At 69.7% G+C, this 113021-nt stretch carries 104 protein-coding genes, 1 tRNA gene and 7 pseudogenes; 59 read left to right on the plus strand and 53 right to left on the minus strand.

Translation table 11 applies throughout. The features are described 5' to 3' along the window. Positions 1-350: 350 nt before the first annotated feature. Positions 351-638: a hypothetical protein gene (locus tag ABZS69_RS42425; protein WP_355382514.1), complete on the plus strand. Its 288-nt coding sequence runs from the start codon at positions 351-353 to the stop codon at positions 636-638. Positions 639-797: 159 nt separating this feature from the next. Here ABZS69_RS42425 and ABZS69_RS42430 read toward each other — a convergent pair whose 3' ends face one another. Next, entirely contained in the window at positions 798-1280 is a 483-nt protein-coding gene (locus tag ABZS69_RS42430) for a MarR family transcriptional regulator (RefSeq protein WP_355382517.1), read from the minus strand. Between the two features lie 88 nt (positions 1281-1368). Here ABZS69_RS42430 and ABZS69_RS42435 point away from each other — a divergent pair, with 88 nt between their 5' ends. Then, entirely contained in the window at positions 1369-2184 is an 816-nt protein-coding gene (locus ABZS69_RS42435; RefSeq protein ID WP_355382520.1) for a class I SAM-dependent methyltransferase, read from the plus strand. Positions 2185-2247: 63 nt separating this feature from the next. On the opposite strand, the gene ABZS69_RS42440 is transcribed toward ABZS69_RS42435, so the two are convergent. The 6 genes from ABZS69_RS42440 to ABZS69_RS42465 all read right to left on the minus strand — a co-directional run bounded on the left by ABZS69_RS42440 (position 2248) and on the right by ABZS69_RS42465 (position 8790). Further along, positions 2248-3723, minus strand: coding sequence for a serine hydrolase domain-containing protein (locus tag ABZS69_RS42440; protein WP_355382523.1), 1476 nt, complete (start codon positions 3721-3723; stop codon positions 2248-2250). 108 nt (positions 3724-3831) lie between these two features. Beyond that, positions 3832-4494 carry a response regulator transcription factor gene (locus ABZS69_RS42445; protein ID WP_355382525.1) on the minus strand — a complete coding sequence of 221 codons (663 nt, stop codon included), beginning with the start codon at positions 4492-4494 and terminating at the stop codon, positions 3832-3834. Continuing rightward, entirely contained in the window at positions 4491-5666 is a 1176-nt protein-coding gene (locus ABZS69_RS42450) for a histidine kinase (protein ID WP_355382528.1), read from the minus strand. Before ABZS69_RS42450 ends, ABZS69_RS42445 begins: the two co-directional genes overlap by 4 nt. 198 nt (positions 5667-5864) lie before the next feature. Beyond that, positions 5865-6623 carry an ABC transporter permease gene (locus ABZS69_RS42455; RefSeq protein ID WP_355382531.1) on the minus strand — a complete coding sequence of 253 codons (759 nt, stop codon included), beginning with the start codon at positions 6621-6623 and terminating at the stop codon, positions 5865-5867. Then, entirely contained in the window at positions 6620-7579 is a 960-nt protein-coding gene (locus tag ABZS69_RS42460; protein ID WP_355382534.1) for an ATP-binding cassette domain-containing protein, read from the minus strand. Before ABZS69_RS42460 ends, ABZS69_RS42455 begins: the two co-directional genes overlap by 4 nt. Before the next feature lie 5 nt (positions 7580-7584). Continuing rightward, on the minus strand, positions 7585-8790 hold the full coding sequence (locus tag ABZS69_RS42465) for a cytochrome P450 (RefSeq protein ID WP_355382536.1): 1206 nt from the start codon (positions 8788-8790) through the stop codon (positions 7585-7587). Between the two features lie 149 nt (positions 8791-8939). Here ABZS69_RS42465 and ABZS69_RS42470 point away from each other — a divergent pair. Together ABZS69_RS42470 and ABZS69_RS42475 are read left to right on the plus strand one after the other, a co-directional pair. Beyond that, a pseudogene (locus tag ABZS69_RS42470) lies at positions 8940-9086 on the plus strand (helix-turn-helix domain-containing protein); the annotation flags it as partial. 192 nt (positions 9087-9278) lie between these two features. Then, positions 9279-9623 (plus strand): annotated as a pseudogene (locus tag ABZS69_RS42475) (helix-turn-helix domain-containing protein); the annotation flags it as partial. A 45-nt stretch (positions 9624-9668) separates the two neighbouring features. Here the strand turns inward: ABZS69_RS42475 and ABZS69_RS42480 are convergent. The 7 genes from ABZS69_RS42480 to ABZS69_RS42510 all read right to left on the minus strand — a co-directional run bounded on the left by ABZS69_RS42480 (position 9669) and on the right by ABZS69_RS42510 (position 18391). Further along, complete coding sequence (locus ABZS69_RS42480) at positions 9669-10853, minus strand: VWA-like domain-containing protein (RefSeq protein WP_355382539.1); 1185 nt, start codon at positions 10851-10853, stop codon at positions 9669-9671. Between the two features lie 3 nt (positions 10854-10856). Next, positions 10857-12059, minus strand: a complete 1203-nt coding sequence (locus ABZS69_RS42485) for an AAA family ATPase (RefSeq protein ID WP_355382542.1) — start codon at positions 12057-12059, stop codon at positions 10857-10859. 19 nt (positions 12060-12078) lie between these two features. Continuing rightward, positions 12079-13806 (minus strand): ankyrin repeat domain-containing protein, encoded by a 1728-nt coding sequence (locus tag ABZS69_RS42490; protein ID WP_355382545.1) that lies wholly within the window; start codon positions 13804-13806, stop codon positions 12079-12081. Further along, entirely contained in the window at positions 13803-15536 is a 1734-nt protein-coding gene (locus ABZS69_RS42495) for a hypothetical protein (RefSeq protein WP_355382548.1), read from the minus strand. The genes ABZS69_RS42490 and ABZS69_RS42495 overlap by 4 nt, the downstream gene beginning before the upstream one ends. A 110-nt stretch (positions 15537-15646) precedes the next feature. Beyond that, positions 15647-16780 carry a gala protein gene (locus ABZS69_RS42500; RefSeq protein ID WP_355382550.1) on the minus strand — a complete coding sequence of 378 codons (1134 nt, stop codon included), beginning with the start codon at positions 16778-16780 and terminating at the stop codon, positions 15647-15649. Further along, positions 16780-18264, minus strand: a complete 1485-nt coding sequence (locus tag ABZS69_RS42505) for an SDR family NAD(P)-dependent oxidoreductase (protein ID WP_355382553.1) — start codon at positions 18262-18264, stop codon at positions 16780-16782. Before ABZS69_RS42505 ends, ABZS69_RS42500 begins: the two co-directional genes overlap by 1 nt. 55 nt (positions 18265-18319) lie before the next feature. Continuing rightward, positions 18320-18391: transfer RNA gene (locus ABZS69_RS42510), tRNA-OTHER, on the minus strand. Positions 18392-18502: 111 nt separating this feature from the next. On the opposite strand from ABZS69_RS42510, the gene ABZS69_RS42515 reads away from it, so the two are divergent. Together ABZS69_RS42515 and ABZS69_RS42520 are read left to right on the plus strand one after the other, a co-directional pair. Then, positions 18503-18724: a hypothetical protein gene (locus tag ABZS69_RS42515; protein ID WP_355382556.1), complete on the plus strand. Its 222-nt coding sequence runs from the start codon at positions 18503-18505 to the stop codon at positions 18722-18724. Positions 18725-18949: 225 nt separating this feature from the next. Further along, the gene (locus tag ABZS69_RS42520) at positions 18950-19957 is read left to right on the plus strand and encodes an RNA polymerase subunit sigma-70 (protein ID WP_355382559.1); all 1008 of its coding nucleotides are present in this window, start codon (positions 18950-18952) and stop codon (positions 19955-19957) included. Between the two features lie 197 nt (positions 19958-20154). Here ABZS69_RS42520 and ABZS69_RS42525 read toward each other — a convergent pair. After that, positions 20155-20738 (minus strand): annotated as a pseudogene (locus tag ABZS69_RS42525) (dihydrofolate reductase family protein). 571 nt (positions 20739-21309) lie between these two features. Between ABZS69_RS42525 and ABZS69_RS42530 the strand changes: the two are divergent. The 8 genes from ABZS69_RS42530 (at position 21310) to ABZS69_RS42565 (ending at position 27170) form a co-directional block, all read left to right on the plus strand. Next, positions 21310-21774, plus strand: coding sequence for a hypothetical protein (locus ABZS69_RS42530; RefSeq protein WP_355382562.1), 465 nt, complete (start codon positions 21310-21312; stop codon positions 21772-21774). A 68-nt stretch (positions 21775-21842) separates the two neighbouring features. Beyond that, positions 21843-22670 carry a helix-turn-helix domain-containing protein gene (locus ABZS69_RS42535; RefSeq protein WP_355382565.1) on the plus strand — a complete coding sequence of 276 codons (828 nt, stop codon included), beginning with the start codon at positions 21843-21845 and terminating at the stop codon, positions 22668-22670. Positions 22671-22925: 255 nt separating this feature from the next. Beyond that, the gene (locus tag ABZS69_RS42540; RefSeq protein WP_355382568.1) at positions 22926-23876 is read left to right on the plus strand and encodes a MerR family transcriptional regulator; all 951 of its coding nucleotides are present in this window, start codon (positions 22926-22928) and stop codon (positions 23874-23876) included. Further along, positions 23873-24061, plus strand: coding sequence for a hypothetical protein (locus ABZS69_RS42545; RefSeq protein ID WP_355382571.1), 189 nt, complete (start codon positions 23873-23875; stop codon positions 24059-24061). The genes ABZS69_RS42540 and ABZS69_RS42545 overlap by 4 nt, the downstream gene beginning before the upstream one ends. A 160-nt stretch (positions 24062-24221) precedes the next feature. Then, positions 24222-24938: an HAD family hydrolase gene (locus tag ABZS69_RS42550; protein ID WP_355382574.1), complete on the plus strand. Its 717-nt coding sequence runs from the start codon at positions 24222-24224 to the stop codon at positions 24936-24938. A 492-nt stretch (positions 24939-25430) separates the two neighbouring features. Next, positions 25431-25661, plus strand: a complete 231-nt coding sequence (locus ABZS69_RS42555) for a hypothetical protein (RefSeq protein ID WP_355382577.1) — start codon at positions 25431-25433, stop codon at positions 25659-25661. A gap of 43 nt (positions 25662-25704) precedes the next feature. Then, positions 25705-26286, plus strand: a complete 582-nt coding sequence (locus ABZS69_RS42560) for a sigma-70 family RNA polymerase sigma factor (protein WP_355382580.1) — start codon at positions 25705-25707, stop codon at positions 26284-26286. Then, positions 26283-27170: a hypothetical protein gene (locus ABZS69_RS42565; protein WP_355382583.1), complete on the plus strand. Its 888-nt coding sequence runs from the start codon at positions 26283-26285 to the stop codon at positions 27168-27170. The genes ABZS69_RS42560 and ABZS69_RS42565 overlap by 4 nt, the downstream gene beginning before the upstream one ends. An 88-nt stretch (positions 27171-27258) precedes the next feature. Here ABZS69_RS42565 and ABZS69_RS42570 read toward each other — a convergent pair whose 3' ends face one another. From ABZS69_RS42570 to ABZS69_RS42585, 4 genes are all read right to left on the minus strand, one after another. Further along, positions 27259-28566 carry a serine hydrolase domain-containing protein gene (locus tag ABZS69_RS42570; protein WP_355382586.1) on the minus strand — a complete coding sequence of 436 codons (1308 nt, stop codon included), beginning with the start codon at positions 28564-28566 and terminating at the stop codon, positions 27259-27261. A gap of 124 nt (positions 28567-28690) precedes the next feature. After that, positions 28691-29623: an SDR family NAD(P)-dependent oxidoreductase gene (locus ABZS69_RS42575; protein ID WP_355382589.1), complete on the minus strand. Its 933-nt coding sequence runs from the start codon at positions 29621-29623 to the stop codon at positions 28691-28693. 57 nt (positions 29624-29680) lie between these two features. Then, a complete protein-coding gene (locus ABZS69_RS42580; RefSeq protein ID WP_355382592.1) occupies positions 29681-30445 on the minus strand; it encodes an SDR family oxidoreductase in 765 nt (254 codons plus the stop codon). Between the two features lie 30 nt (positions 30446-30475). Continuing rightward, positions 30476-31387 (minus strand): SDR family oxidoreductase, encoded by a 912-nt coding sequence (locus ABZS69_RS42585; RefSeq protein ID WP_355382595.1) that lies wholly within the window; start codon positions 31385-31387, stop codon positions 30476-30478. Between the two features lie 94 nt (positions 31388-31481). Between ABZS69_RS42585 and ABZS69_RS42590 the strand changes: the two genes are divergently transcribed. Continuing rightward, positions 31482-32171 carry a TetR family transcriptional regulator gene (locus ABZS69_RS42590; protein WP_355382598.1) on the plus strand — a complete coding sequence of 230 codons (690 nt, stop codon included), beginning with the start codon at positions 31482-31484 and terminating at the stop codon, positions 32169-32171. 149 nt (positions 32172-32320) lie between these two features. Here ABZS69_RS42590 and ABZS69_RS42595 read toward each other — a convergent pair whose 3' ends face one another. Continuing rightward, positions 32321-32656, minus strand: coding sequence for a Tn3 family transposase (locus tag ABZS69_RS42595; protein WP_355382601.1), 336 nt, complete (start codon positions 32654-32656; stop codon positions 32321-32323). A gap of 472 nt (positions 32657-33128) precedes the next feature. On the opposite strand from ABZS69_RS42595, the gene ABZS69_RS42600 reads away from it, so the two are divergent. Both ABZS69_RS42600 and ABZS69_RS42605 read left to right on the plus strand, forming a co-directional pair. Continuing rightward, positions 33129-33881 carry a class I SAM-dependent methyltransferase gene (locus ABZS69_RS42600; protein ID WP_355382604.1) on the plus strand — a complete coding sequence of 251 codons (753 nt, stop codon included), beginning with the start codon at positions 33129-33131 and terminating at the stop codon, positions 33879-33881. 306 nt (positions 33882-34187) lie between these two features. Further along, complete coding sequence (locus ABZS69_RS42605; RefSeq protein WP_355382607.1) at positions 34188-35276, plus strand: M20 family metallopeptidase; 1089 nt, start codon at positions 34188-34190, stop codon at positions 35274-35276. Here the strand turns inward: ABZS69_RS42605 and ABZS69_RS42610 are convergent. Continuing rightward, the gene (locus tag ABZS69_RS42610; RefSeq protein WP_355382610.1) at positions 35217-35981 is read right to left on the minus strand and encodes a TetR/AcrR family transcriptional regulator; all 765 of its coding nucleotides are present in this window, start codon (positions 35979-35981) and stop codon (positions 35217-35219) included. The genes ABZS69_RS42605 and ABZS69_RS42610 overlap by 60 nt on opposite strands. A gap of 177 nt (positions 35982-36158) precedes the next feature. Here ABZS69_RS42610 and ABZS69_RS42615 point away from each other — a divergent pair, with 177 nt between their 5' ends. From ABZS69_RS42615 to ABZS69_RS42640, 6 genes are read left to right on the plus strand one after another with little or no spacing between them, the layout of a single operon-like run. Next, positions 36159-37847 carry a peptide ABC transporter substrate-binding protein gene (locus ABZS69_RS42615; RefSeq protein ID WP_355382613.1) on the plus strand — a complete coding sequence of 563 codons (1689 nt, stop codon included), beginning with the start codon at positions 36159-36161 and terminating at the stop codon, positions 37845-37847. Between the two features lie 7 nt (positions 37848-37854). Next, positions 37855-38820, plus strand: coding sequence for an ABC transporter permease (locus tag ABZS69_RS42620; RefSeq protein WP_355382616.1), 966 nt, complete (start codon positions 37855-37857; stop codon positions 38818-38820). Beyond that, complete coding sequence (locus tag ABZS69_RS42625; RefSeq protein WP_355382619.1) at positions 38817-39686, plus strand: ABC transporter permease; 870 nt, start codon at positions 38817-38819, stop codon at positions 39684-39686. Before ABZS69_RS42620 ends, ABZS69_RS42625 begins: the two co-directional genes overlap by 4 nt. Further along, positions 39683-40654, plus strand: coding sequence for an ABC transporter ATP-binding protein (locus ABZS69_RS42630; protein ID WP_355382622.1), 972 nt, complete (start codon positions 39683-39685; stop codon positions 40652-40654). The genes ABZS69_RS42625 and ABZS69_RS42630 overlap by 4 nt, the downstream gene beginning before the upstream one ends. Next, complete coding sequence (locus ABZS69_RS42635) at positions 40651-41619, plus strand: oligopeptide/dipeptide ABC transporter ATP-binding protein (protein WP_355382625.1); 969 nt, start codon at positions 40651-40653, stop codon at positions 41617-41619. The genes ABZS69_RS42630 and ABZS69_RS42635 overlap by 4 nt, the downstream gene beginning before the upstream one ends. Then, the gene (locus ABZS69_RS42640; RefSeq protein WP_355382628.1) at positions 41609-43438 is read left to right on the plus strand and encodes a prolyl oligopeptidase family serine peptidase; all 1830 of its coding nucleotides are present in this window, start codon (positions 41609-41611) and stop codon (positions 43436-43438) included. Before ABZS69_RS42635 ends, ABZS69_RS42640 begins: the two co-directional genes overlap by 11 nt. Positions 43439-43485: 47 nt before the next feature. Here ABZS69_RS42640 and ABZS69_RS42645 read toward each other — a convergent pair whose 3' ends face one another. The 3 genes from ABZS69_RS42645 to ABZS69_RS42655 form a co-directional block, all read right to left on the minus strand. Next, positions 43486-44376: an alpha/beta hydrolase gene (locus ABZS69_RS42645; protein WP_355382631.1), complete on the minus strand. Its 891-nt coding sequence runs from the start codon at positions 44374-44376 to the stop codon at positions 43486-43488. An 8-nt stretch (positions 44377-44384) separates the two neighbouring features. Continuing rightward, the gene (locus tag ABZS69_RS42650) at positions 44385-45413 is read right to left on the minus strand and encodes a tartrate dehydrogenase (protein WP_355382634.1); all 1029 of its coding nucleotides are present in this window, start codon (positions 45411-45413) and stop codon (positions 44385-44387) included. 62 nt (positions 45414-45475) lie between these two features. After that, positions 45476-46354 (minus strand): LysR family transcriptional regulator, encoded by an 879-nt coding sequence (locus tag ABZS69_RS42655; protein ID WP_355382637.1) that lies wholly within the window; start codon positions 46352-46354, stop codon positions 45476-45478. 345 nt (positions 46355-46699) lie between these two features. Here ABZS69_RS42655 and ABZS69_RS42660 point away from each other — a divergent pair, with 345 nt between their 5' ends. Beyond that, positions 46700-47884 (plus strand): DUF2786 domain-containing protein, encoded by a 1185-nt coding sequence (locus ABZS69_RS42660; RefSeq protein WP_355382640.1) that lies wholly within the window; start codon positions 46700-46702, stop codon positions 47882-47884. A gap of 183 nt (positions 47885-48067) precedes the next feature. Here the strand turns inward: ABZS69_RS42660 and ABZS69_RS42665 are convergent, their stop codons facing one another. Beyond that, positions 48068-48325: a hypothetical protein gene (locus ABZS69_RS42665; protein ID WP_355382643.1), complete on the minus strand. Its 258-nt coding sequence runs from the start codon at positions 48323-48325 to the stop codon at positions 48068-48070. 399 nt (positions 48326-48724) lie between these two features. On the opposite strand from ABZS69_RS42665, the gene ABZS69_RS42670 reads away from it, so the two are divergent. The 3 genes from ABZS69_RS42670 to pafA all read left to right on the plus strand — a co-directional run bounded on the left by ABZS69_RS42670 (position 48725) and on the right by pafA (position 51333). Then, a complete protein-coding gene (locus tag ABZS69_RS42670; RefSeq protein ID WP_355382646.1) occupies positions 48725-48904 on the plus strand; it encodes a hypothetical protein in 180 nt (59 codons plus the stop codon). 157 nt (positions 48905-49061) lie between these two features. Then, entirely contained in the window at positions 49062-49472 is a 411-nt protein-coding gene (locus tag ABZS69_RS42675) for a cellulose binding domain-containing protein (RefSeq protein ID WP_355382649.1), read from the plus strand. A gap of 502 nt (positions 49473-49974) precedes the next feature. Then, a complete protein-coding gene (gene pafA, locus ABZS69_RS42680) occupies positions 49975-51333 on the plus strand; it encodes a Pup--protein ligase (protein ID WP_355382652.1) in 1359 nt (452 codons plus the stop codon). Between the two features lie 127 nt (positions 51334-51460). Here pafA and ABZS69_RS42685 read toward each other — a convergent pair. The 6 genes and pseudogenes from ABZS69_RS42685 to ABZS69_RS42710 form a co-directional block, all read right to left on the minus strand. Further along, positions 51461-51883 (minus strand): annotated as a pseudogene (locus ABZS69_RS42685) (prolyl oligopeptidase family serine peptidase); the annotation flags it as partial. A gap of 91 nt (positions 51884-51974) precedes the next feature. Then, entirely contained in the window at positions 51975-52196 is a 222-nt protein-coding gene (locus ABZS69_RS42690; protein WP_355382655.1) for a hypothetical protein, read from the minus strand. A 543-nt stretch (positions 52197-52739) separates the two neighbouring features. Further along, entirely contained in the window at positions 52740-53234 is a 495-nt protein-coding gene (locus ABZS69_RS42695) for a hypothetical protein (protein ID WP_355382658.1), read from the minus strand. A gap of 141 nt (positions 53235-53375) precedes the next feature. Continuing rightward, positions 53376-54371 carry an IS3 family transposase gene (locus tag ABZS69_RS42700; RefSeq protein WP_355382661.1) on the minus strand — a complete coding sequence of 332 codons (996 nt, stop codon included), beginning with the start codon at positions 54369-54371 and terminating at the stop codon, positions 53376-53378. A 197-nt stretch (positions 54372-54568) separates the two neighbouring features. Further along, on the minus strand, positions 54569-55051 hold the full coding sequence (locus ABZS69_RS42705; protein WP_355382664.1) for an Rrf2 family transcriptional regulator: 483 nt from the start codon (positions 55049-55051) through the stop codon (positions 54569-54571). 503 nt (positions 55052-55554) lie between these two features. Beyond that, the gene (locus tag ABZS69_RS42710; protein WP_355382667.1) at positions 55555-55785 is read right to left on the minus strand and encodes a hypothetical protein; all 231 of its coding nucleotides are present in this window, start codon (positions 55783-55785) and stop codon (positions 55555-55557) included. 29 nt (positions 55786-55814) lie between these two features. Here ABZS69_RS42710 and ABZS69_RS42715 point away from each other — a divergent pair, with 29 nt between their 5' ends. Both ABZS69_RS42715 and ABZS69_RS42720 read left to right on the plus strand, forming a co-directional pair. Then, a complete protein-coding gene (locus ABZS69_RS42715) occupies positions 55815-56270 on the plus strand; it encodes a hypothetical protein (protein WP_355382670.1) in 456 nt (151 codons plus the stop codon). 37 nt (positions 56271-56307) lie between these two features. Then, the gene (locus ABZS69_RS42720) at positions 56308-56823 is read left to right on the plus strand and encodes a GNAT family N-acetyltransferase (RefSeq protein WP_355382673.1); all 516 of its coding nucleotides are present in this window, start codon (positions 56308-56310) and stop codon (positions 56821-56823) included. Positions 56824-57023: 200 nt separating this feature from the next. Here ABZS69_RS42720 and ABZS69_RS42725 read toward each other — a convergent pair whose 3' ends face one another. From ABZS69_RS42725 to ABZS69_RS42735, 3 genes are read right to left on the minus strand one after another with little or no spacing between them, the layout of a single operon-like run. Next, positions 57024-57362, minus strand: a complete 339-nt coding sequence (locus ABZS69_RS42725) for a hypothetical protein (RefSeq protein WP_355382676.1) — start codon at positions 57360-57362, stop codon at positions 57024-57026. Between the two features lie 55 nt (positions 57363-57417). Next, a complete protein-coding gene (locus ABZS69_RS42730; protein ID WP_355382679.1) occupies positions 57418-57696 on the minus strand; it encodes a hypothetical protein in 279 nt (92 codons plus the stop codon). Between the two features lie 25 nt (positions 57697-57721). Then, positions 57722-58009 (minus strand): hypothetical protein, encoded by a 288-nt coding sequence (locus ABZS69_RS42735; protein ID WP_355382682.1) that lies wholly within the window; start codon positions 58007-58009, stop codon positions 57722-57724. A 1052-nt stretch (positions 58010-59061) separates the two neighbouring features. On the opposite strand from ABZS69_RS42735, the gene ABZS69_RS42740 reads away from it, so the two are divergent. The 4 genes from ABZS69_RS42740 (at position 59062) to ABZS69_RS42755 (ending at position 62831) form a co-directional block, all read left to right on the plus strand. After that, a complete protein-coding gene (locus ABZS69_RS42740; protein ID WP_355382685.1) occupies positions 59062-59874 on the plus strand; it encodes a CU044_5270 family protein in 813 nt (270 codons plus the stop codon). A gap of 282 nt (positions 59875-60156) precedes the next feature. Next, positions 60157-61389, plus strand: coding sequence for a sensor histidine kinase (locus tag ABZS69_RS42745; RefSeq protein ID WP_355382688.1), 1233 nt, complete (start codon positions 60157-60159; stop codon positions 61387-61389). Then, on the plus strand, positions 61386-62060 hold the full coding sequence (locus ABZS69_RS42750; RefSeq protein WP_355382691.1) for a response regulator transcription factor: 675 nt from the start codon (positions 61386-61388) through the stop codon (positions 62058-62060). Before ABZS69_RS42745 ends, ABZS69_RS42750 begins: the two co-directional genes overlap by 4 nt. A gap of 114 nt (positions 62061-62174) precedes the next feature. After that, positions 62175-62831, plus strand: coding sequence for a DUF2306 domain-containing protein (locus ABZS69_RS42755; RefSeq protein ID WP_355382694.1), 657 nt, complete (start codon positions 62175-62177; stop codon positions 62829-62831). Between the two features lie 344 nt (positions 62832-63175). Here the strand turns inward: ABZS69_RS42755 and ABZS69_RS42760 are convergent, their stop codons facing one another. Continuing rightward, complete coding sequence (locus ABZS69_RS42760; protein ID WP_355382697.1) at positions 63176-65530, minus strand: LuxR C-terminal-related transcriptional regulator; 2355 nt, start codon at positions 65528-65530, stop codon at positions 63176-63178. Between the two features lie 193 nt (positions 65531-65723). Then, positions 65724-67025, minus strand: coding sequence for a serine/threonine-protein kinase (locus tag ABZS69_RS42765; protein WP_355382700.1), 1302 nt, complete (start codon positions 67023-67025; stop codon positions 65724-65726). A 482-nt stretch (positions 67026-67507) separates the two neighbouring features. Here ABZS69_RS42765 and ABZS69_RS42770 point away from each other — a divergent pair, with 482 nt between their 5' ends. From ABZS69_RS42770 to ABZS69_RS42780, 3 genes are read left to right on the plus strand one after another with little or no spacing between them, the layout of a single operon-like run. Then, a complete protein-coding gene (locus tag ABZS69_RS42770) occupies positions 67508-67882 on the plus strand; it encodes a hypothetical protein (RefSeq protein WP_355382703.1) in 375 nt (124 codons plus the stop codon). A gap of 10 nt (positions 67883-67892) precedes the next feature. Further along, a complete protein-coding gene (locus ABZS69_RS42775) occupies positions 67893-68336 on the plus strand; it encodes a peptidase inhibitor family I36 protein (RefSeq protein WP_355382706.1) in 444 nt (147 codons plus the stop codon). A gap of 58 nt (positions 68337-68394) precedes the next feature. Further along, complete coding sequence (locus ABZS69_RS42780) at positions 68395-69267, plus strand: hypothetical protein (protein WP_355382709.1); 873 nt, start codon at positions 68395-68397, stop codon at positions 69265-69267. A 178-nt stretch (positions 69268-69445) separates the two neighbouring features. Here the strand turns inward: ABZS69_RS42780 and ABZS69_RS42785 are convergent, their stop codons facing one another. The 3 genes from ABZS69_RS42785 to ABZS69_RS42795 form a co-directional block, all read right to left on the minus strand. Next, on the minus strand, positions 69446-70633 hold the full coding sequence (locus ABZS69_RS42785; RefSeq protein WP_355382712.1) for a helix-turn-helix domain-containing protein: 1188 nt from the start codon (positions 70631-70633) through the stop codon (positions 69446-69448). Positions 70634-70843: 210 nt separating this feature from the next. Then, positions 70844-70993: a hypothetical protein gene (locus tag ABZS69_RS42790; protein ID WP_355382715.1), complete on the minus strand. Its 150-nt coding sequence runs from the start codon at positions 70991-70993 to the stop codon at positions 70844-70846. A gap of 392 nt (positions 70994-71385) precedes the next feature. Further along, positions 71386-74148 carry an AAA family ATPase gene (locus tag ABZS69_RS42795; protein WP_355382718.1) on the minus strand — a complete coding sequence of 921 codons (2763 nt, stop codon included), beginning with the start codon at positions 74146-74148 and terminating at the stop codon, positions 71386-71388. A gap of 96 nt (positions 74149-74244) precedes the next feature. Between ABZS69_RS42795 and ABZS69_RS42800 the strand changes: the two genes are divergently transcribed. From ABZS69_RS42800 to ABZS69_RS42810, 3 genes are read left to right on the plus strand one after another with little or no spacing between them, the layout of a single operon-like run. Continuing rightward, positions 74245-75474 carry a M24 family metallopeptidase gene (locus tag ABZS69_RS42800; RefSeq protein WP_355382721.1) on the plus strand — a complete coding sequence of 410 codons (1230 nt, stop codon included), beginning with the start codon at positions 74245-74247 and terminating at the stop codon, positions 75472-75474. Beyond that, entirely contained in the window at positions 75471-76058 is a 588-nt protein-coding gene (locus ABZS69_RS42805; protein WP_355382724.1) for a hypothetical protein, read from the plus strand. The genes ABZS69_RS42800 and ABZS69_RS42805 overlap by 4 nt, the downstream gene beginning before the upstream one ends. A 36-nt stretch (positions 76059-76094) precedes the next feature. Beyond that, on the plus strand, positions 76095-77105 hold the full coding sequence (locus ABZS69_RS42810) for an MBL fold metallo-hydrolase (protein ID WP_355382727.1): 1011 nt from the start codon (positions 76095-76097) through the stop codon (positions 77103-77105). A gap of 120 nt (positions 77106-77225) precedes the next feature. On the opposite strand, the gene ABZS69_RS42815 is transcribed toward ABZS69_RS42810, so the two are convergent. The 3 genes from ABZS69_RS42815 to ABZS69_RS42825 all read right to left on the minus strand — a co-directional run bounded on the left by ABZS69_RS42815 (position 77226) and on the right by ABZS69_RS42825 (position 82031). Beyond that, on the minus strand, positions 77226-79364 hold the full coding sequence (locus ABZS69_RS42815) for an RICIN domain-containing protein (protein ID WP_355382730.1): 2139 nt from the start codon (positions 79362-79364) through the stop codon (positions 77226-77228). Next, entirely contained in the window at positions 79364-80677 is a 1314-nt protein-coding gene (locus ABZS69_RS42820; protein WP_355382733.1) for a ricin-type beta-trefoil lectin domain protein, read from the minus strand. The genes ABZS69_RS42815 and ABZS69_RS42820 overlap by 1 nt, the downstream gene beginning before the upstream one ends. Before the next feature lie 208 nt (positions 80678-80885). Then, positions 80886-82031 carry an ROK family protein gene (locus ABZS69_RS42825; RefSeq protein WP_355382736.1) on the minus strand — a complete coding sequence of 382 codons (1146 nt, stop codon included), beginning with the start codon at positions 82029-82031 and terminating at the stop codon, positions 80886-80888. A 118-nt stretch (positions 82032-82149) separates the two neighbouring features. On the opposite strand from ABZS69_RS42825, the pseudogene ABZS69_RS42830 reads away from it, so the two are divergent. Further along, positions 82150-82263 (plus strand): annotated as a pseudogene (locus ABZS69_RS42830) (LuxR C-terminal-related transcriptional regulator); the annotation flags it as partial. A 417-nt stretch (positions 82264-82680) separates the two neighbouring features. On the opposite strand, the pseudogene ABZS69_RS42835 reads toward ABZS69_RS42830, so the two are convergent. Continuing rightward, positions 82681-84135: pseudogene (locus tag ABZS69_RS42835) on the minus strand (histidine kinase dimerization/phosphoacceptor domain-containing protein); the annotation flags it as partial. 184 nt (positions 84136-84319) lie between these two features. Here ABZS69_RS42835 and ABZS69_RS42840 point away from each other — a divergent pair. From ABZS69_RS42840 to ABZS69_RS42870, 7 genes and pseudogenes are all read left to right on the plus strand, one after another. Continuing rightward, entirely contained in the window at positions 84320-85153 is an 834-nt protein-coding gene (locus ABZS69_RS42840; protein ID WP_355382739.1) for an NAD(P)H-binding protein, read from the plus strand. Between the two features lie 28 nt (positions 85154-85181). Then, positions 85182-85808, plus strand: coding sequence for a hypothetical protein (locus ABZS69_RS42845; protein WP_355382742.1), 627 nt, complete (start codon positions 85182-85184; stop codon positions 85806-85808). Positions 85809-86036: 228 nt separating this feature from the next. Continuing rightward, a complete protein-coding gene (locus ABZS69_RS42850; protein WP_355382745.1) occupies positions 86037-86837 on the plus strand; it encodes a GntR family transcriptional regulator in 801 nt (266 codons plus the stop codon). 75 nt (positions 86838-86912) lie between these two features. Further along, entirely contained in the window at positions 86913-87671 is a 759-nt protein-coding gene (locus ABZS69_RS42855) for a carboxylesterase family protein (protein WP_355382748.1), read from the plus strand. Between the two features lie 38 nt (positions 87672-87709). After that, positions 87710-87808, plus strand: a pseudogene (locus ABZS69_RS42860) (IS5/IS1182 family transposase); the annotation flags it as partial. A gap of 230 nt (positions 87809-88038) precedes the next feature. After that, positions 88039-88539: a SigE family RNA polymerase sigma factor gene (locus ABZS69_RS42865; protein ID WP_355382751.1), complete on the plus strand. Its 501-nt coding sequence runs from the start codon at positions 88039-88041 to the stop codon at positions 88537-88539. Further along, on the plus strand, positions 88536-89846 hold the full coding sequence (locus ABZS69_RS42870) for a hypothetical protein (protein WP_355382754.1): 1311 nt from the start codon (positions 88536-88538) through the stop codon (positions 89844-89846). The genes ABZS69_RS42865 and ABZS69_RS42870 overlap by 4 nt, the downstream gene beginning before the upstream one ends. Positions 89847-90050: 204 nt before the next feature. Here ABZS69_RS42870 and ABZS69_RS42875 read toward each other — a convergent pair whose 3' ends face one another. The 3 genes from ABZS69_RS42875 to ABZS69_RS42885 form a co-directional block, all read right to left on the minus strand. Beyond that, on the minus strand, positions 90051-91349 hold the full coding sequence (locus tag ABZS69_RS42875; protein WP_355382757.1) for a UDP-glucose/GDP-mannose dehydrogenase family protein: 1299 nt from the start codon (positions 91347-91349) through the stop codon (positions 90051-90053). 74 nt (positions 91350-91423) lie between these two features. Beyond that, positions 91424-91822 (minus strand): NUDIX domain-containing protein, encoded by a 399-nt coding sequence (locus ABZS69_RS42880; protein ID WP_355382975.1) that lies wholly within the window; start codon positions 91820-91822, stop codon positions 91424-91426. 24 nt (positions 91823-91846) lie between these two features. Further along, positions 91847-92809 (minus strand): acyl-CoA desaturase, encoded by a 963-nt coding sequence (locus ABZS69_RS42885; protein WP_355382760.1) that lies wholly within the window; start codon positions 92807-92809, stop codon positions 91847-91849. A gap of 171 nt (positions 92810-92980) precedes the next feature. On the opposite strand from ABZS69_RS42885, the gene ABZS69_RS42890 reads away from it, so the two are divergent. The 8 genes from ABZS69_RS42890 to ABZS69_RS42925 all read left to right on the plus strand — a co-directional run bounded on the left by ABZS69_RS42890 (position 92981) and on the right by ABZS69_RS42925 (position 101667). Continuing rightward, positions 92981-94336 carry a cytochrome P450 gene (locus tag ABZS69_RS42890; protein ID WP_355382763.1) on the plus strand — a complete coding sequence of 452 codons (1356 nt, stop codon included), beginning with the start codon at positions 92981-92983 and terminating at the stop codon, positions 94334-94336. A 2-nt stretch (positions 94337-94338) separates the two neighbouring features. Then, the gene (locus tag ABZS69_RS42895; protein ID WP_355382766.1) at positions 94339-95919 is read left to right on the plus strand and encodes a peroxidase family protein; all 1581 of its coding nucleotides are present in this window, start codon (positions 94339-94341) and stop codon (positions 95917-95919) included. Then, a complete protein-coding gene (locus ABZS69_RS42900; protein ID WP_355382769.1) occupies positions 95916-98072 on the plus strand; it encodes a hypothetical protein in 2157 nt (718 codons plus the stop codon). Before ABZS69_RS42895 ends, ABZS69_RS42900 begins: the two co-directional genes overlap by 4 nt. A gap of 10 nt (positions 98073-98082) precedes the next feature. After that, on the plus strand, positions 98083-98367 hold the full coding sequence (locus ABZS69_RS42905; RefSeq protein ID WP_355382772.1) for a hypothetical protein: 285 nt from the start codon (positions 98083-98085) through the stop codon (positions 98365-98367). Between the two features lie 52 nt (positions 98368-98419). Next, positions 98420-99352: an arabinofuranosidase catalytic domain-containing protein gene (locus tag ABZS69_RS42910; protein WP_355382775.1), complete on the plus strand. Its 933-nt coding sequence runs from the start codon at positions 98420-98422 to the stop codon at positions 99350-99352. A 260-nt stretch (positions 99353-99612) separates the two neighbouring features. Continuing rightward, on the plus strand, positions 99613-99777 hold the full coding sequence (locus tag ABZS69_RS42915) for a hypothetical protein (RefSeq protein WP_355382778.1): 165 nt from the start codon (positions 99613-99615) through the stop codon (positions 99775-99777). A 145-nt stretch (positions 99778-99922) separates the two neighbouring features. After that, positions 99923-100933 carry a helix-turn-helix domain-containing protein gene (locus ABZS69_RS42920; RefSeq protein WP_355382781.1) on the plus strand — a complete coding sequence of 337 codons (1011 nt, stop codon included), beginning with the start codon at positions 99923-99925 and terminating at the stop codon, positions 100931-100933. Between the two features lie 155 nt (positions 100934-101088). Beyond that, positions 101089-101667, plus strand: coding sequence for a peptidase inhibitor family I36 protein (locus ABZS69_RS42925; RefSeq protein ID WP_355382784.1), 579 nt, complete (start codon positions 101089-101091; stop codon positions 101665-101667). Positions 101668-101804: 137 nt separating this feature from the next. Here ABZS69_RS42925 and ABZS69_RS42930 read toward each other — a convergent pair whose 3' ends face one another. The 4 genes from ABZS69_RS42930 to ABZS69_RS42945 form a co-directional block, all read right to left on the minus strand. Continuing rightward, a complete protein-coding gene (locus tag ABZS69_RS42930; RefSeq protein ID WP_355382787.1) occupies positions 101805-102947 on the minus strand; it encodes a histidine kinase in 1143 nt (380 codons plus the stop codon). A 215-nt stretch (positions 102948-103162) separates the two neighbouring features. Then, positions 103163-103849 (minus strand): GPP34 family phosphoprotein, encoded by a 687-nt coding sequence (locus ABZS69_RS42935; RefSeq protein WP_355382790.1) that lies wholly within the window; start codon positions 103847-103849, stop codon positions 103163-103165. 85 nt (positions 103850-103934) lie between these two features. Continuing rightward, positions 103935-104654 (minus strand): ABC transporter permease, encoded by a 720-nt coding sequence (locus tag ABZS69_RS42940; protein WP_355382793.1) that lies wholly within the window; start codon positions 104652-104654, stop codon positions 103935-103937. Positions 104655-104678: 24 nt separating this feature from the next. Further along, a complete protein-coding gene (locus ABZS69_RS42945; protein ID WP_355382796.1) occupies positions 104679-105575 on the minus strand; it encodes an ABC transporter ATP-binding protein in 897 nt (298 codons plus the stop codon). Between the two features lie 238 nt (positions 105576-105813). Between ABZS69_RS42945 and ABZS69_RS42950 the strand changes: the two genes are divergently transcribed. Both ABZS69_RS42950 and ABZS69_RS42955 read left to right on the plus strand, forming a co-directional pair. Next, positions 105814-106416, plus strand: coding sequence for a response regulator transcription factor (locus tag ABZS69_RS42950; RefSeq protein WP_355382799.1), 603 nt, complete (start codon positions 105814-105816; stop codon positions 106414-106416). A 93-nt stretch (positions 106417-106509) separates the two neighbouring features. Further along, entirely contained in the window at positions 106510-106647 is a 138-nt protein-coding gene (locus tag ABZS69_RS42955) for a hypothetical protein (RefSeq protein ID WP_355382802.1), read from the plus strand. A 729-nt stretch (positions 106648-107376) separates the two neighbouring features. Here the strand turns inward: ABZS69_RS42955 and ABZS69_RS42960 are convergent. Further along, positions 107377-108384: a sporulation protein gene (locus ABZS69_RS42960; protein ID WP_355382805.1), complete on the minus strand. Its 1008-nt coding sequence runs from the start codon at positions 108382-108384 to the stop codon at positions 107377-107379. Positions 108385-108562: 178 nt separating this feature from the next. Between ABZS69_RS42960 and ABZS69_RS42965 the strand changes: the two genes are divergently transcribed. Both ABZS69_RS42965 and ABZS69_RS42970 read left to right on the plus strand, forming a co-directional pair. Further along, positions 108563-108958 (plus strand): hypothetical protein, encoded by a 396-nt coding sequence (locus ABZS69_RS42965; RefSeq protein WP_355382808.1) that lies wholly within the window; start codon positions 108563-108565, stop codon positions 108956-108958. A gap of 280 nt (positions 108959-109238) precedes the next feature. Next, a complete protein-coding gene (locus ABZS69_RS42970; protein WP_355382811.1) occupies positions 109239-109406 on the plus strand; it encodes a hypothetical protein in 168 nt (55 codons plus the stop codon). 708 nt (positions 109407-110114) lie between these two features. Here the strand turns inward: ABZS69_RS42970 and ABZS69_RS42975 are convergent. Next, positions 110115-110675, minus strand: a complete 561-nt coding sequence (locus ABZS69_RS42975) for a cysteine hydrolase (protein ID WP_355382814.1) — start codon at positions 110673-110675, stop codon at positions 110115-110117. Positions 110676-111785: 1110 nt separating this feature from the next. Next, entirely contained in the window at positions 111786-112862 is a 1077-nt protein-coding gene (locus ABZS69_RS42980) for an XRE family transcriptional regulator (RefSeq protein WP_355382817.1), read from the minus strand. Between the last annotated feature and the right edge of the window lie 159 nt (positions 112863-113021).

Genomic DNA, 113021 nt, shown 5'->3' on the forward strand with positions numbered 1-113021 from the left:
TCGATCGCCACACCGTTACCCGCCAGGCGCACCCGCTCGACGACGAACGGCTGACCCCGGGTCAGGTTCGTGAGCTCCTGCCAGTCCATCGCCTGTTCGGTCATATCTAAAGTTATACCTGGACTCATCTTCAACTTTCAAGATGTCGATCTTAATTTTCTTAAGCCCCACTTCCTTCGTACTCCTTGCCGGTCCACAGGCTCGACTCGCGGGGGTGACCCCACCTGGCTCATCTGGGGTTGTCAAGCGAACCAGCGGCCTGAAGGCCGTAAGTCACGTCGCTCACCACCGCCACGCCAGTGGGCCGTCGAGAGGTCCATCAGCCGCATGAACGCCCTGCCGGAGTCTTGGTGTGCAGCGATGCCCTCAGGCACCCCAAAAGCGCCGCCCTCTACGGCCGCTACGGCCTCGGGGGGTGGGCACAGGACCTGGGCAAGGGCTGCGTCGGCACCGTCCTCAACCACAACGGCAGCGTCAATGGCTACGGGTCGCTGATGTACAGCACGCCCGACGGCAAGACGACCATGACCGCCTCGCTCACCAGCGGAGACGCCGCGGTCGACGCGGCAAAGGAGTTCCCGAAGGCGCTGAACAACCTTCTCAAGCGGGTGTTCTGCGACGGGAAGACCGCGAACTGACGAGGCCGACGGGCCGGGCACCGAGGACCAGGCAGCGCACGAACTGGGCCCGCTGACCTCGGCATGACCGCCGCAGGCATCGCGCACCGGCCGCCGCTCGACCAGGCCGCCGAGGCCCACCGGCTGCTGAAGGCCAACCGGCGAGATCCTCTCGGCCGTCTAGCCGGCCTCGCGTTCGGCCTCCTGGAGCCGCCGCCACTTCGCCATCGACTGGTTGATCTCCTCGCGGATGAACGCGAAGAACCGGCGGGTCTCGTCCAGCCGCCGCCCGGCAGGGGAGTCGAGACCCAGCAGCGCGACGCCCTCGTCGGCACCGACCTGCACCCGGGCCAGCATCGGGTCGGACTGGCTGACGAAGTGGCTCCAGGTGTGCTCGTGGATCCGGCAGAAGTCGTGCCGGGTACCGGGTTCGCGGCCGCGTTCGACCAGCCGTACCTGTACCAGGTATTTGACCGCCCCCGAGATCGCCGACGCGCCGACCCCCAGCCGCTCGGCGAGCTCGGCGGCCGACAGCTTGCCGGAGTCGGTGACCAGCAGCGCGGCGTACACGCGTGCGGCCATCCGGGGCATGCCGTATTCGACCATGATCTGCGCGAATCGTTCCTGGAAGACGGCGATGGCGCCCTCGTCCGCTCGCGTCACCGAAGCTCCCTTCCTCGTCGCGGCCTCAACAGCTTAAAGCCATTCACGAACTTCACAAAATTCGTGAAATGCGAGTAATGTCGCTGTCGTGAAGGACACTGAACTCGTCGGAGTGCAGAAGACCCTCAGCCCCGTCCTCAGGGCCAAAGCACTGGACAACCGACTGCCGGACCCGATCCTCGGCGACGAATACGCTGAGCAGGCGATGCGCCGCCTCGACGCCGACTACGACAAGCGCAGATTCGGCACCAGCCAGCTGGGCCTCGCCGCCGTGGTGCGCACCAAGACCCACGACGGCTGGGCCCGAGACTTCCTCGCCGACCACCCCGACGCGGTGGTGCTGCACCTGGGCTGCGGCCTCGACGCCCGCGTGTACCGGATCGACCCGCCCGCCACCGTCGACTGGTACGACCTGGACTACCCGTCCGTCATCGAACTGCGGCAACGATTCCTGCCGCCGCGCGAGCACTACACCCTGATCGACTCCAGCGTTACCGACCTGACCTGGCTGGAACGCATCCCCCGCGGCCGACCGGTGCTGATGATCGCCGAGGGACTGGTGCCCTACCTGACCGAGACCGACGTCCGGCGGCTGCTGACCAGCGTCGTCGACGCCTTCCCCACCGGCCAGACACAGTTCGACACGGTGCCGGTCTGGGCGTGGCGAACCTCGAAATGGGACCCCACGCTGCGCAGATACGACGCCCAGTTCCACTGCGGCTTCAACGACCCGGCCGCGCTGGCCGATTGGCACCCGCGGCTCGAATACGTCGGCGAAGCGCCGATGTACGACTCACCGGTGCTGATGGCCAAGGCGCCCGCGAACGTACGCCGCATGTATCGCCTCCTGAACCTGCTGCCGGGCATGAAACGGTCCACCCGCATCGTGCGGTTCCGGTTCTGACGCGCCGACGTCAGCACTGCGACCGGCTCGGCCCCATCAGCCCAAAGCCCTGAGCTGCGTATTTCATGGCTGCACTCCGTTGGTCAACCGGCTCGCTGATACGTCCGCGCAACCTACCCCGCCGCCTGCGAAGGTCGCCTGGCCGGCGCGGCGGAAGCACCAGAGGCGACGGCCGAGCGCGACCGCCCCGAGCACGCAGCAGGTGAGGCAGAAGAGCACCAGCAGCGGCAGCAGCCAGGCGGTGACGATCCAGTACTGGAAGTTGAACGCCCCCCAGATCACCGCCGGCAGCACCACGCCCAGCACCGTCACCAGGGCAAGGGGCACGAGCCGCAGAACCAGCCTCGGCCGGCGCGCCGCGCGGCGTCGCGAGGCCCAGCGGCGCGCTCGGACGGCCGCGGTGACCAGCGGTACGGCCATCCCCACCGTGAGCCCGAGCAGGACCGCGTTCACGACGGTGAGCGGGTTGCTCATCGGCGTCGCCGGGGCCCCGATCCGTTCGGCGAGAAGGTTGGCCGAGAGCAGGCTGGGATCGCCGCCGCTGTTGGTGAGGACGAGGGCGGCCACACCGGTCCTGGGCGAGAAGACCATGTCCCCGGTCCACGTCGCCAGTGTTCCGCCGTGGCCGATCACCGACGGCGGGGCGCCCGCCGCGACGGGGCGGGACTGCCAGCCCAGGGCGTAGTCGCCGGCCTTCGGCTGGACGGTGTGCAACTCGGCCAGGGAGCCGGCACTCAGCAGGCCCGCCCCGGAGGTTCCCTGGTTGAACCGCAGCCAGCGCACCATGTCGTCCAGGGTCGAGATCACCCCGCCGTTGCCGACGCACATCCCCGGCATCTCCGGTGCCGCGACGGCCACCCCGAGAACGACCTCGTACCCGGACGGCAGGCCCTCGGCACGATCCGAACACCCCAGCGTCGAACTGGTGCCGGTCATACCCAGCGGCGTGAACAGCTCGGTGCGGAGGAAGGCGTCGAAGGACTTCCCCGACACCACTTCGACGATCCTCGCCGCGATCGAGTAGTTGGTGTTGTGGTACTCCGGGCGGGAGCCCGGATCGGCGGCCAGGGTCTTGTCGGCCAGCCCGGCCACGATTTCCCGCGCGCTGCGCGGAGGCGGGAACACGTACTCGTTGTTCGTGCTGTTCGACAGTCCCGAGGTGTGGCTGAGGACCTGGCGCACGGTGATCCCGGTGAAGCGCGGATCGGCCATCCTGAAGTCGGGCAGGACCTTGACGACCGGGTCGTCCAGGGAGACGCGGTCACGGTCGGCCAGCAGCATGATCGCCGCAGCCGTCATCGACTTGCTCATCGACGCGATCCGGAACCGAGTCCGCGCCGTCACCGCGTCGCCGTCCCCGTCGCGGCCGCGGACGATCGTCTCGACCGACGACCCGTCGATCACGGCCGCCGCGACACCCGGCGTGCCGAAGACGGAGCGGTAGTCGTCGACCAGCCGGTCGCCGGTGGCATGGGCCGGTGCCGTCCGGCCGAGCAGCACGGCGACGAGCACGCCGCCGAGGACGAGAAGGGAGGTCACACGAGGAAAACGCAGGCGTAGGAATTGCACGACGTCGAACCTAGGCGGGGCGTCACCGGCCGACATCACCCCAAGGGGTGAGACGGCACCCTCCGGCAGGATGGAATCTCAGCTAGGCAGATCGTTACGGCCCACCAGCCCGTTCTCGTACGCATGGATCACCGCGTGCACGCGGTCACGCAGGTTCAGTTTCTGCAGGACGGCCCGAACGTGTGACTTCACCGTGTTCTCGCTCAGCACCAGCTCCGCGCAGATCTCGCTGTTGGACCGGCCGCGGGCGAGCAGGCCGAAGATCTCGACCTCGCGCGGGGTGAGGCCGTCCAGGGCCGCCGTCCGCCGCATCGGCACCTGCCGTACGAGATCGAGGATCGTCGCGGCCACCCCCGGCGCGAGCGCCGACGTCCCGGAGGCGACGTCGCACACGGCCTGGGCCAGGGCGGCGGGCCGGACGTCCTTGGTCAGATAACCGCTCGCGCCGGCCCGGATGGCGGCCACGACCAGTTCGTCATCGTCGAACGTCGTCAGCATGAGCACCCGGGTCGCCGGTGCGATCCTGACGATCTCCGCCGTCGCGGCGACCCCGTCCACGCGCGGCATGCGGATGTCCATCAGCACCACGTCGAGGCGGTGCCGCCGGACGACCTCGATCGCGTCGCCGCCGTTCGCGACGTCGTGGGTGACCTCGATGCGTTCATCGGCCGACAGGATCGTACGGAGCGAGACCCGCAACAGCTCCTGATCGTCGACGAGCATGACACGGATCCCGGTCATGCCCCCTCCTTCGTGGGGAGCCGCGCCCGCAGCGCCCACCCGTCGTCCCCGTCGTCGATCGACAGGGTGCCGCCTGCGGTACGCACACGTTCCTCGATCCCCATCAAGCCGGTCCCCTGGCCGCCGACGTCGCGAAGCGCCTTGCCGCCGTCGTCGCGCACCTCCACCACCACCTCGGCCGGGGTCCAGCGCAGGCGAACGGTCACCTCGACCGGTGGTTCGAGGTGGCGCAACGCGTTGGTGATGCCCTCCTGCACGGTACGGACCGCCGCGACCTCCGAACTCAGGCTCAGTGGCCGGCGCTCCCCCACCTCGGCGAACGTCACCGCATGGAGCGGGCTCGCCGCCGAGGCCACGAGGTCGGGGAGGGCATCGAGCGAGATCGGGACCTCTCCGGGCCGGGAATCGGCGCGCGGCGCCACGGTGGCCGGGCCCAAGGTGGCCAGCATCGCTCGCAGCCCCTGGTGGGCGTCCCGGCCGGCCTCGGCGATGTCGCCGAGCTCGCGGCGGGTCGCCGGATCCGCCGTCGTCACCGCCGCGGCCTCGATCCGCGCGACCATGACGGTGACCGTGTGGGCGATCACGTCGTGCAGGTCGCGGCGGATGCCGGCCCGTTCGTCCGCGACCGCCGCGGCCAGCCGTTCGCTCTCGGCTCGTCGGCCGCCCTCGTGCCTGCGGCGTACCAGCAGGGCCGCAAGCCACACACCGCCGACCACGAGCATCAGCAGCCCGCCCTCGACCAGGCGGGTCCACCCGGGGGTGTCAGGGGGCTGCCGGGCCCATGCCACCACCTCGGTGAGGACGATCCCGAGTGCGGCGACGGCCAGCGCAGCCACCGAGGACCTGACCGAGACCAGGCTGGTCAGCCGCCACAACGTCAGCGGAAAGTAGACAGCCGAGGGCAGCATGTTCGGTGACCAGCTCGGGAAGGGCATCGTCACCAGGACGAGCATTGCCAGCGCGCCGATCGCGTACCCCACCCACGGCCGTCGATGGGCCACCACCGCTCCCGCATGGAGCAGGGCGGCAGCACCCGCCGCGGCGAGGATCTGCCACAGGTCCGCGCCCAGATACCGGGCGCCCGCCAGGATGATCAGCGTCAGGAGAGCCAGGACCGCGTGCGCCGCCACCGTCGTCGCCGGCCAGGTGCTCCGGCGCTGGGAGGCTGTCACGGTCGTCGCCTCCTGGTGGGCTCGTGGTGGGGAGCCGTACCTGGCCCGATGTGCCACAGGATAGCCAGCGGCGGGCCGGCCGATCATGGCACCCCGCCACGACCCCGCCGGCGAAGCCCGTCGATGAGCCGCCTCATCGAACGCCGAGCCGTCGAAGCGGCCGGCGTTCTACGATGACCTGCCCGATCCTGGACCGAATCACCGGTTGTAGAGCCTGCGTGCCCACAGAAAGCTGACCAGGGAGATGCCCGCGCTCCACGCAGCCGCCTCCAGGAAGCTGGACCCGGCCGGATGTCCGGCCAGCAGCGCGCGCAGCGTGTCGATGACAGGGGTGACCGGCTGGTGCTCGGCGAACCATCGCAAACCGGCCGGCATCGACTCGGTCGGGACGAAGCCGCTGCCGAGGAACGGCAGCAGCATCAGCGGCATCGGCAGGTTGCTGGCCGTGGCCACGTTCTTGGTGACCATGGCGAGCGCGACCGACAGCCAGGTGATCGCGAAGGTGAACATGGCCAGCACACCGACCACGCCGAGCCAGTCCAGCACCGAGGCGGACGGGCGGAACCCGATCAGCAGCGCCACCACCGTCACCATGGCAATCGCGAGGAACGTCTGCACCATCGCCCCGAGTACGTGCCCGGTGAGCACCGAGACACGGGCGATGGCCATGGTCTTGAACCTGGCGATGATGCCCTCGGTCATGTCGGTCGCCACCGAGATCGCGGTCCCCTGCGCGGCCCCGACGATCGTCGTGATCATGATGCCGGGGGTGAGGTAACCGACGTAGGCGGCGCGGTCGGCGCCGATGCCCGCGCCCATGGTGCCGCCGAAGACGTAGACGAACAGCAGCAGGAACACCACGGGCACGGCCGCGAACGTGAGGATCAGCGTGGGGTAGCGCCAGATGTGTCTGACCTGGCGCCGCAGCATCGTCGCCGAGTCGGTGATCGCTCTCATCGGGAGGGCTCCTGGGTCGAGGGCTCCTGGGTCGAGGGCTCCTGGGTCAGGGTGAGGAAGACGTCGTCCAGGTCGGGGGTGTGCACCGACAGCTCGGCGACGTCGATGGCATGCGTGTCCAGCCACTCCAGGAGCTTCCTCAGCGTCCTGACTCCGCCGGAGTCGGGGATCTGGACGGTGAGCGCCGCGTCGTTGCGGGAGGTGGCGCCGACGTGGCCGGCCGCCCTGCGGTACCCGTCGGGGTCGGCGAAGCGCACGACGAGGTGGCCGCCGGGGATCATTCGCTTGAGCTCCTCAGGGGTGCCCTCGGCCACCAGCCGGCCCTGGCTGAGCAGCGCGATGCGGTCGGCGAGTTCGTCGGCCTCCTCCAGGTATTGGGTGGTCAGGAAGATGGTCACGCCGTCCTGCTGGACGAGGTCCCTGACGATCTGCCACATGGTGCGGCGGCTGCGCGGGTCCAGGCCCGTGGTCGGTTCGTCGAGGAAGATGAGCCTGGGCGTGCCGACCATGGTCATGGCGAGGTCGAGCCGGCGGCGCATGCCGCCCGAGTAGGTGACCGCGGGCTTGCGCGCGGCGTCGGTGAGGTCGAAGCGCTCCAGCAGCTCGCCGACGCGCCCGCGGCCCTTGGCACGTCCGAGGTGGAGCAGGTCGGCCATGAGCCGCAGGTTCTCCTCGCCGGTGAGGAAGCTGTCGACCGCGGAGAACTGGCCGGTGACGCCGATCGCGGCACGCACCTCGTCGGGTTCCTTGGCCAGGTCGTGCCCGGCCACCCAGATCTCGCCCGCGTCGGCCTTGATCAGGGTGGACAGGATCTGCACCGTGGTGGTCTTGCCCGCGCCGTTCGGGCCGAGCAGCGAGAACACGGTGCCCTGCGGGATGGTGAGGTCGATGCCGTCCAGGACGCGGTGGGCGCCGTAGGACTTGCGCAGCCCCGTCACCGAGACGAAGGTTCGCATCGCGTTCACCCCCGATCCCAGGTGACGGGCAGGCTGTGCACGCCGTACACCTGCGAGGGGTCGGTGCGCAGCGACACGTCTTCAGCCGGTACGGCGAGCCGCAGCGTCGGGAAGCGGATGAGCAGCGCGGGAAACGCGACCCGCATCTCGATGCGGGCAAGCTGCTGGCCGAGGCACTGATGGACGCCGTGGCCGAAGGCCAGCTGCCCGGCGGCCGAGCGGCGCAGATCGAGCACGTCGGGGTCGGAGAACCTGGCCGGGTCCCTGTTGGCGGCGTTGATCGCGATGACGACCGTGTCGCCCGCCTTGAGCTGCCTGCCGCCGAGCTCCACGTCCTCCAGCACGCCGCGCATGCCGATGGCGGCGACGGACAGGTAACGCAGCAGCTCCTCCACGGCGCCGACGGCCAGGCCGGGGTCGCCGCGCAGGGCGGCGAGCTGGGCCGGGTTGCGCAGCAGGGCGAACGTGCCGAGCGCGAGCATGTTGGCGGTGGTGTCGAGCCCGGCGCCGAGCAGGAACGCGGCCACGCCGCCGAGCTCCTCGTCGGTCAGGTCGCCGCCGGTGGCCAGGTCGCTGAGCAGGTCGTCGGCCGGCTTGGCCCGCTTGACGAGCGCGAGCTCCCGCAGGTACGTGCCGAGCTCGTCGAAGGCGGCGTACTGCGCCTCGGCGGTCCCGCCGTCCGACAGGATCCGGGTGGAGCTCTGGAACCGGTCGCGGTCCTCGTAGGGCACGCCGAGCAGTTCGCAGATCATCAGCGCTGGAACCGGCTGCGTGAACACCTCGACGAGGTCGGCGGGCGGCCCCTGCCGCTCCATCGCGTCGAGCCGTTCGCGGGTGATCTCGGTGACCCGCTCGGTGAGCAGGTTCATCCTGCGGACGGTGAACTTGCCCGCCAGCAGCTTGCGGAAGCGGGTGTGCTGGGGTGCGTCCATGCCGGTCAGGTCGCCGACGGGGGCGGGCGGCAGGTGCCCGCCCGCCAGGGGGTGGTAGTGGGTTTCGTAGCGGGAGCTGAACCGCGGGTCGGCGAGGATCTGGCGGACCAGGTCGTATCCGGTGATCATCCAGACGCCGGGGGCGCCTTCGGGCACGGCCACGCGGGCGATCGGCTGCTCTGCGCGCAGGGCGGTGAGCGAAGGGGCGGGATCGAAGGGACAGGCGGGTGAGCGGTCGAGGGACGGAGTGACCGGCTCATCGCGATAGTACGTGTTCATCACAATTGAAAGCTACGTTGCTTTCAGAAATTATGTCAATCGACCAATGCCAATAACCCAAGGTCAGAGTGGATAAACTGATGCGTTGACGGTGAAGCTGAATGCAATGAAACATTGCATTGAATGGCGCCGAACGCAATAATGACGTGATGCCAGATGGAAGGTTGACCCGGCAGGACCGCCAGCGCATCGCGACCGGCCTCGCCGAAGGCCGCTCCTACGCCGAGATCGCCAGGCGGCTCGACCGGCCGACCTCGACGATCAGCCGGGAGGTCGGCCGCAACGGCGGCCCCGGCGACTACCGCCCCGAGCGGGCGCACCAGGCGGCGGCGCGGCGGGCGCGGCGCGGCACCCCGGCGCGTTCGCCCGAGGCCGAACGCCAGGACCGCAAGGTCTTCGAGGTGGAAGAGGGCGCCGTCGAGATGGCGGTCGGGATGGGCCTGCCGAAGATGATGGCGCGCGTGCTCATCGGCCTGTGGCTGAGCGAGGACGGCAGGCTCACCGCGGCCGAGCTGTCGCGCGGGCTGAAAGTCAGTCCCGCCTCGATCTCCACGGCAGTGGGCTACCTGACCCAGCAGGGGCTGATCAGGCGCGAACGTGATCCGCAACGGCGTCGCGACATCTACGTGGTCGACGACGACGCCTGGTACCACTCGACGGTGATCAGCTCGCGGCAGACGCTCGAGGCGGCGGAGATCGCGAAGGCGGCGGGGCAGACGCTCGGGCTCGACACGCCCGTGGGACGCCGCCTGGCCAGGGGCGGTGCGTTCCTGGAGCGGATCAGCCTGGACGCTCTGGCGTCGGCCGAACGCTGGCGCGACCTCCCACCGTGACCAGACCGCGGGGATTGTGCCCCGGGTTCAAGTGCCGTGGTCCGATCACGCGTCAGCGGTTCGAGGAATGCGGATGGCCTCGACCCACGCGGGCGGAGGCGGCGGATCCGCACCGATGAGCGCGGCGATGAGGCGGGACGACGACGGCGCCTCGGGCCACGGAGTGAAGCCATCGGTCAGCACGATCACGACGCCGGGCCGTTCGGGCAGGGCGAGGGCTGCCGTGATGCCGACCCGCATGTCCGTACCGCCCCCACCGGCGAGATTCACCTGCTGCGCGGACGTCACTCGGGCAGCGGTCTGCACGTCGGCATCGCAGGCGAGCACCGTGACCCGGTTGCCGCCGACGCCGACCTCCCGCAGTACGCCGGTGACCTCGGCGAGGGCCGCCGCGAGGTCGTCCTCGCCCATGGACCCCGAGGTGTCGATGACGATCGCGACGACCGGCAGTGGGCGGCGCAGGCTCGGCAGCACGACGCCGCGCAGTGCGGCGGTGCGGCGGGACGGGCGATGGTAGGTGTAGTCGACCGCCCCGGTGGCCCAGGCGACCGCTTCCCGTACGGCGCCCGCGAGCACGCGGCGCCAGTCGACCGTCGGTTCCAGGATCTGGTCCGCCCAGCGTTGCCAGCCGGCCGGGAGGCTGCCGCGGTTGCGCCGGTGGGCGCGCATCGCCTCGGCGGTATGCCGGCGCAGAGCCTCGGCCTCGACGGTGCTGACGCCGCCCGGCCCGCCGTCACCGGTGATCTCCCAATCGCCCGGTGAGCCGTGGGCGCCGGAGCCGCAGTCGGAGCAGCCGACGGACGGCGGCAGCTGCGGGAGATACTCTTCGAACAGCCGTCCGGTCGCCAGCCCGAAGGCGGCAGGTTCCATCCGGCCTTCCGGCAGTGCCAGCCCGTCGGCGAGCAGGTCATCGTTGATCTCGCAGTCCTGGGCGACGTTCACGCGCAACCGGTCGCGCTGGTCGGTGGCCGGTAGCCGGTCCGCACGGCCGTGGTGGTCGCGCAGCACGTGAGCCAGCTCATGGATCCATACGCCGGCGAGTTCGGGAACGGACGTCGCCGCGACGAACGCCGGTGACACGTAGCACCGCCAGTGCCGGTCGACGGCCATCGTCGGCACGCGGCTGGTCGGCACGACCGTCAGCGAGTAGAGCGCGGAGGCGAGGTACGGCCGGTCGCTCGCGGCACGGTACCGAGCGGCGAGCAACTTGACCTGGTCGAATTCGGCCATGGGTCAGAAGGCGCTCGGCAGCGCGCCGGACAGCTGGAGCAGATCGAGGAACGCGTCGATGCCGCTCGGCACCGGCCAGTCGGTGTCGCGCAGCGCCGCGAGGTCCGCGGCGGCCCGGGCCGCGACGTCGGGTACGCCGGCGTCGACGGCCTTGGCCAGCACCGCCCAGCCGGCCTCCCAGCGCCGCCGCGTGAGGTCGCTCTGCACCGCTGAGACGACGGCCGTGAGGAAGGCGAGCTGCCGGTCGCCCCTGTCCGGTAGGGCGAAGGCGTCCGGATTGGCCAGAACGTGGTCCGGGTCGGGCAGGTCGAGCTGTTCGAGGTAGGCCAGCAGCTCCAGACCGGCGCCGTCGCCCACCGCGCCGATCACCGCGGCCGCGACCGCCTTCTGGTCGGAGCCGGCGGCGTACCCGACCGCCAGCAGGCGCAGCGCCATCTCCCAGGTACGCGGCGACGGCCAGGCATGGCCCCGGCTCTCCGCGTCGCCGGGCAGGTGGTGGGCCAGGCCGGGCCGTGCGGTGAGGAACCCGGAGACCACCCCGCGGGCGCGGGCGACCGCGCTGGGCACCCGGGCCGGGTCGATGAGCGGCAGGGGCATGGCCGGCCAGGTTCCGGCCATGCCTCGTGCGACCGTCCGCGGGTCGTGCGTCCACTGCAGGTGAACGAATCGGTTCGCCAGTGGCGGGCTGAGGTGCCAGCCGTCCGCGGCGCTGGACGGCGGGTTGGCGGCGGCGACCACCCGGACCGGCTCCGGGAGCGGCAGGCTGCCGACCCGGCGTTCGAGGACGACCCGCAGCAGCGCCGCCTGGACGGCAGGGGGCGCGGAGGACAGCTCGTCGAAGAACACGACGCCGCGACCGGCCGTGGCCAGCCGCACCGCCCAGTCCGGTGGGGCCATCGGCACCCCCGTGGTGGCCGGATCATCACCGATGATCGGAAGGCCGGCGAAGTCGGAGGGCTCGTGGACGCTCGCGATCACCGTCTCCAGCGGGACGCGGAGCCCGGCGGCCAGCTGCTGGAGGGCGGCGGACTTGCCGATCCCCGGCTCGCCCCACAACAGCACGGGGAGGTTCGCCGACACCGCGAGCGACAGCGCCTCCAGCTGCGGGTTCGCGGCCGGCTCCGTCCGCTGGGAGCCGAGCCGGCGGACCAGTTCGTCGGCCGCGGCCAGCGGATCCGGTGCGAAGTCCTCATCGGTGCCGTTCACTGTTCCTCGTCCTTCCAGGTCATCCAGCGGGCCGGTCCCGGTCCAGCAGGGCCGGGAGGAAGTCCAGCTCGGTGCGCTTGTAGAGGCGGATGAGCCGGGAGAGCGGCCAGCCCATGTCGTCGGTGACGTCGGGGTTCGCTCCGGCGGCCAGCAGCGCCCGTACCAGCGCGACGGACCCGTTGTCCCCGACCGCCACGTGCAGCGCCGTGCGCCGGTTGCAGTCCACGGCCTCGAGGTCGACCCCGGCCGCCAGCAGGCGCGGCAGCAGGACCTCGTGGTCCAGGTGGATCAGCGCGTGCAGGAGCGTGCGGCGCCGGCCGTCACGGAACCGCGGGTCGACCCCGGCGTCGAGCAGCCTGAGCACTCCCGGCGTGTCACCGTGCTGGGCGCGGCTGTACAGCTCCCGCCGCTGCTCCCGCAAGTCCTTCGGCAGCCGGCCCTGGCCGGAGAACACCGCCTGCGCCGCGGCGAAGCAGCCGGCGACCGCGCCGCCGAACGCCCGCATCGCCTGCTCTCGCCGCTGCTCGTCCGCGCTGTGCGGCACCCGCAACGTGCCGTCCTGAAAGCGCACCTCGTGCCACTCACCGCGGCATCGCACCCGAACCGGGGACGGGAGCTGCGGATCCGGCGGTCCGACCGGATCGGCGGGGTCCGCACGCAGCGGGAAGAGCGCGCCCCGGACCAGCGGATGCAGCCGGTCCGGATCCGCGTCGCCATGCCGGAGCGCGTCGAGGTCCGGCAGCCGCCGCCAGCACGCCTCGGGCAGCACCGGGGTGCCGGAGATCTCCTCGGGGTCGATGATCCGGATCCGCAGTTTGTCGGCCTGCTTGCCGCCTTCGAGCAGCAGGGAGCTGCTGTAGGAAAGCCGAATCTGGAAGCGACGCCCGAAGCCCTCGCGGATGAGCAGCCGGATCTCCGGCTTGAGCCTGGTCAGCGCCAGCGGGAGTTTCTCCAGGACCGGCAACGGATCGATCGGCCTGCCCCAGCGAGGCTCGAGCGGCGACGGATCCAGCGCGATCCCCGCCGCGGCGAACGCCGCCTCGACCTCCCCTCGCTCATGCAGCAGGGTCAGCCATTCGGCGTGGGCCGGCGGGTCGGCGGGACCGGGGTCGGCCGTGGGCAGTTCCCCGGCGGCGCGGCGGGTCCCGTCCGCGTTGAAGAACGGCGGCCGGTTTGCGCCACCATGGCGTTCCAGCAGCGCGCCGGTGTGCCGTACATCCCACAGGTGCCGCAGCATGGTCCAGTTGTGGAGGACGCGCCGATGATTGCCCGAGCCGAAGTCATGGTCGATCCGGCCGAAGCACAGGAGCAGCCGCTGCGGCCCGTCTACCATGGAGGGCGTGGTGACGTGCAGGAACTGCGTGGTATTGGCCGCACCCGGGTAACGGCCCAAGGTCACCGTCTGACCGTTTCGGATCGTCGTACGTCCCGCCAGGACACGCGGCAGATGCCAGCGCAGCAGGTCCGGCGCGAAATGGCGGAGGTCGTCCTCGACAGCGGCAGCGACGGCGCCGCCATGCTCCCGGGCGATGTCGGCCAGGTCGAACGCGACGTCGACGTTCGCGGCGGCGCAGGCGCCGCGCCAGTCTCCGTCGAGCCGTCGTTCGGTGGCCCGCTCGATCATCCACCGGGGAACGGCGTACCGCAGGATCCGCCGTCGGCTCGACGCCTCGTCCGGTGGGTACGACGGCGTGTGGCGCGGCGTCGGCTCGGCCGCGGGTGCACCCGGCATGTTGACGGCGTTCACTCTTCCTCGGCGAGTTCTGGGTACTCGCGTTCGATCCGATCCGTGATGAAGTCCAGGTCATCGCGTTCGAGCCAGTCGATCAGGCGGTGGAGCGAGACGGGCTGGCCGTGGATCTCGCCGGTCAGGTCGATCCGCGCCCCTGCGGTGAGCAGCGCATGGACGAGCGCCACCGAGCCGTCCCCGCAGATCGCGGAGAACAGCGGCGTGCGCTGGTCCTCATCCCTGGCGTCGATGTCCAGGCCCACCGCCAGAAGCCGCCCGAGCAGACCATCATGGTCGAGGTGCCGCAGCCGGTGGGCCGCCTCTTGCCTCCGACGGCCGGGCACCCTCGGATCGACGCCGGGATCGAGCAGGTGCAGCAGGTGGAGCAGGGTGCGCCGTCGGCCATCACGGACGCGTGGATCCACGCCGGCGTCCAGCAGCCGTAGAACTCCTGGCAGGTCGCCGTGCTGGACCCGCGAGAAAAGCTCCCCTCGCTGGTCGCGCAGGGCCTTGGGCAGCCGCCCGGTTCCGGACGTCCACGCCTGCCGTGCGGCGAAGCAGCCGGCGATCGCGCCCCCGAACGCCCGCATGGCGTCCTCCCGCCGCTGCTCCTCCGCGCTGTGCGGGATGTGCAGCACGCCGTCACGGAAGGAGACCTCGTGCCACTCGCCGCGGCAGCGGATGCGGGCCGGCTTCGGGAGTTCCGGGTCGGACGGCCCCAATGGAGCGCCGTGCGCTGCGCGGCTCGGAAACAGGGCCTCGCGTACGAGCGGATGGAGCCGCTCCGGCGGATAGCCGTCCCGCAGCAGGTCAAGGTCGGGCAGGCGGCGCCAGCACGCTTCGGGGAGCACCGTGTCCCCCGGCTCCGTGCCCATCTCGAAATTGACGACTCGGACGCGCAGCCCCACATCCGACCCGCCGGTCTTGAAGACGACCGCCGCGTACTGCCGGTAGGGAAGCCAGAACCGGTCGGTTCCCACTGAGGCCGCGAGGCGACGGACCTCCGCCTCCACCCGGGTCAGGGCAAGGGGCATCCGCGCGAGAACGTCGAGCGGATCAACGCGATTCACCTCGTAATAGGGCTCGATCTCGAGCGGCGCGGCGTCCAGCTCGATGCCGGCGGCTGCGAACGCCGCTTCGACCTCGCCGCGTTCGTGCAGCAGCGTGACCCACTCGGTGAGCGACGCCGGGTCGGCGCGGCCGGGATCGGCCGTGGGAAGCTCGTCCGCCCTGCGCGGTGTGCCGTCGCCGTGGAGGAACGGAGCCCGAGCCTTGTCACCGCCGCAGCGTTCACGCAGGTCGTCGGCATGGCGCACATCCCACAGGTGACGCGACGAGCTCCAGTCCTGGACGACGTTGCGCCAGAACGCGCTGTAGGCCCAGTCGGTCTCCAGATAGGTGTCCTGCTGGTGAACCGCCCCGACGTGCAGGCGCAGCCGCTGCGGGCCGTGGACCATCCAGCGGGGCGTCCGGAGGTACAGGTACGGGGCGTCTGAGGCCTCACCCGGCCGCCCCAGGACCATCACCTGGTCGGGCACGATCGTCGTACGCCCGCGGTCCAGGCGGGGCAGGTGCCAGCGCAGCAGGTCCGGGGCGAAGTTGCACAGGTCGTCCTCGAGCGCCGTGGCGACGGCGTCGCCGTGCGCGTTCGCGATGTCGGCCAGGTCGAAGGTGACATCGACGTTCGCGGCGGCGCAGGCGCCACGCCAGTCGCCGGCGAGCCGTCGTTCGGTCGCCTGCTCGACCATCCACGGGGGCACCGCGTACCGGCGGATCCGCCGTAACCGGGACGCCTCGTGCGGCGGATATGAACGGGACGGCGTACGAGGTGGCAGACCGGCCGGTGGGGGCGCCGCGCTCACCGGTAGAGGCTCCCGATCGCGTGCAGGTCCGGATGGGTCCGGGCGGCGGGACGGAGGCGTGGCGCCAGCGCACGCTTCACCCGGCGGGGCACGCCGGGGCCGAACCCGACGTATTCCAGACGGGTGTCGTCGGGAACGGCGGCCAGCAGGTCCTTGGCGCCACGGCCGGTGATCCCGGTCTGGCGCAGCTCCAGCCGACGCAGCGGGCTGCCGGGCAGAGCCGCGGCCAGCACGGCCGCGCCCGTGTCTCCGGTGACGTTCGCGGGTGCGCCGAGGCTCCGCTCCGACGGCGGACGTCCCAGGTCGAGTGCCTCGATACCGCTGAGTGCGTCGGCCAGCGCGCGTGCGCCGTCCGGCCCGATGCCGTTGCCGCCGAGGCCCAGGCGTACCGGCTGGGCGGGGTCGGCCACCGCGGCGAGCGTGGCCGCACCGGCGTCGCCGAGATGGTTCGCCGGGAGGTAGAGCTCGCGTACCCCGGCGTCCCGGATCAGCGCGGCCAGCAGGTCGCCGGACTCCGGGCCCAGCCCGTTCCCGCCCAGAAACAGCCGCTCGACCGGGTTCGGCCGCTCGGTGAGCACGACCAGCAGCGCCCGCAGTCCCTCCTGCGTCAGCCCGGTGTTGACCAGGTCGAGCGTGCGGATCGTCGTGTTCTGGCGCAGCATCGCGGCCAGGGCGAGAACTCCGTCGTCGCCCACCGGGTTCCGCTTGAGCCACAAGGCGCGCACGGTGGTGTCCGTGGCCAGTCGACCGGCGAGCGCCTCGGCGCCTGCCGCGTCGATGCGGTTGCAGCCGAGGTAGAGAGTCTCCAGGCCATGGCCGGGAACGAGCGCGTCGGCGATGGTCCGGGCTCCGTCGCTCCCGATGGCGTTGGTGCCCAGCAGCAGATGGACGGCGTGCGGCGAGGCCACCGCGGCCGGGAGCAGCCGCGCCGCACCGGCCGTGCCGAGGCCCTGCTTGCACAGGTCGACCCGGCCATCGGGCCGTACGGTGCCGAGCGGGAAGGTCTCGTCGGCCGCCACCGGGGCCGGTGCGGCCAGCCGGGAGACCAGCGGACCCAGGTCCGCCGGATCGGCCGGCGGCACGTCAAGGTGCTCGATCGCGGGGCAGCGTACGGGCGTCGGCTCCATCATCACCAATCCACCGGTCGGTAGTCCTTCAGGAACAGGCCGGACATCCGTTCCCCGCCCACACCGCGCACGATCGGGTCGTAGACCCGGGCGGCGCCGTCGATGACGTCCAGCGGCGGGCGGAACCCCGCCTCCCGCTGCGCGGTCTTGTCCGGATGGGGGCGTTCGTCGGTGACCCAGCCGGTGTCGACGCTGTTCATGTAGATGCCCGAGGCCGCATAGTCCGCGGCGGCGGTGCGGGTCAGCATGTTCAGGGCGGCCTTGGCCATGTTGGTGTGCGGATGGCGGACGGTCTTCTGCTCCCGCGAGAAGCTGCCCTCCATCGCCGAGACCTGTACGACGTACCGGTCCGGCCACGACGAGGCCTCGAGCAGACCGCGCAGCCGGGACGTCAGCAGGAACGGCGCGAAGGAGTTCACCAATTGGACCTCCAGCCACTCGGCCGGGTCCACCTCGTGCAGCCGGAGACTCCAGCTGTTGCGGTCGCGCAGGTCCAGCGGCTGACCGGTCTCGTCCGTCTGCCCGGCGGGGAACAGCGCCTCCAGGGCGTCCCGCTGCGTGACGGCCCGCCCGGAGCCCGAAGGAGCCACGACCGCCGGCGCGGGTTCCAGCGGCGCGGCGACGGCGGGCGCGACCGTCCCCGGCACGTCGATTTGCGCGGCCAGGCCTTTCAGCGGCGTGCGCTCCGCCGCGCGCACCTCGCGGTGGTACGCGGCGGGCCGGCGGATCGTCTGGGCCGCGTTGTTGACGAGGATGTCGAGACAACTGAAACGCCGCTGAACGAACTCCAGCAGGCCCGCGACGGCCGCCAGGTCGAGCAGGTCGAGACCGTGGACGTGTACCCGGTCCAGCCAGGCTTCGGCGTCGGGCACGGCCGCGAACCGACGGGCGGCATCCCGCGGGAAGCGGGTGGTGACCAGGACGTCCGCGCCGTCGCGCAGCAGCTTCAGCGCCAGTTGGAAACCGATCTTCACCCGTCCACCGGTCACGATCGCCCGGCGGCCACTCAGGTCGCAGCGGGCGTGCCGACGGGCCAGGTTCTCCTCGGCGCAATCCGGACACAGCAGGTGGTAATCCGGATGCACCTGCTGGTAGGCGGACTTGCAGACGTAACAGCGTCGCGTGCCCACCAACAGGCGCCGGGTCGGCGCGGACCGGTCACCCGGCGGATCCGGCTCTGCGGAACCGGCCTGGTCCCGGGGGCCCGTCGAGGCTACCGGCGGGACGAGCGCGGGGGGCGGATCCTGCTCTCGATAGCGCGCCGTGGCCGCTGTGGCCTCGTGGTCGCGTCGCCTGCGCTCGGCCTGCCGCGACGCCTTTCGTGTCTTCTTCCCCGTCCGGTACAAGTGCGCTGCGGCCTCGTGCACGGCCGCCCATTGAGGATCGGCCGGATCCGCCGCGCGCGCCTGGGCCATCACCCGCAGGCAGGTCTCGACCTCAGCCTGGTTGGGGAGGGCTCCCGATCCGGGCGGTGGTGTCCCGGTCAAGTCAGGATCGACGACCGACACCCACACCCCCACCGATGACTTCCACGATTTGGGGCAAGGCTGGTCGGATTCGAACCGACGTCCTCCAACCTGCTGTAAGGCGCGACGACCTCTGCGCTACAGCCTTGCCGCTGCAGAGCTTAGCGAATGGCACGGGCATTCAATGGCAAATATGGGTGTGTGGGATCTATCCGGCGTATGTGGATGAGAGCCTCGTTCCGGCGCTCGGTGCTCTGCTTTGGCGGATACCCCTGAAAGAGCCGAGCGGGCCATCACGCCCCCGCCCGCGCCTCTCGCGCAGTGGAGCACCGGCATCGGCGACACCGCCACCGTCGTGGCCCGGCTCACCCACGACCAGCTCCACCACAACACCCGCCGGCTCGCCGCGGAGCTGACCCGCCTGTCCCTGGCGCTCCTACACCCACCCCGCCACCGCCGCCGATCGGCACAGCTCCCATAGCCTCGGCCGGCATCGGCAACAGGAACGCGACGCCTTCACCACCGTCCTCCCCACCCTGACCACCACCACCCGACCCACCCACCAGCCCATCGCCACCAAGGTCGAGCAACCCGACCCATCCGGCCTGACGAACGGCCCGGGTGTTAGCGGCTTCACCGCTCAGAAATCCTCCGCCACGTCGTCAGTTCTGGTAGCCCCTCGCCACCTGCGGAAGGATTGACGACCATGACCGACGCCAGACTGCTAGGCGACGACGAGGCCGCGTTCATCGCGGCGGCCCGCTCAAATGACGCAGCACCGTTCGCGCTCATCACGGAGCGCTACCGGCGTGAGCTGCAGGTGCACTGCTACCGGATGCTCGCGAACTACGAGGACGCCCAGGACATGACGCAGGAGACGTTCCTGCGGGCGTGGAACAAGCGGGAGTCGTTCAAGGGCCACGCTGCGCTGCGGACCTGGCTGTACCGGATCGCGACGAACGCCTGCCTCGACTTCCTGGAGAAGCGCAACGACCGCACGCCCGTGCCTGCCGAGCTGCCGGGCGCGGGCTCGGAAGTGCACTACCTGCAGCCCTACCCGGACCGGATGCTCCCGGAGGACCCGCAGGAATCGGTGGTGGCGCGGGAGACGATCGAGCTGGCGTTCATCGTCGCCGTCCAGCACCTGCCGCCGCGGCAGCGGGCGGTGTTCATCTTGCGCGACGTCGTCGGCTGGCCGGCGTCGAAGGCCGCCAACGCCCTCGAGCTGACCGTCGCATCGGTGACCAGCGCACTGCAGCGGGCGCGCGTGACGATGCGCGAGCAGCTGCCCGACCGCCGCCTCGACTGGCGGAGCCCTGGCACGCACGAGCTGTCGGATGACGAGCGCGGCGTGGTGAAGTCGTATATGGACGCCCATGAGCGCAACGACCTCGACGGGCTGATGGCCCTGCTGCGCGGCGACCTGCGCTTCACGATGCTGCCCGACCCTGGCACCGTGACCGTCACGGCCAAGGACGCGGTGGACGGCTGGGTCTCCGGTGGGCTCTTCCAGCGCGGCCACGACGACTGGCGCTGCATCGCCACGACGATCAACCGCATGCCTGCCGCCGCGCTGTACCTCCGCACCCCCGACGACCCGGAATACCGTTTGTTCACCATCGCGGTGCTGCACATCGTCGACGGGAAGATCGCCGAGCTCACCGGATTCGACGCCACCGACAAACCATGGCTGAGCCTGCCCGCGACGCTGTGATCAGAGATGTCCCCATCGTGGACGAGTCCAGCGCACGGGCAGGCGTCACCGTCGTCCTCATCTTCAGCGAGTCGGTCAACAGCTCACTCGGAACGCAAGGAAGGGCCGGGAAAAGGTTCCCTCATCGCCGAGGGTCACGGTGAGCACGCCAGGAAGGATTTCGACCTGGCCTTACGAGCCGAGCATTTGGCCCGTGCTCATCGCCTCCTCTCGTATCGGGTCAGCACCACGCCGCCGGGAAATGTCCGCGTCTCGACCAGGTTCAGGTTCACCCAGCTGTCCAGCGCGGTGAAGAACGGCGTGCCGCCGCCCACCAGGACCGGATGGGTGACGATCGCGTACTCGTCGATCAGCCCGGCCCGCATGGCCGCCCCGGCGAGCGTCGCGCCGGCGATGTCCATCGGGCCGCCGTCCTCGGCCCTGAGCCGGGCGATCTCGGCGACCGCGTCGCCGGTGACCAGGCGGGTGTTCCAGTCGACCTTGTCGATCGTCGATGAGAACACCACCTTCGGCATGTCCCGCCAGAGGCGCGCGAACTCGATCTCCGCCGGGGTAGCGTCGGGCCGCTGGTCGCCGGTCGGCCAGTGGGAGCTCATCGCCTCCCACAGCTTGCGCCCGTACAGCGACAGCTCGCTCGCCCGCATCTGGTCGTACCACCACTGGAACAGCTCGGCGCTCGGCGATGAGTCCGGTCCGCCCCTCCACTCCAGCCGATGTCGTCGCCGGGTGCGGCGATGTAGCCGTCCAGGGTCGCGTTCATGCCGAAGATCAGTTTCCGCATCGTGCCAACCTTCCGTGAGTCGATCTCACACGTACAGACGGGCGCGCCGCGGAGACCTAATCGGTACGCGATCTGCGTCCGCAGGTAGTCCTCGCGTTCCGGACTCAGCACGGCGTACTCGGCGGGCTCGAGCTCCACCGACCGGATCTCGATTTCACCCTCGCAAACGCCTGGTCACACAGCTACAGCGCCGGGCCCTCTCACCGCGCTGGAGATCGCCGAGCGGTTCCCGACGCCGGGCATCTCGCTCGGCGACCAGCGGCCGCACGTGCGCCGCAAGATCCGCGAGTACCTACCTCTCTACCAGCGCCGACGCAGCTAGGCGTTGTTTTCGGCGCCTGCTGCTGAAGGACCAGTGTGGTCCAGCACCTTGCGTGGGGCCGCTACTGGGCCACCGCGTAGTCCGGCCCGGTCATCGCCGGCCTCCAGCTCTGCGCCCGGCGGGGTCGCGTTCGGCCTGCCACCGGCCAAGCGCCTCGGCCGGTGGCAGTCGAATCCAGGCTGCTCTCCGGCATCGACCTGGCCGACGACGACGCCGGCACCAAGATGACGGTCTCCGGTCCTGGCGGCCGTGCTGGAGTTCCAGGGCGACATGATCAGCGAGAGCACGCGCGAAGGTGTCGCTGCTGCCGAGGCGGCCGGGAGGACCCTGGGCCGCCCCGGCGAGCTGGACGACGCGCTCGCCCCACAGGTGGACGTGGTCCTCGACGTGCCCGGACGACTCGCCGATCTCCTGCGCATCGCTGGGGACGAGGTCGTCCGCCTGGCCCTCGTCTCAGGACGGAGCATCCGCCGCGGCCCCGGCTATTCGGTCCGTATGGAGCTTCACCGTGCCGTGCTGGAGCAAAGTGCCGCCGCTGCCGGCAGCGCCGGCCCGGCTGAGCGCAAGGCGCACCGGGTGTTCGCCGGCCGCGTCGCAGCCGTCGAGGCCACCCGGCTGCATGGGTTGTCATGCCCCGACACCCCGACGCTGCCCGGCAGAATCGACCGGAAATTATCGACCGGAGTTGTCGGATCTGGGCCGCGTCGTTCGTAGCCAGGGTGAACGGTCGCCCACGAGGGCGCTGTCACGACCAGCCGTCACGACCAGGGAGATGCCGACCGATGCAGCAGCACCCACAGCCCAAGATCCACCGCATGTTCGAGCTCGTCGAGCCGATCGCCACCGTCACCTTCTCCGAGGTGGCGAACGAGGCGTTCCTGGCCCTCGGCATGCGCAACTACTGGGACGGATACTTCGCGGGCCGGGCCGCACCGCTGGGGCCGGCACCGGCCGCGGTGGTACACGCGGTCTTCTACAACTTCGCCGACGGCGAGGTGGCACGCCACATCCCCTGGGTGTGGGGAAAGATCACCCCGCAGGAGGCGATCACCGTGCGCGAACGGGGCAGCACCGCCGCCCTGCGGCAAATGATCGGAGAGCTCGCCGACTCGCCCGGTCTGGTGCGGGCCGCCGACCTCGCCACCCGAGCAGCGGTCAGCGCGCCGACCGAGGGCCGGCCACTGTACGCCGGGCTGCGGGCGCTCGACGTGCCCGAGGAGCCGGTGGCCAGGCTCTGGCACGCGGCGACGCTGCTGCGGGAGCACCGCGGGGACGGCCACAACGCCGCCCTTCTCGCCCACGGCATCGGCGGCACCGAGGCCCACGTCCTCATGGCTGTTTCCCTCGGAATGAGGGCGGAGGAGTTCGGCCGGATCCACCACCTGCCCAAGGCGCGGCTGACCGCCGTGGTCGACGGGCTGCGCGACCGCGGCCTCGTGGACGCCGCCGGCGGGTTCACCGACGCCGGCCGGGAGACCAAGCAGCGGATCGAGGCGCTCACCGACGAGCTGGCCGCGCCGGCGTACGACGTGCTCAGTGCGGACGAGCTCGACGAGCTGGCCGCGGGGCTCGAGCCGATCGCCGCCGCGGTACGGGCCTTCGACAACTGAGCGGGCGCATCAAGCTGCTGGGACGGCCACGACCCCAGCCCTGCCACCGAGGTGAGCAGGTCGTTGCGCGGGATCACCCGGCGTCTCGACCGGTTGCGCGTGGCTGAGCAGGTGGTCAAGGAGATCCCGGCCGAACACGGGACCTGTGGCGAGGAACCGGCCGAGGATTGCCCGGGGGGTGTACGCGGTGGCGCTGCCGGCGGAGGCCCCTGATCGGTTGACCTGTACCTTTGGGTATGGGTTTAACGTGAGGGCGTGCTAGTGGGAGAGCTCGCCCGCCGGACCAACGTGACGGTACGGGCCTTGCGATATTACGAGAAGGCCGGGTTGGTGGTGCCGCAACGGTTGGCCAACGGTTATCGGCAATACGATCCGGTGGCCGTCCGGCAGGTGGAAGAGATCAAGGAGCTCACCAGCCTGGGGCTGTCGGTGGCGGAGACCAGGCCGTTCGTGGAGTGCCTGGCCGGCGGACACGCCTCCGGCGACGAGTGCCCGGCGTCGCTGGCGGCCTACCGTCATGTGGTCGATCAGATGTCGAAGCGAATTGAGCGGCTGGTGCGGCGGCGCGACGCGCTGGCCGCCCATCTGGAGGCTGCGGCCGGCCGGGCGATGCCAACTCGGAAGGCCGCTTCGGTCAGCGCGGCCAATGCCGCTGTGCTCCTGGTGGAGCCAGAGGATGACGGTGCCGCGGCGCATCTTGTGGGACGGTCGCTGCCCGCGCTGCCGCTGCCGGCCACCGATGGCACGATGGTCGACCTGGCCGCGCTGGGCGCTGGGCGGACGGTGCTGTACCTCTATCCGCTGACCGGCAGGCCGGGAGTGGACCTGCCGGACGGCTGGGACGCCATCCCAGGGGCACGGGGCTGCACGCCCGAGGCGTGCGGGTTCCGCGACCACCACGAGGAGTTGCGCGAGGCCGGGGCGGCCCGGGTGTTCGGGCTGTCGTCGCAGTCCGGCGAGTACCAGCGCGAGCTGGTCGATCGTCTGCGCCTGCCGTTCCGCATGCTGGCGGACCCGGGGTTCGCAGTGCGCGATGTGCTTAAGCTGCCGACGTTCGAGGCCGACGGCATGATCCTGTACCGCCGCCTGACCATGATCGTCCGCGACGGTGCAATCGAGCACGTCTTCTATCCCGTGTTCCCGCCGGACCAGCACGCCGGCCAGGTCATGGCCTGGCTGCAGGCACATCCGGGGGACGGGCGATGACCGCCCTCGCCTGGATCGGCCTGGGCGCGAACGGCGCCCTGGCCACGGCCGGCGCCCAAGTGGCGGCCACCCCGGCGGTGGCGGTGCTGGACGTGCCCGTGCTGGGCAGCCTGGCCGAGGCCGAGGCCGGCACGCTTACGTCCTGGACGGCGAGGCGACCATGCGCACCCCCGTCGGCGACGTGAGTCTTCCCGTCGGCGTCGGCGTCGAGATCGCTACCGGCACGCTGCACCAGATGAACAACATCTCAGCGGGAGAGCCGCGCTTTCTGGTCGTCAGCGCCCCCACCACGCGCGGCGATCGTCGTGCGCTTCCCGGGGTGCCAGGCCGGGACAGGGACCTCGCATGACCGGGGCATCGGGCACGCGCGCGACCGCCGTCGTGTTCGACCTCGACGGCACACTGGTCGACACTATGAGGTCGGTGCCCACTGCGTACGCCGACACGATCCGCGCCCTCGGCGGCCCCACCGTCACACCGGAGGACGTGGTCGCCGCCTGGCACCTGGGGTCGACTCCCGTGGTGCTGGCCCACTTCCTCGGCCGCCCGACCTCGGCCGAGGACCTGGAGTCTTTCTACCGCCACCTGGAGGTCGCGGCCACGGCCGTCCGTCCCTTCCCCGGCGTGGCCGACATGATCGGCGCTCTCAGCCGGGCCGGCCATCCACTCGGCGTCTTCACCAGTGCCACCCGCCGCGCCACCACGCTCATGCTCGCCGTCGCGGGCCTGGCCGGGCTGTTCACGGTGCTGGTGTGCGGCGACGAGATCGGCCGGCCCAAACCCGCACCCGAGGGGCTGGAACTCGCCTGCCACCTCCTCGGCGTGACCGTCACCGACGCGATCTATGTCGGTGACGCCGATGTAGACCTCCAGTGCGCCCGCCGAGCGGGAGCACGAGGCATTCACGCATCCTGGGGCGTCCCCGCCATCTCCCGCGCGCGCTCCCCTCTGGTGGCCAGACATCCACATGACGTCATAGGACTCGTCCAGCAACCCACCGGCAGACCCGTCACGGCACCGACGCCGTTGCGTTTGGATCTCGGCCGGCCTCCAGCGGAGTGAGGCTCGCCTGCGCCAGTTCGTACCGAGCCGGCCGCACCCGTACTGACACTGCCGGACGATGTTGCCGCTGGTCGCCAAGGTGTCCGGATGTCGGTGTCCAAAGTCGGCTGCACGCATGACCGAACTCCCCTGCACGCCCACAGGACCAATGGGCAGGACGCACCGCCGAGCGTTACAGAGCGAGGGCGGCAGGTCGAACCTCAGACACGCGCGTGACCGAGTATCGGTTTCCGAAACGGCGTGCAGGCGTTCCCGGATCTGGTCGCGGTGTTTACGCTGTGCTCAGCGCATCAGTTGTCGGTGACCATGATCTTCGGGGGCTGGGAGCAGGAGGATGGCACAGCCGACCACCGGCCTCGACCAGCGCGGCTGTCGCGAGCGTCTCGCGGCCTGGATGCACGGTGGTCTGCGGCCGGCTCGTGCCGGGCGGCCCTGACGGGCACGCGGGCGTGGGGCGATACGTCGCGGCGGTGCGGGCCGTCTGCGAGCGTCATGGCGATCCGGGTGTGGTCGACGCTGTCGGCCGGGGCCGACCCGGAGGCTGGTGCCGAACGGCGGATCGGCACCACGGGGATGGCTGTGCTCTCGGGTCAGGCGGACGGCGGCTGGGGCCTGGACACCTGGCACGGCGATCCCCTGGGTGGCGCGGCGCTCGCGGGCGGGGCGGCGCGCGACCTCACCGGCGAGAGCTCGGGGGAGGCAGCGGCCGACGCCTCGTCGTGACGGTTCGCGACACACCTGCGGGCCTGCCGGACATGACCCAGGCATGAACGTCACTGACACCGAGCCGCCGGAGCGCACCCAGCGCTTCGGCCATCTCTACGAGCAGACGTATGCCGCGTTGCTGCGGTTCGTCGAGCGTCGCGTCCACCCCTCTCACGCCGAGGACGTAGTCGCCGACGTGTTCCTCGTCGCTTGGCGGCGCCTGGACGACGTGCCGCTGGCGGTGGATGAGGCGCGGGCTTGGCTGTTCGGCGTCGCGCACCGCACTCTCCGCAACGGGTTGCGGGCTGATCAGCGGCGGCAGGCGCTCACCGTCCGCATCGCCGACGGCCAGCTGACCGGCACCGCGGTGGCCGGGCTGGACCCCGAGCTGGTGGCGCGTCGGCTCGACCTCGTCCAGGCGTGGCGGCGGCTCAGTCCGCTCCACCAGGAGGCGATCGCCTTGGCCGTGTGGGATGGACTCACGGCCCCGCATGCCGCGCGGGTGCTCGGTATTTCCCCCGTCGCGTTCCGGCTTCGGCTCACCCGGGCTCGGCGTGCCTTGCGGCGCCACGCTGACGCGGCTCCCACTACGAAAACCCAGCCCGTGGCGACCGCCACCGCCGACTCTCGGAGCACGCGATGAACGACATCCTCGACCGCACCCTGCGCGACCTCGACCCCGCTGTCACCCCGGCCAACCTGGACACCGGCACCGACCCCAAGGCTCGTTCCCTGCTGGCCCGGGTGGTGGCCACCGACCCGATGGGCGCGCACGCACCGACGACCAGCAGCCCTCGCGTGCTCACTGCCCGGCGGCTCACCATGGTGAGCGGAGGTGTGGCTGCCGGCATCGCGGCGGCGTTGCTGCTGCCTGGCGTGTTCGGCGGCGGCACGGCGATGGCAGCGTGGACCGCGACGCCGCACACAGTGAGCGGTGACCGGGCCGCCGAGGCCCAGGAGAAGTGCCTCGACAAAGCCCAGGACACCGCCGGGCGTACGACTGAGCGCAAGCTCGACTTCCGGCCCGTAGTGACCGAGGGCCGGGGGCCATGGACGCTCGTCTACGTCAACGACGACAGCAGCCATCTGGCCGAGATCAGGTGCCTGCTCCGCGATGGCGACCTCGTCGGCATGCACGGCAGCACGCCGGGGCCCGGCGCGCAGCCGCTTCCGCCGGTTCCCGCGGGGTCGGCGCGGGCCGCCCTCGGCTCGGTCGTGAGCTCGAGCGAGGAGAGCGTGCGTATCGTGACCGGCAGGGTCGGTGCCGGTGTGGTGGGTCTGGAGCTCTCCACGGAGGCGAAAGGCAGCGTGACCGCGACCGTCACCGGCGGCTACTTCGCGGCCTGGTGGCCGGACGCGCCGACGACGGAGGAGCGCGAGAACGCCTCACGTCGGGGCGGCGTCACGGGCGTCACGACAATCCTCCAGGACGGGTCGCGGCGCAGCGTCTCGCTCGAGGAGCTCACCGGCCGGACGAGCGCGCAGTTGAACACACCGGGCACGGGCGGCTCCGTCAAGCTCGACTGACCTGGCCACCCGCTGCGGTGCCCTGCCTTACGGTGCGGCACCGCCGCATGGTGGGGGCCGGACCAAGTACGAGAACGAGGCCGGCGTACTACTCGAGCAGGACGCGGGCGCGGTCGTAACCGAGCCGGGCGCGGCCGGTGTGCGGGCAGATGTCCCCGACGGCCGGCCGCCGGGCCGGGACCGGGCGCCGTGCCGCCATGAGTCGACGCGTTGGTTGCGGGTTGAACGTGGAGGGTGTGGCGGTGCGGACCGGCGGCCCGCGATGGGGTACGACGGCTACAGGGCGTCGTAGGCGGCGGTGAGGTACCGTCCGGCATTCTCGAACCCGGTCAGACCACCGCCCCCCATCTTGTTCGGGGTGTAGCTGAAGGTGGCTCGCCGGTCGAGGGTCGATGACGGCGATGGATCCGCCCCAGCCGCCCCACCAGCAGACCTTGCCGTCGGGCAGCCATGGGAACGTGGCCACGGGGGTGAGGCCGAAGCCGATGCCCCAGCGCATGACGGCACCGTTCACGAGGTCCGGGCCGTCGGCCTGGACGTCGAAGATGCGCTCGATGGTGGGCTGCGAGAGGACCTTGACGCCGTCGGCGGTGCCGCCCAGGGCGATGGCGCGCAGGAGGGTGACGAGGGCTTTGGCGTTGGTGTGGCCGTTGGCGGCGCCGATCTCGGCCTGTCGCCACTGCGGGGTGTTCACCAGTTCCGCGTCGGGGGTGGGGCCGGTCATCGTCCGGAACCCGATGCCGGTCGTGTCGATGGCCGCCAGGTCGAACTGGATCGGCGGTGGTGGGATGACGGGAGCCGTGCGGTGCCAGTCGCCTTCGCGGGCGCCGATCTGCACGTCGGCGCGAAGCGGCGCGGCGAGTTCCTCGGTGACGAATCGGGTCAGGGACCGCCCGTCGACGCGGCGGATGATCTCACCGAGCAGGTGTCCCTGGGTGACCGCGTGGTATCCGGCCGCGCTCCCGGGAGTCCACCAGGGTGCCTGGCCGGCCAGCCGGGCGGTGGAGGTCGGCAGGTCGTAGACGTCGGTGATGGTGATGGGTTGTTCCCAGGCGGAGACGCCGGAGGTGTGGCCCAGGATGTGCCGTACGAGGATGCCGTCCTTGCCGTTTTCGGCGAACTCGGGCCAGTAGGTGGCCACCGGCGCGTCGAGGTCGATGGTGCCGCGGTCGGCGAGGACCAGGACGGCGAGCGCGGTGACGATCTTGGTGGTGGAGAAGACGTTGACGATGGTGTCGCCGGTCCAGGGGGAGGTGCGCTCGGGGTCGCGGTGGCCGCCCCACAGGTCGATGACGGTCTCGCCGTCGACGTCCAGGGCGATCGCGGCGCCCACCTCGTCGCCGTTGCCGAGCGCTTCGGCGAATGCGTCGCGGACGGCGTCGGATCCGGTTTTCACGCTTCCTTGTGGTTGCATCGGGTCTCCTGCTGGCCACGATGGTGGCCCATCGGTGTCGGGGTCGTGCGCTGCGGGGCACGCCCGGAGGCGGTGGGAAACGAACGTGCCGCCTCCGGGCCGGGGGTCACTGCTGGTCGAGCAGCTTCTGCGACAGCTCCCACAGGCGGGCGGCGGCGTCGGGGTCGGCGGCGTGCGGGGCGAGGCCGTTCGGGTTCGTCTCGGACTTCTCGATGACGTTGGAATCGGCGAAGTAGCCGCCGGTGACGCCCTCCAGCAGCGGGGAGGCCGCGAGCAGGGTCTGGGTGGCGGCGCCCTGCTCGACCGTCTTCCACGGCGTGGCGTCGACGACCTGCTGGAACTCGGGAGTGATCTCGACGTGCCGCAGCAGGCCGGTGTCGTAGATCGCGCCGGGCTCGATCGCGTTCACCGTGATCTTGTCGTCGGCCCATCGCTTGGCGGCCTCGAGCGCGAAGAGGATGTTCGCGGTCTTGGACTGCCCGTATGCCTGCCACGGGTCGTAGGGGCGGTTGTCGTAGTGGATGTCGTCGAAGACGATCCCGGACGCCTGATGGGTGGCCGAGCTGACCACGACGACGCGGGCGCCGCCGGCCGCGGCGAGGGCGTCATGCAGGCCTGTGGTGAGGGCGAAGTGGCCGAGGTGATTGGTCGCGAACTGCTGCTCCCACCCCTGTGGGGTGCGGGTCAGCTCGGGCAGCGCCATGATCCCGGCGTTGTCGACCAGGATGTGCAGCGGCCCCTGCCAGGCGGCGACGAACGCGCCGATGCCGGCACGGTCGTCCAGGTCGAGCTTGCGGGCGTACACGCTCGCGTTGCCGGTCTTCGCGGTGATGTCCGCGGCGGCCTGCCGGCCGGCGTGGAGGTTGCGGACCGCGAGGGTCACGTCCGCGCCGGCGGAGGCGAGGGCGCGCGCGGTCTCGGCGCCCAGGCCGGAGGAGGCGCCGGTGACGATGGCGCGTTTGCCGGTCAGGTCCACACCGGCGATGACGTCGTCGGCGGTGCTCTCCTTGGTGAACGGGATGTTGAGCTGGTCGGTCATGATGTGGTGCGTTCCTTCAGGGTCATGTGTTCGGTACGTGCGGTGGTCGTGGGTGGGTCAGGGGCGGATGAAGGCGCCGCCGTCGACGTCGAACGTCGAGCCGGTCATGTACTTGCCTTCGGGCTTGGCGAGGTAGACGCAGAGGCTGCCGACGTTCTGCTCGGCGTCGCCAATGCGGCCGAGGGCGATGCCCTTCAGGATGTCGGCGATGACGTCGGGGTACTCGCGCTCGTAGCGCGCGGATTCGGCGGAGGTGACGTAGGGGTTGATCACGTTGATGGTGATCTTGTACTGGCCCCACTCGCGGGCCGCGATGCGAGACAGGCCACGGATGGCCTCTTTGTTGGAGCCGTAGGCGCCGTGGCGGGGAACCGACTGCACGCCGGCACCGGAGCCCATGTTGATGACGGTGCCCTCGGTCTCCTTCAGGTGCGGCAGCGCGGCCGTCATGAACCGCCAGGTCGCGAACACGCCGGACTCGTAAGTGGAGATCATGTCGTCCCAGCTCAGGTCCTCCAGAGCGATTCCCGTGCGGAACTCCTGGGCGTTGTTGATGAGAATGTCCAGCCGCCCGAACTCCTCGACGGCCTGGGAGACGACCCGCGCGGCGGCCTCGTGGTCCTTGTTGTCCGCGGTGAACGCGAGCACACGGGCGTCGAGGACGACTGCTTCCAGCTCGGCCTTGGCTTGGGCCAGGGCGTCGGCGTTGCGGCCGGTGATCGCGACGGCCACGCCTTGCTTGACGTAGGCCTTGGCGATGCCCAGGCCGGTGCCCTTGCTGCCGCCGGTGATGAGGGCCACCTTGCCGAAGAGGGATGACATTTTCTGGTGGTGCCTTTCGCTTGTGGATGATCAGAGGTCTGCGGGCAGGGCGGCGCCGGTCAGGCGCTCGGCCGCGGCCCACAATCGGGCGGCGACGTCGCGGTCGAGGCCCTTCTTCGTGGGCCGCGCGATGGCAGGGGCACCGACCAGCCCCCAGCGGGGGCCGTAGTAGGCGCCCTGGGTCACGCCGGGCGCGGTCGCGGCGTACAGCATCGGGTCGGCACCGGCCTGCGCGCTGTGCTGCGGGGTGAGCTTCCACGCGATGCGGAACAGCAGGCTCGGGTCTCCCCCGAGCCTCGGGCCGGAGGCGGCGATGTTGGTGGCCGCGTTACCGGGATGCGCCGCGGCTGACAGCAGCGGCCAGCCACGCTCGGTCGCGAGGCGGGCCAGGTGCCGGCTCAGCAGCAGGTCCGCCAGCTTCGAACGCCCGTACGCCCCGGTCGGGTCATAGCTCTTCTCCCAGTTCAGATCGCCGAAGTCGATCTCGCCGCGGGCGGCCATGCCGCTGCTCATGGTCACCACGCGCGGGCCGGGCGCTTTCAGCAACAGCGGCAGCAGCCGCACGGTCAGGGCGAACGGGCCGAGGAAGTTGCTGCCCAACTGCAGCTCGAACCCGTCGACGGTCTCGTGCCGCACCGGGGGGAACATGACCCCGGCGTTGTTGAGCAGGATGTCGACCGGGCGCCCGTCGGCGATGAGGCCGTCGGCGAACTCCTTGACCGAGGCCAGGTCGGCCAGGTCGATCCGCCGCACCTCCACGTCTGCTGCCGGGTGGGCGCTGAGGATCTCGGCGCGCGCCTGCTCGCCCTTGGCGACAGTACGCACCGCCATGATCACCCGCGCGCCGGCCGCGGCCAGCTTGGTCGCGGCCGCCTTGCCGGTTCCGCTGTTCGCGCCGGTCACCACGGCGAGCTTTCCCTGCTGGCGAGGAACCTGGTACATGACGCACCTCTTAAGTACTGCCGGTTTCTTGTCTCTCCAAGATAACGCACCATCGGTATCTTCGCAAAATACCAGCGGTATGTAAGATGGGGTCGTGAACTTCAAGCGCGCCCGCAATGAGGAGCAGCGGACCGAACGACGTCGGCAGATCTTGGAGACCGCGGCCGCGATGCTGGCCGAGATGCCGGTCGCGAAGCTGAGCCTGAACGAACTGAGCCGGCGCGTCGGCCTGGCCAAGGTCAATGTGCTGCGCTACTTCGACTCGCGCGAGGCGGTCCTGCTCCAGCTACTGGACGCCGAAGTCCAGGACTGGATCGCCGAGCTGGAGCGGTCGTTTCAGCCCGGCGAGGGCACGCCGCGAGAGCGCGGTGACCGGCTGGCCGAGATTCTGGCCGAGTCGATGGCGCAGCGGCCGGTGCTGTGCGACCTGATCAGCGCGCAGGCCGCTGTGCTGGAGCACAACATCTCCACCGAGGTCGCCATCCAGCACAAGTACGCCGCCAAAAGCTCCATGCAGGCGCTGGTCCAGCTGGTCCTGCGGCACGTGCCCGAACTCGGCGTCCACGGCGCGCCCCGGGTGGTGGAAGTGACCCTGCTGATGGCCACCGCGGCCTGGCCCTGCGACCGGCCATCAGAGGCGATGCTGGCCGCCTACGCCTCCGACCCGGCATTGGCCGCCATGCGACTCGACTTCACCGAGGTGATGCGCCGGACGGTAGAGGCGACCGTCTCCGGGCTCCTCGCCCGCCAGAAAGAGCCGACGAGCGCGAGCCCGCGTCCCTGAGCGTCGGCAGACGCGTCGCTTCGGCCGGGATCGGCCGCGCGGTCCAGGCCGCTGATCGTGAGGAAGCACATGCCGGGATCAGAACTCGGGGCCGCAGTGGCGGGAGCGGTGTCAGGCTGCCAGGTCGGCCTCGGTGAAGTCGGCCTCCTTCAGCAGGGGGTCGAACGGATCCGGCCGATGACGTAGTTCGTCGGTGGCGTACGCGCCGAAGCCCAGCCACCTGAAGAACCCGCTGTAGGACTCGACTTTGTTGGTCGCCGCGGTGACCCGCGCCGTAGCGCCGGGTCGGCCAGATACCGCAGCAGTGCGACGGTGCGCCCGACCTCACGGAAGACCTTGTGGATGCGGTTCTTGCGGGAGTTGGACCGCAGCCGCCGCATTAGTGTGACCGAGCTCAACCGGCCCTCGCTTGTGGAGATCGCCACCTGCATCAGTTCGGTCCAGTGCTTGTCGATCAGCTTCCAGTCATCGATGTAGGTGTCCACCTGGGTGCCGTCCCCCCAGGTCTTGACAAGGCATTGACCACATCGACGATCGCGGCGTTCAGCTTCCTCAGGGTGATGTGACGCCGGCGATGTGCTTGGCCGCCTCGTACGGGCCGATGTTGATGCCGCCGGTGAACACCGTCCCAGCTTGTCCTTGATCTTGGGGTCGGATCCGGAGGCCCGGCCGAAGCCCGAGGGCGATCACACAGCCCCCGGAACTGCACGTGTTCGACGACCTCGACACCGTGCCGCACAAGCTCGCCGACGATGACCGCATCCCTCCAGGCCCGCCCGTAGCTTCCAGCAAAAGCCAACGATCAGCTTGTGATCTTGGTGTGGCGGGTCATCACCGCGGCGGAGCCGAGGTTGGCGCAGACGACGGTAAGGCTGTTGTCGCGGCTGTGGCACACACGCTTGAATCAGCAGGCCACCACGGCCAGCTGCGGATAAGTCGGAAAAGAGGAGGCGCTTGATGAGTGAAGCGTTCTACTCGCACGCGAGGCTGTACGACCTGATGTTCCCGGGCGGCGGGCCCGCGGTCGACTTCTACCGGGCCGACGCCAATCGGCAAGGCGGGCGCGTGTTGGAACTCGGGTGCGGCACCGGGCACAAGCTGATCCCCATCGCGTCCGACGGGCATCCGTGCGTCGGCCTGGACTTCTCGTCAGACATGCTGGCAGAGGCTCAGCGTAAGGCGAACGAGCGCGATGTGGCGGTGGAATGGACGCAGGGCGACATGCGGGCCTTCGATCTGGGCCGCACATTCGACTTCGTGTTCATCACAGCCAATTCCCTGCTGCATCTGCATGAGGCTGAGGATCTGGTGAGCTGCTTTCGGTCGGTCCGAAGACACCTGGCGCCTGGAGCACGGTTCGTCTTCGATGTGTTCAACCCGAGCGTGCGCCTGCTTGCCGAAGCCGACGGCGTGCGGCGCACCCGGGAGTCGTTGTCGTTCATGGATCCTGACCGTGGCAACGTCAGCGTCGATGTCGCCGAGATCTACGATGCGTCCGCGCAAGTCACACGCGGAACGTGGCACCTCTCGACTGACTCCGAGCCTGACTTCGTCGTCGCACCGCTCGAAATCAGGAGCATCTTCCCGCAGGAGCTGCCGCTGCTCGTCTCGCTCGGCGGCCTTCGGCTCGTCGAGCGCTTCGGCGACTGGTCCGGTCGATCGTTTGCCGTGAACTCGCCGCTTCAACTCTGCATCTGCGAGTCCGCGTGATCGAAGGCGAGAGCACAGTCTCGGTCAAGCAAAACTCGCCCTGGCGAACGACACGCGTCCCGCACCGTCGACAGTGTGCCTGCCGATGATGCCATCCGTGCAGTTCAAAGCGCAGGATGGTGTCCGGACGCAGAGGAGTCGCAGCCGGCGCAGGACCTCGCCGGGGCACCGATGTCAGGAGGGCGGCCAGGAAGGCCCGATCCGCGGGAGCGAAGTGGCTGGCTGTCATGCCGGTCTGCCCCGCCCCTCAGAAAGTCATGCCCTTAGCCCTTGAGATAGTCAATGCCCATGACTACAGTTCTGGCCATGGATCATGCCTTGCTGTGCGAGCGCCTCTCCGCCCTGGTGGCCGTTGAGTCGCCATCCGGTCACGCCGAGGGGCTGGAGCGGTGTTATGCCCTGATGCGATCTTGGGGGGAGCCGCTGCTCGGCAGGCCGGCGGAGATCGTCGCGGTAGGCGGGACTCCGCACATGCTGTGGCGTGCGCCCGCAGAGGGCGGGGTGCTGCTGCTCGGCCATGCCGATACGGTGTGGCCGCTCGGCACGATCACCCGCCGTCCGTTCCGCGCCGAAGGCGGTCGCGCGTATGGTCCGGGTGTTTTCGACATGAAGGCAGGGCTGGTCACGGCGTTCGCCGCGCTCGCCGAGTGCCGCGACCCCGCCTCGGTGAGCATCCTGATCACCGGCGACGAGGAGATCGGCTCCGCGACCTCGCGGGCGCTGGTCGAAGACATGGCCGGTGCCTGCGGCGCCGTACTCGTACTGGAGCCCAGCCAGGCAGGAGCGCTCAAGACGGCCCGCAAGGGCGGGTCGTTCTACAGTGTGGACATCACCGGCAAGGCGGCCCACGCGGGACTGGAGCCGGAGCGCGGGGTCAACGCGCTGCTCGAACTCGCCGCGCAGGTAGTGGCCGTGTCGGAGCTGGCCGACCCCGAGCGTGGTACGACGGTCACCCCGACGGTCGCGCGCGCGGGCACCGCCACGAACACCGTGCCCGCGCACGCGCACCTGCGCGTGGACGTCCGCGCCTGGGAGCCGGCGGAGTTGGCACGCGTTGACGAGCACATGCACGCGCTCGCCCCGACCGTCCCGGGAGCGGTGGTCCGGGTCGACGGCGAGGTCAACCGTCCGCCGCTGGAGCCCGCGAGCTCCCGGGAACTGTACGCGGCGGCCCGCAAGGCCGCGGCGCGCCTCGGACTGCCCGATCCCGAAGAGGTCGCGGTAGGGGGAGCGTCCGACGCCAACTTCACCGGCGCGCTGGGAATCCCCACGCTAGACGGCCTCGGCCCGCTGGGGGACGGCGCCCACGCGGAGCACGAGTGGGTCGACCTGGCCTCACTCGCCGACCGGGCGCGACTCGTCGCCGCTCTGATCGACACGCTGACGCGCTCGTGACCGTTCGGCGCGCACCTCGATCGCGTCGAGCATCATCTCCAGGCCGAGGTCGAAGGCGGACGGGCCGCCGAGGCTGGGGAGCCGGTCAGCATAGTGGGCGATAGCGGGGTACGTGTCGGCGTCGAGCTGCCGGTACTCCACCTGCCAGGCGAGTTCGTCCCTGCGCCACACCTCTGGGTCGAGCGCATGGACGGCCGCCTCCAGGCTCGCCACGGAACGCACGAAACTGCCGAACGCGCGCTGCACGAGCGCCACCTCCTCGTCATCGACTCCGGCCCGCCGAACAGCGTCCAGGGTGAAGTCGACGCTGGAGAATTCCGTGGGCCGTCGCGTGGTGCGCATGACCATCTGCTGGGCGAACGGCGCGTAGCGGAGGTAGTGCTCGCGTACCCGCTGGGCGATGTTGCGCAGGTCGGCGCGCCAGTCGTCGGTGGGCGTGACGGTGCCGCCGTAGGAACGGCCTCTCAGGCTGTCGACCAGTTCGAGAAGCAGCTCGTCCTTGTCCTTGAAATGGCGGTACAGCGAGGTCGGGTGGGCCTCGAGCTCGCTTCCGAGCTCCTGGAAGGTCAGCGCGTCCAGGCCATCGCGCAGAGCGATCTTCTCGGCTGCCGCGAGGATCACCTCCCGGTTGAGGCTGTCACGCGCGCGCCGCGGCCGCGCCTCCCCCTTGGAACGCTTCTCCTTCGACTGGCGTGCTGATGCCACCAGAGCCTCCCTCGTCGACCGATGAGCCACCGCCGGTGCACGCATTTTCGCACCACCTGATCGGAGTACCGGACTAAAGCATAGTCAACGCGAATGACTAGAAACATGCCTAATACCCTTGCCTGGCTTCTGACTTGCCAATACTCTCCCTCTCATCACCCCCAGAAAGGTCAGAGCATGAGCACCAGGTTCAGACTCGGAGCAATTGGGCTCGCCGCCCTCGCCCTCCTCGCGGCCTCGTGCACGAGCGGAGGCACCGGCACGGCCCTGAAGAAGTCCGATGCCCGCCCTGCCACGGCCGCGCCGGTGCGTCAGGGCGGAAGCATCGTCATCGGCGCCGAGCAGGAACCGGACTGCACCGACTGGATCGCGAGCTGTGCCACCTCGATCTGGGGCACCTGGATCATGGACATCCCGACGATTCCACGGGTGTTCGAGCCCAGGAAGGTCGACGACACGTGGGGACTGGCGGCCACGAACGTCATGGCGTCAGAACCCGAGGTCGCCGCAGGACCGCCGCAGAAGGTCACCTACCAGATCAACCCGGCGGCCGTATGGTCGGACGGCGAGCCGATCACGTCGGAGGACTTCGCCTATACGGCACTGGCGATCCGCGACGGCAAGGACGTCCTGAACCGGACCGGGTACAGCCACGTCACCAAGATCGACACGCCTGACCCCAAGACGGCGGTCGTCACGTTCGACGCTCCGTACGCGAACTGGAAGGGCCTGTTCAGCGACAGCAGCGGCCTGCTCCCCAGCCACCTGCTCAAGGGAAAGGACCGCAGCGCCCTGATGAAGGACGGCTACACCTGGAGCGGAGGCCCATGGAAGATCGAGTCCTGGACGAAGGGCGTCTCGGTCGTCCTCGTGCCCAACGCGAACTACTGGGGCGACAAGCCCAAGCTCGACAAGGTCACCTTCCAGTTCACGGCGGACACCGCCGCGGCGTTCCAGGCGTTCAAGACCGGCCAGCTCGACGCGCTCTACCCCACGCCGCAGCTCGATTCGATCGACCAGATCAAGAGCGGGCTGCCCAACGCGAGCTCGATCGTCGATCCCGAGTCGGGCAACCTTGAAGCGATCTGGTTCAACAACGCCAAAGCACCCTTCGACTCCGTGACGTTCCGAAAGGCCGTCTCGCACGCGATCGACCGCAAAGCAGTCGTCGCCCGCCTGTACGGCGCGCTCGGCGTCAACGAACCCGCCCAGAGCGCGCACACCCCGCTCGTCGGCCGCTACGGGGGCACCGACTTCGCCCAGTACACCCCCGACCTCGCCAAGGTCGACTCCCTGATGCGGGGCGACGGATGGGCCAAGGGATCCGACGGCATCTGGGCCAAGGCGGGAAACCGGGCGACGTTCTCCGTCAGCACGATGACCGGCAACAAGCGCCGCGAGCTGACCGAACAGATCCTGCAGGAGCAACTGCGCGCCGCCGGCTTCGAGGTGAAGATCGACAACACCTCGGCCACGGACCTGTTCGCGAGCAAGCTCCCCAAGGGCGACTTCCAGATGGGCCTGTGGACCCTCGTCGACACCTTCCCCCAGCCCTCGCTCGAAGCGTCCTTCTCATCGAGCGCGGTTCCCACCGCAGACAACGGCTACTCCGGGCTCAACATGTCACGTATCGACCTGCCTGGCCTCGACAACGTGCTCGACACGGCCGCGTCGTCACTCGACGAGGCCAGGCGCGTCGACGTCTCCCGCCAGGCCGACAAGCTTCTCGCCGACTCCGCTGCCCTCCTGCCGCTCGACGTGATCCCCAATATCCTGCTGTGGAACAACAAGATCGGCGGTCCGCTGGCCATCGACCCCGCGCGCGGTCCGTTCTGGAACCTCGCCCAGTGGGGCCTGGCGAGCTGAGACGCCGATGTTCGCCTACCTCGCACGGCGGCTGCTCTACTCGGTCCCCGTCGTACTCATCGCCTCCTTCCTGCTCTTCTGGGCGGTCAGGATCGCTTTCGACCCGCTGGCCAAACTGCGCGGCGGGCGCGACCCCGGCGTGCTCGCCCGCACCGCGGAGCGCCTCGGCCTCGACCAGTCGATCCCCGTGCAGTACTGGCGGTGGCTCACGCAGTTCGTCACCGGCGACTGGGGAGTCAGCTCGCGGACGGCGGGCCCGGTCCACGGCCTGATCCTGCCCGCGCTCGGCACCACCCTGCAGCTGATCGTCTGGGGTGTGCTCGTCGCCGCGGTGATCGCGCTGGCCGTTGGCGTCTACTCGGCGCTGCGGCAGTACTCCGCAGGCGACCTGGCGTTCACCGGGCTGTCCTACCTCGGCGTCGCGATGCCGCCGTTCTGGCTCGGGCTGATCCTCATCCAGATCCTCGCGGCCTGGCCGCAGGAACTGCTCGGCCTGACCGATCCCCCGCTCTACTTCGTGGGCCTGCACTCCCCGGACGGCGGCGGCCCGCTCGACTACGCGCGCCATCTCGTGCTGCCCGTACTGACGCTGACCGTGGGCCTGGTGGCGAGTTGGAGCAGGTTCACTCGGGCGACGATGCTCGACGCCCTCACCAGCGAGTACGTGCGGACCGCGCGGGCCAAGGGAGTGCCGAAGCGCCGGATCGTCACGCGGCACGCCCTGCGCACGGCACTCGGCCCCTTCGTCAGCGTCACCGCCGTGGACGCCGGCCTGCTGTTCGGCGGGCTCGTCGTCACCGAGCAGATCTTCGCCATCCAGGGCATGGGCCGGTTGTTCCTCGACTCCCTGCTCGCGGGCGACGTATTCGTCCTCGTGCCGTGGACGCTGGTGATCGCGGTGGTCGTGATCGTGTTCAACCTGCTCGCCGACCTCGCCTACGCCGTACTCGATCCGAGAGTGAGACTCCGATGACCGCGGTGTCTTCGTCAGAACGCACCCCGTGGCAGCTGGCCCGCCGGCGGTTCCTGCGCCACCGTCTGGCCGTGGCCGGGCTCACGGTGCTCGTGCTCCTGCTGCTCGGCTGCTTCGGGGCGAACCTGATCGCCCCCTACGAGCGCGGCGCCCAGAACCTGGCACTCGGGCCCATGCCACCGTCGGCGGCGCACTGGTTCGGCACCGACGAACTGGGCCGCGACTACCTCACCGAACTCCTCTACGCCGGGCGGATCTCGCTGGCGATCGGCCTGTCCGTCGCCGTGCTCGCGACCGTCGTGGGCACCGCGCTGGGCGCTGCGGCGGGCTTCTTCGGCGGCTGGGCAGACGAGATCATCATGCGGATCACGGACCTGTTCATCGTCCTGCCCGCGATCGTGGTCCTGGCGGTCGTGCTCCAGGGCGCCGGCCGTTCCCCGGTCGTGATCGTCCCGGTGCTGGCGGCCATCGGCTGGACCACCGTGGCCAGGATCGTGCGCGGCCAGGTGCTGTCGCTGCGGGAGAAGGAGTACATCGCCGCGGCGACCGTGCTCGGCGTGACTCGGCCGCGCATCATCGTGCGACATATCCTGCCCAACCTCACCGGCGTCATCGCTGTCACCACCTCACTCGGCGCGGCGAGCGCGGTGATCGTCGAATCAACGCTCTCCTTCCTGGGGTACGGCGTGCAGCCTCCGGAGTCCAGTTGGGGCAACCTGCTGAGCCAGGCATCCGGCCTGATCGGCACCGGCAAGGTCTACCTGCTGTACTTCCCCGGCCTGTTCATCCTCCTGACGGCGCTGGCCATCAACTTCCTCGGCGACGGCCTCAGGGACGCCTTCGACCCGAAGGGGGCACGCCCATGAACGCCCTGCTGGAGGTCGACGACCTCACCATCCAGCTCCCCACGAACAGCGGCACGGTCGCGGCAGTCACCCGGCTCTCGTTCTCCGTCGCGCCCGGCGAGACGCTCGCGATCGTCGGCGAGTCGGGCTCGGGCAAGAGCGTCACGTCGATGGCGGTGCTCGGGATCCTCCCTGGCCGCGCCCGGGTCACGGGGTCGATCCGGTTCCGCGGCGAGGAGCTCTTGGGCCGCTCCGAGTCCGAACTCCGCACACTGCGGGGCAGCCGCATCGCGATGATCTTCCAGGACGCGCTGACCGCGCTCACACCGGTGCACACCGTCGGCGCGCAGATCGCCGAGGCCATCAGCGTGCACGACCCCTCGGTCACCCGCTCCGCGCTGCGTGAGCGGGTCGTCGAGCTCCTCGACCTGGTCGGCATCCCCTCGCCCGCCAAGCGCGCGAACCAGTACCCGCACGAGCTGTCCGGCGGCATGCGGCAGCGCGTCATGATCGCGATGAGCATCGCCAACGAACCGGAGCTGCTCATCGCCGACGAGCCGACGACCGCCCTCGACGTCACCGTGCAGGCGCAGATCCTCGACGTGATCAGACGCATCCAGCAGCGCACGGCGACCGCGCTCATGCTGATCACCCACGACCTGGGCGTGGTGGCCGGCGTCGCCGACCGGGTGCTGGTGATGTACGCGGGCACGAAGGCCGAGGAGGCCGCCGTCGAACCGATCTTCTACGCGCCCGCCCACCCCTACACCAGGGGTTTGCTGGCCTCGCTCCCCCGGCTCGACGCGCGCCACGGCGAACGGCTCTACCAGATCCCGGGCCAGCCCTCTCGGGCGCCGGGCTGCCCGTTCCATCCGCGCTGCGAGCACGCCCGCGCCGGTCTGTGCGACACGACGGTCCCGGCGCCGGTCCGGATCGGCGATGGACACACGGCGTCCTGCCTGCGTACGGCGGAGGTGGGGCCGCGATGACAGCGCTGCAGGTCACGGACCTCGTCAAGACCTATCCGGTACGCAATGGGGTGTTCCGCCGCCGGTCCGGCACCGTACAGGCCGTCTCCGGGGTGTCGCTGCGGATCGAGCGGGGCAAGACGCTCGGGCTCGTCGGGGAGAGCGGCTGCGGGAAGTCCACGCTGGCCGCGTGCCTGGTACGACTCGTCGAACCGACCTCGGGCCAGGTGTTTCTCGACGGCACCGACTTCACGGCGCTGCCGTCCGCCCGGTTGCGTCAGTCACGGCGGCGCATCCAGCTGGTCTTCCAGGATCCGTACGCCTCGCTCAACCCCCGCATGACCGTCCGGGCGATCCTCACCGAGGCGCTCGAGACCCACGGCCTCGGCACCGGGCGCGTCCCCGAACTGCTGGATCTCGTCGGACTCGACCCCCGGCACGCCGGACGGTTCCCGCACGAGTTCTCCGGAGGGCAGCGCCAACGCGTCGGCATCGCCCGCGCGCTCGCCGTCGAGCCCGACGTGATCGTGCTGGACGAGCCGGTCAGCGCGCTGGACGTCAGTATCCAGGCCGGCGTCATCAACCTCCTGGAGGACCTCCAGGACCAGCTCGGGCTGACCTACCTCCTGATCGCGCACGACCTGTCGGTGGTACGGCATGCCAGCGACGAGGTGGCCGTCATGTATCTGGGCCGGATCGTCGAGCAAGGGCCGCCGGACGAGCTCTACCAGCGTCCCCGCCACCCCTACACCCAGGCACTGCTGTCGGCGGTGCCGATCCCCGACCCGCGGGCCGAGCGCGCCCGCCGCCGGATCATCCTGACCGGCGACGTCCCGAGCCCGACCGACCCCCCGTCGGGCTGCCGCTTCCGGACCCTCTGCCCGAAGGCAAGCTCGATCTGCGCCGCCGAGGTCCCCCCGCTCGTCACCGATGCGCGAGGCCACGGCGTCGCCTGTCACAAACCGGAGTTGATCAATGTCCTCTGACGCTTGGCGCGACCGCTTCAACACTCCGATCATCCAGGACATCCGTCCTTGTCCCGGCGACCTCAACCTCGAAATGATCTACGCGGCGGGCCTCAGCGACGCCGAGGTGTCCATCTGGAATCCGGCCACCGGCGAGACCCTGCAGGTGCCGGACCTGCCTCCGCACGTCGCGAACCCGCTGCCCGCCGCGGACGGACGGTCCGTACTGGTGCTGCACGACGAGGACGGCGGCGAGGTCGGCCATCTGTGGTCCTACCCGGTCGACGGCGAACCCGTCGACCTCACACCCGAGTTGCCCCCTTACACGCTTCGCGGCATCGACGTCGCACGCGACGGCTCGGCGATCGTCATCGCGACGGTCACCGACGAGGGATTCACGCTCTACCACCTGACCGGCGCAGCCGCCCACCAGCTCTACCGCAGCAGGAACGAGGCCTGGAACAGCCTGGTCTCCGCTGACGGAGCGCTGGCGAGCATCGACACCACGGACCACAACCCCGGCATCCGCCGCTTCGCCGTCACGGTGCTCGACACCTCCGACGGCGCGGTACTGGCGTCGGTCTCGGACGGACCGCTCTCGCCCGTGCGCGGAGTCCGGTTCTCGCCGGTCGCGGGAGACCCCCGGCTGCTGCTGAGCACGGAACGTACCGGGTTCTCGCGGCCCGCCGTGTGGAACCCCCTCACCGGTGCGCGGACCGACGTCGAGGCACCCGAGCTCGCGGGTGAACTCGTCCCGCTCGACTGGTCCGACGACGGCGCCCGGCTGCTGCTCGTCCACGTAGACGGCGGTATCCACCGCGTGTACGAATACGACCTCCAGGCCGGTCGGCTGCTGCGCGTGCCCCATCCTGACGGCGCCTACTTCTTCCCTGAGGTGGCGTGCGCGGTGACCAACCAGTGGGGCTCACATTACGGGCCCGGAGGTCAGATCCGGCTGCTGCGCCAGCGCGCCGACCTGCCCTTCGAGGTGCTCGCCCTGGATCGCGGCGAGAGCGAGCCACGCCGCGTCCTCGCCCCGCGGAACGTCGTGCCGGGGATCCCGCTGCGTTCGGTCACCGTCACCTCCAAGGACGGGACCGCGCTGCAGCTGTGGGTCGCGGCGCCGGAGGGCGCGAGCGGGCCGGTGCCGCTAATCCTGCGGGTGCACGGCGGCCCAAACCTCGCCGACGTGGGCGGATACCATCCCGCCGCGCAGGCGTGGCTGGCCGAGGGCTTCGCCTACGCGTCGCTGAACTACCGGGGCTCCGTCACCTTCGGCAGGACGTTTCGCGAAGGGTTCTGGGGAGCTGTCGGTGACCGCGAGCTGGAGGACGTCGAGGCGGCCTGGCGGTGGCTGGTCGACGAGGGCATCGCCGACCCTTCGGCCGTGTTCATGACCGGTTCCTCCTACGGCGGCTTCCTGACGCTGCTCTCGCTCGGCCGGCTCCCGGACCTGTTCGCGGGCGGGTTCGCCTTCATCGCTCTCGCCGACTGGAAGCTCGCCTACGAGGACATGCACCCCGCCCTGCAGGCAGCTTGGCGCGGGTTCCTGGGCGGCCGGCCCGAACTCGCCGAAGAGCGGTTCCGGCTGAGCTCACCCATGACCTACGTCGAGGAGGTGCGGGCGCCCGTGCTGATCAATCAGGGGCGTCACGACACCCGCACACCGGCCCGGCAGGCCGAGGAGTACGCGCGGCGGCTGCGCGCGGCCGGCGGTGACGTGCTGCTGCGCTTCTTCGAGGGCGGGCACGGACCCGTCGGCAACGACGGGGTGGTGGGCAAGATCGAGCTGGAGCTGGAGCTGGCCCGCAAGGCGCTGCGCGGGGAACGCTGGTCCTGAGGGCACCTGGCCAGGCCCTGCTCTCAGGGCCTGGCCAGGCCCTCGTCTCAGGTCCTGGCCAGGAACGCCCGCAGCTCCGCGGTGACGAGGGCCGGGGCTTCCTCCGGCAGGTAATGGTCGCTGGGCAGCGCCGTACCGCTGACGTGGTCGGCGTATTCGCGCCAGACCTTCAGGACGTCATAGTTGCGGCCGACGAAGCTGTGCTCGCCCCACAGCGCCAGCACCGGACAGCGCACGCGACGGCCCGCCGCCGCGTCGGCCTCATCATGCTCCAGATCGATGCCGGCCGCCGCCCGATAGTCGGCGCACGACGCGGCGATGGCCGCGGGGTCGGAGAAGCAGCGGACATACTCTCGGACCGCGGACTCGTCATAGGCGGCGCCGCCGGAGTGCCGTGCCGTCATCCGGCTGCGGATCCAGAACTCGGGATCGTTGCCGATCAGCCGCTCGGGGATGCCGTTTCCGGCGGCGAGGAAGAACCAGTGGTAGTAGCCGAGGCCGAACGCGGCGTCGGCGTGCGCGAACGTGTGCCGGGTCGGCACGATGTCCAGGACGGCGAGGGCCGCGACGGCGCCGGGGTGGTCGAGGGCCATCCGGTGGCCCACCCTCGCTCCTCTGTCGTGGCCTGCCACGGCGAAGCGGTCGAACCCCAACTCCCGCATCACGCCGATCTGGTCACGGGCCATCGCCCGCTTGGAGTAGACGTCGTCGGTGACCGGCTCCGGCTTGGCGCTGTCGCCGTACCCGCGAAGGTCGGTCAGCACGACCGTGTGACGGGACGCCAGCGCCGGGGCGACGTCGTGCCAGATCAGGTGCGTCTGCGGGTAGCCGTGGAGGAGCAGCACGGGCGGCCCGTCACCCCCGACGACCGTGTGGATGGCGACGCCGTCCACGTCGACGGTGCGGGCTTGGAACGTGCTGGGCAGCGGGACGCTCATGCTTTCCTTCAGATCGCTTCGATGATCGCGCGGGTGAGATCTTCCGTGCGGGCCGTGCCGCCGAGGTCGGGGGTGCGCACGTCGGTTTCGGTGAACACGCTCTCGATGGCCGCCATGAGATTCGCCGACGCCTCGGGGTGCCCCAGATGGTCGAGCATCATCGTGGCCGTCCAGATCGCGCCGACCGGGTTGGCGATCCCCCGGCCCGCGATGTCCGGCGCCGACCCGTGGACCGGCTCGAACATCGACGGGTAGGCACGCGTCGGGTCGATGTTCGCGGCGGGCGCGAGGCCGATGCTCCCCGCGACGGCGGCGGCGAGGTCGGACAGGATGTCGCCGAACAGGTTGGACGCGACGATCACGTCGAACTGAGCCGGATCGAGCACCAGTTTGGCGCACAGCGCGTCGATGTGCTCCGAGCGCAGCGTCACTGCGGGGCGCTCGGCGACCCGTTCGGCGACGATCTCATCCCAGAACGGCATCGTGTGGATGATCCCGTTCGACTTCGTCGCGGACGTCAGCCGCCCCCCACGCCGCTCGGCCAGGTCCAGGGCGTAGTCGGCGACACGGGTCACCCCCACCCTGGTGAACACCGACTCCTGCACCGCCATCTCGGCCGGAGTCCCCTGGTACAGGCGTCCGCCGATCTCGCTGTACTCGCCCTCGACGTTCTCACGCACCACCACCAGGTCGATGCTCCGCCGCCCGTCGAGCCCCCGGATCGGCCGCAGGTTCACGAACTGCTGGAACCCCCGGCGGATCGGGATCAGCAACCCCCAGAGCGACACATGATCGGCCACACCGGGCCCGCCCACCGCGCCCAGAAAGATCGCGTCATGGTGACGTATGAGATCGAGCCCGTTGGCGGGCATCATCGCGCCCTCGGCCAAATATCGCGCGCAGGACCAGTCAAACTCGTCGTAGGTGAGGCCGATGGCGTGCCTGCGGCCGACGGCGTCGAGGACGGCACGGGCAGCGCCGCACACCTCGACACCGATTCCATCCCCGGGGATCACAGCGATGCGGTGAGAGTGCATGGCACCGATTCGAGCAGCCCCGCCAGGTCGCGTCCAATATCTGCTACCTATCTGACCGATCGTCACTGCCTTTCGGTGGCCATGTCCAGGAACGCGCGCGATGCGGGACCGAGCCCGCCCCCGTGGCTGACGTAGGCGACCTCAAGGCAGAAAGCAGGATCGAGGTCCGCGACGACGGCGCCCGCCCGCTCGGCGACCTCCCGCCACGACTCGGCCAGAACGGCGATGCCGCTGCCTGCGAGCACCAACGGCAGGATCGCCTCACGGTGTTCAGTCTCCACCGCGATCGTCAGCTCGACGCCGGATTCGATCAGCGCGTCGACGACCGCGCGCATCCCCGTACCGGTCTGCCCGGCGATCACGCGCAGGCCGGACAGGTCGCTCGTCGCCACCCGCGCACCCGTCTGGAACGGCTCGGCGGCCGACGTCACGACGACGAAGCGCTGCCGAGCGACCGGATGCAGCCCCACGCCGGGCCGCTCCGGGAGCCCTACACCGGCCAGCAGGCCCAGCTCCGTCCGGCCGGTACGCACGGCCTCCACCACCTCATCCACGGTGGCACCAGCGCGGACCACCACCCGAACGCCCGGGTACTGCGCGGTGAAGCGGGTGATCACCCCGGCGAGCGGAGCAATGGCCTGTGACGGCATCGCCGTAATCTGCAGCCGGCCGGTCCGCAGCCCGCGCACCGCCTCGACAGACTCGACGGCCAGACCCAGCGCGTGGACGGCCATCCGCGCGGGCCCGACCAGTTCCCGGCCCGCCTCGGTCAGCACCACCCCGCGGCCGACCCGGTGGAACAGAGCGTCGCCCAGCTCGCGCTCCAACTGCTTGATTGACTGCGACAACGAGGGTTGCGCGACATAGAGCACCTCCGCCGCGCGGTGGAATCCACCGTGGTCCACGACCGCGAGAAAGCGCTCGAGCTGCCGGAAGTCCATCACAGGATCATCCCGTTTGCGGCGACGCGGGTCCAGGAAACGCGCCACCGCCTGACCGGCAGCTCCAATCGTCCGGCGCCTTGGGCCAGGACGGGTTCGGTAGCCATCCGAGCGGGGGTTCCCAGCCCTCGGGAGCCGGTGGCCAGCCTGGTGCCGGGCTGGTCGCTCGGCGCCTTCACCCCCTCCCGCTCAACCGGACGAGGGTTCTGCTCTGAGAGTGATTCGAGTTCTTGAGCCCCACAGGGTCGGTCAGGACCTCGCCGCCTTCCGCCGCGCCGGTGAGCAGGGGATGGGGCTCCGTCACGGTAGAGTTCTGGCGGACTTTCATTAAGGTGGACGGCATGTGTGAGTAAGGCCAATGAGCTGATCGGCGCGGCGATGGAGGCGCTTGCCCGCGAGGATCAGGCGTCCTTCGACTCCGCCGCCGCCTTCCTGGCCGACCGGGACGACGCCGATCGCGCGCTGGTGGAGGTCGGGTCCCGTGCGATCTCGGGGTTGTGGCGGAACGGCTGGCAGCCCGCCGACGTGGTCAGGATCGCGGCCAGGCGGCTGACCGACTGGCACGGGCGGGCGGCGGCCGACCTCATCGCCTGGGAGATGCGGGCCTATGAGCCGGCCACGGTGGATGAGCGCTGGCGCGACCAACTCGCCGCCTTGGAGGCCGCGGTGTGGTGGACGGGCGGCTACCTGGCGGCGCGGCAGGCGCACGACGGGGCCGGCCGTCTGGTGACCGTCTCCGGTGTGCTGGAACTGCTGGGGTTGCTGACCGGGCTGCCCCGGCTGGAGTCGTTGAGCCCGCCGCCCGGGGCCCCTCGCCGTACGGTCCAGGCACGCTCGCACGTGGTCAGCGAGAAGACGCTCACGCGGGTGCGGGCGCTGCTTGCCAAGGCGGAGTCGACGGCGTACGAGGCCGAGGCGGATACGTTCATGTCGGCGGCGCAGAGCTTGATGGCGAAGTACAGCATCGACGCGGCGATGCTGGACGCGCAACCAGGCGGAGGTGAGGCCCCGGCGGGCATCCGGGTCGGCATCGACGCGCCGTACGAGCAGCCCAAGGCCGTGCTGCTCGTTCTCATCGCCGAGGCCAACAGGTGCCGGGTGATCTGGTCGAAGGAGCTGGGGTTCGCCACCGTGCTGGGGTTCTGGGCGGACCTGTCCTGGGTGGAGATGCTGTTCACCTCGCTGCTGGTGCAGGCACAGACCGCGCTGGTGAACTCGGGCACCAAGAAGCACGGCACCGGCCGATCGAGGAATAAGACGTTCCGCCAGTCGTTCCTGTCGGCGTTCGCTTCCAGGATCGGGGAGCGGCTCGCCGAGGCCACGGCGGCCGCGGTCTCGCAGGAGAGCGCCAGCCGGGGCACCGACCTGGTACCGGTGCTGGCGGCCCGCGAACAGGAGGTGGAGCAGGCGGTGGAGCGCATGTTCCCGAACCTGGTCTCGCATGCGGTCCGCACGTCCTGGGACCGGGAGGGCTGGGCGGCGGGCCGTACCGCCGCCGATCAGGCCAGCCTCGAGGCGCGAGACCGATAGCGCTCCGGGTACGAATATCCATCCGCGCAGGCATGGAGGTGATGCGCTCTCTTGTGCTCCCGCCGCACGGCATGATGGCCGATCGTGCTACTGCGCTTGGCCTACCTGACGATGACGACCGCCTTCTCGTTTCTGGGGCTGCTACCCCGGATCAATCGCGACAAGGAGATCGAGATCTTGGGGTTACGGCACCAACGGCCGGACGAGCAGCCTTACCTGGCGCAGGACCCCCCGTGGCAGCGATGTCAGCAGCGCGACCAGGAAGGCTCGGTCCTCGGGCGCGAACCTCACCCTGGCATCGGCGCCGAGTTGCCGTTCAAGCACGGTGATCTGATGGCGCAGGGCGAGTATCTCGACGTCCTTGTCCCGATCGGCCATGGGTAGCAGTCGCAGCGCGGCGAAGGCGTTCGTGACGGCGAGATAGGCCAGGCGAAGGAGCACGGCCGATCATCATGCCACACCCGCCCCCTTGTGAAGATCGGAACTCGCGCACGCCACGCGAAGCTCTCACAGGGGCGTGACCTGGGCGGATGTACCTATCGACAGGCGCAAGGCCAAGCTGTCCAGCCGGTAGCCCGTTCTCGCCGCCCGACCTGCCTCGTTGATCAGGAGCCCACTCGCGATGGCCACCGCACGCTGCCACCTGCCCGGTCTCGACCGCCCCATCCCGTCAGGAAAAGGCCAGGCTCCCGATCCACTCACCAGACACCACCCACCCCAGCCTGACCGGCGCGAACATCGAGATTCACGAGCCGTGGTGGCTGCCCCCACCCCGTACGTCCACCGATCGCGGGAACACGGCACCTTCACCGCCAGCGTACGCACCCTCGGGTCCAAGTGATGTTCGCCACTGACAAGGTGCCGACCTGCGTGCCGCAAGCGAGCGTCCATGACAACGTTGCCGTGGAGGTGGGTGGCCATGCATTCTCGGCCGGGGAGGAGGCCGGACCGTTCGCACTTGGCGGCAAGCGCTCCGGCGGGATGACACGTGAAAGTTTCAGTTCGAAAATCCCAGGATGAGCCCTGATCGGGAATGGCGGCAGGCGACGCCGTGGTCGGTGCGCAGGCTCTGGGCGCAGGCCGGTTCCCGTATTGACCCGGTCTTCCAAGAGAGGTACCTCCGAGGGGAAGCGTTCCTCGGTGCCGGGCCGTGCCCGCTCCTGCCGAAGGGTTGGTCATGACGAGACGACGTACATCGTGGTTGGCTCGGGTGACGGCGGCTCTCGCCGGAGCGATCGTATTGATCGCCACGTACGCCTCCCCCGCGCAAGCGACGATCATCGCGTGCGAGTGGGAGAAGGTCAGCTCGTGGACCAACGGTTTTCAGATCAAGGTCACCCTCATCAACGACGGGATACCGGTCGACGGCTGGACGGCCACCTGGACGTGGGACGACGGCACCACGGTCACCAGCGCGTGGGATGCGATCGTGACCCAACCAGGCCAGAGCATGTCGGCCGGCAACCAGTCGTACAACGGCTATGTCCCGCCGTTCGGCCGGGTGAGCTTCGGCTTTCTGGCCACCGGCGTCAGCGACGGCCACGGCGGCGGCCTGAGGGTCAACGGCGGACCCTTGCTGCCGTGCTGAGCTGCCCGGCACCGGCAGCTCGTCGCGAGCCTGCACGACCGGTTCCATTGCGGCGCACCACAGCACTGGCGAACAGCAGCGTCCCTTGCATGGCCAACACGAAGGACCCCGGGTTGGCCAAGTGATGTGCGCACTCGACCGACAATGACCCCACTCCTCGAACGCGTTCTCAGACCGGTCGACTGCGAACTCGTCGTCCCAGCAGATGGGTCGCCGTGAACGACGCATGTCTGACGTCCGGTGAGCCGCGCCCACACTGCCCGGCATCGAGCAACGCTCTCAGGGGGCATCGCGCCGAGGTCGACCCTCGTCCCGGGGATCCCAGCCGGTGAGTGGCAAGGATCATGGTCCTTGATCGTCCGGCAAGGGCCGCGGTGTGCTCCGGCCAGCCTCGTGGCGCATGTGTCGTCGGCTTTCCGGGTACTCACACATCAATCCCCGGTCGGGTCCGGCGAAAGACGATCTCCCCCGTCGCGCGGGCGGGGAGAATAGTTGTGAGGTAATGGATCGACGCATCTTCGGTCTGGAGAACGAGTACGGCGTCACGTGCACCTTTCGGGGTCAGCGCAGGCTGTCCCCGGACGAGGTGGCGCGCTACCTGTTCCGGCGGGTCGTGTCCTGGGGCCGGTCGAGCAACGTGTTCCTGCCCAACGGCGCCCGCCTGTATCTGGACGTGGGCAGCCATCCCGAGTACGCCACCCCCGAGTGCGACAACGTCGTGGAGCTGGTCACCCACGACAAGGCCGGCGAGCGGATCCTGGAAGGGCTGCTCGTCGACGCCGAGAAGCGGCTCCGCGAGGAGGGCATCGCCGGCGACATCTACCTGTTCAAGAACAACACCGACTCGGCCGGCAACTCCTACGGCTGCCATGAGAACTACTGTGTGGGCCGGCATGGGGAGTTCGCCCGGCTGGCCGATGTGCTGATCCCGTTCCTGGTCACCCGGCAGATCATCTGCGGCGCGGGGAAGGTGCTGCAGACCCCGCGGGGGGCGGTGTACTGCTTGTCGCAGCGCGCCGAGCACATCTGGGAGGGGGTGTCGTCGGCGACGACCCGGTCCCGGCCGATCATCAACACCCGTGACGAGCCGCACGGCGACGCCGAGCGGTTCCGCCGCCTGCACGTCATCGTCGGCGACTCGAACATGAGCGAGACCACGATGTTGCTCAAGGTCGGCGCGACCGATCTCGTGCTGCGCATGGTGGAGGCCGGGATCGTGATGCGCGACATGAGCCTGGAGAACCCGATTCGGGCGATCCGCGAGGTCTCGCATGACATGACCGGGCGGCGGCGGGTCCGGCTGGCCAACGGGCGTGAGGCGTCGTCGCTGGAGATCCAGCAGGAATACCTGGGCAAGGCCAAGGACTTCGTGGACCGGCGGGGCGGCGACGCGATCGCGCGGAGGGTGCTGGAGCTGTGGGAGCGCACCCTGCGGGCGGTGGAGACCGGCGACCTGGACACGGTGTCCCGGGAGATCGACTGGGTCACCAAGTACCAGCTCATCGAGCGGTACCGGAAGAAGTACGACCTGCCGCTGTCCTCGCCCCGGGTGGCCCAGCTCGACCTTGCCTACCACGACGTGCACCGTAAGCGCGGGCTGTTCTACCTGCTGCAGCGGCGCGGCGCGGTGGAGCGGGTGGCCTCCGACATCAAGATCTTCGAGGCCAAGTCGGTGCCGCCGCAGACCACCCGGGCGCGGCTGCGCGGCGAGTTCATCCGCAAGGCGCAGGAGAAGCGGCGCGACTTCACCGTCGACTGGGTGCACCTGAAGCTCAACGACCAGGCGCAGCGCACCGTGCTGTGCAAGGACCCGTTCCGCAGCGTCGACGAGAGGGTGGACAAACTCATCGCCGACATGTGACCGGGTGGGGCCAGGAACCAAAGCCACACCGGCGTGCGGGGCCAGGGCCTTCTCGATCGTACGAAAGCCCAGGAGCGCTGCTTGTAGGGCGTCAAAACTCGCGCGCGTTCCGAGGAACGTCGAAAGCTCATTCTTGGAGGAGATTGCGGCGCAGGAAGTCCAGTTCGAGCAGGAGCAGGTTCTCGGCGACCTCCTCTTGGGCGGTCATATGTGAGACGCCCGACAGCGGTAGGACGGTGTGTGGGCGGCCTGCGGTCAGCAGCGCGGCTGACAATCTCAGTGTGTGGGCGGCGAAGACGTTGTCGTCAGCCAGGCCGTGCATGAGCAGGAGCGGGCGGCGCAGCTTCGGGGCGTCGGTGACGATGGAGCTGCGGTCGTAGGCTTCGGGGTGCCGGTCGGGGTGGCCCAGGTAACGTTCCTGCCAGTGGGTGTCGTAGAGGCGGGCGTCGGTGACCGGCGCGCCCGCGACGGCAGCATGGAAGACGTCAGGGTGGCGCAGTACGGCCGCGGCCGCCAGGTAACCGCCGTATGACCAAGGCTGACCGCCGAGGACTCCACCTCCTGATCGTGGCCGCCCGCATATCGACTCCTTGAACCGCGGGGGTGCCGTGCGTGGGTAAAAGGGAAGCGGAGGTGGCCTCTTATGGAATCGGCGGCAGGACGTCCCACGTGCGCAGGAGTGCTACAACGATCGTCGCGGTGATGCCGATCAGGATCGCGGCGAGCCGTACCTGCCGGTAGAGGCGGGCAAATTTACGCACGTCGCGCCATTTACGTTCATGGGCGCGTCGAGCGCGCAGGTGAGCGATCTGCTGCCGGGATGTGACCTTGAGCCTGCTGTAGTCGATGCCGTGCCGGGTCATGGCTTCGAGTTTGTCCGGTCGGCGGGATATTTGGCCACCCTCTAGACGCCCTGAAGCCGATGTCTGTCGACGACCGAGGCCGTGCGGATGCCGCCACGGTGTGATTTGGACGCTGAACTTGCCCTCTGAACTGGAGGATGGCACGGTGACGAACTATGGGCAGGAGGCTCTATGTCGGCAGAGGCGTTCCCGGCGGCTACCGGATCTGGGACAACAAGGCGCGCCGCTGGTGGGGCCGACCTCTACGAGTTGTACCCCGACGACCTGCTCAACGAGCTGAACGGTGCGCGTGACTACGACAGAATCACGGTGCCCCTCAAGCGCTAAAGGGCTGAGAAGCGGTAGCGGCAAGGCGATGATGAGCGGCGTGGAAAGTGCCGAGTTCGGCTCCGATTACATCAACTCATGGCTGGCTGCATGGCAGCACAATCTGCTCTACGCCCAGGATCCTGGCCAGGGGGAGACACAGCGGATCTGGGCAAGGGTGGCCTTCGCGGCCCTCGACGGTGCCGAACGGGCCGGGGGACCTGAACCCGCTCTCTTTCATTTCATGCGTCGTAGTCGCGCCGCTTTCGCGATCTCTCCAGCTTGGCATCGGAGCTCATCATCAGTTGGCGGCGTGCTTCGTAAGGCTTCCCAATCATCGATGAGGATCATGAGTTCTGTGATCTCGGGTGGGTGGCCGCATCGAGGTGAGAGTTCGGTGATCAGGAAATCGGCGCCAGCCGAGATGGGTAGCGTGCCGTCCTGCATGGCTAGTGAGACATCGAGCGCGACATCCCACGGCTCCTGCTGGGTGTCTACTGGGGGCATTCCACATTCGGAAAGCACCTGACGAAGCAACGGTTCAATCTCCGAAAGGGAGCCGATGGAGAGGGCGTATCCGGCTAGTTCGAGCGTACTGGGCGTGTCGATTCCGGCTCCGATCAGATCGCAGGCCATCCAACCCGCGTCCGCCACACGACCGACGAGCCGTCGGCAGAGCAGGTCACCCCGAAGCTCAACGAGATACTCGCGCCGTTCTGCCGAGAGTTTCATGGGACCAGTATTGTCGTGGCAGCATGATCGGGAACATGTCCGGAATGATCAACGACGCCGGCCTCGCGCCCAACTGTCTATCCGTAGCTCAGTAGCAGGGCGATGCGCTATGACGGTAGCTGTCAAACCGTTTGAGACATTTCAGGCGACTTGTTCTGTATCGGAGCTGGTTTCCTCCTTGGCAGGTTCGTTGATCCAGACGGCCTTGGGCAGGCTGGGCGGGGTGGGCTTGCGGCGGAACCGGCCGGGGTTGGCGGTGTAGGCGGCCTGGAGCGTCCGGGCGCATTCGGCCCGGATCTGGCCGGCGGTGCCCAGATGGACCGAGGCGGGGGTGTGCAGGCCGATGCCGGAGTGCCGGTGCTCGTGGTTGTAGTAGGTGAAGAACTCCAGGCAGAAGGCACGGGCGTGGGCGATCGAGCCGAAGCGCTCGGGGAAGGCTGGGCAGTACTTCAGCGTCCGGAACTGCGCCTCGGAGTACGGATTGTCGTTGGACACCCGCGGCCGGCTGTGGCTTTGCGCGATGTTCAGGTCGGCCAGCAGCGCGGCGACCGGCTTGGAGGTCATCGAGGTGCCCCGATCGGCGTGCACGTGCGCGGGCGCCTGGCCGCCGTTGGTGCGGATGGCCGCGGCGATGAACTGTTCGGCCCGCTCGGCGTTCTCGCGGGCGTGGACCTCCCAGTGCACGACGTAGCGCGAGTAGATGTCGATCATGATGTAGAGGTCGTAGTAGATGCCCTTGACCGCTGTCTTTAGCTTGGTGATATCCCAGGTGAACACCTGCGATGGAGCTCGGGCGACCAGCTCGGGCCGCACCCGGGCCGCATGAGTCGCCTGCCGCCGGCGCTCGCGCACCTCACCACACCCGCGCAGCAGCCGATACATCGTGGAGATCGAACACAGGTAAACGCCCTCGTCCAGCAGCGTGGCCCACACCTGCGCCGGCGCCTTGTCGACGAACCGCGGCGAGCGTAAGACGGCCAGCACCTTCGCCTGCTCCTGCTCGCTCAGCGCCGCCGGATGCGGCGCCGGCGCTGGGCGCGGCCCGAGTACCACCGGCGCGGGGTGGCGATGACGGTGCACGGTGGCCCGCGACTTGCCCGACAACGCACACGCCGCGGTCACGCCAAGCACCGGCACCCTTCAAGCCGCACCGTGTCGGCTGACGTCCTGGAGCGGCATTTCTCGGCCGCTGGTCAGTGACACCCAAGGCCGGACCCCGCCCCGGAGAATGCGTTCAGGGCCTGCGCAGTGCGCGCGGGCCCTGAATCACGCCTGGGGTTGCCGCGGTGACGGGCTGGAGAAGTTCGATCTCGATGGCCGGCACGCCAAGCGCTTCAGCTCCTGGTGGTGGTCAGCCAACGGCGTACGTCGGGCATGGCGGTGCCGTTGCTGTCGGCGTCGATGTCGGCGGCCAGGTCGGCGATGGAGAGCTGGGCGAGTACGCGTGACCAGGCGTCTTGGGCAGCGGTCATGGCTCGGGCGATCGCGCATGGCCGTGAGCACCGTTCGGCGGGGATGCCGAGTGGTCCGCGCTGCCTGATCTCGGTGCATCGATACGCGGGCTCGTCTCCGTCGACGGCCTGCACCACCTCCAGGGCGCTGATCTCCGCGGCGGGCCTGGTGAGGGTGTAGCCGCCGACCTGGCCCATGGTGGAGTGGACGATTCCGGCCCGCGACAGCGCCTGCAGGTGCTTGGCCGTGTACGCCGGCGGGGTGCCGTGCAGTTCTGCCAGTCGTGCCGCCGGCACCGGTTCGTGGCTCTGGCTGAGCGTGACGCAGCTGTGCAACGCCCACTCCACCCCGCTCGACATCTTCATGCCCCAACCCTACCCATCCCGGACAAGAGGTGTCCGAGTTGTGATATGAACTCGGATAGAAAATATCCGAGAGAAATTGTCGGAGTGCCCATGACCCAGACAGCACTGCAACCAAGCCGCACATCCCTGGGGATCGCCGCCCTGGCGTTATTCGTCGCGGCGGCGAACTTGCGGCCGGCCATCGCGGCCGTCTCGCCGCCTGTCGACCGCATCCGCGCCGACCTGGATCTGTCGTCGACCGGAGTGTCGCTGCTGACCGCCGTCCCGCCACTGGGCGCGCCACTGTCCGCGTACGCGGGCCGCCGGTACGGCCTGCAGTCCGGCGTGCTCGCCGGGCTCGTGATCATCGCCCTGGTTGCGGCGGCGCGCCTGCTCGGTGAGTCCACCTGGCTCCCGTTGAGCAGCGCGGCAACCGTCGGAGCAGGGATCGCCATCGCCCAAACCCTGCTGCCCGCCGTGGTCAAGACGCGCTTCGCCGCCCGCGCCGGGCTGGTCACCGGCCTCTACACCGCCGGACTCGGCCTGGGCGGCGCGGTGGCGGCCGGAGTGAGCGCGCCGCTGACCGATGCCCTCGGCTCCTGGCCGGGAGCGCCGGCGTCCTGGGCGGTGCTCGCACTGGCGGGCATCGCGCTGTGGTCCGCCGTCAAGGGCTCCCTGAGCCTGGACAACGTCACGGCCCCCGCCGGGCCCGCAACCCAGCAGATGCCCTGGCGCAGCGGCGTGGCCTGGCGCATCACCCTCGTACTACTGCGAGCCGGCCTGGGTGACGCCGCTGCTGCACGACGACGCCGGTCGCGATGCGACAACCGCCGAGATCATGCTGACCGTGATGATCTCCATTCAGATCGTGGCGATGCCGGCCGTACCGGCGCTGCTGGGAGAACGCCGCGGCACGTGGGCGGGCCTGGCGCTCACGATGACGCTGACCGCTGCCGGCTTCCTGGGGCTGGCGTACGCGCCGGGCACCGCGACGTGGATGTGGACCGCGGCGCTGGGCGTGGGGCACGGCGGGCTGTTCACGCTCGCGCTGACCCTGACCGCGCTGGCCGGCCGCGACTCCGGCGAGGCGGGGCGGATCAGCGCGATGGCGTTCTTCGTCGGCTACGGCTGCGCTCTGCGCGACGCCACGGGCAACTTCACTCTCGCCTTCGGCATACTGATGCTTCTGCCCATTACCCGTCTGCGCAGCACCATCCTCCGTCCGATCAAGGAACGCTGACGTGCACCCCGAGCATCGGAAAGGTACGGGCGCCCGCGTGAACCTCGAACGTCTCACCGGTCAGGAGACCCTGGCCCGCGCCTCTCACCTGGCGAAGATCTACCGGGCCGCGTTCGGCGGCCCGCCATGGTACGAGGACGAGCGCGCCGCCGACGCCTTCGCCGAACGCCTGACCGCAGACGCACAACGCCCGGGATTCGCGGCGGTGCTGGCCGGCGACAAGGGCGAACCCGCTGGTTTCGGTACGGCATGGCGCACCCCAAGGCCCTTCCCCACGGGCCGCGCCTACGACCTCGTCCGTGCCGAACTCGGTGACGCGGTGGAAACGCAGCTGGTTGGAGCGCTGGAGGTGGACGAACTGGCGGTGAGCCCACACGCGCGCGGACAGGGCCTCGCGGGACGAATCCTCGACCTCCTGTGCGGCCGCACCGACTCCTGCTGGCTGCTGACCGCCCCGCAAGCGGCTGACGCGATCAGGTTCTATGAACGGCTCGGCTGGCGGCGCCTGACTGGGCCGGAGGCGAACATCGTGGTGTTCATGCGTTCGCCGTGAACTCCTCGAGCAGCCGGCGGCCCATCCTCTGCTGCCCCCCTCTCACGGGTGCCCGTCCCGATGCACCTGCCGTGCGGCCCGGGAGGCGGGCCCTACGGTATCCTCGCGAGGGAGCGCCCGGGCCCGATCAACGCCTGCCCGAACGCGGGTGGCGGCCTCACCGTCGCCGCCTCCCGCCCTTCACTCCCAGGCTGAGGCCGTCAGCCTCGCCGCCAGCCCTCGGGAAGGTCCGGAACGGCCGCGTCTTGGTCGAGGGCCGCGTCAATGCGAATGAAGAGGGCCCAGTCACGCCCGTTCGTCGCACAGGCAGAACCGTCCCAGGTCCACCAGCCCTGACTGGCGCCCCATCTGCGCTGGGCCTCACAGGTTCCCTCGTCCGGGAAGAAATTCCAGATGATCCAGACCTTTTCTTGGATGTTCGCGCTCACGGCCGGCGACGCGGTATTCGCCGACGCGGGCAGGGCGCCTAATGTCAGGCCACCGCCCACGAGCGCGGCGGAGATCGCGAACGTCGCCGCGGCATTCCTGATTCTCAGCATGACTCTCTCCTTTTGTGTATGGTCGCTGATTCGATGGATAATCCCAGGCCGGCGATCAGTCGAATATCGCCCAGAGAGCCCATCGCCCGTCGATCTTCGGGCAGATGAATCCGCTCGCGCCGTTGAGGCGCACCCATTCCCGGCCCGCCCGGGCGCAGCTGTCCAGACTGGAGTACCAGCCGCCCCATTCGTGCCGGCTGGCCACCTGCGCGGCGCCGGCCGTTCGCTCGCTCGTGCCGCCGTTCTGTTCCGCGAACGCGGGGATCGTGGGAGACAGCACCAGAGCAAGACCGGCCACCCCGACGGCCAGTCCCCGTACCATGCGAGCGTGCATGACCTTCTTCCTTTCTCTGCGCCCCTCAGGAAGGAACGAGAACGCTGAGACGGTCTCCGACCGGCATGAGTTCCGCGCCCGGCGGGACGACCAAGGGCAGACCGCCCTTGCATCCCGCGCCCTGGTAAACAGTGACGGAGACGTTCGTGTGATTCGTGACGGCGGTGAAGGGTGATGTGGTGCGGCAACCCGCCGAAGGATTGTTGAACACCGTTTTGGGTCCGGCCGGACCGGCGGAGAGAACGAGTATCCCCGTGGCGGCGTCCGCCGGCGCGGCGATGAGCGCCATACCGAAGGCGGCCAGCGCCGTCACCGCGAAAAGCCGTGCTCTTGTCCTCAATTCAGATTCGCTCCCTCGTCGACGGATTCAGCTCTGCCGAGAGCTCCGAAGTGATGATTACAATTCCGTCTGTCGCCGTCCTGTCGCCACCCTTGCGTGGCGATGGCGGAGCGGCCGAAAATCTGAAAATGGACTGGTCAACGCGGTTCCGTTGAACGCCGGATATTGGCAATCGCGGAGTTCCTGTCAATCGCTTCAGCGTCGTAGGATTTCAGCGAAGACGAGCACAGGCCGCTGGGCCTGCACGGTAACTCGAACCGCAAGTGAGACACGTGCGGCCGGTGACCCGGGCAGGCAACGCCAGACGGCGGAGTGAACGACCCTGGCCCGCGTCAGACGGCGGGGACGGCGGACGTGAGAGGACGCGTCAGGCGGCGGGGGCGGACGGGGTGGCGGTGAGGGCGCGGACGTTCTGGGCGGCCGCGCGGCCCGCGCGGTTGGCGCCGATGGTGAAGGCGCCACCGAGTCCTCCCGGCCGACCACCCGGTACCGGCCGTCGAACGCGATCCAGGATCGCTCCCCGGTCTTGCGAAGGTCCACCTTCATGCGACACCTCTCCCGAAGAGACCAGCCGCCTCAGCGCCCATGCGTTCGAGCCACCAGGCTGAGGCCCGCAGACGGTGGATGATGGGCATGAGTGTGTTGGTCAAAGGTAGAGGGTCCGGCCCACATGGTTCGAAAGCCACATTAGAATGATCTTGGTCGGCTGCCAGGCGGTACGATCCGAGTGATCTCAGCCTCGGGAGGGTGTCGGATGTGCGTGTCGACGGCGGCGTCACGGTTCTCGGGCACGATTCTGTATCACGGTCAAGCCAGCCATCCCGAGCACGGCCGGGTCCACGTGCTGGGCTATCAGAACACCGCCGTCAACCTGGCGAGCGGACCGAACGCAATGCTCTTGCACGTGCCTGCCACCGGCATGACCCCGGCGAACTTCGTAGACACCCGCAGCTGCCCGCGCGTCCTGCGCGACATGGTCAACGCCCTCGCTCCCCCAACCCGCGGTCGGCGGCCGATGCCGGCCGGTGGAGCGTCGCCGACCCGCGCTCCGGCTCCGGTGGGGTCTCGCGCTGGCAGCGGCGTGCGTCGTGGGCGTGGCGGCGATACAGCTCGCCAAGAGCGACGCCCCGGCGGTGGGGGGCCGCACCGCGGTGCCGCATCAGCCGGTCGCGGCGGCGGTGCTGGAGAAGGCCGCGCTCGTGGCCACGCGGACCAGGACCGTCACCCCGCAGCCCAGCCAGTGGTTCTACGAGAAGCTGTCGCAGCACATGATCGGCGGGACCCTGCCCACGTCCGAGACGTGGCACCGGCTCGACGGCCGGAAGATGGCCGTTCGCTCGGCCAAGGACGACAAGCTGAAGATCACTGACGCCGAGAAGGGGCCCACGCACCCGGGGAAGACGTTGGAGGAGCTCCAGGCGCTGCCTGCTGACCCTGACGCCCTGCTCGAGCACTTTCGCACCATGGATCGGAATCTGACGCCGCTGTCGATCTGCGAACCCAACTGCCCTGCGGGGACCGAGCAGGACGTCAAGGCATGGGGGGCCATCGGCTGGTACATGAGCCACGGCGCGCTGGTGCCGCCGGACAAGGCGGCGGCGATGTACCGGGCGCTGGCCAAGATCCCGAACGTCAAGATCGAGGAGAGCACCGCGGACGGCGACGGGCGCGCCGGCATCGGCGTGGTGCTCGACCTGGGCGAAGCCGGTCGCGGTATCTACATCCTCGACGCCGGCGACTACCACTACCTCGGCTTGAAGGTGGTCGACGGCGAAGGGACGTCGGCGATGTCCGTGCTGAACTCCGGCATCGTGGACGAGCCCGGTCAAGTGCCCTGATCTCCCGCAGGGGCGGCGGCGAGGGGTCGGCCCGGTCACTCCGCCGTTTGGCCGAGAGAGGCGCGGGCCGAAACACTTCCTGGACAGCTCCACGTGCCTTACGTGCCAGACGAGATCATCTCGCTCTGACCTGCGAGAAGGGATCTCGAACCCAGATAACGATCGGAGCTCGCTGCCGTCGTCGATCGTCGGCGCGGGCGGGCGGCGGCACGTGGTCTCGTCGAGGACGTCGATGAGGGTGCGCGGCGACGGGGCCCTCGCGGTGCGGTAGCGTCCGGCGCCATGGTCACGGATGTCTGGAACCGATTACGCACGGCCGCCCCGCGCGGCGCCACGGCACTGATCGCCGACAGCGCTCTGGGCGCGCTCTTCCTGGCCCTGTACCTGGCCGAACGGCTCGTGGTGGCCCCCCTGCCGAGCGCGAGCCTTCCGGCCGCCCTGGCCTGCGGGCTCGGCATAGCGGCCGGTCTGGCTCTGCGGCGCCGCACACCCCTCCCTGCCTTCGTCCTCGGCGCGACGGCCCTCGTCGCCGGCGTCATCGTCGCCGCCCCCAGCGTGCTCGCGCCGTACGCGAACCAGATCGGCGTGTACTCCGTCGGGCTGCATGCGACGCGGCGACGGGCTCGCTGGGGGCTGGTCCTCACGATCATCTACATAGCGGCCTACTTCGTGGCCGTCCGGCCCACGCCCAGGCCCGCGTCCATCGGCGGTGTGGTGTTCGTGTGGCTGCTGACCTGGCTGGTCGGGTACGGCACGGCGCGGCGGCGCGAGGAACAACTCGCCGCCCGGCGGCTGATGCGGCGCCAGGCCGTCACCGAGGAGCGGGCGCGCATCGCCCGCGAACTGCACGACCTGGTCGGGCACACGGTCAGCCTCATGCTGGTGCAGGCCGGGGCAGGGCGGAGGGTGCTCGACCGCGATCCCGCCAAGGCCCGCGAACTTCTCCTCGGCCTCGAGCAGACCGGCCGCGCCGCACTCGCCGAACTCGACCGCGTCCTCGGCGTGCTGCGCCGCGACAGCCCGGGAGACGACGGCGAGACCGGCCAGCCCGGGCTCGCGGGCCTGCCCGAGCTGGCCGGGCGCATGACGGAGGCCGGGATCGAGGTCCGGGTCCAGATCGACCCCATACCGCCGGAACTGCCCCATAGCCTGGACCTCTCGGCGTACCGGATCGTCCAGGAGGCCCTCACGAACGCGCTCAAGCACGGCGACGCGACCTCCGCGACCGTCACCGTCCGCCACGACGGCGGTTCGCTCGACATCGACGTGCGTGACGACGGACGCGGGTCGCCTCCCGGCTACCAGCCGGGACGTGGCCTGCTCGGCATCGGCGAGCGGGTCGCCCTGTTCGGCGGTACCCTGTGGCACGGCCCGGCCGGCGCGGGCGGCTTCCGGCTGCGCGCCGTGCTCCCGTTGCCCACGAGCTCCGCTCTTTCACCCGGGGGCGCCGCCGCTTCAGGCGGCCCGTCGTCCGGTGACGGCCCCTCCGCCGAGCAGGAAGGACCGGTGACATGACCGTCCGTGTGCTGCTCGCCGACGACGACGCGCTGCTCCGGGCGGGGGTGGCGGTCGTGCTCGCCACCGCCGACGGGATCGAGGTGGTCGGCGAGGCCGCCGACGGCCTGCGGGCCGTGGCCCTGTGCAGGTCCCTCGCGCCGGACGTCGTCGTGATGGACGTGCGGATGCCTGGCCTGGACGGCATCGAGGCGACCCGGCGCATCGTCGCGGCGGGGCTGCCGGCCCGGGTGCTCGTGCTCACCACGTTCCAGTACGACGAGTACGTATGGGGCGCGCTGCGCGCGGGTGCCAGCGGCTTCCTGCTCAAACGCGCCTCGCCCGAGCGGCTGATCGACGCCGTGCGCACCCTGGCCGCGGGCGACGCGCTGCTGGACCCCGCGGTCACCCGTGACCTCATCGGCCGGTTCGTGGCGAGATCGCCGGACGCGCCCGCCGCGCCGGCGCCCCACTGGTCACGGCTCGCCCAGCTCACCGAGCGCGAACGGCAGGTGCTGCGCCTCATCGCGGAGGGCTACTCCAACGAGGAGATCGCAGACCTGCTCGCGATCGCCGAGTCGACGGCCAAGACCCACGTGAAGCGCATCCTCGCCAAGATCGGCGCCCGTGATCGCGCACAGGCGGTCGTCATCGCCTACCAGAGCGGTCACATGGGCGAGGGCCGTTCCTGAGCGCGGGCACGTGTCCCCGACGCGCGTCCGGGGTCGCGTACCCCCTCGGGGGTACGGGTGCTCACCCCGGCGGGGGGACGCTGCGCGGGCCGCCCGTCCGTAGCGTCAGCGGCCATGAAGGAATCCCTCAACGCTCCCGCCGGGTCGCCGGCCCGCCGCGCCGGTTGGGCGGCGATGACCGTCCTGGCCGCCGCCGTCGTCCTCCTGACGTCCCCGTATCTCACGCTTGATCCGGACGTCTTCCTGGAGCCGCAGAAGGCGGTGTACCTCGCCCGCCAAGGCTCCCTCTTCCTCCACGTGGCCGGCGGGGTGGTGGCGCTGGCGCTGGGACCGGCGCAGTTCGTGAGCCGGCTGAGACGGCGTTTCCCCGCCGTGCACCGCTTCACCGGCCGTGTCTATCTCACGGGCGCGCTGGCGGCCGGGATCGGCGGGCTGCTGCTGGCGCCGACCAGCTACACCGGGCCGGTGGCCGCCCTGGGGTTCGGGACGCTGGCGGTGCTCATGCTGCTGACAGCCGTGGCCGCCTTCGTCGCCATCCGGCGTCGCCAGGTGGACCGGCACCGGATCTGGATCACCAGGTCGTACGCGCTCATCTTCGCTGCGGTCACCTTCCGGCTCTGGCTCATCGTGCTGCGCATGTCCGGGGTCCCGTTCGAGGACGCGTACGTGTGGGGCGCATGGCTGTCATGGATGATCAACCTGCTGGTGGCCGAGCTGGTGATCAGGACGACCTGGCCCGCCGGTGGACAGCCCGCACGAACGACGGGATGACCCCGGGAGCCTGCGCGGTTCGACCAGGCAACCTTCACCGGCGTTGCGAAGTTCGGCAGGGTGCGTGGCAGGTTCATCCTGCTGGAGCGGGCGCGCGTGGCACACCCGGGCGAGCGGCCCGGCCGTGCCCCAGGGCGGTGGGGTGGCCGTCGCGCTGGCCAGGCGGGCGATGCTCATTGAAGGCGGCGAGTTCCCCGGCGATCCGCCGGTAGCCCCCACAGCGGATTCTCCCTGGCAAGACGAAGCGCCAAGGTCCGGATGGAGGCGCGGGTGGGAGGCCGGCCCTGGTTGCGGCGCTTGAAGGTCCAGCGCCGCCGTACCAGATCGGCGTGCCGGCGCGCTGATCACCGCCCGGATCCGCCCTCCGTCCGCGTCCATGCTGCTATCTGCGCGCGTGAGGTGAACCCGAGCTTGGTCAATATGTGCTCGACATGCGCTTCGGCGGTGCGTTGAGAGATGACCAGGCGGGAGGCTATGTCTTTGTTGCTCATGCCTTCCGCGACGAGTTCGGCCACCTGCCTTTCCCTGGAGGTCAGCACGGAGGAAGCACGGGAAATGGCCCGCGCGGTGTCTTCGGGCAGCAAGCGTTTACCGACCGCATCGGCGATGGCGTCCTGAACATCGATATTCAGGCCGCGCTGGAAGGCTGCCTCATACCCTTTGTCTCCCAGGGATTCGCGCAGGCCGGCCGCGCACCGATCGTGCGCGACCGCGAAGGGCCGGAAGCCGGAGAGCGACACTCCTATCAAGCGCCGCAGGTTCTCCGCGACACCGAGCAGGAAGGCCGCGCGTCGGACGGCACGGCAGTCGGCGGCCGTGACCCAGGCCAGCGCCTCCAGAACCCAGGCCGGACCCCACCGGTCGTCCAAGGCATACTGCCGTGACAGGGCGTCCTGGAAGAGATTCGCGGCTTGCCGGACGTCCCCCGCTCGCCACCGTTCGAGACCCACAACCCATGCTCCCCACGACAGGGCCCATTCCGCGCCGGACGCCTCCGCGGTCTTCCGGCAGCTCTCGGCGAACGCGCGGGCGCGTGGATCTTCGAGGAAGGTCGCGGCGAAGGAGAGATAGACAGAGGTCAGGAAGGCGTCGTTTCGATCGCTGCGATGGGCGGGGCTGTCGTGGTGTTCACCATAACCATCGAGCGCCCCCTTCAACAGGGGGACCGCGGCCGCCAGGTCTCCTTGGAGGAACGCGGCCAGCCCAGAAATACTCATGGTGAGCGCATCGGCGTGCGAGTCTTCGATCAGGTGGGCGTGGTCGCGGCGCTCCTCCAGCAGGGGCAGCGTCGTGGGCGCCTCGCCCTGCAGGAGCGCGATCGTGGCATTCACCGCGAGCGCGTCGAACCGGTCCGTGCTCGGCTGGTCCTCCAGCTGGAGTGCCTGGTCAAGCCAGTGGCGGGCTTCGCTGTGCGCCCCGTAGAAGACCCAGTATTCATACAGGTCCGCGCACATGCGCAGAGCGGCCCGCGCTTGGCCGGGGACGGTGAGACAGAAGTCCAGAGCGACTCGGATGTTGGCCAGCTCCAGGCGAACCCTGTTGAGCCATTCGGTCTGGTGCGGGGTGAACCAGGCCGCGTCGGCCTCCTCGACCAGTTGCTGGAAACAGTCACGGTGACGACGGCGAAGTTCGGCTTCCGTACCGGACTCGACGAGCCGTTCATGCCCGTACTGGCGAACGGTCTCCAGAAGCCGGTACCGCGTACGGGCATCGTGGTCATCGCGGGCCACTATTGATTTGTCGATCAGCGCGGTGACAAGGTCGAACACGTCGTCGGCGGTGAACGGGTCGCCGGCGCAGATCCGCTCGACCGCCTCCAGGTCGAACCCGCCGGCGAACACCGACAGGCGTGCCCACAGAGCCTGTTCCTGGCGCGAGCACAGATCGAAGCTCCAGTCCATGGCGGCGCGCAACGTCTGGTGACGGGGCAGAGCCGTACGGAAACCTCGAGTCAGCAGGCGGTAGCGGTCGTCCAGCCGTTCGAGGATCTGCTCGGGGGACAGCGCCGGAATCCACACCGCGGCCAGCTGGATCGCCAGCGGTATGCCTTCGAGGCGCTGGCACAGCCGCACCACCGTCGCGCTGTTTTCGGCGCTGAGCGTGAAATCCGGCACGGCCAGCTGCGCGCGCTCGACGAACAGCCTGACGGAATCGTACGTGCTCGCCTCATTGACGGTGGCAGGGCAGCCGGGTTCGGGCACCGACAGCGGCGGCACGGCGAGCAGCGTTTCGCCGGCCATGCCGAGAGGCTCGCGGCTGGTGGCCAGAATGCGCACCTGCCCGGCGGTGGAAAGGAGCAGGCTCGCCAGGTGTGCGCAGGCATCCAGAAGGTGCTCACAGTTGTCCAGAACCAGCAGCAGTCGCTTGTCACGCAGATAGTCCGCCAGCGTTTCCGCCGACGGCCGGGCCGACTGGTCACACAACCCCAGGCCCACAGCCACCGTCCGCGCCAGCAGGGTGACGTCCTGCAGAGGGGCGAGCTCCACCAGCCACACCCCGTCGGGGAACGCGGACCGCACCTCCGCGGCGACCCGCAACCCCAACCTGGTCTTGCCCACACCGCCGGGCCCGGTCAGCGTGAGCAGGCGGGTGTCCGGCAGCAGCCGCCTGGCCTCGGACAGTTCTCTCCGGCGGCCGACGATCTCTTTCGCGTCAGCCGGAAGATTGCCCTTCACCTGCGGCGACGCTTGCGGCACCACCACTTCATGATAGATGCCCACGGCAGACAGCCGCCCACTGACACTGCCGGCACGGTCATGGCAACCCCGAAAAGAATCCGGAGGTCATCGCTCCTGAAAGCCCAGCAGATTGAGGCACGGGCAACCTGGCGAAGCCTCACGGATCGAAGCGCGGACTTGTCACGATATGCAGGTGCCTGTGCCGGCCTGGCAGTCACAGGTGAGTGACATCACGCCTGGAGCGCCGGAGCTTCCTCGACTCCCAGGCCCAGCCCGCCGCAATGAGCAGGACGACGGTGATCACGATCGGCGCGATCACTATGACCTCGTCGTCGCCAAAAGACGGGATGAGGCGCAGGACAATCAGGCCCATGCCGTCGAAGGCGAGATACGCGGCGCCGCCACCGGCGAGGAACCCGACGACACCCACGACGACGGCAACGGTCTTCCCGGCGATCGGCGGCACGAAGCGGGCGACCTGCGCGCACAGTAAGCCGGCCAGACCGATGTCGGCGAGGACGGCGACCACCAGGGGGATCATGTCTTCACGGTCGAACTCGTCCTCGAGTTCGTCCCAGGTGATGCCGAGGTGAGTGAGGCCAAGGAGTCCGAGAGCGAAGATGATCGCCATCATCACCGCGACACCTTTGTGCTGCCACCCCTGCTGGGGGACCTGCCCGGGCGGGAGGATCCTGGTGCCGTCCCGTCCGTGGTCCCGGCCCGGCTGCTGCTCACCGAGGATGGCCAGCGCGCCCTCGACGGTCGGCCTGTTGCCGGGGTCCTTGTCGAGCAGCCGCGTGATGAGCGGCGCGAGCCGGCCCGCCTGTCGCGGCGCTGGGGGCTCCTCCAGCAGGACCGCGGTCAGTGCCGCCGGTTGGGTGTTGCGGCGGAACGGCGAAACGCCCTCGACGGCCTGGTAGAGGGTGACGCCGAGGGAGAACAGGTCGCTGGCGGGGAGCCCGTCGACCCCGCGCAACCGTTCGGGAGCCATGTATTCGGGCGAGCCGATGGTCATTCCGGCGGTCGTCAGGGTGGTGTCGGTGGTGTGGACGGCGATCCCGAAGTCGGTGAGCAGGACCCTCCCGTCCTTGGCGAGCATGACGTTGGCCGGTTTGATGTCGCGGTGCACGATGCCTGTCTGGTGTGCCGCGCCGAGCGCCTTCAGCAGCGCCGTGGCCAACTGTGCGGCCCAGTCCAGCGGCAGCGGTCCGTGCGTTTCGAGATGCTCGTGCAGCGACTGGCCGTCGATCAGCTCCATCACGATCCAGGGCAGGCCGTCCGAGATGATGTCGTGGATGGCCACGACATTCTCGTGCGCCCGCAACCGGACGGAGTTGCGGGCCTCACGCGTGGTGCGCTCCAGCCGCTTGTCCTGTTCCTCCTGGGACATCCCGGGCAGCAGCTGCAGCTCTTTGATCGCCACTTCGGCGTCCAGTACCTCGTCATGGGCGCGCCAGACGCGTCCGAAGCCGCCGGACCCCAGTATCGCGATCAGCCGGTAACGTCCGCCGACCATGTAACCAGGCTGCGCCGATGTCATGCCACCTCGCCCGTCTTGCCCCGTATGACAGTTGATCAGAGTAGATCACCGGCAGGAGCGCCGTAACCCCATAACGTGATCGGGAGCAGTCCGGCCTTGCTTCCCGCGTTGCGCAACCCGCACCGCTGTTCCCGAACCCGGTCGAGCCAGAGCGGCAGGGCGCGGACGGCGCTCCAGGCGCCGACACGGGACTTCACACCTTGTTACAAACTCCAGGCAGACTTTGACTGGAAGTTTTACACAATATCACGAAGACGCATCCCGGACAGTCGATCACCATAGGGGAGGCAGTACGAACCCCCTTTCCCTCGGGAGGCGCAGAAATGTCCACACATCTTCGTACGCTCGTTTTACCCGTCGCTCTCGCGTTATCAGTCGTCCTTATGGGAAACCCGGCCTCCGCCGCTCAGGAAAGGCCGTCCGTTCCCCTCAAAAGTGGCGCCACCCAGTCGTTCACGATGACCCTCACGAGAAAGGCTGACACCCCGAAGGGCGTCAACGCGCCGGCGGACGTCATTTACTGCGGCGGTTATCTCAGTCTCCCGTACGTCAACAGCCTGTACAACGACGTACGTACCGAGATCGAGGTCCAGTGCACCGCCGTCGTCGACTCGATCGACCTGTACCTCAACCTCTACAAGGACGGGTCCACCACCACGACCACCAAGCGCTACAACCCGGCCAACTACGGGATCCATTACTCCAGCGCGCCGTGCCAGGGCACCACGAACACGTACTTCGCCGGCGGCACCGCCGTGTTCACCAAGGCCGGCTACGCCGGGTCCCCGCTGACCATGAGCGGCACCACCCCCCAAGTCACCCTCGCCTGCTGAGAGGATCACGATGCGACGCGCCGTCATCGGAATGCTCCTGACGTTCTTCACCCTCGCGCTGTTCTCCCTCCCGGCGAAAGCAGAGCCGGAGCCGTCCTACTTCGAAAAGTCGAAGGTCTCCACCACATTCCAGAGGCCGCCCATCTCCGGAATCATGGAGGACGGCGTCTGCAATTGGTACGACCTGTGCGTCTGGGAAAATCAGAACCTGACCGGCCGCATGGCGGACTTCACGTACATGGACACGACCGGGCACCCTGACTGGTCCGCCAGCACGGCAAACGGATTCATCGCCAACAATGACGAGTCCGCCATCAACGCGCACCTGTTCCTGAGCGCTTACATCTGCACCAACACATACCAGTCCGGCCAGTGCGGACAACTCGTACCGGGCGGTTACGGCAACACCGCGCCCACGTACGCGAACAATTCCGAATCGCACTACTGGAACTGACCCCGTTCCCGGCGGCCGCGGGCACGTGCCCGCGGCCGCCGCCCTTCCGGGAGACACCATGCGCCCCCACCTCGCCGCCCTGCTGGCAGCCGCCACGGCCCTCACCGCATCGTGCGCCCAGGCCCTCCCGAGCGACACCACCGCCCCGGACGGCGCCGCCCTTCGCCTCCCTCTGGACGACTATCAGCATTCCCCCACCCAGACCCTCACGGTGACCAACGCCTACCGCGTCCTCCTCATCCGCTGCGCGCGGCGCCATGGCCGCACCCTTCCCATCGCCTCCTCCCCCCGCCCCCTGGTCGGCCCCCGAACGTGGATGGAACGCCGCTACGGCCTCACCGACGCAGCCGACGCAGCCTCCTACGGCTACGGCCTCGGCCCCCGCGACCCGGCCCGGCACCCGCCCGAGACCCCGGACCTGGACCCCGCCACCATCGCCGTCATCACCGGCACCGGTGACAAGGCCCCGCCGGGCGGCTGCCAGGAGCAGACGCGCAGGTCACTCGCCATGGCTCCCGCGGGCACCGACCCTTCGCTTCCCCAGCACCTGTCCATGCTCAGCTTCCAGCGCTCCCGCAGCGATCGCCGCGTCCAAGCCGCCGTCAAGGAGTGGTCGGCCTGCATGCGCGCCGCCGGCCACTCCTACGCCACCCCCTTCGACCCCATAGCCGACCCGGCCTTCCGCGACGGAACGTCCGAGAAGGAGCTCGCGACCGCCCGGACCGACCTCGCCTGCAAGAAGCGGACCAACCTGGTGGGCGTCTGGCTCTCCGTCGAAAGCGCCTACCAGCGGACGATGATCGCCCAGAACGCCACCGCCCTCCAGGGAGCCAAGCGGGCGAACCAGACCACCCTGCGTCTGGCCCAGGAGACCCTCGCCGCCGAGATGCGGGCCCCGGAGTCGACGAGCAGCGGCTCTCCGGCCGATTGACACCGTGACCGGGCCCGGCCGCCGACGGCGGGTCCAGCAGCCAGGCGACGTCGGGCGCCACGTCCAGGCCGGGCGGTGTGGGTGGGGACGGGATGGTCGTGCCCCTTTCCGGCGGCGCGGCCGGCGAGGTTCGCGGTGGAGGGGAAGTCGGCGCAGTCGTCCGCGGCGCGAAAGGAGGTCAGGGCCGGTCGCGCCAGGCCTCCGCAAGGATGCGGGTGACGGCGGTGCTCAGCACTCGTACGCCGCGGGTTGAGCCGGGCTCGATCTCGACCAACTCGCGAACCCGTCTGAGCCGGTAGTCGAGGGTGCGGGGGTGCACGCGCAGTGCTATCGCGGTGGACATCCGGTTCATGTTGTTGCGGTAGTAGGCGTCGAGCGTGGCCACCAGGTCGGGACCGCTCGCCAGCCGCCGGGTCAGCTCGCGCAGCCACTGGTCGACCTGCGGCATCTGGGCCGCCCCCAACTCCGCGAACACGTCGGCCACGCTGTACACCTGGCGGGGGACGCTCTCCACGGGTGCCGCCTGGCAGACCTTGCGGGCCAGCGAGAGCGGATCCGCCAGTGCATGCGCCCGGCCCGGGGCCACGCCGGCCGAACAGGGCCCGGACAACTCGGCGAAGTCGCGGATCAGGGACAGCGCCTGGGACCGCGCCGCCGCCTGCCCGTCGATCGGGTCGTCGCCGCCGCACGGCACCAGCGCCGCGAACTCATCCGGCCTGTGCCAGGTCAGCGGGAAGCGGTGGCGGTTCAGCAGCGTCTTGACGACCTCGTCGCGCCGCAGGTTGTCGTGCCGGCCGCCGGAGGTCCGGGCGATCGTCACCAGGTAGTGGTCCTGCATCGGCAGGTCGAGTTCGCAGGCCAGCTGGGGCGCCGCGAGGTCGTCGGAGAGAAGCATCCGGGCGAGCATCTGGATCCTGGCCACGACGGGCAGGAAGCGCTCCTGACCTTTGAGGTATCCGCGGGTGTAGGCGTTCTGCGCGGTAAGGCCATGGTGGGCGATCCACCCGAGGACGCGCATGACGTCGCCAAGGTCGTTGGGGCCCGCCGCCTCGTGGATCTCGCGCAGCGTGAGATTGGCGTGCAGGAGCAGAACCTGCCGCTGAGATGCCAGCGAGACGCCCGCCTCGCCCCGCGCCGCGCCGACCGAGGCCATGTACGTCTGGTCCTGCTCGGTGTACGACTGGTCCTCCGCGGCCAGCTCGATGGTGCGGCGCCGCAGAATCACCGCGAAGTCCAGCATCGCGGCGGACCCCCGAGCCTCAGCGGCCAGGCTGCGGTAGTCCGCGAGCTCGCGGGTATACACCTCAACCGCACGCCGGGCATTGGCATCCAGGCTGCTGCGTAAGGTCCGGAACAGGTTGCCCATATCGCCTCCCTTCACATCCGGCCGTCATCCGCCAGGGGCCGCCCGCCACCGCCGCAGACGTCACCGACGCCATGGCGGCCTGTGCCGATCTCCGCAGGTCCCTCGCTGACGCGGTTCATGAGGACACTGGCCTGGGCGGCCTCACGGGGTCTGCTCGTCGATCTCGCACTGGGTGAAGACCCGTTGACGGCCGCCGCTGTTCTTCAGCGATCAGTACATCCACGCCGTTCCGGTCAGGCCGACGCTGACGGCGAAGTCGAGCGTGCTGGTGGCGTTGGTGGTGTCGAGGTGGAAGCGCAGCCGGTAGGGGTGCGGGTTGCCGTCGGGCACCCGCGCGTACGGCACCACAAGCCGGGCCACCGAGGCCGGGATCACGTTCGGGTTGAAGGCGACGTCGCTCGGGGCGAAGCGTGCACCCCGTAGAGCACGAGCTGGGGGTCCACGGTGCCGACCGGCATCCAACCGGATGCCGCGCCGCTCTGCGCACCCGAGCCGGGTGCGAGCCCCGCCCAGAGCAGCACGGCCGCCAAGCCCGCCGGCGCTGATCTTCTTGCGGTGGTACCCATTGAGCGCTCCCTTGCGATCGTCGTCGTGTCGCGGGATGTGCTTCAACCGATGCTGCCCGCGAGGCAGGCGCGGGGAAACTGCCCTCAGAGGAACAACTGCGGGCGCACGGGCATACGCGTTCGATGTGCCTCACGGCTGCCATAGCCATGCCGAAATAGGGCAACCGGCCGCAGCCGTCACCTGCTTCAATCGCCGAGGTCAAGCCGGGCGAGTTCGGTTCTGGAGGCGACGCCCAGCTTGGGGAACGCCTTGTGCAGGTGGTAGCCCACAGTGCGCGGGCTCAGGAAGAGCTGCGCGCCGATGTCGCGGTTCGTGGCGCCCTGCGCGGCCAGCCGTACGATCTGCAGTTCCTGCGGGGTCAGCAGGCCCGCCGCGCCCGCCGCCCGCGCGTCAGCGGTCGCCTCTCCCGTGGCGCGCAGTTCGGCACGGGCGCGGGACGCCCAGGGGACGGCCCCGGCGCGGTCGAACGTGTCCAGCGCCTGCCTGAGATGGACCCTGGCATCGGCCTTGCGCCGGTTCCTGCGTAGCCACTCGCCGAACAGCAGTTGAGTACGGGCTTCCTCGAACGGCCGCCCTCCGTTCAGGTGCAGGCTGACGGCGTCGGCGTAGTGAGCTTCCGTCTCCTCCTCCGACCCGGCGATCAGCGCTTTGCAGCGCAGGGCGACCGCGCGCGCCCAGGGCTGCCCGGTGGCCGTGGCCCACTCGTCGAATCTGGCGAGCGGCGCCCTGGCCCGATCGGCCTGCTCGCATCGGACCGCCGCTTCCACCAGGTCCGGGACGAACAGGGTGGTCGTGAGCTGGTAGCGGACGGTGCCGGTGATGCCGGCCTCCAACTGTTCCAGGGCTGCCTGCGTCCTGCCCTGCCCGAGGGCGAGCAGGCCCTGTGCCCAGACCGCCCATGCCAGGCTCGACACGTTGCCGTGGTCGGTGGCATGGGCTCGGACGCGGCCGGTGAGCTCCGTGCAGGCGCGGTCGTCGCCGTGGACCGCGGCGAGCCAGGCGAGCATCCCCTGCAGGTGATCGACGCGGTGATGCTGCCCGGTGTCGTCGGCGATGCGCACGGCTTCGGTGGCCGACGCCTGCGCGTCCCGGAACCGGCCGAGGTAGAGCTGGCTGGTGGCGAGGTTCTGCAGCGCGTGCGGCAGCCAGCCGATCATCCCCTGGGCCCGGCAGTCGTCGGCCAGGCGGGCGGCCAGGTCCATGGACGTCTCGTCGTCGCCCACCATGAACGCCATCGACGCGATGATGAGCCGGTCTCCGGGCGTGCCCGGCTGCGATCGCCGGGCGGCGGCGAGTGCCGCGTGGATGGGCACCAGCCCGCGGGTGGAATCGCCCGCCAGCAGGGCGGCCAGGCCGGTCATCGCCGAGATGACCGGTCGGAGGTGATGCCCGGACGGCAGGGCCAGCGCGTGGACGCGGTCGACGCCCTGCCTGGCCAGCTCGGGCGCACCGGCGAACCAGGCGTCGCGTACGGCTTCGAGCAGCATGGACGCGGCCCTGGTCGGGTCCACGGCCGAGACGGGGGCGGCGGCGGTCGTCAGGATGCCGTGCGCGACCCGCGGCGAGCCCTGTTCGAACTCGATGGCCGCGCGCACCCCGGCGAGTCTGGCGTGCTCGCGCGGATCGTCGGTGAGCAGCGCCGCGCGGTCTGCCAGCGCGCGGGCCTGCAGGAGCTGGCCGGCGTCCATCGCCGCCTCGGCGGAGCTGATCAGCCGTCGCACCTGCTCGCGCGGTTCGGGAGAGAGCTGTGCCGCACGGCGGTAGGCCGCGGTCGTGGCGGCGTGGCCGCTTCTGCGCCTGGCCCGTTCGGCCGCCTGTTCCAGCTCGGCGGCGACGATTTCGTCGGGTCCGGTGCAGGCGGCGGCCAGATGCCAGGCCCGGGCATCGTCGTGCCGGCTGCCGTCGTGCGCGCCGTCGAGAGCGGCCGCCAAGGCCCGGTGCGCGGCCAGGCGCCTGGTGAACGGCGCTCCCTGGTAGGCGGCCGCTCTGATCAGCGGATGGCGGAAGGCGAGCTCCCCGTCCACGATGCGGATGAGCCCGCTGCGCTCCCCCGGCTCGACGGCGTCGGCGTGGATGCCCAGCCGCTGCGCGGCCCCGAGGACGACGGTGAGGTCGCCGGTGCTCTCTGCGGCCGCCACCAGCAGCAGGGTCTGGGCGGGCTCGGGCAGCGCGTGGATCTGCGTCTGGAACGCCTCCTGCATCCGGCCGGTGAGCGGAAGCGGGCCGAGATGGTAGGCCAGCGGGGTGACGTGCCCGGCCCGCTGATCAGGAGTGAGCGCCGCGGGCAGCTCGATGAGCGCGAGCGGGTTCCCCTCGCTCTCGGCGAGGATGCGGTCCCTGACGTGCGGCGCCAGCGTGCCGCCGGTCTCGCCCAGCAGCATGGCCGCGGCCTCGGAGCCGAGGCCGCCGAGCCGGATCTCGGGCAGGCCGGTCGGCCGGAAGGCGTGGCTGCCGTCCCGCGCCGAAAGGATCAGCGCCACTCCTTCCGCTTCCAGCCGCCGTGCGGCGAAGAGCAGGGCGTCGGCCGAGGAGCGGTCCAGCCATTGTGCGTCGTCGACCAGGCACAGCAGGCCGTCGCCGGCGAGCTCGGACAGCAGGGTCAGGGCGCCGAGACCGACCAGGAAACGGTTGGCCTCACGGGAAGGGGCCAGCCCGAAAGCGCCCCTGAGCGCGTCAGCCTGCGGGGCCGGAAGCCGGTCGAGGCGGTCGAGCCCGGACCGCAGCAGCAGGTGGAGCGCGGCGAACACCATCTCGGTCTCGCTCTCGATGCCCACCCCGCGCACGGTTCGCATGCCCAAGGCTTCAGCCGTCCCCGCCGCGTGTTCGAGCAGCGCCGACTTGCCGATTCCCGCGGGGCCGCGCAGCACCAGGACGCCGCTCCGGCCGTCCCTCGCCTCTGCCAGCAAATGGTCTATTCGATCGGTTTCCACCCCACGCCCGTACAGCACGGGACGATCTTATTGAGCCTGTGACCTATGTCCGTCGCCGGAGGGCTGGTCACCTGACAGATTCCGGCCAGGCGGCGCCGTCCTAGCGTCGTCGGCATGGATCTTCCCACCTACTCGCCGGCCGAACGGGACCGGCGCTGGGATCTCGCCAGGCAGCTGATGGATGCCGAGGGCGTCGACGCGCTCGTCGTCTACGGCGGGGCGGAGTGGGCGCCGGATGTGTTCTTCACCAACGACCGTCCCGGGGCGATCGTCGTCTTCCCCCGCGCCGACGAGCCGATCGCCCTGGTCCGCGCGCCCGCGCAGCTCGGCGACCACCTCGACGCGAGCAGGCGCGGCGACGCGGTATGGATCAGGCCGGAGAACGTGCTCGTCGCCAAGCACGCGCACGGCGTGGCGGAGGTGCTGCGTACGCACGGGCTCGGCAGGTCGGCCATCGGCGTGCTCGGTCTCGAACCGTGCCCGCCGTTCCACGCCGACCCGCTCGTGCCGTACAGCCTGTGGTCGTCGGTGCTCCAGCAGCTCCCGCAGGTGACCTTCAAGCCGGTTGAGGCGGCCTTCGTACGGCGCGCGCTGAGCCAGTCCGCCGAGGAGCTCGCGGTCATCGGCCACGCGGCCGCCGTCGGCGAGGCGATGGCACGGGCCATGCTGGAGGCGGTACGGCCCGGCGTCACCGAGGCGTCGGTGTACGCGGCGGGCATCTCCGAATCCCTGTGCCGGGGTGCCGCGGTGCCGGGCCTGCTGATCGTGTCGGGCAAGGAGTTCGTCTCCTGCGGCCCGCCCGCGTGGTCGTACCGGCCGCAGGCGCCACGCGTGATCGAGGACGGCGATCTGCTCCTGGCCGAGATCTCCAGCTCGTACGGCATGCGAGAGACCCGGCAACGGCTGGCCGTCGCGGTCGGCGACATCCATCCCGACCTGGAATCGGCGGCGCTGGCGACCCGCGCCTCCTACGAGGCGGGGCTGGCGGTCCTGCGTCCCGGGCACACGTTCGGCGAGGTCGTGGCAGCGATGAACCGCCCGCTCCAGGAAGCGGGCGGCTGGCACGCGTACCCGCTCGTGCACGCCGTCAATCCCTGCGGAGCGGCGGGCGGGTCCGGCTCCGGGCTCGGCACGCTGCCGCAGAGCACGCGCTACGGGCTGCTCGCCGAGCAGCCCATCATCGGCTCCGACCTGCCGCTCAGGCCGGGCATGACGTTCGCCTTCGCGCCCAACAGTGTCCGCGGCCGCCGCCTGGTCTGGATCGGAGGCACCGTCGTGGTCGGCGAGGACGCGCCGATCGAGCTCAACACCATCACCACCCACCTCATGAGGAGCACCCGATGACCCGCCACCGTTCCGCTGTCGCCGCCGGCGTCCTGGCCACCGCCCTGATCGTGGTGTTCGCCTATCTGTCGCCCGGACTGGCGCTGTGGCTGACCTTCATCCCGGCCATGGTGATCGCCTACGGCTGCCACCTGGCCACCACCGACCGCAGGCTCCCCGACCCCTCCCGGGTGCTGCCGATCTACCTCATCGGCCTGGCCTGGCAGTTCCTGCACTTCGGGGAGGAGTTCATGAACGGGTTCAACCGGCGCTGGCCGACCGAGGTCTTCGGCGCGCAGGCCATGTCCCTCCCCCTGTTCGTCTGGATCAACATGATCTCCTACGCGGCCTTCGCCATGGGCGCGCTCGCCATCTACCGCGGCTGGCGCGTGCCGCTGCTCATCGCCTGGTTCTTCGCGATCATGGGCGCGATGGGCAACGCCATCGGCCACCCGATCTACGACCTGGTCGCGGGCGACCTCGCCTTTCCCGGGATCGTCACCTCACTCGGCTACTGGGTCATCGGCCCGATCCTCGTACACCGCCTCTGGACGGCCTCTCTCCCCCAGGCAGCCGAGGCCCGGCCGGTGGCCGTCTCCGTCTGATCAATTTCGCTGGAAACCGAACAGAAGGAAAATCGAATGTCGACGTCACTCACCCCGGAGCGCGAGCTCGCCGAGCGTCCCGAGGGTTACGGCGGGCCGAACCTGTCGCCGGTCGGCCTGGAGCTGGTGCCACACGAACTCGCGCAGGGCGTGTGGGCACTCATGGCCAACCTTCCGCCCAAGGACAACAACGGGGTGGTCGCGGGGCGGGAGGCGGCACTGGTGATCGATGCCGGGATCACCCCCGACGTATCGGTCAGGATCCAGGCCACCGCCGCGGACCTCACCGACCGGCCGCTACGCTACCTGGTCAACACGACCTACCACGGCGACCACACCTTCGGCAACGCCGCCTTCCCCGACCAGGTCGTGGTCGTCTCGTCCAGGGTCAACAAGGCGAACATGACCGACCTGGCCTACGAGAAGCAGACCCGGTCAGCCAACATGTACGGCGACGCCGCGCTGCTGGACGAGGTCACCACCTGGCGCAGACCGGACCTGACGTTCGACTCCTACGCCGAGATCGACCTCGGAGGGCGGATCGTCCAGCTCCACCACTTCGGTCCGGGCAACGGGCCGGGCGACACCGTCGTCTACGTCCCCGACGCCCGCACCGCCTGGACCGGCAACTTCCTCAGCCACGCGGGCATAGCCCCCATGCTGCTCCAGGGCGGACCTGAACCGTACCTGGAGTCGCTGCGCCGGATGCGCGAGGCCCTGCCCGAACTGGAGACCGTCGTTCCCGGGCACGGCCCGATGGGAGCCGGGCCGGCGGCGGTGGACGATCTCATCGGCTACCTCGAGCGGCTGCACGACGAGGTGCGGGCAAGCGTGGCGGCGGGTCGCAGCCTGGAGGAGACGTTCGCCGCCTGCACCGACCCGTGGGCCGAACGCCTCGACGCCGCGCTGTCGGCCGCCCTCGCCCGCTACCCGGTGCCGCAGGGGGCCGCCCAGCAGGGCATGCTCTTCCTCTGCCGCGACCTGCACCGGCTCAACATCCTGGCCACCTACCGCCTCTACGAAAGCCAGGCGTCGCAAGTCTCCTGAGCAGAGGCGCCGCGCCCGGATGGGGCGTGCGGCCGGTCGGCGGCGTCTTGGCCGCCCTGGCCGCCAGCCGACGCGGGCGCGTCCTCCCCTTTCGGCAAAGGGGGAGGACGCGTCGGTGGGTTATGGGTATTCGGTGAGGTTTGCGACGTTCGTGGAGGAGTTGCTCGGGCCTCCCGTGGAATTGATGACGTGGGCGATGGTTCCGGTGCCGCCCAGGGAGACCGTCACCATGTGGTGGAAACGGACCCCCGGCGTGTTCGGCACCTCGAAGGCCCGGTCGGCCACCACCGCGGGGTTGGCGCTGAAGTAGCAGTAGCTGCCCAGCCCCCAGGCCTCGTGCGAGGTGACCGAACCGGCGACCTTGTAGGCCGCCCAGCCGCGGGTGGAGCCGTTCATCCAGGACGCCTGGTTGGGCGGATCGTAGGGCATCTCGTTCTGGAAGAAGTAGGTTCGCCCGCCGTTGCCGTTCCAGATGACCTGGTACTGGTGGAAGTGCTCGACGAACAGCCCGTAGAACGTCACGTTGTCGCCGTTGACGACGAGCCCGTTGACGGTCGTGTTGGTGTTCCACCCGACGCCGCTGCCGTGGTCGGCCCGCCAGATCCAGGTGTGATCGCCGATCACGTCGTCGCTGTTGATCACCAGGCTCTGTGACGCCTTGCCCACCCCGGCGCCGCCGACGCGGAAGAAGACGTCGTGCAGCGAGGTGGGGTTGGCCGCGTGTGAGGCCGCCGAGCCCGCCGGGCCGACCTGCATGAGCGTCGCCGAGTTCACGGTCCCGGCGTCGATCAGCAGCCCGGCGATCTTGACGCCGTCCACGTCGGCGACGGTCATCGCCGTGACGCCGTTGTCGGGTACGAACGTCGCCAGCCCGAGACCGAGCACCACGGTGTCGGGCCTGGTGACCCTGATCGTGTCGTTCAGGTGGTAGACGCCCGGAGTGACCAGCAGGTCCTTGCCCGCGGCCAGTGCCGCGTTGATGTCACCGGCGGTGTTGCCCGGCTTGACGACGAAGAACTGACTGATCGGCAGCGACGTGCCCGCACCGGGCCACGACACCCCGGCGGAGTTCGACTTCAGCGCGGGCACGAACACCTGGTATGCCCCCGCCGCGTCGATGTAGAGGAACGGCTTCTCCCGCACCACCGGCGTCTGCCCCACCGTCGTGTACGGCGGGCTGGGGAAGGTGTTGCCCGGCGCGCCGGACACCCCGACGAAGACCATGTTCCAGTTCGACCCGGTCCAGGACCCGAAGGCCGAGTTGCGGGAGATCCACTGCTGTTGCGACCCGGACCTGACCTGACCGTCGATCCGCGAGTCGGAGATCCACCCGCCGCTCGACCAGCCGCCGTCGTCCAGCTGCAGGTTTCCGCGCACATGCATGCGCCGGTACGGCGCCGCCTGCGAGACCGCCCACCGGTCCGTGCCGCCCGCCGGGGTGACCGAGAGGTTCTCGGCGGAGCGCCAGAAGTTCTGCGTGGCGTTGCCGCCGAACCAGTCGGCCTCGGCGTGCACGGCCCCGTTGATCGTCACCGCGTCCGGCGTCTGTCCCAGGCCGAGGACCTGGGTGTAGAAGCCCACGTTGACGTCCACGTTGTAGGTGCCCGGCTTGAACAGCAGCGCGTACCGGTTGGACCCGAACTGGTTGGACTGCTGCTGGCTGAACACCGAGTTGAGCTGCGACTGGATCGTGGACGCGGGCATCGACGGGTCGAAGACGCGCACGTTCGGCCCCAGGTCGGGATCGGGGCCGCCACCGCCGCCGCCCGACAGGGTGAACGACTGCGCCGCCGTGCCGTTGCAGGTGTACTGCTGCAGTTGCACGCTGTCGGCCGTGGAGGCGCCCGGCACGTCGAGGCACTTGCCGCTGTTCCTGTTGACCAGGTGGTACGTGCCTCCGGACTCCTCCACCGGCAGCCACTGCTGGTTGTTGCCGCCGCCGTAGGCCCACAGCTGGACCAGCGCGCTGTCGGCGGTCGAGACACCGGTCACGTCCCAGGCCTGCGCGGCGTTGAGCGAGCTGTTGACCCGGTAGTAGCCGCCGCTGGTGGCCTGGAACTGCCAGAGCTGCGCGCCGCTGCCGTTGCACGCGTACTGCTGGACGGCGGTGCCGTTGGCGGTGGCGGCGGCGCGGGCGTCGACGCACTTGCCGCTGTGCTTGGCGACCACGGTGGTCAGGCCGGTGGGGACGGCTGCCTGCGCGACCGGCATGAGGACGAACCCGGCCGCGATCAGCACGAGGACGACCAGGGCACGCATCAGAACCCCGCCGTCAGTCTGGTGAAGTCCCAGGCGTTCTGGGAGACGCCGCTGCAGGTTTCGGACAGCCCTCCGGAGCAGGGGCGGTCGCGGTTGACCGACCAGAACGCGAGCCTGGTCAGGCCGTGGGAGTTGGCGTAGTCGCGGATCTGGGTCCAGGTGGCGACCGAGGTGACCTCCGACTGGTCGGACAGGCCGTTCATGCCGGAGATGCCCATGTGCGCGTACGCCGTGGCGTCCGACCAGCCGAACGCCGACTTCAGGGCGTTCTTCAGCCCTTCGGCCGCGTTGACCGTGCTCTGGTACATGTTGGACCCGCCGCCGAAGTCGAACGGCATGATCGTGTAGTTGTCGATCGGGACGCCGAGCTCCTTCGACCGGTTGATCAGCCGGATGCCCGCGCCCGCCGGGCCGCTGGTGGAGGTGCCGAAGGTGACGACCACCTTGACGTTCGGGTTGTTCGCCTTGACGATCTTGAGGCCGTTGAGAATGCGGTCCTGGACGGTGTAGTTCTCGTACTCGTCGGTGTTCTCGATGTCGAAGTCGACGGCCGCGGGTCCCAGGGCGTTGATGACCTGCTGCACGGCGCCCGCGTACGCCTCAGGCGTGCTGCAGTTGGGGCCGAGCTTGTTGCCCGACCAGCCGCCGAAGGAGATCTGGACGCTGCCGCCCTTGGACTTGATCGTGTTGATCGCCTGCTGGTCGGCGCCGCCGGTCAGCGCACGCGAGCCGTCCCAGCGTGGCGTGCAGCCGCCGCCGGACAGGATGAAGGCCATCGTGAACGACTTCACGCCGGTCGCGTCCATGACCGTGCCCGGGCTGGGCGGGCTCCCCCACCCCATGTAGAGGTACGGGGCGCCGGGCAGCTTGCCGGGACTGGGGGTGCCGCCGCCGGAGGGCAGCGTCCACTTCTGGTTGGCGCCGGTGCCGCAGCTCCAGATCTGCAGGGGCGTGCCGTCGGCCGAGCTGACGTTGGTGGCGTCCAGGCACTTGCCGAGCGCGCGCAGGGTGCCGTCGGAGGCGGCCGTCCACTGCTGCGCGGCGGTGCCGTTGCAGTCGTAGATCTGCACCTTGGTGCCGTCGGCGCTGCTCGCGCCCGCCACGTCCAGGCACTTGCCGAGCGCGCGGACCGTGCCGTCGGACTGCGTGGTCCACGACTGGGCGGTGGTGCCGTTGCAGGTCCAGAGCTGGACCTGGGTGCCGTTGGCGCTGTTGGCGCCGGCGACGTCGACGCACTTGCCGCCGTAACCGGTGATCTGGCCGGTGGCGGCCGAGGCCGGGGAAGAGAGGCCCGCCACGGCTAACGCCGTCACGGAGGCAAGGATGATTCCTCGTCTTTTCATCGGGGTGTCACCTTCTGTGGGGGGTGTACGCCGGTGGCCGGCCGCCGGCGTGGGTGAGCACCATGGCTAAGAGAAATCCACGGTCGTGACCTTATGGTGACCTTACGGTGACCTTACAAGAGCGTCAATACTTAATTTAAGGGTTGACGCCATCTTCGTGCCGTTGGGACGTGGGCCCTCAGCCGCCCAGGAACTGATCCACCACCAGGATGGCGGCGCCGAGCTTGACGCCCTCCGACCCCAGGTGAGCGGCCTCGATCGCGACGTGGTCATAGGAGGAGCGCAGCGCGGAGCGCCGCGTGGCCGTCAAGATCGCGGGCAGGTGGTCGCGGGCGAGCAGCAGGCCGGCCCAGCCGCCCAGCACGATGCGCTCGGGATTGAGCAGGTTGATCAGGCTCGCCAGCCCCGCGCCCAGGTGGCCGACGGCCTCGTCGAACAGGGGACGCGCGCCAGGGTCTGCCAGCAGCGCCGCGAAGGCGCTCTCCTCCTCGGTGCCCGCCAGGTCGATCCCCGCCCTGGCGAGGACCGACTCGGCGCCGACGTAGGCCTCCAGGCAACCGCGCGCACCGCAGCGGCAGGGGCGGCCGTCGGCGACCACCGTGGTATGGCCCCACTCCCCCGCCCCACCGGACACGCCGCGGACGGTGATGCCGTTGGTGATGATGCAGGCGCCGACCCCGCTGCCGATCAACACCATGATCATGTAGTCGCTGTCCCGTCCCGCGCCGAACCAGTGCTCGGCCAGGCCCAGCGTCATGGCGCCGTTGTCGACGAACACGGGCAGGCCGGGGAGCATGTCGGCCAGCCGTACCCCGTTCCAGCCGAATGTCGGCGAGTCGACGACCGAGCCCCGCACCATGCCGGGGACGCCGACGCCGACGCCCAGGACGCGGCCGGGGTCCACCCCCGCCTGCGCGATCACCGCGGCGACGCCCTCGCGGATGTGGCCGGCCACCAGGTCGGGAGAGTGCCGTCCTGGCCGCAGCGGGGTCTCGGCCTTGGCCCGCGGCGTCATGGACAGGTCGAACAGCTCCACGCCGACGCGGGTCTCCCCCACCTCGACGCCGACCGCGTAGGCGTGGTCGGCGTTGACGCGGAGCTGGACGCGGGGCCGGCCGCCGTCCGACTCGACCCTGCCCACCTCGACGACGATCCCGTCGGACAGCAGGCCGGTGACGACGTTGCTCACCGTGGCGGGGCTCAGGCCGGTCGCCTGGGCGAGCTCGAACCTGCTGCGCTCGCCGTCGAAGAAGAGCGTGCGCAGCAGCACGGCCTTGTTGGTACGCCGCACGTCACGCGACGTCCCCCGCTGCGGCCGGATCATACGGTGAAGTCTAGGCCCCGTACTTGTAGAGCTTGTTAACACCGCCGAACGGCGGTGTGCCTGGCTTCAGGTGGATCCGGGGATCGCCCACGCGCGTGGCACCGACGAGGGTGACGGGCTCTTCCTGACCTACGGCACGGTCCGCGACCACCTCGCCTCAGCCGTCGCCAAGCTGGGAGCCCGCAACCGGGTGGACGCCGTCCGGATCTCCGACGAGTCCGGTTGGATCTGACCTGAACTCGGCGACCACCTCGAACCTGCCACCGGGGTGATGCACCGCCGTCAATCGCCCGCCGGTGCGTCGTGCGAGGCTGCCGAGCCCGGATCCGTGCCGCCCCGGCTGCGCCGACCCGGAGGATCCGGCTGAGGCGACGGGCAGGACGCCGTCATTGACGACGCGCAACCGTAGGACCTCTTCAGTGCCGGAGATGGAGATCTCGCACGTTCGGGCCTGGCTGTGCCGCAGGACATTGGTGACGGTCTCGCGAAGCGCGGTGGCCACCGCCGTGTCGACCTCGGCCGGCAGCGGGCCCGTCGCATCCCGTGCCGCCACCTCGATTCCGGCGGCCTTCAGCACCTCACGCGCCGCGTCGAGCTCTGCCGCCAACCGCAGGTCGACCCGGTCGCCGGAGATGGACGACAGCTCGGCCAGGGCTCGTTCGACCAGCGACACGACGGTGGCGATCTCGGATCTGGCCCGTGTGGGGTCGGTGTCCAGCAGGCGTTCGGCCACCTCGCCCTTCAGCGCGACCGCCGACAGGCTGAAGCCCAGCACGTCGTGCAGGTCGCCGGCGATCCGCACGCGTTCGCGCCGCACCGCCGCCGCGGCGAGTTCGTGCCGCGCCCGCTCCAGGACGGTGAGGAGCCCGCTGAGCCGCCCGAGGCAGTACACCAGCCACATGATCATGACGTGACCGCCGAAAACGCTGAGCGCGGCCGCGAGGTCGTCGATGAAGAGGAAGGAGCTGTCGACCCGGAGCAGGAACCAGGTGAGGTGCCCGGCCAGGACGACCCCGACGATCGCCCAGGAGCGCGGCGGCCGCACGTTGAGCAACAGCTTGCCGGTGAAGATGCTCAGCAGACGGTCCCACGCGTCGGGGAAGATCGCCAGAGGCAGCAGGATCAGCAGGCTCTGCGCGACCAGGACCAACCGCGACTGCGGCAGCAGCTCAAGGACCACGATGACGGCGAGCAACGCCGCGGCGAAGCCGAGGACCGGCCAGTCGGCGGGGTAGAGGTAGACCAGGAGCTTCATCACGAGCACGCACTGGATGACCAGAACCGCGAGCAGCACGCGCCGGGCCGGCCGTGACGACTCGATCAGCGGCGTCTCCGCGGGCGGGTCGGCCCGGTAGGCCCCGGCCATGGCGCGTACCTCTGCCAAGGTGCGCCGGGCGAGCGCGACGCCTTCCTGGATGTCGTGCCGCGCGGCCCCCGGCTCCCCCTGACCCGCCGCCTTCCGCATCCGGAACGCGATCGCCTGGAGCTTCGCGCCGAGCAGGTCCCGCAGCTCTCCATCCAGCCGCAGGCGTTCCCTGGCCAGGGCCATCCTGGCCAGTTCCTCCCGGGTGCCGTGCAGTTGTTCGACAGCCCTGACGAGCGCGGACAAACCGAACAAGATGAGCCCGTCGTCCGCCGCGATGATCAGGTATCCGACGCCGACGATCCCGTCGTACCCGGGATAGAGGTCGTATCCGAGAACGAGCACGGCCCCGCCGGACGCGGCCACGACGAGGACGAACAGCGGCCAGGCGACCCGGCCGGGCAGAGCGCACAAGACCGCGGCGGCCACGGTCCACGGCACCCAGTCCCAAAGCTCCCCGACCACCAGGAACGGCACGAAGTAGAGCAGCACCACGGCCGCGAGGAGCCCGTACCGGACGGGCGGGCGCCAGCGCCACACCACCAGCGCGACGAGCGGCGGATACGACACCATCGGGAGCAGCACCCCGAGCACACCCGCGCCGTTGTCCAGCCCGGAGGCCGCGCGGATGTAGACCAGGATGCCGAACGCGGCCCACAACATGCCCCGGGCCGGCCGGAGCGGGAGGTCATCCGTTGTGTCCCCCACCCGAGCCCTCCCGACAAGCCGTGCAAAATGCATACCTGGCCGATGACAGCGACACTATCGACCCTTCTTCGCCCGATGTCACGATCTCGTATGCCAAGTCGGCAAGGTCACATGACGAGGGGGATCGGATGGGACAGGCCACCGAGATCCTGCCTATCATCGCCCTGGCCGTCGATCTCGCCGCCGGCGCCTTTGAGCTCTTCACCCGATGGGAGACATGATGATCTTAGTGACCGGCGCCACCGGCAACACCGGGTCGGAACTGGTGGCCGCGCTGGCCCAGGAGGGCCAGCGGGTGCGCGCGCTGGTACGCGACCCCCAGGTCGTCACTCTGCCGCCCGGCGTCCAGCCCGTCACCGGCGACCTGAACCGGCCCGACAGCCTGGCCGATGCGCTGATCGGCGTGCGGGGCGTGTTCCTGCTGCCGGGATATGCGGACATGCCCGGCCTGCTGGCCCACATGCGCCGGGCCGGGGTGGAGCGGGTCGTGCTGCTGTCGGGCGGCTCGGCCGCGCTCGCGGACATGAGCAACGCGATCTCCCGCTACATGACCCTTTCCGAGCGCGCCGTACGCGAGGCGGGTGTGGCCTGGACGTTCCTGCGGCCCAGGGCCTTCATGTCCAACGCGCTGCGCTGGTTGCCGCAGCTTCGGGCCGGTGACCTGGTACGCGTACCGTTCGCCGGGGTGGCGGCCGCCGCCATCGACCCCGCCGACATCGCGGCCGTGGCGGCCCGGGCGCTGACGGGCGACGGGCATGAGGGCCGGATCTATGAGCTGACCGGGCCGGACTCACTGCTGCCCGCCGACCAGGTCGCCGTGCTGGCCAAGGTGCTGGGCAGGGACCTGCGCTGCGAGGGGCTGCCGGACGAGGAGGCCCGGGCCCAGATGGAGGCGAGCATGCCGGCCGAGTACGTCGACGCCTTCTTCAGCTTCTACGCCGACGGCACGCTCGATGAGTCGCAGGTCCTGCCGACCGTGCGAGAGGTGACCGGTCACCCGCCCCGCACCTTCGAACAATGGGCCGAAGCACATGCCGAAGCCTTCCGCTGACCAAGGAAGCAGCCGGAAAGGAGCGGCCATGGAGGCGGAGAGCCGCGACGCCGGGCCGTCGGCGCCGCTCATGTCGGCGATCGTGACGGAGCATTTCGTGCTGCAATCGGCGGCCGGCACGACGGTCAGCGAGGCGATCGGGCGTTCGTCACTGTACCTGTCGGCGTTGTCCAGCAGTTTGATCGCGTTGGGGTTCGCCGCGCAGACGCCTGGTCTGTTGTCGCCGTTCGCCGCCGCCGCGTTGCCGACGGTCTTCTTGCTGGGTGTGTTCACCTCGGCCCGGCTCGTCGACACGGGGGTGCAGAACGTGTTGTATCTGAGCGGCATCGCTCGCATCCGCGCCTACTACCGCACGCTCGACCCCGAGGCTGCGCGCTATTTCGCCAGGTGGGGCGGGGGTGAAGGGGAGACCGACGATGCGCTCGGGTCGCTGGCGGTCAAATCGGGCCCGCTGGCCGGGCTCTTCACCGCGGCCAGCATGATCGCCATCATCAACGCCGTTCTGGCCGGCGTCTGCCTCGCGCTGCTGACCTACAACCTCGCGACGGACCACCACCTGCCGGCGGCCCTGGCCATGGGGCTCGTCACCGCCGCCGCCTGCCTGACCGTGTTCTTCCGCTACCAGCACCACCGCTACCTGAGTGTCCAGCGCTGAGCAACGCTCAGGCGGCCGGGAGCCCGGCCGAGCGCAGGTCGGGTGGTCTTCACCGGTCGTCACCCACCTCGGCGGCCCTTTCAGGGCGGCGGTCAGCAGCTGCTTTGCCTGCATGCCCGCACGCCGGCGGCGCTGCCAGGCGCCGAACGGGCCATGATCGGAGCGCAGGGGCGAGCGCGTGACTGGCACGGCGCGCCTTGTGAGATCGCGCGGCGACGGAGCCAGCTCATGGACGAGGCAGCATCGATCCCCAAGGTCACCCGAGGCCGGGTCGCCGACCAGATCCTGGCCGATCTTCGTCGGCGCATCCTGGGCGGTGAGCTGGCAGACGGCTCAAAGCTGCCGGCCGAGCGTGACCTGGCGGCGGCCTACGGCGTCAGCGGCGCGACCGTCCGGGAAGCCGTTCGCGTCCTGTCCGCGACCGGCCTGGTCGACGTCCGGCACGGCAGCGGGTCATACGTACGCGCCAACGCCGACGCGCTGATCGCCACCTTGCTCGCATCCGTGGTTGAAGTGGAGCGGACCGGCCTCACCGATCTTCTCGATGTGCTGCAGGCCCTGAACACCCGTGCCGCCCAGCTGGCCGCGGAGCGGGCCACGGCCGAAGACCTGGCGTGTCTGCGTGATGCCGCCGGGGAGGTGCCGGAGGCGAGTGTCGGCGATGTCATCGGCGGCTTGAAGCGGTTTTTCACCACTCTGTGGGCCGCCGCCCACAGCCCGCTGTTGACCACTTTCGCCAAGTTCTTGATGGACATCCAGCTGGGTATCGCCCTCGAACTGTCCGGTGGTCGGCTCGACCGGTGGCAGTGGGCGGCCCGCGAACTGGCCGACCAGCGGGTCGCCCTGGTCGACGCCCTGCAGGCGCGAGACCCAGAACACGCAGCGGCCCTGGTCGCGAAATACCACGCACACCTGGTCTCGGTCATCGATGCGCTGCCGAACACGACCGCGTCCAAGGTCAACGATCCCGAGTTGGCCGCCTTCCTGGCCTCGTTCGTCGCAGCCCAGGTCCGTGACCCGCAGCAGTAGCGCGGCCTGCACGGTCCACAGCCGCACCCGGCCCGGCCTGGACTTCGACATCCCTCAGGGAGAAAGGAACCCACCATGCGTCCTCGGGTCCACACCCAGCAGGGCGAGGTCGAGGGACTCCGGCAGGAGGGGATCGTCCGGTTCCTCGGTCTGCCCTTCGCCCGGCCTCCCGTCGGCGACCTGCGCCGGCGGCCTCCAGCGCCACCCGAGCGCTGGGACGGCGTACGCCCGGCCACCCGGTTCGGCCCGGCGTGCCCGCAGGTCATCCCGGCCATGTTCGATCTCCGCACGCAGGACAAGTCCGAGGACTACCTGTACCTGAACGTCTGGACGCCGGAGTTGGGACGTCAGGCACGCCAGCCGGTGATGGTGTGGATCCATGGCGGCGCCGACCTCTCCGTCCTGCGACACGTCCCCACCGCACAGATCGCCGCGCTGTCGCATGAGTTGTCCGGCGCCGTGCCGCCCGCCGGTCAGGTGCACACGCCCGCGAACCTGGTGTGGACGCCCCTTCCCGACGACGACGTGCTGTCCACCACCGGCTTCCCCGGCGCCCCGACGGAGGTGCCGATCCTGCTGGGCCACGTCACGAACGAGGCCCGCTACTTCATCAAGCCCACCGGCACCTATCCCGAGGTCATCACAGACCGAGCGGTTTCCGATGCCATGCAATCCGCCTGGATCGAATTCGCCCGAACCGGCGTACCGGCCGGCGGTCCCACCTGGCCCCGGTTCGACCCCGCCGCACCGAAACTGACCGTCATCGCAGACACCGTGCACTTCCGCCCCATGGTCACCGCCAAGCTCACCGAGATCATCGCCGCACAACGTTAGGGACCCGGCGACGCCCAAGCTGGGGCAAGCATTACGGAATGGACCGTGTCCGCGCCAACCGGCCCTACCTCTCCGGCGGCGTGAACGTGCAGGTCATCGCCGGTCCGGATGGGACGATCCGGTGGACCTCCGGCGAGTGGACCGGACGACCTCGTATCGCAACAGACGCTGCCCCGAGTGAACAGCACCAGCCCGTCTTCTGCCGCGCGGGGTGGAGGCGATTGTCCGGGGTCCGTTGCTGGAGGAGCCGGCGCATCGTGGGCGCCCCCCTCGCAATCCCGCCCGACCCCCAGAAAACATTCGCTGAGCGATGCAACATCTTCGTCCCTTCGGCCGTCTGGGACGTGACTACCGAAGGGAACAACCAGTGGACGACGAACCCGGCTTCGACGAGTTCGTGGCAGAGCAGACGGACGCGCTGCTCCGCTACGGATACGTCCTGACCGGAAACCCTCATGACGCCGCCGACCTGGTCCAGGAAGCTCTGGTACGGCTGTGCGGCGCCTGGCCGAGGGTGAGACTCAAGGACAGCCCGCACAGCTACGTCCGTACCACGATGGCACGGCTACACATCAGCATCTGGCGGCGGCGCAGGCGCGAGCACCTCATCGGAGAGCCGCCGGAGCGGGTTCACCACGACGTTTTCCCTCCCGACGAGGACCAGGGTCTCTGGGAAGAGCTGGCCGCGCTGCCCCGCAGACAGCGTGCCGTGCTGGTGCTGCGCTACTACGAACAGCTCAGCGACGCCGAGATCGCCAACATGCTCGACATCTCTCCCGGAACCGTGCGCAGCCAGGCCTTCCGTGGCCTGGACAAGCTGCGTTCCTCCCTCTCCTCCTCACCGGTGACCCACAGGAGCATGCGATGACCGATCTGGAAGACAAGCTGAGCAGCGTCCTGTCCGGGGCGGCGCATCGTGCCCCGCAGGCGCCGGCCGGGCTGGTCGCGACGGTCAAGACGCGCCATCGCCGGCGGCAGGCGCGGGCCGCCGCCATGCGCGCGGCCGCGGCTGTGGTCCTGGTGGCAGGCGGAGTGGGCGCGGCCGTGAGCGCCCTGGACGCGTCGGCCGAGCCGAACCCCGCGGCCAGCGCGACCGGCAAGCCCAAGCCGCCGGCGGACAAGATTCCGCCACCCATCGAGAAAGTGTGGCCGCAGGCCGTTCACAAGATCCCGGCCAAGTTGCCCGACGGCCGCGCGTACTACCCGCAACTACTCCTCGACGATCGCACGCTGCTGGTCATGACAGGCGTCAGTGACGGAAAGCGTCAGTTCCTGTGGAGCTACGACCTGGGCACCGGCCGGCCCAGGCAGATCGCCGAGATCCCCCCGACGAAGGGATCGGCGATCTTCGCCGACGGCGTCGCCGCCGGTGGCGGCAACATCGTCTGGTGGGCGTCCTACAAGGAGGCGGGCAGCCCGCGGGTCGCCCGGATCTGGACGGTGCCGGCCACCGGCGGCCGGCCTCGGGCGGTGACCGACGTCCCCCTCGGAAACGTCATGAAGCAGGGGCACATCAACGGGCTGACGGTGACGGGCTCGGACGTGGTCTTCGCCTACGAGAAGGGCGGGGTTTACCGGGTGCCACTGAGCGGGGGCTCGCCTCAGCCGGTGAAGGGCGCCGAGCGGCACCACATCCTGCAATGGCCGTGGGTGGGCATCCACCGCGGAAAGGCGATCTTCCGCGAGCTGCTCAACGTCGAGACCGGTGAGCGGCGCGACGCCGTGGTCAAGGCCGACGAGGAGGTCAGATGCGGCGTCGACCGGTGCGCGGGCGTAACAGTGCGATACAAGACAGTCAAGGTCGAACGCCCCCGCGACCGCTCCGGCAAGGAGATCAAGTGCGGCGATCGCCGGTGCCCGGACACGACGCGGAACGGGACCATCCTGAGTAGGTTCATCCGCGACCGCGACGGCTCCCACGAGCGCGAACTGCCGAGCACCTTCCGGCCAGGCGACGACGCCGGCCTGGATCGCTTCTTCAAGGTCATGTTGAGGGGACCGGGAAACCAGGACGTCCAGACGCTGTACGACGCCGACACCGGCAGGTCCGCCGATCTCGGCATACGGCCGAACGCGAAGGGAGGCATGGCGACCCCCGACAGCGGCCTCGACCGCCTGATGACCTACTCGATCAAGAACGAGATGTACGTCGTGGACCTGGCCGCGATCAAGTAGAACCGACCCCACAGCACCCCCAGGTCACAGCATTTTCGAGCGGGACACCATGACTACGGCGATTGAACGTCCCGCGCCCGGCGTCACGAACAGCGCATTTCCCTCCTCGATCGCAGCCTGCTCGCCCAGCGGACCGGGCTCACCTGAACGCTGATCGCGCCAAGCGTCCACTTGGCGCGATCAGCGGGCGGAGGGTTCAGCCGGTCAAGGTCGGCCGACGCTGAGGTACCGGTATCCGGCGGCCCGCATCAGGGCCGGGTCCAGCAGGTTCCGGCCGTCGAACAGCAGCGGGCGCCGCATCGTCGTGGCCGTGCGAGCCCAATCGACCTCGGTGAGCTGTGGCCACTCCGTGACGATGATCGCCGCGTCCGCACCCTCGACCGCCAGCTCCACGCTGGGGTGGCGAGTGGTCGACGTCCACGGCTCCGCCTCGGCGGGACGCGCCATCGGATCCCAGCAGCGCACCTCGGCTCCTTCGGCGAGCAGCCGGGCCGCCAGGACCGTGCTGGGTGCCTCCCGCATGTCGTCCGTCCCCGGCTTGAACGTCAGCCCGAGCAGTGCCACGCGCGCACCTGCCAGCGTGCCGAGTTCGTCCTTCAGCTTCTGGATCGCCCGCCGTTTCTGCAGGTTGTTGACCTCGATCACCGCGGACAGCAGCTGCAGGTGGTAGCCGGTGTTGTTGGCCAGCTGCCGCAGCGCCTCGCTGTCCTTGGGGAAGCACGAGCCGCCCCAGCCGATCCCCGGGCGCAGGAAGTGCGGGCCGAGACGATGGTCCAGGCCCACGGCGTGCGCGACTTGCTCGACGTCGGCTCCGGTCTTCTCGCACAGAGTGGCGATCTCGTTGATAAAGCTGATCTTGGTGGCGAGCAGGGCGTTCGCCGCGAGCTTCACCATCTCGGCCGACCGAACGTCCATCACGGCGACCGGCCCGTCCACGCCCTGGTGCAGCTCGGCGATCAGGCGAGCGGTCGCCTCGTCGGAGGCGCCGATGACGATGCGATCCGGGTGCATGAAGTCGGCGACCGCGCGGCCCTCGGCCGTGAACTCGGGGTTGGCGCCGTACCCGACATGACCCATGCCCGCGGCGTCCAGCGCTGCTCGCACCCGGCCGCCCGTGCCCACGGGCACGGTGGACTTGACCACCACCGCCCGCAAGTGAGCGGCGTCCTTCAGTGAGGTCACCACCGACCAGACCCGTGACAGGTCCGCATCGCCGGAGGCCGAGGGCGGTGTGTCCACGCACACGTAGGCGATCTCGGCGTCGGCCACCGCCTCGTCGGCGTCCAAGGTGAAGCTCAGCCGATCCTTGTTCCGGGTGATCATGTCGCCCAGGCCCGACTCGTAGATCGGCACATCGCCGGCCCGCAACAGCCTGATCTTCTCCGGATCGATGTCCCGCACCACCACCTGGTGGCCCAGCTCGGCCAGACAGGCACCGGTCACCAGACCGATGTATCCGGCGCAGAACACAGCAACTCGCCGATGTTCCGGCTGTCCAACCATCTGACCGACCGTCCCTTCTCCGCACCCGTGATCGCGTGGATCGTCCTGCTACCGGGGTTTGTGCGCTGATGTCCTTAAACGGGGAGCCCCACCATAGTCCGTACTCCGCCGAGCCTCGGGGTCCCGGCTTCGCTCAGCTCGGCGCTCGTCAGCCAGCCCGCCCAGCTCACCGCCTTGGGATCGGGCGAGACGTCGCCGGCGATGACCGCCTCGTACACCCCGAGCCAGTACGAGCCGATCTCGCCCTGGCACAGGAACGTGACCACCTCACGCACCGGGATGTCGACGCCTAACTCCTCCGCGAGTTCGCGCGCGGCCGCCGCCCGGTAGGACTCCCCGACATCGACTGCCCCGCCGAAGGCCACCTCGTAATAGCCGGGACATCTGGACAGTCCCTCAGCCTCAGCTTCCGAAGCGAGCCCGACCCCCGGGCTACTTCCGCCGCGCTTAAGTGCAGGGTGCGAGGCCCTCAGCTGGGGATCGGCAGGCTCGCCGGGTCATCGCAGGGAGTCGGCGCCGTGGTCCGGGCTGTGGTCGGTGCGGTGGGTCGTCAGGCGGTCGGCGTTCGGCCAGCGTACGCCGTGGGCCCAGCCCGCCCGCTCGAACCAGCGGATCAGCCGCGCGCTGGGGTCGAGCTGGCCCTTGAGCACGCCGTGCCGGGCGCAGGTCGGCTCCACATGGTGCCAGTTGTGCCAGCCTTCGCCGAGCGTCAGCATCGCCACCCACCACACGTTCGACGAACGGTCTCTCGTGCGGAACGGGCGGTCGCCGAAGGTGTGGGCGATCGAGTTCACCGACCAGGTGACGTGGTGCACCACGGCGTAGCGGACCAGGCCGCCCCACAGGAGCGCGCTCCACGCGCCCGACCACGACATCGACCACAGCCCGCCGGCGGCGGCCGGGAGCGCGAACGACATGAGAACGACCGCCAGGTAGGCGGCGTCGAAACGGCGCACATCCGGGTCGGCCAGCAGGTCAGGCACCCAATGCCGGCGGCTGGAGCGGCGCCGGGCCGTGTAGAACCAGCCGATGTGGGCGTGCAGCATGCCGCGCAGCAGTGCCAGGCCGCTGTCGCCGTAGCGCCACGGCGAGTGCGGGTCGCCTTCGCGGTCGGCGTACTTGTGGTGGCGGCGATGCTCGGCGGCCCACAGCGTGAGGGGGCCCTCGACGGCCATGCCGCCGGCCAGCATGAGCGCGATCCGTAGCGCCCGGTTGGCCTTGAAGGCGCGGTGCGTGAAGAGGCGGTGGTAGCCGATGGCGATCCCGAAGATGCTCACCAGGTACATCGCGACCGCGATGACCAGGTCGCGGGGGCCGATGCCCCAGCCCCAGGCGGCCGGCACCGCGAGGGCCAGCAGCAACACGGGCAGGATGACCAGGACGATCAGATAGGCGGTGCGGCGGCCGGTGGTGACCGTCACCGTCTCCGTCGTGCCCGGCTGCGGCATGGGTGACGGCACGTCCCCTCCCATGGGTGGTGCGGAACGATCGGGCTCCCTATTCAACGGCCAGGCCCATGGACTGCGGCAATGTCCTGACAGTAACGGACCAATTACTCCGAGGAAGCAAAACAATGCACTCGGGTGTCATGAAGAAAGGTGTGACGCATCCCTAGATTGTGATTGCACAACGTGATCATCGTTGTGCGCTCCGGCATCAGGCGGGAGGTCCACGGAATGGGTGCTGTCGATCAGGCGACCACGGGCGGCCATCTGGAGAGATACGACGAGGCGCTGGCCAGGGACCCGATGTCGGCGTTCGGCCTGGTCCGGGAGTGGATGCGTACCGACTGGCGGAGCCTGTTCGCCGAGTTGCGCGAGCGGCGCCCCGTCTTCGTCACCCCCGCCTTCACGGTCGTGACCCGCTTCGCCGACGTCGTCGAGGTGCTCTCCCACGAGCAGGTCTTCTCGGTACGCGCCTTCGGTCCGCGCCTCGACGCCGCGCTGGGCGCCCCGTTCATGCTGGGCAGGGACGCCACGCCGATGAACTGGCGGGAAAAGGGCCTGATGCAGCTCATGCTCGACCCGCGGGACGCGGCCGACGTGCGCGAGCTGACCGGCCACCTCGCCGACGAACTGCTCGACGCCGCCTGGCCCGACGGGCGCCTCGAAGCGGTCAACGGGCTGTTCCGCCCTGTCGCCCTCGGCGTGTGCGCGCGGTATTTCGGCGTTCCCGGCCCCGATCCGCAGACCCTGGGCAGGTGGACGCGGGCCATCGTCGCCGACGGCTTCGCCAACTTCCTCGGAGATCCGCAGATCCAGGCCGCGTCCGTCAGAGCGGGCGCCGAGATGGTCGGATACCTGCGAGACCGCCTCGCCGAGCACCGGGCCACGTTGCGGGCCGGACGGGACCTCCCCGACGACGTCTTCGCCCGCCTCGTCCGCTCCTCCCTGCCCGCCGTGGCCGACGACCGCATCGTGATCAACATGGCCGGGCTGCCGCTGGGCTTCGTGGAGAGCGCGCCGGGGGCCATGGTCGAGGCGGTCGAGCAGCTCCTGCTGCGCCCGCGGGTGCTCGCGGAGGCCACGGCCGTCGCCGGCGACCCCGAACGGTTCGATCCGTACGTCTGGGAGGCGCTGCGGTTCAGCCCGTTCTTCAAGCTGCTCCCCCGGCTGTGCGAGCGCGACCATGTCCTGGCCGCCGGCACCCCGCGTAGCACGATGATCCCCGCGGGCACGTTCGTGCTCGCGGCGCCGGCCTCGGCCATGTTCGACGCGGCCGTGGTGCCGGAGCCCGACGAGTTCCGCCTCGACCGCCCTCGCCACCATCAGCTGTTCTTCGGCTCCGGTCATCACGCCTGCCTCGGCGTGCACGTGGCCGGCGTGGTGATCGCCGAGACCGTACGCCGCCTGCTGCTGCGTCCCGGCGTGCGGCCGCTCCCGCCACCGGCGGGCGGCGTCGAGCGGACACTCGGGATCTTCCCCGACACCTTCGCCGTCGCGCTCGGCACCGAACAGCGCCCCGGCATCGACGGGAGGGAAGGCTGACGATGGCGGCGAGCCGAGCACGCAGCATCGCCACGGACGGTCTGTCCAACCGGCTCAGGTTCCTGGCCCTGACCAACGGCCGGCCGTTCTGGGACCTCGTGCAGAGAAGCCAGCCGGTCCGGCGCCGGATCAACGCCTCGCTGATCGACCATGCGATTCGCGAGATGCCGCCGCGCCCCGAGCCGCTGAGCACCATGGCCGACTACACCTCGTGGGCCTCCTTGACCGACCGCACCTACAGCGGCAGGCACCTGCCCCCGATCGCCGTCGCCGAAGGGAACCGTCCCACTCCCGAGAGCGCCGGCGCCCTGTTCACCCGCGGCGAGTCCATGATCCCCTGCCCGCGCTCCACGGTGCTTTTCGCGTACTTCGCCCAATGGTTCACCGACGGTTTCCTGCGCGGCGACACCAACATCCCGCGCGACCCGCGCAAGAACAGCTCCAACCATCACATCGACCTGAACCAGGTGTACGGCCTCGACGAGGCGGCGACGGCCGCACTGCGCACGTTCGACGGCGGGCTGCTCAAGAGCCAGCTCATCAACGGCGGCGAGTTCCCGCCCTACCTGTGCGAGAACGGCAAGATCAAGCCGGAGTTCGCCCCGCTGAGTGTCATCCGCTTCGACCGGCTCTCCGACGCGCAACGCGACACGCTGTTCGCCACCGGCAGCGACCGGGGCAACGGCCAGATCGGCTTCACCCTGCTCACGGTGCTGTTCCTGCGCGAGCACAACAGGGTCGCGCGGCTGCTCGCCCGGGAACATCCGCGCTGGGACGACGAGCGGCTGTTCCAGACGGCCCGCAACATCCTCATCGTGCTGCTGATCAAACTGGTCGTCGAGGAGTACATCAACCACATCACCCCCTACCACTTCCGGTTCACCCTGGACCCGCGGCTGTCGGCACGCCTGGACCACGCGCCCTGGCACCGGCAGAACTGGGCCTCGGTGGAGTTCAACCTCGTCTACCGCTGGCACAGCCTGATCCCGTCCCATCTGTCGGTGGGCGGGCACGACCTGCCGATGGCACAGACCTTTTTCGGCAGCGCGCTGATCCCCGGCCCCGGCCTCGGGCGGCTGTTCGAGGACGCCTCCTGCCAGCGGGCCGGCCGCATCAGCCTGTTCAACACCGACCCCGTCCTGCGCGAGATCGACGTGGCCAGCATCGCCGACTCCCGGGCGCTCGACCTGGCCCCGTACAACAGCTACCGCGAGCACTGCCGCTTCCCCAGGGTGCGCGCCTTCGAGCAGATCTCCGGCGATCGGCGGGTCAGCGGCGCGCTGCGCGAGCTCTACCGCGACGTGGACGACGTCGACCTGTACGTCGGGCTGTTCGCCGAGGAACCCGGATCCCCCGCCGCGATCCTGCCGCCGCTGCTGACCAAGATCATCGCTATCGACGCCTTCTCCCAGGCGCTCACCAACCCGCTGCTGGCTCCGCGGATCTTCAACGCCGCCACCTTCTCCCCGCAGGGCATACGGGTCATCGCGGCCACGGGCACGCTGTCGGACGTGCTGCGCCGCAACACGCCGGAGGACCCGAGCCCCCGCCTCGTCAGCATGTCCTGGCGGACCCGGTCATGACCGGGGAGAACGATCCGGCCGCCGGGCCGCTGCGCGCCGCGGCCCGTGAACTGGTGGACATCGCCGTCACGATCCAGGACGCGGCGGCGCACGCCACGGCCGCGCTCACCGACGACGCGCTGCTGCGCGCCCTGCCGCACGCTCCCTCGGCGGCCCGGCCCGCCTACCGCGCGCTGCTACGGGCCACGACGAACGGTCAGGGCCTCGGGTACGCGTTCACCGGCGGCCGGCTGGCCACCGCGGCCGCCAAGGCCGGTGCCATGCTGGGGGCCGAGAGTCTGGCCGTACGGGTGCTGGCCACGTCGCTGCGGTTGCGCGTGGCAGCCGTGGCGCTCACCCACCCCGAGCTGACCGGGGACCCCATGCTCGCCCGGCTCATCGACGCGGCCGCCGCCGACCGCGATCTGGAAGCCGTCCGGGCCCTGCGCGCCCTGCTCAAGGACCGTGGTGCGGTACGCGCGCTCAGCCAGCTCGCCCCGGTCTTCGGCGAGGTTCTCGCGCTGCGCGCGCTGCTGGACGAGAACCCGCTCAACGACGCCACCGCCTGGCTCATCGCGACGGGAAAGGGCTTCGCCACCGCCGATCCGATCACCGGCATGAGCAACAGGGCCATCGCCGTACTCGACACCGGGGAAGGCGCCGCGCGCCGGATCGAGCTGACCGCGGCCGAGTCGGCCCGGCTGTGCACGCGGGGCTCGCTGCTCGGCTTCCTGGGCAACATCAGCACGATCGGCACCACGGGGCGGGCCCTCATCCAGAGCGTCGAAGGACCCGACGGTGTGATCCGCCACGTCCTCCAGGCGCCGGGCATGCGAATGGGGCGTCCCGACGGCGAATCGCCCCAGGACCTGCTCGGCGCGTTCAGCAGCGCCGTCCTGGCCAGCAGCCCCTACAGCCGCGCACTGGCCGAGGCCGTCGCCGACTACGGGCCGCCTCCGGGCGCCGAACTGGCGCTCGTCGGACACAGCGCGGGCGGGGCCGCGATCATGAACCTGGTGCAGGACCCCGGCTTCTGCGCCCGGCACCCGGTCACCCACGCCGTCGCCGTCGGCTCGCCCGTCGACTTCAAACGCCCCGCCGACCCGCGCACCTGGGTGGCCAGCGTCACCAACCGGCACGACATCATCCCCACCCTCGACGGGCAGGGCGCCGGCACCTGCTTCGACCTGCACCCCGACTGGTACGTGGTCGACTACGGCGATTCCACCCACCTGTTCCCGCACTGCCACAGCATCGAGCACTACCTCGCCAACATCGCCGACGACCTGCCCGAGGCTCGCGATCTCATCGAGGAGCGGCTCACGCCCTTTCGGGGGCGGGTCGTGCGTTCCCAGGCGTACCTGCTGTTCGACCGCCCGCCCGACCCGGAGGAGTTCCCCTTCCTGACCGTGCCCACCCGTGCCGTGGACGGTCCCGGGGGAACCGTCGAACTGCCGATCAGGTGCCGCGACGGCAACGCGCTCACGACGTACTTCGCCGTGAACCCGGCAGTGGTGGCCGGCCTGCTGGAGGGCACGGGGCTCGGTCCCGCCGTACAGGTGGCGGGCCGTGCGCTGGTCGCCGTGCACGCCGCCTGGAACCGGCGCACCAGCGCGGGCGGCTACGGGGAGTTGCAGGTCGGCGTCGTCGTGCCCGGCCCGTCCCGTTCTCCCGTCCGGCTTAGGCGACGCTCCTGCCTCTCCGTCTGGCCTGACCTGCTGCGGGCGGCGGACCTGCGCCGCTCCGGCAGCTTCCTCGTCGGCTCCGCGGTCGACACCGCGGTCGTACGCGCCCTCGGCCCGCAGCTGTGGGGCGGCGAGACGTACCTGACGCCCCTGACACTCCGGCTCGGCACCCGGTCCGCCCATGTCACCGCCGACCAGCTCCTCACCCTGCGCGGGCGGCTCGGTCCGGGGCTGCCCCTGAGCGATCCCGGCCTGGTCGGCTACACCCGCGAGGCCGGTGCCGTGCTGCGGTCCTGCGTACGGGCCCGCGGGCGGGCCCGGCTGCACGCGACGCCATCGCTGCGGCTGGTCGTCGAGCCGCGGTCGACCCATCCGCTGGCCGACCGGCTCCGCGAGCTGGCGCTCGACGGCGCCCGCCCGCTGCTGTGCCTGTCGGCCACCACCCGCCAGACGCTCCGGGACGCCGCCGTCCCGGTACCGCCGGTCTGACGGAGGAGCCATGTCCGCCCAGATCGCCGCGATCGTCGCCCACGCCGAAGTCCTGCGTTCGGACGCCCGCGCCCTCGCCGCCTGCGCCGAGCGCCTGCGCGCGATCGAGGAAGAGCTGAAGGCGGGCGGCGGGGCGCCGCACTGGCTGCACGCATCGGTGGCCGCCCACCTCGCGGCCTGCGCGGCGGCCGCCGCCGACCTGGAGACGTCCGCGCAGCGCCTGAGCCGCTACGCGGACGAGCTGAGAGCCCATGACCGGCGGCGGTTCTCGCCACCCGCGGGCCGGCGACAATAGTCAAGCCATGGTTGCCGTGAATACCTTGACGAGCAATCACTTCCGATTCATAGTGAGCCCGTCAACCCACGAATCGGCGGGCAGCCGTCGCGCTCGCCGCCGGCCTGCTGGCCGGCATCCCCCATCGCAGGCCGCCGCGTCGCAGTCGTGCGACATCTACGCCGCCGGCGGCACCCCGTGCGTGGCGGCCCACAGCACGACCCGCGCCCTGTACGCCGCCTACAACGGGGCGCTGTACCAGGTACGGCGTTCCTCGGACAACGCCACCCAGAACATCGGCAACGGCACCATGGAGGCCATCTACTTCGGCAACATCAAGGTCTGGGGCTACGGCACCGGCAACGGCCCGTGGGTCATGGCCGACCTCGAGAACGGCCTGTTCTCCGGAGTGAACGCTGGCTACAACGCCAACAACCCGACCGTGAACCACCGCTACCTCACCGCCATCGTCAAGGGCGAGCCCAACCACTGGGCCATCCGCGCCGGCAACGCCCAGTCGGGCAACCTGTCCACCTACTACAACGGGTCGCGCCCCAACGTCGCGGACTACAACCCGATGAAGAAGGAAGGGGCCATCATCCTCGGCATCGGCGGCGACAACAGCAACAGCTCCGCCGGCACCTTCTACGAGGGCGTGATGACCTCCGGCAGCTCGTCCGTGGACAAGAACGACGCCACCTGGATCGTGCGCAACGGCCTGGCCTACAGCGCCTGCGTGTCGTTCGAGTCGAAGAACTACCCCGGCAGCTACCTGCGGCACAGTAACTACCAGCTCTACCGCAACGCCAACGACGCCACCTTCTGCGCGCAGCCCGGCCTGAACGGCCAGGGCCTTTCCTGGGCGTCCTTCAACTATCCGAACCGCTTGCTGCGTCACTACAACAACATCGTCTACATCGGCAGCGAGGGCGGATCGAACACCTTCGACAGTGCGACGTCGTGGGCCGACGACGTGAGCTGGATCGTCGCCTCGCCTTGGGCGTAGGCACCCCGGTCGGAGCCGTCCCGCCACTCGGGCCCGAGGACGGCTCCGCCCTGCGGGGTGCAAAACCCGGCCGCCGGCCTGCGGCCCGGACCGGCCCACCGGCGCGTCGCCAGCGCTGCAACGTCACGGGGGGCGACGACGTTTCCGCACTCCACGCGTACAGCCGCCTGAGGCCGGTCGGCGCTGCCGCACCAAGGTCCGCGTTGGCTGTCGGCCGAAGGGGCTGGTGACATTCGGCCGAACCAGCGATCATCATCCTGATGATCGTCGAAGAGGGTGCGAGCACGGAGCGGGGTCCTCTGGCCGGCGTCGGCGAACTGGCCGCCGCCCCACCCGAGCCGCTGCGCATGCGCGATGACCTGATGGTCCCGCGTACCCGTCCGGCCTGCTGTGCGACTGGTGCGTGCCCGCCGCCCAGGCGCTGAGCGACCACGTCCGGGCCGCGGGTTCAGCCCCCTTGACGCACCGCAAGTAGCTCCACAATCGCAAGCCGCCTCACAGCACAGATCCACCTCACGCACTTGCCTGTCCAACAAGGAAGGGAAGACCTTGAGAGATCACGCCAAAAGCGTGCTGAGGATCGTTTTCACCGCGGAGGATCTCGCGCTCACCCGCCTCGCGCCCCGGACCGACCTGCTGTGGGAGATGGTGAGCAGCCTGCACCGCCTGCAGTCCCGTGACGGCGACCAGGCGCTTGCCGCCTGGCGGCGGCAAGCGCACCTCCGGCTGACCGAACGCGGCCTGCTGCCGTCTCTACGCGCCATGCTGCTCCCCCTCGCTCCCCGAGGGCCGTATTTTCCCGACTTCCTCACCCCGATCCAGGCGCAACTGGGAGACGAGCCCGCCCTCCAGGCGTTGGTGGACACTCCGCGAGAACGCGTCCGGCGCGACATGGAGGTTCTGCGCAACAGCGGCGGCTTACCCTCGGCCGACCTGGAGGATCTCGCACGCGGCAACCAGGGGGCCATGCGACGGCTCGGACGCGTCGTGGCCGACTACTGCCGGGCCGTGCTCACTCCTTGTTGGCCCGAGGCCGACCGCGCGCTGGCCGGAGAACGCGCCATCGTGCAACGTCACTTCCTCACCGGCGGCGCCGAGCAGATGCTCGCCAGCCTGACGCCGACGATACGTTGGCGTCCTCCCGTGCTGGAGGTCGACTATCCGGCGGGAGCCGGCCGGGAGGTCCATCTGCGCGGGCGCGGTCTGACGCTGATCCCCTCCTACTTCGGCCGGGCGAACCCTGTCGCGCTGGTGGACCCGGCCCTGCCTCCAGTCCTGACCTATCCGATCCCCCGCCGGGTCACCGCTGACGCCGTCGCGAGCAGTGCCCTGGAGGCCCTGTTGGGCCGGACTCGAGCGGCAATCCTCAACTGCGTCGCACGTGCCCCCGGCTGCAGCACCAGCGAACTGGCCCGTGACGCCGGTGTCTCCGTCTCCACGGCGAGCGAGCACGCCCAGGTCCTGCGCCAGGCCAATCTCATCGCCAGCATCCGCCAAGCCAACCTGATGCTCCACCACACGACCGAACTCGGCACAGCCCTGCTGACCGGATCGCCACATCTAGAACGCACCCGAAACTAGCCTCTGCTCACTGCGAATCGGAACACCCTATTCGCCATAAATATGCGGCACTTTCGACCGTACCCGAAAGAGGTCGACGCCCCTCGCAGGCGGATCACACACTTCACATACGACGCCGAAAAGAGAAACGGCGCGCAGAGAAAGGAACTGTCACAGTGATCCGACCTGGACGCATCATCGCCGTATTGGGGGCAGCCGGCGCACTGGCCGCGACCCTGCTCACCGGAGGAATCAGCGGTGCCTCCGCTGAGACGAAGAACGCCGATGTGCCGGAAATCACGCTGACCGAACCCGAGAAGCAGGCCCTGCAGGCGGAAGTGGACAAGCACCTGAAGGACTACGGCGGTGGCAAGCAGATCGGCATCAACGAGATCGCCTACGACGACAACCGGCTCATCCTCACCTTGCCGCTGCCGGGCGAGAAGAAGGCCCGCTCGGTCAATGAGGCCATAACACCATTGGGGGTCGCCAACTGCTCGTTCGAGTACGCCTGCCTGTGGTCTGACACCAACTTCAACGGCACCCGAATCGCCCGGTTCGACTGCGCTACGGTCGCGCTGGCCGCACCCTTCAATACCAGCGTGGGGTCGATTCACAACAACCAGACGACCGGGACGCAAACAATACTCCTCAATGCGTCTCGCCAGATTCTTAACTCAAGCATGGCGCCGAGCAGGATCAACGACACCGGGGTTGGATCCCGCTCGAACGCCCGCTCCTGGACGGTCTGCTGATATCCAGCGCCTTTCCAGGTTGGACCAGCAGAAGGGTCTGGCTGAATGTGGTGCCGTCCTCCCCCAGGGTCGGCGGCGCCCACTTTCGGCCAGGCCCCTTCGGCGTGTGAGAGACACAAGTGACCGGACCGCGGCGATCATCGGTCCCGCTGTGCTTCGGAACGCCGGTGCGGGAATGCCGCGGCTGTCAGGAACCGCCCGTCCTTCTGTTCGACCGTCAGTTCGCCGCCCTCGGCGGTGACGCGTTGTTCGAGCGCGGCCAGGCCCCGGAGCTCGGGCAGCGGTGCCTGCTGGGCGCCGTCGTTGACGACGGTGATGCTCGACTCCGACAGGGTGACCTGCACCCGCGTCGCTTGGGCGTGGCGCAGGATGTTGGTCGTGGTCTCGCGCAGCACCTGGCCGAGCAGTTCGCTCGCGCCCGGGTCGACGTCCGCCTCGCGGTCGATGCGTACGTCGATGCCCGCGGCCTCGAAGAGGTTCCTGGCGTTCTCCAGTTCGGCGGAGAGGTTGAGCCGCCGCTGCGCGTAGGCGAGCGCCTTGGTCTGCGTGATGGTGTCGCTGACCAGGGCGTGGATCTCCCGCAGCTCCTGTTTGGCGCGTTCGGTGTCGCTGTCGACCAGTTTCTGGGCGAGCGCCGTTTTCAGCTTCACCACGTGCAGGGTGTGGCCCTGGATGTCGTGCAGGTCACTGGCGAACCGGACGCGTTCGCGGATCACGGCCAGCTCCGCTTCCCGCTCCCGTGCCGCCTCCAGCTCGGTGACGACGTCGTAGAAGCGCTTGTTGGGGAATCTGAGCCCGATGATCGCCGCGGTGATGCCCGTGGGGATGAGGACGTACCGGAACAGCACGCCGGAAACGTCCTCGTGCGCCGCCAGCAGCCTCGACGCGCCCACCACGGCGACATAGACGGTCAACGCGACGGCCCACATGACCCGGCGCCGCGAAAGCTGGGGGATGACGAAGGCGCCCGCGGTGGCGACGGCGAAGAACACCGCACTGCCGCCGGCCACCAGCACGGAGTAGGGCCACACGGCCGCGGTGACGATCATGCAGGGCAGCGCGACGCGCAGGACGTCTCCCCCCGCCCACCGCACGAAGGACACCAGAGCCGCCACCACGCCCGCGCCCAGGACGAGGGCATCCCACCAGGACCGGGCGTCCGTCGCCACCACCACCGCCCCGGCGACGACGAGCAGCGGCAGGAACATGGTGAGGTTGAGCCTGCGCAGCTTCCCCTGCGCCGGCTCGTCGTCCTCGGACACCGGGCGTGTCGGGCTCAAGGGTGCCTCACCTGGTTGCCGGACGGTCGGTTCGCGCCGTGGGACCGCGGCCATCCACACCGGGCGCGCTGGTCTGGCATGGGTGCTCTCCGGGGTCGAACAGCAGCGTCTGCCCAGTATTCTTCCTGCTCCAGGGTGCCACCAGTGACACCGCGTCATGACCTCGCCGCGAGACCGCATCGGGCGTGGCGCCGCCGTTCGGCATCGCGTGGAACTCAGGTGACCGCCGTGATCACGGCGACGCTGACGGCGGTGCTCGACGCGGCGATCGCCGCGGCGGTGCGCGCCACCGCGGTGTTCACGGCCGCGGCGCCCCAGCTGCCGTTCTCCAGCTCCTTCGCACGCTCGCGGACCTTGGCCGACCACGCGAGGGGCGGCCGGAGAGCCGGCAGGGTGCCACTTGACGAGAGCAGCGCGATCACCGCCGCGGTGCGGGCGTCGGGACTCCCGCCGTCTTCCAGTACGGCACGGACTTTCCGCCGGAGTTCCGCCTCGTGGCCGGTGTCCTCGGCCGGCAACCTGGTCGTACGGAACACGCCCAGCACCCGCCGGCTCTCGCGACGGATGAGGCCACGCTCGACAAGCCGGTCGATCACCGGTTTCCACAGGCCACCGCCGATGGCGAGCAGGAGCGACTGTACCCGCTGAGGTCGCTCGGCGACCTTCTCGTAGGCGGACTGAAGCAGGGGGTCCGAAAGCGGGCCGTCCCCGACCGCGATGACCTTGGGACCGTTCAGCCCCGGGCGGCCCCCGTCGGTCTCGACCCTGCCACGAAGGGCGAGCTCGACGAGTACGGCGCCGCCGAGGGTGTAGTGCAGGGTGCCGACTCCGGCTATGGCCCCCGTCTCGTCGTCGAGCATCAGCAGCATCAGATCCTCGACGATCAGCAGGTCGCTCTGCATGGACCTCTCCTTATCTTCTCTCGGTGGTCAGGCCGGGCCCGGTGACGTCCTCCGCGCACTTGCCCCAGCTCAGGGTGTCCGATGCTCATCGGCGCGGCTCCCAGCGGAAGCTCCGGGAAGCCAGCGCGACGGCGACGACGACCCAGCTCAGCGTGGGTGCCAGCAGGATCAGCGAGTCGGCGATCGGTACGCCGCCGTTCCAGGCGTTGACGACCAGTTCGGCGGCCGAGCCGCCGGGAAGCAGCCGCTTGAGCAGCGTGAGATCCTCGGTGCCGGCGATCCCCACCCAGCTGGCCACCACGATGGTGCCGATGGCGATGGGCAGCGTGGTCACCTGGGCGTGCTCCGGGGAGTTCGTCATTCCGGCGGTGGCCAGGGCCAGCCCCAGCATCATGATCATCGTCGCGACGACGGCCGCCCCCAGGAGGAGTACGTTGTTCGGCGCGCCCGTGACCGCGGCCAGCACAGTCATGATCGCGGCGGCCTGGACGAGCGCGATGGCCGTGACCGGGAGCAGCAGCCCCATGAGGATGCCGGTGTCGCCCGCCGCGGTGGAGCGCAGCCGCTTGAGGAAGAGGTTCTGCCGGCGCGAGGCCAGCGTGGTCACCGTGGTGGTGTAGAGCGTGAACGCCGCCACCGTGAACAGCACCACCGCCGCGATGTATCCGAGACTGCCCAGAGCCGCGAACACCTCGTGCCGGGAGATGAAGAACGCGCTGACCGCCGCGGGCATGACGAGGCAGGTGACCAGAACCAGCCGGTTCCGGAAAATCTGGACCAGCTCACTGAGAGCGATCGAGAGCATGGCGAAGGTCCTTTTCTTGGAAGTTCAGGGAGTGGGCTGGTCGCTGCCGAGCGCGCGGAAGACGTCGTCGAGCCGGGTCGGTCCGGCATGGAGGTCCCGCAGCTCCATCGCGTGGTCCTGGGCCCAGCGGAGCAGGGTGTGCAGGTCCTTCTGCAGGCCGAAGGTCTCGATGAGGTACTTCCCCTCACCCTCGCGCGTGGCCTGCAGCGGTAGCGCGGGTGCGGGGGCCGGTAGGGAGAAGCGGATGGCGGCGGGCAGGGTGCGCGTCAGTTCGGAGACGGTCCCTTCCCGGTGGAAGGCGCCTTTGTGCATGAGCCCGATGCGGTCGGCGCGCTGCTGGGCCTCTTCCAGGTAGTGCGTGGTGAGAACGATGGTGGATCCGTCTTCGCGCAGCCGGTCCACCGCGTCCCACAGGTCGTCCCGGGACTGGATGTCCAAGCCGGTGGTGGGCTCGTCCAGGAAGATCAGCTCAGGGGCTCCGTACACGGCGGTGGCGAAGTCCAGCCGCCGCTTCTCGCCGCCGGAGAGCTGGGACACCTTGGTGCCGGCCTTGCGGGTGAGGTCGACGATGCCGAGCACGCGTTCGACCGTGTCGATGCGCTCGGTGAGGTTTCCGATCAGCCGGAGCGATTCCCGCACCGTCAGGTCCGGCGAGAATCCGCTCTCCTGCAGCATGATGCCCATCCGGGGCCGCACCGCCCGCCGGTCGCGCGGGCTCTGCCCGAAGACCCGTACGGTGCCCGAGGTGGGCGTGCGGTGGCCTTCGATGGTCTCCAGGGTCGAGGTCTTCCCCGCCCCGTTCGTGCCGAGCAGGGCGTAGAACTCCCCGCGCCGCACCTGGAAGGACAGGTCCCGCACGGCGCGGAAGTCGCCGTAGGTGAGGTTCAGACGGTCGACGTCGATGACTGGTGTCGAGGACATGCCGTCGATTTCAGCCGTCGCCCCGCGAATCTGGCAGTGCGACCACGTCATGACCTCGCCATGACATCCTTGGCGTGAACGCATGACGTGGTGTCACTGGCGCCGCCACGGGACGGGAAGAATACTGGCGGACTCTGCCGTTCGATCCCGGAGAGCCCACACATGGACACCCTTGCGCATTCTGCCGACGGCCGGCCGCGGCATTCCCGCGCCGACGTTCCGAAGCACAGGAGAACCGATGACCACCGTGGTACTCGCCGACGACGAAGCCCTCCTCCGCAAGGCACTGGCATCACTGCTCCCTCTCGAGGGCGAGATCACCGTGCTCGCCGAAGCGGGAGACGGTGCGGCGGCGGTGCAGGCCACACTGCTGCACCGGCCCGACGTGCTCGTCATCGATCTGGAGATGCCCGGTGTGGACGGGCTCGGCGCCGTCGCGGAGATCCGTCAGGCGCGGCCAGGCCAGATAATCCTCATGCTGACCCGCCACGCCAGGCCCGGCGTGCTGCGCAAGGCGCTCAAGCTCGGCGTCCAGGGCTTCGTCAGCAAGTCCGCGGAACCGGCGCACATCGTTTCGGTCATCAAGACCCTGCACGAGGGCAAGCGTTGGATCGACCCGGACGTCTCCGCCCTCGCCCTCGTCGACGACTGCCCGCTCACCGACCGCGAGATCGACGTGCTGCGGGCGACCGGCGAAGGCTACTCGGTCGCCGACATCGCCGCCCAACTCCACCTGGCGGAGGGCACGGTGCGCAACTATCTCTCGAACGCGATGCAGAAAACCCAGACCCGGACCCGGCACGAGGCGGCGCGGTACGCACGCGAACACGACTGGCTGTAAGAGGGCGTTTGATCTTATGCGTCACACGGCGACGCGCAGGCCGGCCACCGGGGGTTGCCTTGCTCCTGCCGTCTCGCCTGTTAACGTCGCAGTGTGGCCCGCAAGACCGACCATGAGGCGATGAGCCGCTGGCGGCGGGTGGTGATGACCGTCGCGACCGTCATGCTGTTCGTCGTCCTTCTGGCCATCGCCGCCATCGCCATCCTGCTCCACACTGCTGGTCTCGACTAGCTCTCACCACTGTGGCCCGAGGGGGCGGCCTGTCGGCCCGATCAGAGTCGGCATGCGCCGCCGCCGATAAGTCCGACCGCGGATCGAGCTTGGTCGTCAGCCAGTACGCGGCACCCGCGAAGACGGTCGTACCCGAGATGGCCATCAGCGCCAGCCATCCCGACTGGCCGTCACCACAGGCGACCTGAGAATCGAGCTCCTCAACTGCCGCGGCGCCTTCACCGCGGCCAACTGAGCCGGAACCCGCGCGACCGTCTTCGCACGATGTGCCACCGGTGCCGTCGTCCGCTTCCGTCTTCTCACCGGGCTGCGAAACCCCGTGCGCGCCAGGCTCCTCGCGATCATCGGGGCCGTCCTGGTCGTAGTAGCGCCATGTGATGCGGTCCTGATGGTCATCGGCCGCGATCAGCACCGCGGCCGGCAGGGGCACGCTCTGCCGGACGATCAACGGCGGCGTCGCCACGAGAAGGAGCACCACCGTGGTGGCCGACAGAAACCACCGCAGCGCCAGCCCCATCAACACCTCCGATGCTCATGCCCGTGCGGTACCTTCCCGGTGGACGGTTGGACAACCGTGAAGGTCCATTAGAGCCCTCTCATATAAAGGAAGCCTTCAACGGCATCTGAGCGCCGCCGCAGTCGACTACATCTTTGAGGCGACGGGAGGACCTGTTCGCCGACGGCTGTTGGGCTCCCGAGCGTTACGCCGCATCACAGCGGGCCGGTCCGCTACCAGTCGCCGTCCCCGCCTTCGTCGTCGTCTCCTTCGAAGATCTCTTCGGCGATCTCGCCTGCCACGAACCCGCCGACCAGCCCCGCGGCACCTGCCGCGGCCACCGTGCCCCAGCCAGGACCGCCGCGATGCTGCTCGTGGTGGCCGGGATGGCCGTGATGGTCGCCGTACTGTCCAGGGTGGCCGTACCCGCCTTGGTGCTCACCGTGGCCGTAGCCATGGGGCGCGGAATGTCCGTAACCTCCGTGCCCGTGCCGGGTCAGGCCGGCCAGCCAGCGGTCGATCTCGCTGGGCCAGTCCGTGCGCAGGGCGTCCTCGTGGCTGATGGTGAAACGGCCGATGGCGTCGCCCGAGTACCGGCCGGCGCGCTTGTCGGCCTCCAGGACCACCTCCAGCCCATGCGGACCGGTGACGAACGTGATCTCGACCTCGCCCAGCATGCCGTGGTACTGAGCGGGCGGATAGAACTCGATCTCCTGGTAGAACGGCAGCTCCTGGTGCACCCCGTACAGGTGACCGGCCTCCAGATCGGCGGACTTGAGGTGGAAGCCGAGTGACACGAACGCCTGCAGGATGCGTGACTGCGAGGGCAGCGGCTCGACCGCCACCATGTCCAGGTCTCCCTTGTCGACGGCCTTGGCGATGGCCAGCTCGGTGCGTACGCCGAGCTGCATGCCCGCCAGGTGCTGGCCGCCGATCTCGCTGATCGGCGTCTCCCACGGCACCGGGATCTGGAAGGCGACGGCGCGTTCCTCGCCGGCGCGCAGCGTGAACGGCCCCGAGACGTGAGCACGCGAGAACTCGCCGACCCCGGCGCCGTGCTCGATCTCCACCCGGGCGACCAGCCCCAGGGTGATGTGCTCGATGTCGGCGTCGAAGTCGCCGCCCTTGAGCCGCACGTCACCGGACAGCGTGCCGCCTGGCCGGATTCGCGGGGTGGTCAGGACGGTGTCCACCGAGGGGGCGCCGACGCCGAACGCGCCCAGCATCCGTTTGAAGACCACGACGTTGTTCTCCCTGTCGAAGCTTGCTGACTTGGTCTGCCGCTCGCCTAAACGATCAACATCGGGGGCGGGTTCCGGCGGCAAGTAAAACGTGTCCTCGCAGGCGACGTAGCGGAAGGCGATATAGGTCGGTTTCCGGAGAAATAGTCCGGGCCCGGATCCGGCCTAAGCTGTTGCCGTGACAGCCGAAGGCGCGGATGACGACGCATCCCAGCACACCACGCGAGTAGACAGCCCGAGCCGCGCCGTCAGTTGGCCGCGGAAGATCGGCTGGGGCACGCTGGCGCTGTTCCTGGCCGCGTTCGCGGTGTTCGAGAGCGTCAAGTACGGCCTGCCGACCACGGCCGCCATGCTGCTGTTCTTCGCTCTGCCCGATCTGGCCCGGCTGGCCGGGGTCCGCCCGCCGGGGCCGCTCCACCAGGCGCTGCACCGCGTGTGGATCCCGCTGGCCGTGCTGGTCGGCTACTCGTTCGGGCTGGTCGTGTGGCCGCCGCTCTTCACTGCGGGCCTCGGCTGGCTGACGCGCATCGCCGTCGAGCGCACGTTCGGACGCGGCCTCTTCCCGAGCGACTGATCCAGGGCCCGCGCCCGTCCTGTTCCGTGGTGTCAGGTACGAGGACCTGACGGAACGGGAGCGCGGGTTGGGGCTCTCTCCCTTCCAAACATGCTGTACGCGACTGCCTCTGGCCCACTCTGAAGATCATTGACGGGGATTAGAAACATCTCATAGAAGCCCATAGTGATGATTGGTTACGTTCTGTAGTCGCAAGGTGAGGGGACACCTCGGGATGACAGTCAGAGCACCACACACAGAAAGGCCTCTGATGACCCCCACCAGGCATCAACACCGCCGCATGGCCGCCCTCCTGGCCGCCTTCGCCCTCATGTCCACCATCCTGGGCACCGTGGCCGCCCCCGCCTCCGCCGACGTCAGCGACGTGGTGCAGAGCGTGGCCGGCACCATCGCATCCATCGGCAAGCAAAACCCTGCCCCGGCCCAGGGGCACACCGCCACCCCCTGACCGCCGAGTCACCGAAGGGTCGTTGAGTCTCAGCCCGATGTGCTGACAACGCCCGCGAACGGCAACGGCTCGCAGCTGCGACGCTGAGAGCCGTTGCCCCCTCAAGAGGGCCGGTTGGCGCCCAGGGGTGGCGACACCACCACCGGTAAGGCCGGGCCCGGGCCCAGGCCCGCATGCTGGGCGCGCTCGAGTCAGGAATGATGCGCGGAGTAACGTGGCTGTATGAGAGGTAGGTCTAGATAGTTGGGGATGTGCACTCCAGCCCCTCAACCGCTCCGCCGATTTCCCGAAAGGAGCGAAACCATGATCTTCCCGCATTACATGTCCGCCGCGAGGATCTTGCCCGTGGCCATGGAACCTCCTGGGCCGGGGCCGCGGCTGAGGCCGAGGAAGAGGGGCGGCGGTTGCAGCAGTCGCCGGTCCATCCGCCGTCGTCGCCGTTGAGCGAGGACTGGATTGGAACGGGGTTTGACTTCCCCTGCGCCCCAGCATGTCGACCTGGCCACCTGTCGTGGTGGCCAGGTTTCGTGCTCCAAAGGACGTTCACTGGGCTGCGGATGAGCCGGTTTCCAGCGGGTGGTGCGAGAGTGAACCGTTGGGGGTTCCGGCAAAGGACGTGGTGGGGGACATTCTTGGCGCCTTGCGTTGCTGGAGCGGGCACAGGGTGAGTCAGGGATTTCTCACGTAATAGAAGTCGGCGGCGGTTGGTCACAGGCGGGCGATCCACTCGTGGCCTGTGAGGACGTCCGCGCCCCTGGCCGGGAAGACGCGGTTGATGAGGAAGTCGTGCACGTCCGGTTCCCCGTCGGCGCAGGCGTCGCTGAGCACGGTCACGTGGTAGTCGCGGTCGGAGGCGTCGTAGAGGGTGGCGGCGACCATCGCCCCGGTCGCGACCCCGGTCAGCACGATCGAGTCGATGCGCTGGGCGCGCAGGATCCGATCGAGGTCGGTCGCCGCGAACGCGCTGGCGCGGCGCTTGAGAACGATGGCCTCGCCCGGCAACGGCGCGATGCGCGGGTGCACGAGCGTCTCGGGGGAATCTTCGTGGAACAGCGTCCCCGCCCCGTGCAGACCACTGATCAACTGGTTTCCCGCCGCCACGTCAAGGCCTGAGGCCCGGAGCCCGAAACGTATGAAGATCACCGGGATTCCGGAGGCTCTGGCCGCGGGGAGAACCTTTTCCACGACGGGGAGCACGCCGGCCGCGAAGGGGTAGTTGTCCACGATGCCCGCCTGCAGGTCCCCGACGATGAGCGCGGTGGTGGTCATACGGATTCCTTGTCTGTACGGCGCGCCATCGGCCATGGCGCGAGCTCAAGATCATATGTCACAGGACATCGGGGCAGTGAGGCTCGCCAGGGTGGTCGGAGGCGGGGCGGGCGCGGGATCAGCCGGTGGTGAAGTTGTGGCCGTCATCGAGGTCGGGGCTGACCGGATCCCAGCCCGGCAGCTTGCGGGTGCCGGTGGTGGGAGCGTGATGACGTTGCCGACCGGACACCAAGCGGCCTTCAGCCTTCGACCACCTCACCCTGGCTGAACGGCGGCAACGCGGCTCTTGTAGACACCCGGCGCCATGATTGACCAAGGGAAGATCAAAGCCCGACGCGCACGCGAAGAGTCGCGGATACGCTGCGCTCCGTTACGGTCAAGTGCATCGGAGAGCAAGGAATGCGCGAGAAGGTTAAACGACTGTGTGGACGAGCGGGCTTCAGGACGCTGCTGCTGGTGGGCGGTGCCGTCGCCACCGTGGCCGCCGCGCTCACTCTGGGCGAAGCCGGGTTGCCCGGTTCCGACGTCCGGCACGAATCCTCGCCTCGGGCAGTGGAGCCTCTGCGGGACGTCACCGGCAACGTTGTCTCCTCCCCTGCCCTGCCGCAGCGTGAGCCGAGTGTCTCAGCCGCCGACGCGGGCCCGGCATCGCCGCCCATGCCTCACGTGAAGACCTGCAAACGGGACGACGGCTGTGGCGCTACCAGCCGCGTCGACGCGGTCAGGCGTCCTGCGCACACCGATGAGCCGCACGATCGGCACGTAGTCGTACGGTCACGGCCGCTCGCCGATCCCGCGGTCGAACGTCGCACTCCCTCGCCGGGTCCTCGATCAAAGCGCGCACCGGGCGGCCCGTGGTCGGTCTCGCCGGACATCTCCCGACGCGGCGGGGAGCCATCGCTGATCGGCATGAGGTGCGACGCGTTGTTCCCGCGTCACGAACGAGAGTTCCGGCTGCGCAACATCGCATGCCATCGTCTCTTGGGGTGAATGAGGCCGCCAGCCTGTGGGGTGCGGGAGTTGCGCGGCGCTGTCATGAAGTCGGTGGTGCCGATGTGACCGCGCGCTTCCCCCACTCGAAGGACGGGCCAGAACGACCGGACGGCTGGTCTAGGGGGTGCCGGCCTCGGCGAGGAAGAAGTCGATGAACTCGTCCTCATGCAGTCCGGCAAGACGCGCAAGATCTGCCACTGCCAGCTGTCGTTCCTGCCGCAGGCGCCGGATCAAGGCCGGAATCAGGGCCGGTTTCTCCGGCGGAAAAATCTGGGGTTCGGCCGTGCGGTATCCGAGCGTGGACAGCTCGATGGTCAGCTGGCGGTGACGCCAGCCACTTACTGCCCCCAGGGTCTGGGCGCGTCGGAGAAGGGTCGCCATCGACACTCGCCAGACCTTCTTCAGCTCGTGCAGGCGATCGAGATCGAGATGAGTTCTGAGGTCGGATTCGATGTCACGGGCGGGCAGCAAGAACTCTGCGGCGAATTGGTCCGCCTGCTGCTCTTGGAGGCCGTTCGGAACGACGTGCATCGCCACGTGTCCGAGTTCGTGACTGAGCGTAAAACGCTGACGGTCGGCAGGCGCGAGGGCGTTCACGATGAAGATCGGATTTTCCCCCTCAGGCCACTGACTTACCGCGTCGAGCTCACGCCCTGCCAGCGGACGCCGAATGACCAGACCTCCCGCTGACTCGATGGCACCGACGACGGATTCGATCGGGCCGGGTGGGAGACCCCACCTGGCGCGGAGAGCCTGCGCCGCGTCTTCGGCGGTCTCGCGGTCATCCACCTCGATGCGCTCGAACAGGACGGCAGGACGTGCCTCGACTGCCTGCAGCAGATTACGGAGTTGCAGCCGGACCAGGTTGAGTTGAGCATGTACGGTCCGCAGCGAGGTCGTGGCGAGCGAGGCCTTCTTACGGTGGTGGATGAGTCCGACACCGGCCCCCTCGGCATCACCGTCGAAGCAGAGGAGGTGTGGCGTGTAGCTGAGAGCTTGCGCGTAGAGCGCGAGCCGGTCGCCGAACACTTTCAGACGGCCCGACTCCGCCTTGCTCACATAACCCTGGGTTACCGTTCCCTCGCCATCAAGAGCCTTCGTCATGGCGTCGGCGACGTCCGCCTGCGTCATGGCCCGCGACTCACGGGCCAAAATGAGCATGGATGGACGCGCGCTCTCCGCATCGACATCCATGACACCACCTCTGCCCATGCCTCAACCCACCAACGACATCCCCCGGACTGCTTATCGCGGGCTCGGGCTGCGGCCGGTCGCATCGGAGCCATGGAGCCCATCGTGAGGCAGTCGAGGTAAGCATCGCACTCGACGTTAGTTTCCCAGGTCAGCGCGTAG

This window comes from Nonomuraea sp. NPDC005650 (assembly GCF_040605375.1).
GTDB lineage: Bacteria > Actinomycetota > Actinomycetes > Streptosporangiales > Streptosporangiaceae > Nonomuraea.

What these genes read in the sequence shown, in the direction of transcription:
- ABZS69_RS42805 (WP_355382724.1), top strand. Translation starts at nt 75,471, where the DNA reads ATGACCCGCCACCGTTCCGCTGTCGCCGCCGGCGTCCTGGCCACCGCC.
- ABZS69_RS42725 (WP_355382676.1), bottom strand. Translation starts at nt 57,362, where the DNA reads ATGCTGAGAATCAGGAATGCCGCGGCGACGTTCGCGATCTCCGCCGCG.
- ABZS69_RS42705 (WP_355382664.1), bottom strand. Translation starts at nt 55,051, where the DNA reads ATGAAGATGTCGAGCGGGGTGGAGTGGGCGTTGCACAGCTGCGTCACG.
- ABZS69_RS42940 (WP_355382793.1), bottom strand. Translation starts at nt 104,654, where the DNA reads ATGCTCTCGATCGCTCTCAGTGAGCTGGTCCAGATTTTCCGGAACCGG.
- ABZS69_RS42840 (WP_355382739.1), top strand. Translation starts at nt 84,320, where the DNA reads ATGATGATCTTAGTGACCGGCGCCACCGGCAACACCGGGTCGGAACTG.
- ABZS69_RS42650 (WP_355382634.1), bottom strand. Translation starts at nt 45,413, where the DNA reads ATGCACTCTCACCGCATCGCTGTGATCCCCGGGGATGGAATCGGTGTC.
- ABZS69_RS42520 (WP_355382559.1), top strand. Translation starts at nt 18,950, where the DNA reads ATGACCGACGCCAGACTGCTAGGCGACGACGAGGCCGCGTTCATCGCG.
- ABZS69_RS42750 (WP_355382691.1), top strand. Translation starts at nt 61,386, where the DNA reads ATGACCGTCCGTGTGCTGCTCGCCGACGACGACGCGCTGCTCCGGGCG.
- ABZS69_RS42800 (WP_355382721.1), top strand. Translation starts at nt 74,245, where the DNA reads ATGGATCTTCCCACCTACTCGCCGGCCGAACGGGACCGGCGCTGGGAT.
- ABZS69_RS42745 (WP_355382688.1), top strand. Translation starts at nt 60,157, where the DNA reads ATGGTCACGGATGTCTGGAACCGATTACGCACGGCCGCCCCGCGCGGC.
- ABZS69_RS42480 (WP_355382539.1), bottom strand. Translation starts at nt 10,853, where the DNA reads ATGGCCGAATTCGACCAGGTCAAGTTGCTCGCCGCTCGGTACCGTGCC.
- ABZS69_RS42730 (WP_355382679.1), bottom strand. Translation starts at nt 57,696, where the DNA reads ATGCACGCTCGCATGGTACGGGGACTGGCCGTCGGGGTGGCCGGTCTT.
- ABZS69_RS42635 (WP_355382625.1), top strand. Translation starts at nt 40,651, where the DNA reads ATGACAGCGCTGCAGGTCACGGACCTCGTCAAGACCTATCCGGTACGC.
- ABZS69_RS42775 (WP_355382706.1), top strand. Translation starts at nt 67,893, where the DNA reads ATGCGACGCGCCGTCATCGGAATGCTCCTGACGTTCTTCACCCTCGCG.
- ABZS69_RS42630 (WP_355382622.1), top strand. Translation starts at nt 39,683, where the DNA reads ATGAACGCCCTGCTGGAGGTCGACGACCTCACCATCCAGCTCCCCACG.
- ABZS69_RS42575 (WP_355382589.1), bottom strand. Translation starts at nt 29,623, where the DNA reads ATGACCGACCAGCTCAACATCCCGTTCACCAAGGAGAGCACCGCCGAC.
- ABZS69_RS42605 (WP_355382607.1), top strand. Translation starts at nt 34,188, where the DNA reads ATGGATCATGCCTTGCTGTGCGAGCGCCTCTCCGCCCTGGTGGCCGTT.
- ABZS69_RS42935 (WP_355382790.1), bottom strand. Translation starts at nt 103,849, where the DNA reads ATGCAGAGCGACCTGCTGATCGTCGAGGATCTGATGCTGCTGATGCTC.
- ABZS69_RS42560 (WP_355382580.1), top strand. Translation starts at nt 25,705, where the DNA reads ATGAACGTCACTGACACCGAGCCGCCGGAGCGCACCCAGCGCTTCGGC.
- ABZS69_RS42845 (WP_355382742.1), top strand. Translation starts at nt 85,182, where the DNA reads ATGGAGGCGGAGAGCCGCGACGCCGGGCCGTCGGCGCCGCTCATGTCG.
- ABZS69_RS42690 (WP_355382655.1), bottom strand. Translation starts at nt 52,196, where the DNA reads ATGACCCGGCACGGCATCGACTACAGCAGGCTCAAGGTCACATCCCGG.
- ABZS69_RS42975 (WP_355382814.1), bottom strand. Translation starts at nt 110,675, where the DNA reads ATGACCACCACCGCGCTCATCGTCGGGGACCTGCAGGCGGGCATCGTG.
- ABZS69_RS42905 (WP_355382772.1), top strand. Translation starts at nt 98,083, where the DNA reads ATGTCCGCCCAGATCGCCGCGATCGTCGCCCACGCCGAAGTCCTGCGT.
- ABZS69_RS42580 (WP_355382592.1), bottom strand. Translation starts at nt 30,445, where the DNA reads ATGTCATCCCTCTTCGGCAAGGTGGCCCTCATCACCGGCGGCAGCAAG.
- ABZS69_RS42895 (WP_355382766.1), top strand. Translation starts at nt 94,339, where the DNA reads ATGGCGGCGAGCCGAGCACGCAGCATCGCCACGGACGGTCTGTCCAAC.
- ABZS69_RS42900 (WP_355382769.1), top strand. Translation starts at nt 95,916, where the DNA reads ATGACCGGGGAGAACGATCCGGCCGCCGGGCCGCTGCGCGCCGCGGCC.
- ABZS69_RS42565 (WP_355382583.1), top strand. Translation starts at nt 26,283, where the DNA reads ATGAACGACATCCTCGACCGCACCCTGCGCGACCTCGACCCCGCTGTC.
- ABZS69_RS42710 (WP_355382667.1), bottom strand. Translation starts at nt 55,785, where the DNA reads ATGCGCCAGGCCACGCCGCTGCGCCAGGGCATCTGCTGGGTTGCGGGC.
- ABZS69_RS42980 (WP_355382817.1), bottom strand. Translation starts at nt 112,862, where the DNA reads ATGGATGTCGATGCGGAGAGCGCGCGTCCATCCATGCTCATTTTGGCC.
- ABZS69_RS42600 (WP_355382604.1), top strand. Translation starts at nt 33,129, where the DNA reads ATGAGTGAAGCGTTCTACTCGCACGCGAGGCTGTACGACCTGATGTTC.
- ABZS69_RS42765 (WP_355382700.1), bottom strand. Translation starts at nt 67,025, where the DNA reads ATGGTCGGCGGACGTTACCGGCTGATCGCGATACTGGGGTCCGGCGGC.
- ABZS69_RS42670 (WP_355382646.1), top strand. Translation starts at nt 48,725, where the DNA reads ATGTTCGCCACTGACAAGGTGCCGACCTGCGTGCCGCAAGCGAGCGTC.
- ABZS69_RS42655 (WP_355382637.1), bottom strand. Translation starts at nt 46,354, where the DNA reads ATGGACTTCCGGCAGCTCGAGCGCTTTCTCGCGGTCGTGGACCACGGT.
- ABZS69_RS42445 (WP_355382525.1), bottom strand. Translation starts at nt 4,494, where the DNA reads ATGACCGGGATCCGTGTCATGCTCGTCGACGATCAGGAGCTGTTGCGG.
- ABZS69_RS42545 (WP_355382571.1), top strand. Translation starts at nt 23,873, where the DNA reads ATGACCGCCCTCGCCTGGATCGGCCTGGGCGCGAACGGCGCCCTGGCC.
- ABZS69_RS42585 (WP_355382595.1), bottom strand. Translation starts at nt 31,387, where the DNA reads ATGTACCAGGTTCCTCGCCAGCAGGGAAAGCTCGCCGTGGTGACCGGC.
- ABZS69_RS42825 (WP_355382736.1), bottom strand. Translation starts at nt 82,031, where the DNA reads ATGATCCGGCCGCAGCGGGGGACGTCGCGTGACGTGCGGCGTACCAAC.
- ABZS69_RS42495 (WP_355382548.1), bottom strand. Translation starts at nt 15,536, where the DNA reads ATGGTCGAGCAGGCGACCGAACGACGGCTCGCCGGCGACTGGCGTGGC.
- ABZS69_RS42950 (WP_355382799.1), top strand. Translation starts at nt 105,814, where the DNA reads ATGACCACCGTGGTACTCGCCGACGACGAAGCCCTCCTCCGCAAGGCA.
- ABZS69_RS42460 (WP_355382534.1), bottom strand. Translation starts at nt 7,579, where the DNA reads ATGCGAACCTTCGTCTCGGTGACGGGGCTGCGCAAGTCCTACGGCGCC.
- ABZS69_RS42875 (WP_355382757.1), bottom strand. Translation starts at nt 91,349, where the DNA reads ATGGTTGGACAGCCGGAACATCGGCGAGTTGCTGTGTTCTGCGCCGGA.
- ABZS69_RS42810 (WP_355382727.1), top strand. Translation starts at nt 76,095, where the DNA reads ATGTCGACGTCACTCACCCCGGAGCGCGAGCTCGCCGAGCGTCCCGAG.
- ABZS69_RS42855 (WP_355382748.1), top strand. Translation starts at nt 86,913, where the DNA reads ATGCGTCCTCGGGTCCACACCCAGCAGGGCGAGGTCGAGGGACTCCGG.
- ABZS69_RS42815 (WP_355382730.1), bottom strand. Translation starts at nt 79,364, where the DNA reads ATGCGTGCCCTGGTCGTCCTCGTGCTGATCGCGGCCGGGTTCGTCCTC.
- ABZS69_RS42640 (WP_355382628.1), top strand. Translation starts at nt 41,609, where the DNA reads ATGTCCTCTGACGCTTGGCGCGACCGCTTCAACACTCCGATCATCCAG.
- ABZS69_RS42465 (WP_355382536.1), bottom strand. Translation starts at nt 8,790, where the DNA reads ATGAACACGTACTATCGCGATGAGCCGGTCACTCCGTCCCTCGACCGC.
- ABZS69_RS42695 (WP_355382658.1), bottom strand. Translation starts at nt 53,234, where the DNA reads ATGAAACTCTCGGCAGAACGGCGCGAGTATCTCGTTGAGCTTCGGGGT.
- ABZS69_RS42535 (WP_355382565.1), top strand. Translation starts at nt 21,843, where the DNA reads ATGCAGCAGCACCCACAGCCCAAGATCCACCGCATGTTCGAGCTCGTC.
- ABZS69_RS42870 (WP_355382754.1), top strand. Translation starts at nt 88,536, where the DNA reads ATGACCGATCTGGAAGACAAGCTGAGCAGCGTCCTGTCCGGGGCGGCG.
- ABZS69_RS42785 (WP_355382712.1), bottom strand. Translation starts at nt 70,633, where the DNA reads ATGGGCAACCTGTTCCGGACCTTACGCAGCAGCCTGGATGCCAATGCC.
- ABZS69_RS42970 (WP_355382811.1), top strand. Translation starts at nt 109,239, where the DNA reads ATGGCCGCCCTCCTGGCCGCCTTCGCCCTCATGTCCACCATCCTGGGC.
- ABZS69_RS42555 (WP_355382577.1), top strand. Translation starts at nt 25,431, where the DNA reads ATGGCGATCCGGGTGTGGTCGACGCTGTCGGCCGGGGCCGACCCGGAG.
- ABZS69_RS42455 (WP_355382531.1), bottom strand. Translation starts at nt 6,623, where the DNA reads ATGAGAGCGATCACCGACTCGGCGACGATGCTGCGGCGCCAGGTCAGA.
- ABZS69_RS42625 (WP_355382619.1), top strand. Translation starts at nt 38,817, where the DNA reads ATGACCGCGGTGTCTTCGTCAGAACGCACCCCGTGGCAGCTGGCCCGC.
- ABZS69_RS42780 (WP_355382709.1), top strand. Translation starts at nt 68,395, where the DNA reads ATGCGCCCCCACCTCGCCGCCCTGCTGGCAGCCGCCACGGCCCTCACC.
- ABZS69_RS42620 (WP_355382616.1), top strand. Translation starts at nt 37,855, where the DNA reads ATGTTCGCCTACCTCGCACGGCGGCTGCTCTACTCGGTCCCCGTCGTA.
- ABZS69_RS42645 (WP_355382631.1), bottom strand. Translation starts at nt 44,376, where the DNA reads ATGAGCGTCCCGCTGCCCAGCACGTTCCAAGCCCGCACCGTCGACGTG.
- ABZS69_RS42770 (WP_355382703.1), top strand. Translation starts at nt 67,508, where the DNA reads ATGACCCTCACGAGAAAGGCTGACACCCCGAAGGGCGTCAACGCGCCG.
- ABZS69_RS42945 (WP_355382796.1), bottom strand. Translation starts at nt 105,575, where the DNA reads ATGTCCTCGACACCAGTCATCGACGTCGACCGTCTGAACCTCACCTAC.
- pafA (WP_355382652.1), top strand. Translation starts at nt 49,975, where the DNA reads ATGGATCGACGCATCTTCGGTCTGGAGAACGAGTACGGCGTCACGTGC.
- ABZS69_RS42675 (WP_355382649.1), top strand. Translation starts at nt 49,062, where the DNA reads ATGACGAGACGACGTACATCGTGGTTGGCTCGGGTGACGGCGGCTCTC.
- ABZS69_RS42615 (WP_355382613.1), top strand. Translation starts at nt 36,159, where the DNA reads ATGAGCACCAGGTTCAGACTCGGAGCAATTGGGCTCGCCGCCCTCGCC.
- ABZS69_RS42915 (WP_355382778.1), top strand. Translation starts at nt 99,613, where the DNA reads ATGATCGTCGAAGAGGGTGCGAGCACGGAGCGGGGTCCTCTGGCCGGC.
- ABZS69_RS42550 (WP_355382574.1), top strand. Translation starts at nt 24,222, where the DNA reads ATGACCGGGGCATCGGGCACGCGCGCGACCGCCGTCGTGTTCGACCTC.
- ABZS69_RS42500 (WP_355382550.1), bottom strand. Translation starts at nt 16,780, where the DNA reads ATGATGGAGCCGACGCCCGTACGCTGCCCCGCGATCGAGCACCTTGAC.
- ABZS69_RS42755 (WP_355382694.1), top strand. Translation starts at nt 62,175, where the DNA reads ATGAAGGAATCCCTCAACGCTCCCGCCGGGTCGCCGGCCCGCCGCGCC.
- ABZS69_RS42850 (WP_355382745.1), top strand. Translation starts at nt 86,037, where the DNA reads ATGGACGAGGCAGCATCGATCCCCAAGGTCACCCGAGGCCGGGTCGCC.